The sequence below is a fragment of the Corallococcus sp. RDP092CA genome, from assembly GCF_041903675.1.
In the GTDB taxonomy this organism is placed as follows: domain Bacteria; phylum Myxococcota; class Myxococcia; order Myxococcales; family Myxococcaceae; genus Corallococcus.
Map to the genome: position 1 here is coordinate 1 of NZ_JAYESI010000019.1, position 113,881 is coordinate 113,881.

The following is a 113,881-nucleotide window of genomic DNA, read 5'->3' on the forward strand; positions in this document are numbered from 1 at the left end:
ACGGCGCGCTGCCGATGATGAAAGGCCATCAATTTGAGCCTCTCATGAGGCGTTTCGGCGAACTCGTCCTTGAGCAGATGTTCTTCCGCGAGGTCTACGCCGTCCTATAAACAAGGGGATGCATCAGCCGTATAGCCACACGTGCCGCAGATCGCGGTGAACAGCGAAATGGGCGCCGCCTGGGCGAAGCCCTTGTCTGGCTTCAGGGTGTAACGGCTGAGGGGAATGTTGAGCAGGCTTTCCGGGCAGTTGATGCAGAGGAGCGTCATCGCCCCCTGCTGCTCGGGATGTGCGCGCAGGGGCATGGACTCAGTCCTCCGTGATCTTGCTGTGGCCACGAGGAGTGTTCTTGTTGATCTTGTCCCGCGCCGCCTGATCCTTCATCCGCGCGATGTCCCGCTGCGTCTGCTCGTGGCGGTTCTGGTCGTCCCGGTCGTAGGCGTCGTCGATGACGTTCCCCAGTCCCCGCCCCACCGTCGCGGCCCCAGTGATGGCGCCCCCTACGCCCCGCATGACCGAACCGCTGCCTGGGTACAGGACGTCCGCGACACCTGAAGCCAGCCCCACGGCCTTGCCCACCTTGCCGATGGCGTCGTAGGTCTTGTCCCGCTGCTGCTGGCTCGCCGAACGGCCCTCCCCCACGGCCTCGATGCCGGCCATGGCCGGTTCCTCGCCCGGCTCCTCCCCCGAAGAGGGAATGCGGAAGGGGTCTTCCGTCACGGGGCGGTAGGAGTGGTTTCCGCCGAAGAAGCCCTCCCCATCATCCGGTGGCATGACGTCCGGCATCAGGGGATCCGCCCCTCGCCCGGGGGGACGGTGGATCGGCTCGGGAGCATCAGAGAAGAACCCCGCTCCAGGCCTCCGGCCCGGATGCGGAATCTCCTGCGGCGGAGTGGGGCCACGGAGAGGCGACGGCCGCCCCTCCGCTCGCGCGCTGTTGGACTGCGGAGCCTCATCCTCTTCGTCGAAGAAGCCAGTCATGTTTCCCCCTCACGGGATTATTCCCGCGCTGCTGCAAACCGAATCCTCGGTTGGGAACCGCGGCTCCGTCAAGACGGGGGACGCGGCGGGTCAGCGTCCGGGGAGCTGCCCCAGCAGGTCGAAGAGGGCCGCGCGCGTGAGCCCCGCGGCGTCGCGAACGGCCGTCTCCAGCATCCCCTTTGCCCGTCCGAGCTGGGCCGGATCCGCCTCCTCCAGCGCGGCCACGGCGGCCTCCTGGAGGTCGCGCGGCGCGGCGGGGCCCAGCTGGCCCTTCAGCAGGAAGAGGGCCTCCGCCGCCGGAGCACCGGAGCGCACCAGCGCCACGGCGGAGCGGGCCGCGACATGGGGACTCTCATCCCGGAGGTGCTCGCGGAGGACCGCGATGGCCGCGGGCGATGGGGGACCGCACACGCCCAGCAGGGATGCCGCTTCCTGCCGGATGGGCGCTTCCGGCGCGGTCAGCGTGCGCAGCAACGCGGGCTCCAGGCCGGGCAGCGCGGGCGCGGGCCGTGACTCCGCGTTCAGCTCCTCCAGCAGGCCCCGGAGCGACACCAGGGCCAGGTAGAGGCGCGCTCCGTCCGAGCCGCGCACCTGCTCCAGCAGCCTGGGCGCGGTGAGCTCCGGCGCCAGCGGGGCCAGCGCCGCCAGGGACTCCAGCGCGGAGAGGGCCACGGGCTCCTCGTCCTCCAGGAGCGCCAGCAGCCGGGGCAGCTCCGACGCCGCGGCGGTCCCCAGGCGCCCCACGACCCGCGCCATGGCGCCACGGACCGAAGCCTTCGGGTGCTGGAACAGCCCGCCCAGCGCGGCGAGCTGGAACGGCTCCACCCGGCACACGCCGGTCAGCACTCCCGCCGCGTTCTCCAGTCCCGGAGCATCCGCCTCCATCCGCGTGAGCACCGCCAGCACGCTCTGGACGGCGAGCCTCGCGAGGCCCGCCTGCGGGGGCCACCAGCCGCGCTGCAACAGGAACAGCAGGGGCTCCGCGACCGCCGTCCCGGGCCGCCCCAGCTCCTCCAGCAGCGCCCGAGCGGTCCGCTCCCGCGACTCCGCGGGCCCGGACACCAGCCGCTCCTCCAACGCAGACAGCGCCTCCTCCCGAGCCCCCGCGTCCCGTGAAGCGAGCCCGCCCAGCCACTCCTCCACCGTGCGGACACGCCCCCTGTTGCGCTCCGAAGACATGGCCCCAGGGTAGCGCAACACCCCGGAAGGCCAGGGGCGTCACGCTAGGGAGCGGCCTCAGTGACGTGCCCCTCCCTGTCCACGTCGAAGTGGAGCGTGCCCCGGTTCTTGCCCACCACGAACAGGGCGTAGCGGCCCCCGGGCTGGAGCGCCCGGGGCCCGTCCAGGACAGCGAAGCCGGGGGGCGCCTCGCCATACGTCAGCGAGGCCACGCTGGCCATGTCGCCATATGGCTCCGCCCGCAGCTGCCAGTACATCTCCCCCGCCCGGTCCAGCACCTGGACCGTGGTGTAGCGGGGGCGATCCGCGTGCTCCGGATCCTCCACGGTGAAGCGCGGAGCGGGCAGCTGGCGCGCGTCCTCCACCAGGGACACCTGGAGGACCTGACGGCACGCGGTGAGCAGCAGGAGCAGGCCCCAGACCCACCCCAGGCTGACGAGGCGAGGCGACCGCATGGCCTACGGCGCCCCCTTGCCGGCCCGCACCTGGGCGACGGCCGCTTCAAGCTGCGCCGTGTAGTCCTTGCCGTTGAAGTGGAAGCCGGCGGCGGGGTTGGAGAAGTAGCCGGCGAGCTGGGCCTGCTGGAGGAACTCCGCCTGCTGCTCGGGGTTGAGCTCGCTCCAGGCCTTGCCCGCGTCCAGGCCCTTCTCGAAGTCGTAGCCGTCTCCGATGTGCTGGGCCACGAGCGCCTCGCTCATGTAGTCCGTGCCGCCGTTCTGGTGCTGCCAGACGTGCGCCGACTCGTGCACCAGCAGGTCCGGCGTCAAGGGCAGGTCGTCCGGCGGGATGTAGATGGTGTTGCCGTGGGTGAACGCGCGCCCGGTGGTGCTGAAGAGGCCGGAGTTGCCCTCCTTGATGCGCATCTGCGAGTAGTCAATGGAGTCCCCATAGACGCCGCGCAGCGTGGCGATCTCACCGTCCGTCAGCTTGCGCGCGGGCGGCTCCACGCCAATCAGCGTCTGGATGGCGCTCAGGGCCCGGCCGCCCATCATCAGCAAGGCGTCCGCGGGCGTCTGCACGAAGGTCTTCAGCAGGCCCAACCCCATCTGCTTGAAGCCCTCGCCGAACTTGCCTTGGAACAACTTGCCGATGCCGCCAGCGAAGGTGCCGATTCCTTCTCCGATGTTGCGGAACGCGCCCACCACGGTGCTGATGGCGCCGGTGAACAGGCTGCGGAAGCCGTCACCCGCGCGGTTGGCCACGGTCTTCACGCCGCTCCAGACGGTCTTCGCCGCGTTGCCCACCCAGTTGGCCGCGGTGCTGACCGCGCCGCCCACGGCCTTGGCCGTGGAGGTGGCCGCGTTGCCCACCCAGTTGACCGCGGTGCTGACCGCGCCGCCCACGGCGTTCACCGCGGTGCTGACCGCGCCGCCGACGGCCTTGGCGACCCCGCCGAAGAAGTCGCCTGCGGCCTTGAAGGGGTTCCAGAACTCCACCTCCTTCGTCTTGCCGTCCACGACGATGGTACCCTTGTCGTTCTCCGCGCGGATGTCCGCCACCTGTTGGGAAGACAGCTTCTCTCCGGACAGGATGCGGCGGAACAGCTCGCCCTCGTCACCCTGTGCGTCCTCGGTGTTGAGCTTCGCGTCCAGGTGGTGGCCCGCCTCCTCCACGTAGGTGGAGGCCGCCAGCGACGGATCCAGCGACTCGTTGATGAGCACCGTGCCGGACTCCGCGTCATAGGCGCCGTTGGCGCCCTTCAGCGTCTCCGCGGATACGGTGCGCACGGGAGGCAGCCAGCCGAAGTCGCCCTTCACGGCCTGCTGCCGGAACTGCTCGGCCTTGGCGGCGTCGTAGCCCTCGCCATAGACCGTCCGCATCGTCTCGTGGAACTTCTGCTTGTCCGACGCCAGCGCGCCAAACTCGCGCTTGAGCGTGGACGTCACGTCCGGCTGCCTGGAGACGAACGCGCTCGCTTCGGAGAAGCCCGCCCGGCGGACCGCCACCTCCGGCCCACGGAACGGAGTCCCCTGCGTCGTGTTGCCCCGTGCCGTCGCCGGCGATCCTCCCGCCGCGAGCCCCTTGCGTGGCTCCTGCGGCGGGATCCTGGATTGAATCCGCATTGTCATTGACATCCCCCTCGTGAAGCAAGAACAGCCAGGACTCAATGTATAAGCCGTGACCGACACGGGGTGACATACGACGACCGGCCGATAGCCGGGCCGGCTACATCATCTGGGCGATCTGGAGGAGGTTGCCGCAGGTGTCCTCGAGGACGGCGACGGTGACGGGGCCCATGGCGGTGGGCTTGCTCTTGAACACCACGCCGAGCTTCTCCATGCGCTCATACTCCGCCTGACAGTCGTCGACGGCGAACGACGCCGCCGGGATGCCCGCGTCGAACAGCGCCTTCTGGTATACGCGCGAGGGCGCGAAGCCCATGGGCTCCAGCAGCAGCTGCGTGCCCTCCTGCGCGTCCGGCGAGACGACGGTCAACCACCGCTCCCCTCCCGCTCCCACCGGGACGTCCACCTTCAGCACGAAGCCCAGGACCTCCGTGTAGAACTTCAGGGCCCTGGACTGGTCATTCACCATCACGCTCGTCACGCTGATCCGCATCCCGTGTCTCCTGGTGTCCCGCCAGCTCAAGCCAACCACTGCGCGAAGCGCTCCTCGAACACCTTCGACGCCGCATCCACCGCGGCCCAGGCGTCCGCCTCCAGCCTCGGCTCCCCCTTCGCGTCCGCGCCGAAGACCTTCAACAGGTCCGCGCGGATCCACAGGCCCTTCATGTTGTGGAACCAGCGGTAGGCCAGGAGGCGCAGGCCCGGCAGGTCGCGCAGGTGCGCGTCCCAGAGCCCGCGAGGCAGCGCGGCCTTCATCAGGTCCGCCCCCGAGGCCTCGCGCCCCTTCACGGCCGCCAGCAGCGCCGCGTGCGCGCCGAAGCGCGACGCGTCCAGCAGCCCTCGCGCGGCCGCCCAGCCCACGAACAGCGCGGTGCCCGGCCGAGAGAAGGGGTCCAGCGCCCGCGCCTCGCGCACCTGCGCGGTGATGGAGCGCGACCTGCGCACGGAGATGAGCAGCTCCGTGGTGCCGGTGCTCTCCAACGGCCGGACCCAATGCGGCACCGTCAGCGCGTCGTCGAGCATGGAGCCCGCGCGCCGCTCGGTCGGGGGCCCGAGCTTCTTCGTGATGGCCTCCTCCGTCAGGTCCGTCGCGTCCAGCCCCAGCACCGGCTCCGGGAACGCGGGCCGCACCCACGCCAGCGCGAGGTAGGGGACGAAGGTCGTCGCCGTCTTCGGGATGAGCGGGAAGGCGTCATGGAGGACGTCATGCTTGAAGAGCAGCTCCACGCCCGCCTCCGCGCCCACCACGTTGACGGAGTCCTCCCTCGACGACGTGGACCGGGGCGCCTGCTGACCGAGCACCTCCTCCACGTAGGCGACGACCTCCGGCGAGTCCGCGCGCTGGCCCACCAGCGACACCAGCCGGCGCAGGGCCGGGCCCATGGCCTTCACGTCGTCGGTGGGCGCGCCCAGGCTGGCACCGGACGTCGCCCCGGAGGCCGGAGCCTCGTCGCCATCGAGCCAGGCGGCGAAGTCGAAGGGAGCGGCCTTCGGAACCTGGAGCCCCCGGGCCTGAAGCCACGCGGCGAGCGCCTCGCGGCCCGAGGACGCGTCGTCGTCATCCAGATCGCTGATGCCCGTGCGCCCCTTGGACCACGCGACGAGGAACGCCTCCAGCGAGTCCGCGACGGTGCGGGACTCGCCCTCGGAGCCCAGCAGCACGACCGCGTCCTTCAGCAGCGCCAGCAGCGAACCATCCGGCAGGTTCAGGAAGGAGAAGCCCGCGGCCTGGAGCCGCTCCGCGTTCTCGGGCGAGTACTCGCTGGGAAGCGCGTCGAAGCCGAACAGGTCGAACCAGCCCAGGGTGCCGTGGTTCTGGGTGCCCACCCACGCCCCGACCTCCCGCAGCAGCGGAGGAACGGCGTGGCCTTTCGGGGCTTCGGAGACGCGAACGGGATATCGGGGCATGGGGCGGGATGCTGACCCGCCTACCCCCCTCCCGTCCATGACGGAAAGCGGACCGCGCGCGGACGCTCAGCGGTGCCGCGCGCCGTGGCGGAAGCAGTCCACGGTGTGGTCGTCCACGATACCCGTGGCCTGCATCCACGCGTAGACGATGACCGGCCCCACGAACTTGAAGCCGCGCTGCTTGAAGGCCTTGGAGTACGCCTCCGACAGCGGCGTCTTCGCCGGAACGTCGCCCCGGCCCTTCCACGCGTTGCGGAGGGGCTTCCCACCAGCCATGCCCCAGACGAAGGTGGAGAAGTCCTCGCCCGCCTCCTGCATCTTCAAATACGCGCGCGCGTTGCCGATGGTCGCCTCAATCTTCGCGCGCGCCCGGACGATGCCCTCGTCCGCCATCAGGCGCGTGACGTCCTTCTCCGTGAAGCGCGCCACCGCCTTCGGGTCGAAGCCCTTGAACGCCTTCCGGAAGGCCTCGCGCTTGCGCAGGATGACGATCCACGCGAGCCCCGCCTGGAAGCCCTCCAGCATCAACATCTCCCAGAGCGCGCGGCTGTCGCGCACGGGCACGCCCCACTCCTCGTCGTGGTAGGTCTGGTACAGCGGATCCGTCCCCACCCACACGCAACGCTGTTGCATCCGCGCTCCTCGTTGGTTCGCGGCAGGGCTACCACGGAGACTGAACAGGCGGCCAGTTCCGCCGGCTGCCTTTTTCAGCGCGGACGGGTCAGCAGCGCGAACAGCCCGTCGCTCCACCACCGGCCGCGAAGCCCGGGCAGGAAGCGCTGCCAGTACACGCCGCTGCGCGGAATCCGCCCGGGCAGCGGGTAGTCGAAGTCGATGGACTGGAACCCCGCCTCCACGGCCATGCGCCGCGCGTCCAGCTCCGTGATGGGGGTGATGTGTCCGGAGTTCCGGTAGTCCTGCTCGCAGAACGCGGGGAAGTAGCCCCGGACCAGGAAGGACAGCCGCGCCGTCAGGCTGTCGTTGTTGGGCGTGGTGAAGAAGAGGTGCCCGCCGGGCTTGAGCACGCGGAAGGCCTCCTTCACGAAGTGCCGCGGGTTGGCCAGGTGCTCCAGCACTTCAATGGCGAACACCCAGTCCACCGACGCGTCACCCCATGGCAGCGCGTCCCGCGACACGTCCCGCAGCTGGAACTCCACCCCCGGCAGGCGGCTGGCGCCCGCGTCGTGGATGTCCGTGCTGAGGATGCGCTCGACGGCCGGGTTCTGTTGCAGCCGGCGGATCCACCCGCCGCTGCCCGAGCCCACGTCGAGCACCACGCCGAAGGCCCGCTGCCCCGCCACGCTCCAGGCCGCGTCCCGCAGCGGCTCCGGGGACAGCCCCTCCTGACGCTGCGCGTAGGCGGCGGCGTCATGGCCCAGCGGTCCCGCGTTGCCCTTCACACCGGATTCCATGCGCGGGAGTCTACCCCCGGGCCCTGGCGTCGCGCAGTGGAAGGGTGCTCCGCCCTCCGCGCGAGTCGCTATCATCCGCGCGCCAGTCGCTACCGGGAGGCACGCCATGGGACAGGAAGTGGATGTCATCGTCGTGGGCGGAGGGCTCGCGGGGCTCGTGGCCGCGACGGAGCTCGCGGACGCGGGCAAGCGCGTCGCCGTGGTGGACCAGGAGGGGCCGCAGAACCTGGGCGGCCAGGCGTTCTGGTCGTTCGGCGGCCTGTTCCTCGTGGACTCGCCCGAACAGCGGCGCATGGGCATCAAGGACTCCCACGCGCTCGCGCTGGAGGACTGGATGGGCACCGCGGCCTTCGACCGCGAGGAGGACCACTGGCCGCGCAAGTGGGCGGAGGCCTTCGTCGCCTTCGCCGCGGGCGAGATGCGCCCCTGGCTGGTCCAGCAGGGCATGAGCTGGTTCCCCGTGGTGGGCTGGGCGGAGCGCGGCGGCTACGGCGCCGTGGGCCACGGCAACTCCGTCCCCCGCTTCCACGTCACCTGGGGCACCGGCCCCGGCGTGCTGGAGCCCTTCGTGCGCCGGGCCAGGGCCGCGGAGGCGAAGGGCACCCTCACCTTCCACTTCCGCCACCGCGTGGACGAGCTGCTCACGCAGGACGGCGCGGTGGTGGGCGTGCGCGGCAAGGTGCTGGAGCCCACGGAGGTCCCTCGCGGCGTCAGCAGCTCGCGCGTGACGACGGGTGACTTCGAGCTGCGCGCGGGCGCGGTCATCGTCACGTCCGGCGGCATCGGCGGCAACCACGAGCTCGTGCGCAAGGCGTGGCCCCAGCGCATGGGCCCCGCGCCGAAGTTCATGGTCCAGGGCGTGCCCGACCACGTGGACGGCCGGATGATCGCCATCACGGAGGCCGCGGGCGGGCGCCTCATCAACCGCGACCGCATGTGGCACTACACGGAGGGCCTGCGGAACTGGAACCCCATCTGGCCCCGGCACGGCATCCGCATCCTGCCGGGCCCCAGCTCCCTCTGGCTGGACGCCACCGGCAAGCGCCTGCCGCCGCCGCTGTTCCCCGGCTTCGACACGCTGGGCACGCTGGAATACATCCTCAAGACGGGCCACGAGCACACCTGGTTCATCCTCAACCAGTGGATCATCAAGAAGGAGTTCGCGCTCTCCGGCTCCGAGCAGAACCCGGACCTCACCGGCAAGGACTGGCTGGGCGTGCTCAACCGCGCCGTGGGCAAGAAGGCCATGGGCCCGGTGGAGGCCTTCAAGGAGAAGGGCGAGGACTTCGTCGTCTCCGACAACCTGCGCGACCTGGTCGCCGGGATGAACGCGAAGACGGAGACCCCGCTGCTGGACTTCGCCACGGTGGAGCGCGAGGTGAAGGCCCGCGACCTCCAGATGGACAACCCCTTCAGCAAGGACCTGCAGCTCGCCGCCATCCGGCAGGCGCGCAACTACCGGGGCGACAAGCTGGTGCGGACCGCGAAGCCGCACCGCCTCCTGGACCCGAACGCGGGGCCGCTCATCGGCGTGAAGCTGAACATCCTCACGCGCAAGACGCTGGGCGGCTTCGAGACCGACCTCCAGGGCCGCGTCTTCAACGCCCGGGGGCAGACCATCCCGGGGCTCTACGCGGCAGGCGAGGTGGCCGGCTTCGGAGGCGGCGGCGTCCACGGCTACCGCGCCCTGGAAGGGACGTTCCTGGGGGGCTGCATCTTCTCCGGCCGCGCCGCGGGCCGGGCCGCCGCGGGGAATGTGTAGACACGGGCGGCGACGGGCAGGGGCGCGGAGGGCCCCTGCGCCTCCCAGGCGGCGTCAGGCGGCGGCCTGGAAGGGCCACGGCGTGGGCCGCGCCCCGGCCGCCCAGTTGTCGTGCCGGCCGTCCCAGTAGCTGAAGGTGAGCAGCGACGGGTCCACGTCATCCAGCGTGTTGACGTAGATGGAGACGAACTTCCCACCCAGCTCCGGGACGTCGCCGTCGCCGAAGCACACGACGCCGCAGCGCCCGCAGAAGCTGCGGGTGTTGGGGCTGCCGTCGCGCCCGTACTTCTTGATGGCGTCCTGCCCCTTCAGGAGCCGGAAGGCGTCCGGCTTCATCCCCACGCCGCCGCCATAGCCGTACTTCATGCAGATGGTGCAGTTGCAGCGGCTCACGCCGGCCAGGTCCACGGTGGCCTCGTAGCGCACGGCGCCACACAGGCAGCCGCCCGCGTAGGTGTGCAGGCCGCGCAGGGGAGGGGTCTTCGAAAGGTCGCTCTGGGTCATGGCGGAGGCTCCGGTGCCGCGTTGAGGGAACGCACCCAATGTCGCCCCGGCTCGTGACAGCCTTCTGTCAGGTTTGTCGCCCCCGCTTCCACGCGCGTGCCCGCGGCGCACCGAGGGCCCTTCGCCACCCGCTTGCTTGTCAGGGCTGAAATTCCGCCGCCGTCGCTGGTGGCGAAAGGAGCGGTCCCGATGCGCCAGGCGACGAAGCAGGCCCCGATGAACCTCAAGCACCTGAATCCTTCCGGTCACGGCATCGACGCGGCCTCGCGTCCCAGCCCGGTGACCGCTCCTTCCACGTGCCGCTGGCGGGGCTTCGCGTCCCTTCGCCTTGCCTCGCCCGGCGCCTGAAGGCGCCCTGCCCCGTCCCTGACGCGGCATGGCCCTGGAGGCCGGGCTCCCGAACACGGGGACCCGGCCTTCTTCACGTCCGGACTCCCGCGTCCCTTCCGCTTCCCATCACCCATAGGCCGCGCACCGGGTGCCGCCTGGACTCCAAATCCGGGCGAGCAGGGTTCGACTCCCTGGCGCCCTGTCCCGCCCGAAAGGCCCCCTGTCATGGAAACGCTGGTGTTGAGCCAGTCCTATGAGCCTGTCGCACGCATCCCCTGGCAACGCGCCGTCATGCTGCTGGTCCAGGGCAAGGTGGAGGTCGTCGAGGAGTACGAGGACCGCGTCATCCGCTCGGTGACGGTGGAGCTGCGCATGCCGTCCGTCATCCGCTTCGTGCGCGCCCTCTGGAAGGGCCCGCGCGGCGTGCGCTTCAGCCGCGAGAACGTCTACCAGCGCGACCAGTGCCGCTGCCAGTACTGCGGCCGCAAGGTGACGCGCCCGGAGGCCACGTACGACCACGTGGTGCCGCGCGCGCAGGGCGGCCGCACGAGCTGGGACAACATCGTCATCGCCTGCGTGCCCTGCAACCAGAAGAAGGGCAACCGCACCCCGGCCCAGGCGCGGATGACGCTGCGCACCGTGCCCGCGAAGCCGAAGCGGCTGCCGGACGCGCTGGTCGTGTCGTTCCTCATGGAGAAGGGCCTGCCCCTGTCCTGGCGCAAGTTCCTGAGGGACGTGGCCTACTGGCACACGGAGCTGGAAGCGTAGGGTCCCGACCCACGGGATGGGCCGGGACTTCGCTTCCGCGCCGCAACGGTTAGAGTGCCGCACGTCGAGGGGGCGTTCCGGACCACACCATGGCGACGAGGAAGAACGAAGACCAGGAGCGGCTCATCGACCGCGACCTCACCGCGATGGCGCGAGAGGGCAAGCTGCCGGCCGCCCACGGCGTGGACACCGCCGTGACGGAGGTGCTGGGGCTGCTGGCGCGCGGGGGCAAGCACCCGCTGCTGGCGGGTGAGCCCGGCGTGGGCAAGAGCGCGCTCGTGCAGGAGGTGGCCCGCCGCATCGCCGAGGGGCGCGTGGACGGGGAGCTGGCCCAGGCGCGGCTCGTGGAGGTGTCCGTCGCGAACATCCTGGCGCGCAGCACCCAGCGCCAGGCGGCCGAGTCCTTCGAGGAGCTGCTCACCCACCTGGGCCGCCACCCCTACCCCATCGTCTACATCCGCGACCTGCCGGTGGCCCTGGGAGGTCCCCTGGCCCCCGTGGCCGTGCGCGCGCTGCGCACCGGCGGCCTGCGCTTCATCTTCGAAACGGAGCCCAAGCGCGTGCAGGAGCTGCTGCGCGCCGACGAGGCCCTCGCCGAGCGGCTCCACCTGCTGCCCCTGACCGAGCCGCCGCTGGAGAAGGCGCGCTGGATCGTCGGCCGCGTGGCGGAGGAGCTGGAGCGCGAGCTGCGGCTGCCCATCGACCCGGCCGCGTGCGACCTGGCGCTGCGCCTGTCCGCGAAGTTCCTCCTGGCGCAGCACATGCCGCGCAAGGCCATCGAGCTGCTCAAGGAGACCGCCGCCGAGGCCGCGGGCATGGCGCGCGACCACGTGGGGCCGGAGGACGTGCTCACCCGCTTCTGCGCGGCCACGCGCCTGCCCCGCTTCGTCGTGGACGACGCGATGCCGCTGGACCTGGAGGAGACGGAGCGCTTCTTCGGGGAGCGGCTGCTCGGCCAGACGGACGCGGTGGGCGCGGTGCTGCGCTCGGTGGCGCTGCTCAAGGCGGGGCTCAACGACCCGCGCCGCCCGCTGGGCGTGTTCCTCTTCGCCGGGCCCACGGGCGTGGGTAAGACGCAGCTGGCGAAGCTGCTGGCGGAGTACCTCTTCGGCTCCGCCGACAGGCTGGTGCGCCTCAACATGGCGGACTACCCCAACGACGGCGACGAGAGCGTCCCCTTCGGCGCGTCGTGGGCGCCCGCGCTGGAGACGCGGCGCGGGGAGCTGTCCGCGCTGCTCGACGGCAAGGTGTTCACCGTGCTGCTCCTGGACGAGTTCGAGAAGGCCGCGCGCAGCGTGCACGACCGCTTCCTCCAGCTGTTCGACGAGGGCACCTTCGTCAACGGCGCGGGCGAGGCGGTGTCGTGCAACAACACGCTCATCGTGGCCACGTCCAACGTGGGCTCGGAGGTGTACCGCGAGGCGGGCCTGGGCTTCGCCGCGCACAAGCGCGCCGAGGAGCAGGTGTCGGAGGTGGACCGCCGCATCGCGGAGGCCTTCCGCCCGGAGTTCCTCAACCGCTTCGACGCCATCTGCCACTTCCGGCCGCTGTCGCGCGTGGACATCCGCAAGATCGCCCAGCGCGAGGTGGGCCGCGTGCTGGAGCGCGAGGGCATCCGCGCCCGCGCCCTGGACGTGGAGGTGACGCCGGAGGTGGTGGACCGGCTGGTGGAGCGCGGCTATTCGCCGCAGTTCGGCGCGCGCTACCTCCAGCGTGAAATCGAGAAGACGCTCACCGCGGCGCTCGCGGTGGAGATCGCCCGCAGGCCGCTGCCGCCGGGCACGCCCGTGCGCGTGGAGGCCCGGCCCGGGGGCCGCGTGGTGGCGGTCGCGGAGCCCGTCCCACCGCCTCGGGAGGTGACGGCGCAGCTGCTGTTGCCCACGCCGAAGGCCGCGGCGGTGAAGCGCCGGCTGGACCGCAAGTCGCTGCTGATTGAAATGGACCGGCTGGTGGGCCGCGCCCGCGCGCTCGCGGAGTCCGCGGGGCGGACGGAGCTGGAGGAGCGCCGCGCCGCGCTGCTCGCGGAGACGCAGGCGCCCAACCTCTGGGACGACCCGCTGCGCGCGGCGGAGGTCCTCCGCGCGTTCCGCACGGTGGAGGCGCAGCTGGGCGAGCTGGACCGCCTGGAGGCCGCGTGCCTCTTCGGGCGCCGGCTGGTGCGCGAGGCGAAGAACGAGGTGCAGCTGGGCTCCGCCGCGAAGCAGGTGGAGGAGGTGGCGCGCGAGGTCCAGATGGCGGAGGCGCTGAGGGCCTCGGGGGCCACGCCGCTGGACAACGAGGCGCTGGTGGACATCTGCGCCAGCGACGCGTCGGAGCAGCAGGACGTGTGGGTGCAGGAGCTGGCCACCATGTACCTGGGCTGGGCGCAGCGCCGGGGCTACGAGGCCACCGCCGTCGCGGAGGCGGAGGAGCCCGCGCGCGTGGTGGTGCGCATCGCCGGGCCAGGGGCCTATGGCTTCCTCGCGGGAGAGGCGGGGCTGCACCGCCGCCTGGAGGACGAGAAGCGCCAGCGCGCGTACGTGCGCGTGCACCGGGGCGGCCCGATGGAGGAGCTGGAGCGGGAGCTGCTGGTGCTGGAGGGCCGGCCCGTGAAGAGCCGCGAGGGCGAGTACCTCCAGCGCGTGCGCACCGAAGTCACCGCGAAGGACGAGGCCACGGGCCGCGTGCTCACGCTCATCGGCGCCGGAGAGCTGGACGAGCTCAAGGGCATCGCCGCGCGCGTCGTCGCCGGCCAGGGCGCCAGCACGGACGAGGCCCGCCGCTACTTCCTGGGCCGAGGGGCGCGCGTGGAGGATCCGCGCACGGGCGCTGGCACTCCGCGCGTGAAGGACGTGATGCGAGGCGAACTGGACGTGTTCATCGCCGCGTGGATCTCCCGTCCGCCTCCGGACTCCAGCACGCCGCTCAACTGACGGGGCGACGCGGAGCGCGTCACGGCTTCAGCGCGAGGTGGAAGGCTTCGGCCCCACCGGACGCATTCGCGCAGCGCGCAGGCGCGCTCAGGGCAGGTACCCCTGGGCGACGCCCAGGCGCATGGCCTCCGCGAGCACGTCCAGGCCCTGCGCGGTGTTGAGGCGCGAGTGGGACGTGGCGCCGCTGACCACCTGCACCGCGCCACCCAGCACGAAGGGCAGGGGCCGGCGCCCCAGCCGCAAGAGCCGCTCGTCGTAGAACGCGGCCGGGGCCTGCTCGCGCACCAGCCGCGCCAGGGTCACCATGTTCGCGGTGCGCGACGGCTGCATCGCGGGGCCCAGGCACGAAAAGTCGAGCCCGATTTCCGGAAGCACGGCGCCACGGCCACCGCGGTCGAAGACGAAGACGACCTGCGAGGTCTCCTCCTGGGAGCCGCGCACGCTCTTCTCCGTCGTCTTCGTCAGCTTCAGGCCGCCCGTGACGAGGGCCGTGCCCAGGGCCACCTTGGTCGTCTTCTCCGTGTGCTCGCTCTGGGTGCGCAGGGACGACGCGCCCCGGAGGATGACCGCCACGTCCTCCCAGGCCATGGAGAGCGGCGCGCCCGCGCGAGGCGTGAACGTCACCTGCGCGGTGCCGAACGTCACGGTGCGCGCCGTGACGCGGTCGGCCACCTCCGATTCATCGATGGCGAGCGCCGCGAGCCCCGCGCCCTGGAGGGTCTTCACCAGGGCCTCCGCCGCGTCGGGCGCCAGGCGCGCGAGCAGGGCGGGAGGCTCCGGGGCCAGCCGCATGCGGGCCTCCGCCGGAGCCATGCCCGCCGCCGCGGCGAGCACCTGAGCAGCCTCCGGAACTTCACCGGCCGGACGAACGAGCGCGACGATCTTCATGGCGTTTCCCACCCCTGGCACCGAGCGTCGCCATCCTCGCGCGAAAGCAGGGTGGCGCGCATCCGAACTCCGGCGTGGCGGCGACATTCCCCGGGCAGTGGACAAACGCTCAGTCAAGCAGGTGCGGGTTGCGCAACAGCAGCACCCCGGCCTGCACGGTGGCGGTGTAGCCATTGAGCTTGCCGGTGCGGACCAGCTCGCTCACGTCACGCACGCCGCTCTCCGCGAGGACGCGATCCACCAGGTCCTCACCCTGGTTGTACGCCGCGAGCGCGAGCCGCCAGTCGCCATAGCGCTCATACAGCGCCTGGAAGAGGGCCGCAGCGGCCTCCGTCTCCCGCGCCACGTCCAGCCGCTCGTCGCGCCCCGCCTCCACCTTCAAGCCGTAGCGACGCGCCGTCTCCGGGATGAACATCCACACCCCGGCGCCTCGCGGCCCCGGCGCCATCGACGGCTCGCGGGACGCCTCGGGCAGGTTGCTCACCGCCGACTCCACCATCGCCACCGCGAGCAGCCCCTCCGGCAGCGAGCGCGAGCGCAGCGTGCCCGTCATCGCCTCGCGGTGCGCCTGGAGGTTCGCCAGCGCCTTGCGCATGAAGTCGCGGCCCTTCGGCGTGGTGACGAACGTGTTGAGCTGCTCCACCACGGCGGCGTCCACCACCACCGGCAGGTCGCCGTCCTTCTGGCCCGCCTCCGCCAGCGCGCGCGCCTCCGTCAGCGACACCGCGCGCCCCCGCACCGCGCCCTGCGCCCACAACGCCAGCGGCGCGAGCACCAACGCCAGCGACAACGACAGACCCAGGGTGCGCACAGAGCTGCGGGGGCGGGACTCGAACAACATGTGGATCCTCCTGACTGTGGGATGGGACATGCCGGTGACACCGGCGGGAAGGGAGCCCGGGACGCGCAGCGACGCCTGCAACAGGCAGCGCGCATACGCCTCCGCGGACACGTGCTTCACGGTGACGAGCGCCTCGTCACAGGCGAACTCCTGACGCTCCGCCAACCACCGCGAGAACGCCCGCGCGAACGGATTCCAGAAGAAGGCGCTGTCGAACCCCAGCCGCGCGTACGCGAGCACCGTGTCCCGCTGCCGGTGGTGTTGCAGCTCGTGCCGCACCGTGAGCCGGAGCGACTCCGCGTCCTCCACCACGTCGGCGGGCACCACCACCCACGCGCCGCCACGGGGGAACCACACGGAGAACGCCCCCTCCGCCGCCTCTCCCAGCACCACGCGCACCTGGCCCACGCGGCGAAGGACGGGCAGCGCCTCCAGCTTCCGCCGCAAGCGCGCGTACCGCCGCAGCTCCCACGACAGGAAGCCCAACGCCCCCACCCCCACCAACCCCAGCCCGCTCATCGCCAGCGGCAGGCCCGTGCCTGACGACACAGCCCCAGACACCGCCTCGCGCACGGGCCGCGCTTCGGTGGACCTGGGCGGTGAGGCGTCGCGCACCAGCGACCGCTCGAACGAGAAGAGCGGCGCCGACGGCATCCAATCCCGGACCGCGAGCGCCACGAACGGCAGCACCACCGCCAGCCCCAGCGTCACCCGCCCCACGCGCAGCGCCTGCCGCGCGTCCAGCCGCCACTCCATCCCCCACGCCAGCGCCGCGCGCAGCAGCCCGAAGCCCACCGCCACCAGCACCGCCGCCGTGAGGTACGCCGCCAGCATGTCCCGGGCGAAGGCGCTCATCCCCGGCCGCCCTTGCGGCCCAGGAGCTTGCGGAGCTGCTCCACCTCCTCCGCGGACAGCGGCACCGCCTCCACCAGCCGCGCCACGAGCGACGAAGGCGCCCCGTCGAACACCGTCGCCACCAGGTGGCGCACGCTCTGCGCCTCGTAGGCCTCGCGCGACAGCCGCGCCGAGTACAGGTGCCCCCGCCCCTCCTTGCGGCTCTGCACCACTCCCTTCTGCTCCAGGATGCGCAGCACCGTGGACACCGACGTGTAGGCCAGCTTGCGCTCCGGCGGCAGCGCCGCGAGCACGTCCGCCACGCTCACCTCCCCCAACCTCCACACCAGCTGCATCAGCTCCAGCTCCACGGGCGTGAGCGGCTTGGACTCCTCGGCGGATGACGGCTTCGTCACGGGCAGGGCCTCCCGGCCTCAACTAAAATCTTAGTTCGAATACAACTAAGCCTTTAGTTTTAATCCGTCAAGCAGGCGGGCGCGGGCTCGCGGTGGAGGGGATGTGCGGATTCCCACGCACTGGAGGGGCCGGGCCCTTACACTTCCGGGCACATGCTCCACGTCATCCCTCTTGGCGGGCTGGGCGAGATCGGCCTCAACGCCATGGTGCTCGCCTGTCGTGGGGAGATGCTGCTCATCGACGCCGGCCTGATGTTCCCCTCGTCGGGAATGCCCGGCGTGGACATCATCGTCCCGGACTTCACGCACCTGCGGCGCAACGCGGCCCAGCTGAAGGGCGTGCTCCTCACGCACGGGCACGAGGACCACATCGGCGCGCTCCCCTACCTGCTGGGCGACGTGCCCGTCCCCATCTACGGCACGCGCTTCACGCTCGCGCTCGCGCGGCAGCGCCTGGAGGAACTGGGCGTGGAGGCGGACCTGCGCGAAATCGATCCGCGCACCCCCTTCCCCGTGGGCAGCGTCTTCCAGGTGGAGGCCACGCGCGTGACGCACACCGTGCCGGACGCGGTGGGCTACGTCGTCCGCTCACCCGAGGGCACCGTCATCCACACCGGCGACTTCAAGCTGGACCCCGACCCCATCGACGGCCTCAAGACGGACCTGGAGCGCTGGGGCGAGGCGGGTGACGAAGGCGTGCTGTGCCTGCTGTCGGACTCCACCAACTCCGAGCACACGGACGAGACCGGCAGCGAGCGCGTGGTGCAGACCACCTTCGAGCGCCTCTTCCACGAGACGAAGGGCCGCGTCGTCGTCGCCCAGTTCTCCTCCAACCTCCACCGCATCCGGCACCTCTTGGACCTGTGCGAGCGCACCGGCCGGCTCGTCGCGCTCCAGGGCCGCAGCATGGTGCGCAACGTGGAGCTGGCGCGGGAGATGGGCTACCTGGACGTGCCCGACTCGCTCTTCGTGCACCTGGACAGCGTGCCCAGGCTCGCGCCCCACCGCGTGGCGGTGATCACCACCGGCGCCCAGGGCGAGCCGCGCGCGGGCCTCACCCAGCTGGCCAACGGCGATGGGCCCGTGCGCCTGGAGCCCGGCGACACCGTCATCGTCAGCGCCCGCCCCATCCCCGGCAACGAACGCGCCGTGGGCGCGCTGCTCGACCAGCTCCACTGGCGCGGCGCCCGCATCGTCTACGCCCAGGTGGAGCCCGGCGTGCACGTCTCCGGACACGCCAGCCGCCCCCAGCAGCGCCGGGTGCTGGAGCTGATCCGCCCCAAGAACTTCATCCCCGTGCATGGGGAAGTCCGACACCTGCACCGACACCTGACCACCGCGCGCGAGGCGGGCATGGCGCCGGAAGGCCTGCTGCTGGCCCACGACGGGGACGTGGTGACGTTCGAGGAGGGGCGGGGCCGCTTCACTGGCAGCGTGCCCGCCGGGCGCATCCTGCGGGAGCGCGCCGGGGACGGAGTCGTGACGCCGGAGGCGCTGGCGGAGCGCAACCGGCTGGCGGAGACGGGCGTGGTGGCCGCCGCCGTGGTGCTGAGGCGCGACACCCAGGCGCTGGTGGCGGGGCCCCAGCTGTCCGGCCAGGGCCTCAACCCGGACGAGCAGGGCGTGCTGGCCCAGGTGGCCCAGGTGGCGCGGGCCTTCTTCGAGGAGCTCAACCCCCTGCTCCGTGGGGACGACGCCCTGGTGCGCGAGGAACTCACGAAGGCGGTGAAGCGGGCCTTCAAGCAGCACACTTCCCGGCGCACCCTGGTGGTGCCCTTGGTCGTCCGGGTGTAGGTATGGTAAGGGCGCGAAAAGGTCCCCCATGCCCTCCTTCGACGTCATCTCCAAAATCGATCTGGCTGAGCTCGACAACGCGGTCAATCAGACCCGGAAGGAGCTCAGCACCCGCTATGACTTCCAGGGCGTGAAGGCCGAAATCGACATCGCCCCGGACCACTCCGCGCTCACGGTGAAGACCAACAGCGAGGAGAAGCTCCAGGCCGCCAAGGAGGTCCTGCTCGGCAAGCTGGCCAAGCGCGGCATCAGCCTGCGGGTGCTGGAGTTCGGCGACATCGAGAAGACGGGCATGAGCAACGTCAAGCAGCCCATCAAGCTCCAGCAGGGCATCCCGGTGGAGAAGTCCAAGGAGCTGATCAAGCTGCTCAAGGAGTCCAAGCTGAAGGTGCAGGGCTCCATCCAGGCGGATCAGCTCCGCGTCACGGGCAAGAACCGCGACGACCTGCAGGAGGCCATCGCGCTGTTCCGCAAGGAGCAGGACAAGCTCAAGCTGGACATGCAGTTCACCAACTTCCGCGACTAGAGGCGTCCCTCCGCATGCACGCCGCCCGCCTGGCCCCCCTGCCCCTCTGTCTGCTCCTCGCCACCACCTCGCTCGCGCAGGACGCGGCGCCCCGGCCCAGCAAGCCGGTGCCCGTGCTCAAGAAGGCCCCCCGCCCGGAGAAGAAGCTCAAGGACTTCGGCTCCCCGCTGGTCCTCAAGCCGCTGCCCACCACCGACGGGGCCACCGCGGACTTCTCCGCCCGGGTGGGCTGGCGCAAGGACACGCTCTTCGTGGGCGTGGAGGCCACGGACAACCAGCTGCTCGCGGGTGACGTCATCACCCTCTCGCTCTACTTCCCGGACGCCGGCCCCACCGCCACGGGCTACACCTACCGCTTCGCCTTCGACGGCCAGCGCACCTCCGGCCCCGACAGCGGCACGCCCAGGTTCGCGCAGGGCCTGGTGAACGCCGCGGTGCACCGCCAGGGCGACACGCTGTCCGTGGTGGCCATGATCCCGGTGCGCGCCCTGCCCCGCTTCCCCGCGGTGGATCCGCTCGTCATGGACCTCTGCATCACCTACGAGGACCAGGACCAGGTGGGCGCCAAGGCGGTGCCGGTGTCCAACTGCAAGGGCGGCACCATGGCGGAGGGAGAGGCGCTGCGCCTGCCGGACGAGGCGCGCAAGAACCTCAGGCTCAAGCCCCCGGCCAGCGTCGCCGCCCTGGAGGCGGCGCCCACCGGCTGGCTGGGCTGGGGCCTGCTCAGCTACCCGAACTGGGCCCAGGGCGATGAGAGCCTCACCCCCGCCTCGCTGCGCGAGCTGGTGGCGCCCAACGCGGTGGACGCCTCGAAGATGGGCGTGAACCTGCCGGAGACCTTGAGCCTGCCGGACGGCCGTCCGGTCGTGAGTGTCCTTACCGGGAAGAACCCCTACGCCGTCGAGGGTCAATGCGACTCCGACGACGAGCTGCGGATGGGGCTCTACGTGGTGTCAGGGAAGACAGCCCAGCGGGTGCTCGACTGGCCGGCCGCCACCTGTGCGCTGGGTCGCGCCACCTCGGTGGAGCTGGAAGAAGACGGGGCGCTGAACATCGGTTACTCGAACGGCGCCATCATCAACTTCGTTTGGAGTGCGGACCACTTCGAGCGGACGCAACTGGGAAAGCGGTAGACGCGCGTGGAAGAGACCAAGAGCCTGTACATGATGACCCTCGGCTGCCCGAAGAACCGGGTGGACTCCGAGGTGATGCTGGGCACGCTGCGCACCCGCGGCTATTCGCTCGTGCAGGAGGCCTCGGAGGCCGAGGTCATCGTGGTCAACACGTGCGCCTTCATCGGGCCGGCGAAGCAGGAGTCGGTGGACTCCATCCTGGAGATGGCGGAGCTGAAGAAGTCGGGCGCGTGCAAGACGCTCGTCGTCACCGGCTGCCTGTCCCAGCGCTACGGCCAGGAGCTGTCGCAGGAGATGCCGGAGGTGGACCACTTCCTGGGCACCAGCGCGTACGCCCAGATTGGCGACCTGCTGGCGGCGGAGGCCACGCCGCGCCAGGTGATTCCGGATCCGGACTACATCCACAACGCGGAGACGCCGCGCATCAACTCGATGCCGAAGTACACGGCGTACCTGAAGATCTCCGAGGGGTGCGACAACGCCTGCGCGTTCTGCATCATCCCCACGCTGCGCGGCGGCCAGCGCTCGCGCCCGGTGGCGGACATCCTGGCGGAGGCGCACAAGCTGGCGGACAGCGGCGTGCAGGAGCTGAACCTCGTCGCGCAGGACCTGACGGCCTACGGGCATGACCTGCCCGGCAAGCCGAAGCTGCACGAGCTGCTCAAGGAGCTGGTGAAGGTGGACGTGAAGTGGATCCGCCTGCACTACGCCTACCCGCGCGTGTTCCCGGACGAGCTCATCGACGTCATCGCCACCGAGCCGAAGATCGCCAAGTACCTGGACATGCCGGTGCAGCACGCCAGCGACAAGCTGCTCCTGTCCATGAAGCGCGGCCGCAACTCCAAGTTCCTCAAGGAGCTGCTCACCAAGCTGCGCGAGCGCGTGCCGAACCTGGTGATGCGCACCTCGCTCATCGTCGGCCTGCCGGGTGAGACGGAGGAGGACTTCGAGCTCCTGAAGGAGTTCGTGAAGGAGCAGCGCTTCCAGCGCCTGGGCGTGTTCCAGTACTCGGACGAGGAGGGCACCGCCGCGTTCGACCTGCCGAACAAGATTCCGGCGAAGACCATCGAGCGCCGCTGGCGCGAGGTGATGGCCATCCAGAAGCGCATCAACCGCGAGCAGAACAAGAAGCTCGTGGGCCAGAAGCTCACCGTGCTGGTGGAGGGCCCCAGCGAGGAGTCCGAGCACCTGCTGGTGGGCCGCCACGAGGGGCAGGCGCCAGAAATCGACGGGCAGGTCTACATCAACGACGGCCTGGCGTACCCGGGCGAGTTCGTCACCGTGGAGGTGACGGAGGCGCACGACTACGACCTCATCGCCCGCGTGGTGGAGCGTCCGGATCCGAAGCAGCGCACGCACACCCCGCGCGAGGCCCTGCCCGCGCCCGTGCCGCTGAAGGCGCTGGTGCGTCCGCCGGAGCCGCGGCCGGAGTAGTCCGTCACCGCGAAGGCCGTGCCCCGGGCCCGCCCCGCCTCCCCACCGGAGGCGGTCGCGGGCCCGAGTCGTTCGTGGATGTCGGCACGTCGCGACCGGCCAGCACGCCAGGCCGATGCATCGGGCATCCGCTCGCGATGTCCGCGGATGGAAGCCGCGGGCCCGAGCCCTCCGTTGGCGCTACTTCGGGTCCTCGGGCTCCAGCTCGCGCTCCTCGACGGGCGGCGGCTGGGGACCCGAGCCCTTCGTCGGCACGGCCACCCCTTCGCCCAGCGGCGTGGGCTGGCACTCGCACACCGTGCGCCGCGACGCGGACTCCGTGACGAAGGCGCAGGTCGTGGGGCACTCGGGCTGGCGCCCCTCCTCCACCAGCGACACGGCGTAGCCCTTCGCGCCCTGGAGCGCCGCGTGGCACGCGGGCAGGGTCTTCGACAGGGAGGCCCACGGCAGCCGGTGCTGCGTGTTGGCGCCGCGTGTGGTGCTCGGGAAGCTCAGGCCCACCTGACAGCCCGTCTCCAGGCGCTGGCCGTCCGCGCCCCGGGGCTCCACGTACAGGCGGACGCCTTCCGGCACGTCGCGAAACACCTCGCCGGAGAGGGCCACCGCGCCGTCAGGCTCCGCGCGCACGAAGATGCCGTAGCAGGCCTCCTCGCTGAACGCGCCCCCCTCACCCGCGCACTGCTGACGGCCGCCGCCCTCGGGCATGCGCACGTGGGGCCTGCGCAGCACCAGCGCCCCACCCTGCGCGTCCACGGTGGCGGTGAAGCGGCCCCAGACGTCCGGCCCCAGGCGGCCCAGGCTGCTCTGCGACGGCCAGCGCCCCGCGGCCTCCATCACCAGCGGCTTCACGCCCAGCCCCTCCGCCACCTCCACCGAGTCCACCGCGAAGGTGCGCGGCGGCAGCCCCGCGGCCGTCTCCAGCGGCTGCAAGCCCTGCCCCAGCGCCGGGTCCACCGCCAGCCGGGAGAAGGGCTCGCGCGTGCCCAGCACGAAGGGGCCGGTGATGCTCGCGTCCCCTTGCGTCACCTGCACGGCGAGGAGCGGCCAGTCCCCCAGCGGCTCGCGGCTCAGCTCCACCACGTGCGCTTCGCGCGCCGCGTCCGACGCGCGCAGCTCCGCGTCGTAGGCCTCGCGGGGACGCGACGCGGTGAAGGTCACCTCGCGGCGCAGCGGCTCCACCGTGAGGGCATACGGGGCCAGCACGTCCTGTCCCAGCGTCACCGAGCAGCCCGTCTCCCCCGAGAGCAGCAGCGTGCGCAGGGGCGGCGCCACCGGCCCCACCGTCAGCGGCGGGGCCGGCACCTCCGGCCAGGAACGATGGCCTCCCGAGGCCTCCGGCACGCGCGCGGTCCCGGCGGGCGCGGGCGGCGCTCCATCGAAGCAGGCTGTGGACACGAGCGACAGCGGCCGCGTGACGTCCAGCACCACCGGCACGGCCCGGCTCCCCAACCGCCCCGCCACCGTCAGCCGCAGCGCGGGTGAGGACAGGAGGGGCAGCGTCTGTCCCACGAGGCTCGTGGGACGTGAAGGGCCTGGGGGCGCGGCGGAGTGACACCCCGCGCCCAGCAGCACGCATCCCGCCAGCAGCACGCCGCGCATGGAGGGCGGGCCGTCCTACTGCGCCTTCTTGGTGAAGTCGTCCACGCGGGTGCCCTCGGGCGGGTTCAGCTTGAAGCTGTCCGCGGAGACGCCCACGTTCGTCTTCAGGTCCAGGAAGGCGATGGTGTTCTCGCTGCCGTCCGGATCCACCACCGTGCTCTTGAGCACCTGCGCCGTCGAGGGGTCCACCTCCAGGCGCACCTGACGGAAGCGCGGCTCGTTCTTCAGCGGATCCAACACCAGCAGCGTGCCCTTGCAGTCCTTGCAGTCGCCCTTGGTGATGGCGAACTCGTCCGCCAGCTTCCCCTGGCCGAAGAGGAACGTCACCGACGCGGACAGCTGGCTGGTGTCCATGGCCGCCACCGACAGCGTCTGCGCCTCCGGGTCGTGCATGTAGACCTTGTTGCCCGCGAGCACGAACGTCCGCTTGGACGGGTTCTCGTACTCCCAGCGCATCAGGCCCGGCTTCTTGTAGGTCACCGTGCCCGTGGACGTCTGCGTGCGGCGGAAGGCCTTGTACTTGTAGTCCTGCTTGAAGCCCGCCTTGAAGTCGTTCGTCTTCTCGTAGAAGGCCTGCATCCGGTCCACGAGCGTCTTCACCTCGGGCGTCATCGGCTTCGGCGCGGGCTTCGGAGCGCCGGCGGCCACGCTCGCGTCGCCCTGCTTCGCGGCGGGGGGCATGGCGGCCGTGCCGGCATCCGAGGGCGCAGCCGGCTTGGGCGCGGCGGCGGGAGCCTTGGCGGCGACCGCGGGCTTCGCCACGGGCGCGGTGGGGGCGGCCGTGGTGGGGGCCTGCGTGAGCAGCGTGATGAGCAGGGATTCCAGCAACATGGCGTGCGCCTCCGGAGCGGGCACCCAAGGCGCCCGCAGGGACCATCTACCGCATCCGGACGGCCCCCGGGGGACCGGCATTCACCGCTGTGTGGCTTTGACCAGACGCTTCCGCTGCTTCACGCCCAGCAGGTAGAAGCGCTCCCGCAGCTCCTGGGCCTCCGTGGGCGTCAGGTCTCCGGAGCCCCCCGCCAGGTGCTCGTCCCTCCAGGCGACCGCCCGGGTGATGCTGGCGGACGCCGCCGCGGAGATGTTCAGGCTCTGGCTGAAGCCCTTCATGGGCACCCAGAAGGTGCCATCCACGCCGGTGAGGACGTCGTCGCTCACGCCGTAGCGCTCGTTGCCGAACACCATGGCGAACTTGGTGTCGAAGCGCAGGCTGTAGAGGTTGGTGGCACCCTCGCGCAGCGCTGACGCGTAGAGGCTGAAGCCCCGCCCCTTCAGGTGCTCACGGCACTCCGCGAACGTCTTGTAGAGGTGCACGTCCAACCACTTGTCGCAGCCCTGCGCCACCCGCGAGTTGGGGATGAAGGGCGCCTCCGGGTTGATGACGACGTGCACCTCCTGCACGCCCATGGACTCGCAGGTGCGCAGCACCGCCGCCATGTTGAAGTTGTCCTCCAGCCGGTCGAGCACCACCACGAAGTTGCGCGTGCGCTGGCTGACGACGCGGTCGATCTTCTCCTTCCGCACGTCGAGCAGGAACTGCTCCGGCTCGACGGCTTCGCGCTCGAACCTCTCGTAGCGGGGGCCTCCACCAGCCATCGACTCAGCGCCTCCCGCCGGACTTCTTCGCCGGAGCCTTCCGGGCGGCCTTCTTCGCCGACGCCTTGGCGACGACCTTCTTCACTGGCGCCTTGCGCACCGCCTTCTTCACTGGTGCCTTGCGCACCGCCTTCTTCACTGGTGCCTTGCGCACTACCTTCTTCGCAACGGGCTTGCGCGGGGTCTTCTTCGCGGCGGCCTTCTTCGCCACGGGCTTGCGCGGGGTCTTCTTCGCGACGACCTTCTTCGCCGCCCCCTTGCGCGCCGTCTTCTTCGCGGGCGCCTTGGTTGCAACCTTTGTCGCCGAAACCTTCGTGGCAGCCTTCTTCGCCGGAGCCTCGACGTGGAGCTTGTCGGTGCGGCCGGTGAAGAGCACCTCCGCCACCGCGTCCATCAGGGGCTGCATGCCCTCACCCGTGGCACAGGACACCGGGAACACGCGGATGCCCCGGCGTCGCAGCGCCTCCGTGAAGGGCCCCAGCCGCTCGCGGCCCTCCGTGAGGTCCTGCTTGTTGGCGGCCACCACCTGCGGCTTGTTGGCCAGCTCCGCGCTGTACTTCTTCAGCTCCGCGTTGAGGATGTCGAAGTCGTCCAGCGGACTGCGGCCCTCGCCCTCGGCGCCCATGTCGATGAGGTGCACCAGCACCTTGCAGCGCTCCACGTGGCGCAGGAACTGGTGGCCCAGGCCCACGCCCTCACTGGCGCCCTCGATGATGCCGGGGATGTCCGCCATGACGAAGGACAGGTTGTCCTTGTACTGGACCATGCCCAGGTTCGGCACGAGCGTGGTGAACGGGTAGTCCGCCACCTTCGGCCGCGCCCGGCTCACCCGCGAGATGAACGTGCTCTTGCCCGCGTTGGGGAAGCCCAGCAGGCCCACGTCCGCCAGCAGCTTCAGCTCCAGCCGCAGCGTGATCTCCTCGCCCTTCGTGCCGTCCTGCGCGAAGCGCGGCGTCTGGCGCGTGGAGGTCGCGAAGTTCATGTTGCCCAGGCCGCCCCGGCCGCCCTTGGCCGCCACGAAGCGCTGGCCCGGATCGCTCAGGTCCACCAGCAGCTCGCCCGTCTGCTCGTCGCGGATCAGCGTGCCCACCGGCACCTGGAGCACCAGGTCCTCGGCGCCATGGCCGTTGCAGTCGCTGCCCATGCCGTGCTCGCCGCTCTTCGCCCGGTGGTGCTGCTGGTAGCGGTAGTCCAGGAGCGTGGTCAGCTGCGGGTTCGCCACGAACACCACGGAGCCGCCGTTGCCGCCGTCCCCGCCATTGGGACCGCCGCGCTCGATGAACTTCTCCCGCCGGAAGGCCACGGCGCCGTTCCCACCGTCTCCCGCCTTCACGTAGATGCGTACTTCGTCGACGAACTTCATGGGGCGACTGCCCTCCTGGAAAAACACAAAGCGGGCCGTCCTCGCGTCCGCCCGTTCCCAAGGGAACGGAGGACCGGGAACGACCCGCTCGGTAATGCCCGGGCCCTGGGTCGCCCCAGGGCCACAGACTAGGCGCTCGCCTGCTCGGCGGCGGCCGGGTACACCGACACCTTCTTCTTGTCGCGGCCGAGGCGCTCGTACTTCACCACGCCGTCCACCGTCGAGAAGAGGGTGAAGTCGCGACCGAGCTTCACGTTCGTGCCCGGGTGGATGACCGTGCCGACCTGGCGGACGAGGATGCTGCCCGCCGTGATGGTCTCACCGCCGTACACCTTCACACCACGGTACTGCGGGTTGGAATCACGCCCGTTGCGCGAAGAACCCTGACCTTTTTTATGGGCCATGACACCTGCTCCTTGAAGTTCGTGTGGGGAATGCCCGGAAAGACGGCTAGCCGGAGATCGAGGTGACCTTCACCTCGGTGTACGGCTGGCGGTGGCCACGGCGACGGGTCCAGCCTTCCTTCTCCTTCCGGAAGTGCAGGACGCGGCGGTGCTTGTCCTGCGCCAGCACCTTGCCCACGACCTTCGCGCCCGCCACCGTCGGCTGGCCCACCTTCGGGCTCTCCGAGCCGCCCAGCAGCAGGACCTCGGTGAACGAGACCTCGGCGCCGATATCACCGGCGATCTTCTCGATCCGGACCACGTCGCCCTCGGCGACGCGGTACTGCTTTCCGCCCGTGCGAATGACTGCGTACATCGTCGAACCCCTGTCAGCTTCGGGTTGGTTCAACCCATGGAATCCAACGCGCATTTCGGACGGCGGACCGCCCGGCGCGCTAAAAGACGGCGGGACTTACGAGAAACCCGGGGGGGAGTCAAGGCAGTTGGCGGATCAACCCGGCCCCCGGCTCCCTATTTGCTTTTGAATAGGACCCCCGGAATAAAGTCCACTGGACCGCAGACGCGCGCCCACTAGGATGCGCGCGGTTGCTTTCCACCTGTACCTCATCCCCGAGGGGGAGAACCATCATGAAGAAGATCCTGTTCGGTCTGGCCGCCATGGCTTCACTTTCGCTCACCGCTTGCGGCGGCAACGTCTGTGACGACACCTCCGACGCGTTCGACAGCCTGATCGACAAGGTCGAGGAGTGCGGCATCCCGACGACCGGCTTCGAGAAGCCGACGGACGAGGACATCGACTCCTGCAAGGAGGCCCTGGACTCCTGCAGCGACGCGGACAAGGACAAGCTGAGCGAGTACGCGGACTGCCTGAAGGACGTGAAGGGCTGCTCCGACAAGACCCAGGCCGAGCAGGAGGCGTTCGGTGAGCGCCTGGCGTCCTGCGTCAGCAAGCTCTCCGGCGTGAGCGCCGCCTGCAACGTGAGCGGCGAGTAGTCGTCGCCTTTCCGCGGCCCTCGCCGTGGACTCAGGGCCCGGTTCCCTCCCCAGGGAATCGGGCCCTTTCATTTCGGACGTGGGCCAGCCGCGCCCCCAGCGCCCGGCCCACCACGCGGCGGCGCTGCTGGTACTCCCATTCCAGCGGATCCAGCTCCAGGCCCCGCTCGTAGGCCTCCAGGGCCCGCTGGAGCTGGCCGTCCCGCTCCAGGGCGCTTCCTGTGAGGAAGTGTACCCGCGCGGTGCCCACCGCCTGGGGCTGCTCGGCCAGGAACTCGCGGCGCAGGGCGTCCGTCTGGAGCGCGGTGAGGCCCGCCTCCAGGCACCGCGCCACGCCCCGGGCATTGCCCAGCCGGGCGTCGTAGCGGGCCCGGCGCTGCGGCACGCCCAGGGTGTCGCCCGCGTTCCTCACGCGGATCAGCATGGACTCCAGGCGCGAGCGCTGCCCGCGCGACAGGGGCCGCTGCCGGAGCTCGGACAGGGCGCTCCACAGCTCGCGCGCCCGCTCCCGCGCGGGCTCCAGCTCCACGTCCGGCGGCAGCCCCAGCACGGTGTAGTGGGTGCCCTCCGCGGCCAGCTGATCGCGCCACAGCGCCAGGACGCGCTCGGCCTCCGCGTCGTCCGGGAGCTCCCGGGGCGCGGGGGGCGGCGAGGTCAGGACGCCGGCGAGGTGCTGCTCCACCCGGACCTTCAGCGCGGTGGACGGCGCGATGAACTGCACGCCGAAGCCTGGGCTCATGCTCCAGACCCGGGCCTGCTCGGGCGAGACGTGGCGCACCACCTCGCACATGACGGACAGCGGCCCCGTGGAGAGGGGCAACACCACCTGGACCTGGGCGAACAGCGGGGGCAGCTCACCGATGGCGTGCAGGAACACGCCCCCGCGCGTCAGGTCCGAGCCGGTGAAGGCCCGGGGCTGCGCGCCGGGGTGCAGCACCACCTGCACGGGCACCGGGAGCGTCTTCCCTCCGGACGCACCCGGGGGCTCCAGCGGAGGGGTGCGCCGAGGCCCCACGGGCATCCCCGGAGGAGCCCTCGCCGGCGTGGGACGGGGTGGGTCCGCGGCCCCGCGCGCCGGAGGCGTCCGCGCGGCCAGGGCCTGCTCCAGCGCGGCGCGCAGGGCGAGCGCGTGGGGAAAGCGCTCCTCCGGGCTCTTCGCCAGCGCGCGCAGCACCACCGCCTCCAGCGCGGCCGGCACCGAGGGGCAGATGGAGCGAGGGGCTGGAGGCCGCCGCGTCTGGTGCGCAACGAGCTGGGCGGTGAGCCCCTCGTCGGGAAAGGGCAGCCGCCCGGTGAGCAACTGGTAGGCGATGACGCCCACCGCGTACAGGTCCGCGCGGCCATCCAGGCGCCGGCTCAGGGACTGCTCCGGGGCCATGTACTCCGGCGTCCCCACGATGATGCCCGCCACCGTCTCCGGCATGCTCGCGTCCACCAGCTTCGCGATGCCGAAGTCGAGCACCTTCACGAACGGCATCCCCCGCCCGCGCTTCACCAGGAAGATGTTGTCCGGCTTCAGGTCGCGGTGGACGATGCCCCGCGCGTGCGCCGCATGCAGCGCGTCACACACCTGGGTCAGCATGGGCACCACCGCCCCGGCCGACATCGCCGTCCCCACCCACGCCGACAGCGGCGCGCCCTCCAGGAACTCCATGATGAGGTAGGGCCGGGGCGCCGTGGCGTTGAGGTCGAAGATGCTGACGATGTTCTCGTGCCCGATGAGGTTCACCGCCCGGGCCTCGGCGTGGAAGCGCTGCACCAGCTCCGGGTAGCGCGTCAGGTGCTCGTGCAGCACCTTCACCGCCACGCGGCTGCCAATGGACACGTGCTCGGCCAGGTAGACGGACCCCATCCCGCCCCGGCCCACCCGGCGCACCAGCCGGAAGCTGCCCAGCTGGGTCCCCAGCAGCGGATCCACCTCCTCCACCAGGGCCACGGCGGCCGGCGCCTCCGGGGTCCCGCCCGCGCCGCTCCCCGCCTCCCGGACGAGCGTGTCGCACGACGCCTCCGCGCCATGTCCCCGCCCGCACGCAGAGCACGTGCGCTCGTTCCTCGCGACTTCGGCCATACCACCCCCCTGGCCAATTTCCTGCCCAATCTGCACATCCAGGAAGCCCGGCATCCACTGCCAACAAGGGTGGATGTCGCAAAGTGCGGGGGCATCCAGCCCTGGGGCCAGGGTGACGGTTGGGCGGCGGACTGCGACGTGTCAGGAAGGTGTCACGCGGGTAGGATGCGCGGCATGTCCCGCTCGGCTCGACGCATTCCCACCGTGAACCTGTCCCACTACCGCTCCGGCACTCCCGAGGAGCGGGCCCGCTTCGTCCAGGTGTTTGGCGACGCACTCAAGGAGTTCGGCTTCGTGACCGTGGAGGGCCACGGTGTCGACGACGCGCTCATCCGCAGCACGTACGCGGACGTGGAGCGCTTCTTCCAACTGCCGGAGTCCACCAAGTCGCGCTACGCGGTGCCGGAGCGTCCGGGGCAGCGGGGCTTCATGGCGTTTGGCCAGGAGCACGCGAAGAACCGCAAGGTGGGGGACCTGAAGGAGTTCTGGCACGTGGGCCGCGAGCTGCCCGTGGACCACCCCTACCGCGAGGACTACGGCCCCAACGTGTGGCCGGAGGAGGTGCCCACCTTCCGCGAGCACACGCTGACGCTCTACCGGGAGCTGGACGGCGCGGCGACGGTGATGCTCCAGGCGCTGGCGGAGTACCTGGGCATCGAGCGCAACACGCTCAGCGACATGACGGTGGACGGCAACTCGGTGCTGCGGCTCATCCACTATCCGCCGCTGAAGGACCGCTTCATCCCGGGCGCGGTGCGCGCCGCGGAGCACGAGGACATCAACTTCATCACGCTCCTGTGCGAGGGCACGGCCGGCGGCCTGGAGCTGCTCACGCGCGACGGCGAGTGGATCCCCGTGGACACGCTGCGTGGCCAGATCGTCGTGGACTCGGGCGACATGCTCAGCCGGGTGATGAACGGCGTCATCCCGTCCACCACGCACCGGGTGGTGAACCCGCCCAGCCTGGAGCAGGACACGGTGCGCTACTCCATGCCCTTCTTCGTGCACCCGTTCTCCGACTGCATCCTGAAGCCGCTGCCGCAGACGGAGACGCCGGACAACCCCGCGCGCCACCCGCCCATCACCGCGGACGCGTTCCTCAAGCAGCGCCTGCGCGAGCTGGGCTTCCTCAAGTAGCCGCCGCCCGGGAGATCAGCGCCTCCATCGGCACGCGGAAGTGGCGAGCCCCTTCCGCGCCATGGAGCCAGGGCCCCCGGCCCCTGAGCCACGAGGGCCGCCACGGGCGGCCCGTCTCGTCCGTGAGCACCACGCGGGCGACGGGGGCCAGGCGCTGGTGGCCCCGGTCGTACAGCGTGAAGAGCTGGAGCTGGCAGGCATCGTCATCGTCGCCCACGAACAGGACGTGCGTGTCGCTGACGACGATGGCGTGCGCGCCCCGCACCGGTGACTGCCAGACCGTGGAGGGCTGACCGGACCGCATGCGCACGAGCGGGAAGTCCGTGTAGCTGTAGAACCAGGTCTCCTGCTCCGAAGCGACGTTGAGCGCGTAGCAGTCCACGATGCGCTGGGACACCGCCATCCGCACCCCGCGCTCCTGCCGCTGCCCCAGCGCATCGAAGCACGCCAGGCCGTCCTCGCCGATGGGCCGCCGTGTTCCCTTGCCGCCCCAGCCCCGGTTGCCGATGACGCCTTCGTCGAAGTAGCTCACCCAGACCTGCCCGTCAGAGGTCGTCTGCACGTCAGCGATGTCGTCGCCCAGGGTCAGCTCCCGGAGCACCGCGCCTTCCGGTGAATAGACGTGGGCGTTGCGCTCATGCTGCTGCTCGGAGAGGTAGCGGCACCGCGCGTTCACGAGCAGCACCTCGCCGCCGGGGAGCGGCTGGACGGAGTGGAAGTCCGGGGAATCGCGAGGCAGCGTGAACCGCTCCCAGGTATCCCAGGCGTCCGCGAAGTGGAGGACCTCATCGCCCTCGCCCTCCCCGTCCATGAGCCACCACACGCTGTTGTCGGGCGCCCCGCCCCAGGCCTTCGCCTCGCGGGCCGCGAGCGACTCCGTCGTGTCGACGAATGGGTGCACTTCGACGTCGAGCGTCCTCACCATGTGCATCGCGGCCTCCGGGGAGCGGCTCGACGGTGACGCTGCCGGAACCTGACGTTCCCCCGACCGTGAGGCTCGCGCCATCCAGGGGCCGATGCCATCCTCATGGCACCGTGGCCACCGCCCTCGACCTGTTCGCCGTCCAGCCGCGCGTCGCGCTCGACGACTATGCCTCGCAGGAGACATTCGCCGCGCGCCACCGGGCGCTCGCTGCCCGTGTGGACGCGCTGCGTGCCCGGGACGCGTCGGGCCAGCCGTTGAACCCCGCGCTCGCCGTCTGGCCGGAGATGGTGGGCGCGGCGCTGGGGCTGATGGGGCACCTGCCGCGCGTGCGCCGCCGCAAGACGACGCATGGCGCGATGACGCGCGTGGCGCTCGCGGAGTGGCTCGGCATGTTCCGCACGTGGAGCGCCTTCCACCCGCCGACGCTGAAGGAATGCCTCTACGCCACGGTGGCGCCCCGCGTGCACCGGGCCATGTACGAGACCTTCTCCTGCATCGCGCGGGACTTCGGGCTGTGGGTGGTGGCCGGCAGCGCGCTCCTGCCCATGAACCGCCTGGGCCCGGACACGCCCGAGTACGAGCCCGCGGGCGCGCGCACCTTCAACACCAGCTACACGTTCTCGCCGGACGGGCACTGCGTGGGCGTCACGCGCAAGGTGAACCTGGTGCCCACGCAGGAGGACGTGCTGCACCTGAGCCCGGGCCGCCCGGAGGACCTGCCCGTGCTGGACACGCCCTTCGGGAAGCTGGGCACGCTCGTCTGCTACGACGGCTTTCGCGAACCCCACACGTCCGGCGAGCCCTGGTTCGTGCCGTGCGCGCAGTACCTGGACGCGCTGGGCGTGGAGGTGCTCGCGCAGCCCTCCGCCAACGCGTGGAGCTGGGATGGGCCCTGGGCCTTCAACGCGCCCGGCGAGACGCAGCTGCGCAGCGAGCAGTGGTTCAACGAGGGCCTCTTCACGCAGCTGCGCACCCTGAAGCACGTGCGCTACGCAGTGAGCCCACAGCTCACCGGCGGCTTCTTCGACAACACCTTCGAGGCGCCCTCGCTCATCCTGGAGCGCCGGGGGCCAGACGACGTGCACGTGCTCGCCCAATCCGCGGATCCGCGCGGCGAGGACGTGCTCCACGTCACCGTGCCTCGCTAATCCCCCAACTTCTTCTTGAGCAGCTCGTTGACGAGGCCGGGGTTGCCCTTGCCCTTCATGGCCTTCATCACCTGACCCACGAAGAAGCCGTACACGCTCTTCTTGCCGGCCTTGTACTTCTCCACCTCGCCCGCGTTCTTCGCGAGGATGTCGTCCACCACCGCCTCGACGGCGCCCACGTCGCGCACCTGCGCCAGGCCCTTCTCCGCGATGATGTCCGCGGGCGCGCGGCCCGTGCGGAACATCTCCCCGAGCACGTCCTTCGCCGCGTTCGCGGACACCGTGCCCTTCTCCACCGTGGTCAGCAGCTCGCCCAGCTGCGCCGGGGTGAAGCGCAGCGCGGAGACGGGCGTGCCCTCCTCCTTGAGCAGGCGGCTCAGCTCCCCCAGGAACCAGTTGGAGAGCTTCTTCGCGTCGGAGACGTGCTTCGCGCAGGCCTCGAAGAAGTCCGCCAGCGGGCGCTCGGCGGTGAGGATGCGCGCGTCGTAGGCCGGCAGGCCGTACTCACCCATGAAGCGCGTGCGCCTGGCGCGCGGCAGCTCTGGCAGCGCCTGCCGCTGCGCGTCCCGCAGCGCGTCCGACACGAGGAGCGGCGGCAGGTCCGGCTCCGGGAAGTAGCGGTAGTCATGCGCGTCCTCCTTGGAGCGCATGGACCGGGTGACGCCCTTGTTCACGTCCCAGAGGCGCGTCTCCTGGTCCACCTTGCCGCCGGACTCGATGACGTCCACCTGGCGCGCGGCCTCGTACTCGATGGCCTGCTTGAGGAAGCGGAACGAGTTGAGGTTCTTCAGCTCGCAGCGCTGGCCGAACGTGGTGGAGCCCTTGGGCATCACCGACACGTTGGCGTCGCAGCGGAAGCTGCCCTCCTCCAGGTTGCCGTCGTTGACGCCCAGGTATACCAGCACGTCGCGCAGCGCCTTGAGGTACTCCACCGCCTCGTCGGCGTCGCGCAGGTCCGGCTCGCTGACGATCTCCATCAGCGGTACGCCCGCGCGGTTCAGGTCCACCAGGCTCTGGCCCGCGGACGCGGACGCGTCATGGATGCTCTTGCCCGCGTCCTCCTCCAGGTGGATGCGCCGCACGCGCACCTTCTTCTCACCGGAGGGCGTGTCGATGATCAGCTCGCCCCACTTGCAGATGGGCTGATCATACTGGGTGATCTGATAGCCCTTGGGCAGGTCCGGGTAGAAGTAGTTCTTCCGGCTCCACACGCTCGTGGGCTTCACCGTGCACCCGAGCGCCAGGCCCGTGCGCACCGCGTACTCCACCACGCGCTGGTTGAGCACCGGCAGCACGCCGGGCATGCCCAGGCACACCGGGCAGGTGTGGTGGTTGGGCTCCGCGCCGAACGCGGTAGAGCAGCCGCAGAAGATCTTGGACTGCGTGAGCAGCTGCGCGTGGACCTCGAGGCCGATGACCGTCTGGAAGTCGCTCAGGGGCATGGCGGTGTCACCCTTGTCTCGCGCCCGCTAGACGGGGGCGGCGCGGCGGAAGAAGTCGTGCTCGCGCTCGAACGCGCGGGCGATGCGGAGCAGGCGGGCCTCGTCGAAGGGGCGCCCCAACAGCTGCATGCCGATGGGCAGTCCGCCTTGAGTGAAGCCGCACGGCACGGACAGGCCGGGCAGGCCCGCCAGGTTGCACGGCAGCGTGTAGACGTCCATCAGGTACATGGACAGCGGGTCGTCCACCTTCGCGCCCAGCTTGAACGCCGGCACCGGCGACGTGGGCGACACGATGGCGTCCACCTGCTGGAACACCTTCGTGAAGTCCTCGCGGATGAGCGTGCGGACCTTCTGCGCGCGCAGGTAGTACGCGTCGTAGTAGCCGGCGGACAGCGCGTAGGTGCCCAGCATGATGCGGCGCTTCACCTCCGCGCCGAAGCCCTGGCCTCGCGTCTGCGTATACAGCTCCTTGAGCCCGCGCGCGTCCCTGGCCCGCTGGCCGTAGCGGATGCCGTCGTAGCGGGCCAGGTTGCTGGACGCCTCCGACGACGCCAGCAGGTAGTACGTCGCCAGCGCGTACTTCGTGTGCGGCAGCGACACGTCCACCAGCGTCGCGCCCAGCTTCTCCAGCGCCTCCAGCGACGCGCGCAGCGCGCCCGCCACCTCCGGGTCCATGCCCTCCGCGAAGTACTCGCGCGGCACGCCCAGCTTGAGGCCGCGCACGCCGTCCTCCAGCCCCGTGAGGCAGTCCGGCGCCTCCACGTCCGCGGAGGTGGAGTCCAGCGGATCATGCCGCGCGATGAGCTGGAAGAGCGCCGCGGTGTCCCCCACCGTTCGCGCCATGGGGCCCGGCTGATCCAACGACGAGGCGAAGGCGATGACGCCGTAGCGCGACACCCTGCCATACGTGGGCTTGAGCCCCACGGTGTTGGTGAGCGCCGCAGGCTGGCGGATGGAGCCGCCCGTGTCGGTGCCCAGCGCGCCGAACACCTCGCGCGCCGCCACCGCCGCGGCCGAGCCGCCGGACGAGCCGCCCGGCGTGCGCGTCAGGTCCCACGGGTTGTGGGTCGGGAAGGACGCGCTCGACTCGTTGGACGAGCCCATGGCGAACTCGTCCATGTTCAGCTTGCCCACGAGCGGCAGGCCCGCCTCCTTCAGCAGGCGCACCACGGTGGCGTCATAGGGCGGGACGAAGCCCTCCAGGATGCGCGAGGCGCAGGTGGTCTCCACGCCCTCCGTGAGGAAGATGTCCTTGAGGCCCACGGGCACGCCGTCCAGCGCGCTCAGCGGGCTGCCGGCCTGGCGGCGCGCGTCGCTGGCCTCGGCCGCCTTCAGCGCCCCGGCCTCGTCCACGCGCAGGAAGGCGCGCACCTTCGGGTCCACCTGGGCGATGCGCTGGAGGCTCGCGCGCGTGGCCTCCACGGAGGACACCTCGCGCGAAGCCAGCTTCGCCGCCAGCTCCAGCATCGACAGGTCGGTGAGCGACGACATGGCGGGCTACTCCAGGATCTTCGGGACCGCGAAGGCGGTGCCCACCTTCGCCGGCGCGTTGGCGAGCCCCGCTTCCGGGGGCAGCGACGGGCGCAGCACGTCCTCGCGCAGCAGCGAGGACGCGAGCGTCGCGTGGGAGGTGGGCTCCACCTGGCTCACGTCGAGCGCCTCCAGCTCCGCCACCGCGTCCAGGACCGCGGACAACTGGGTGGCGTAGCGCTCCTCCTCCTGCGGCGTCAGCGACAGCCGCGCCAGGGTGGCGACGTGCCGGACCTGCTCGAGTGTGAGGGCCATGGGGAAGCCTCCTTCCTCCGGACTCGGGGGGCTACGGAGACGGCGGCGTGCGCTTGAACAGGTTGAGGATGGCGCCCATCACCTTGCCGCTGCCCTCGTGGCCGTGCTGCTTGATGACCTGCTCCAGCTCGCCCGCGTCCAGCCAGACGCCGTGGCAGTTGAAGCAGCTCTCCAGCTCCACGTCGCCCTGCTTCAGCGTCTGCAGGTCCATGCCGCACTTGGGGCACTTCATGTAGTGCAGCTGCTTGAGCGCTTCGCGCTGCTGGGCGGCCAGCTCCTGGGACTGCTGGAGGGCCAGCTTGCGCTTGGCTTCAATCTCCTCGCGCGCGAAGTAGTCGTCTTCGTTGTGGGAGGGCTTGTCAGGGGTCACGTTGGACATGGTCTTGGGTTCTCCTTGGCGGCGGGCACCATACCCTCTCGCCGCGGGGACGCGCCCGAAATGTAGGCCCCGTCCCGCCCCCTCGGACACCTGCCGGAAAATTGACCCCGCCCCCTCCCTCCCTATTCTCGCCGGGCGGATTGCTACAGCTCGCTACGCGGCTGGAATCGGGCAGAGGGAACAGGGGTCCATGACAGCGGCCAAGAAGGGTGGTCGGGCGGAGAAGGCGGTGCTCTCCCGGCAGGAGATCGCGACGCGTCGCAAGGCGCTCGCGAACAAGCGGATGAAGGCGCCGGGCGCGGCCAGCCCCGCCAAACGGGCGCTCGTCGGCGTCTTCATCCTGGCCGCCTCGTCGCTGGCCTTGCTGGCGGTCGCCACGTTCGACGCGCATGACCGGGTGGGGCCCGGCTTCCACAACGCGGTGGGCCCCATGGGCCACCTCATCGCGGAGACCCTGCGCGGCGCGCTGGGCGTGTGCGCCTACCTCATCCCCGTGGGTGGCATCTACACCGCCGTGGTGCTCTTCGTGGGCAACCGCGACCGGCGCCGCATGCCGCAGGTCATCTCCCTGGCGCTGCTGACGTGCAGCGTGTCCGTGCTCGCGCAGCTCATGTTCGCCAAGGACAAGGGCTGGGCCCACCCGCCCGGCGGCGCGCTGGGCGCGAGCCTGGGCGGCCTGATGGAGGGGATGTTCTCCACCGTCGGCACCATCATCCTCGTCACCGCCATCAGCGCGGCGGCGCTCATCGTGGGCACCCAGTACACGTTCTTCAAGCTGTGCTCGCTGGTGTGGGCCGGCCTCACCGTCCTGGGCCGCCGCGTCTCCGAGGCCGCGCACGTCTTCTGGGAGCAGCAGAAGGTCAACTACGCGGCCCGCCAGGAGCGGCTCGCGCAGGAGCGGGAAGAGGAGGCCGCGTTCCTCGCGGAGCTGGAGGCCGAGGAGGAGGAGCTCTCCGAGGCCGAGCGCCTGGCCGCGGAGGCCGAGGCCGCGGAGGCCGAGGCCCTGGCCGAGGAGGCCGTGCGCCTGGCGAAGCAGGCGGAGAAGGAGCAGGTCGCCAACGCGAAGAAGGCGCTCAAGGAGCAGAAGGAGCGCGAGAAGCTGGAGAAGAAGCTCACCCGCGAGGAGCCGTCCGAGGACGAGGCGAGCGACGACGCCTCCGAGGAGCAGCCCTCGCTGCCGCCCGAGCGCCGCCAGCCGGGCGCCGACCCGGCCTGGGCCGCGTCCTTCCTCGCGCCCCAGCCGCAGCTGCCCGCCAGCGCGGACGCTGGCGAGCCGCCGCGCCGCGCGCGCAAGACGCCGCAGATCGTCACCCCGCCCTCCGGGCCCTCCACGCCTCCGGTGCCCGCCGCGTCGCTCGCGCCTCCGGCCGCCGAGCCCGCCGCGAAGCCCGTGGCCGCGGAGAAGCAGCCCGCCGCCGCGCCGGGCAGCGCCCTCGTCCCCGCGCCGCCCGCCGCGCTGGCGCGCATGCCGCTCATCGTGGAGCCCAAGGCGCCGCCCAAGCCCACCGCCGTGAAGCGGCCGCAGGACCAGTTCGAGTTCGTGGGCGACCGCAAGAGCTTCTCCCTGCCGCCGCTGGACGTGCTGGAGGCGGACAAGAAGGAGCGCTCCGCGCTGGACAAGGACGCGTTCCTCGTCACGGCGGAGAAGCTGCGCGCGAAGCTGGCGGACTTCGGCATCGTGGGCGAGGTGGTCGAAATCCGCCCCGGCCCCGTCGTCACCATGTACGAGTTCCTGCCCGGGCCCGGCATCAAGGTCAGCAAGATCGCCGCGCTCCAGGACGACCTGGCCATGGCCATGGAGGCCATGCGCGTGCGCATCGTCGCCCCCATCCCCGGCAAGGGCGTGGTGGGCATCGAGGTGCCCAACCGCGACCGTGAGACGGTGTTCCTCAAGGAGATCGCGGAGCAGGACACGTTCCAGAAGAGCAGCAGCAAGCTGTCCATGTGCGTGGGCAAGGACATCGAGGGCATGCCGTACGTGCTCGACCTGGCCAAGGCCCCCCACCTGCTCATCGCGGGCACCACCGGCTCCGGCAAGTCCGTGGCGGTGAACTCCATGATCATGAGCATCCTCCTCAAGGCCACGCCGGAGGAGGTCCGCTTCATCATGGTGGACCCGAAGATGCTGGAGCTCTCCGTCTACGAGGGCATCCCGCACCTGCTGCTCCCCGTCGTCACCGACCCCAAGAAGGCCGCGCTCGCGCTGCGCTGGGCGGTGGAGGAGATGGAGCGCCGCTACCAGATGCTGTCCGAGGCGGGCGTGCGCAACATCGCCGGCTTCAACAAGCTGGTGGAGACGCAGGCGTCCGAGGAGAAGCCCGCCGCCGCGCCCGCCGCGAAGAAGAAGTCCAAGCCCAAGAAGATGCTCGTCGTGGACGTGGAGGGCAGCACCGTCCCCGCGGCCCCCGCCTCCGCCAGCGACGGGCTGGGCGTGGCCATGCCGCGCGAGGACGACGACGAGCTGCGTGAGGCCATCGTCTCCGAGCCCGCCCCCACCCTGGAGGCCGACGGCGAGGAGGACGCGGAGTTCGAGGAGGACGGCGAGGCCGCCGCTCCGGCGGAGGCCGCCTCCACGGAGAAGAAGGAGCTCAAGAAGCTGCCGTACATCGTCGTCATCATCGACGAGCTCGCGGACCTGATGATGGTCGCCAGCCGCGAGGTGGAGACGTACGTGGCGCGCCTCGCGCAGATGGCGCGCGCGGCCGGCATCCACCTGATGGTCGCGACCCAGCGTCCGTCCACGGACGTCGTCACGGGCATCATCAAGGCCAACTTCCCCACGCGCATCAGCTTCATGCTGCGCTCGAAGCCGGACTCGATGACGATCCTGGGCACGGTGGGCGCGGAGGCCCTCCTGGGCATGGGCGACATGCTGATCATGCCGCCCACGAGCGCCCACCTTCAGCGCGTGCACGGCGCCTTCGTCTCCGAGCACGAGATCAAGAAGGCGGTGGACCATCTCAAGGCCCAGGGCAAGCCCGTCTTCGACGAGTCCATCCTCAAGCCGCGCGACGAGGAGGGCGAGGGCGGCGGTGGCGAGGAGGACGAGCTGTCCGACGAGCTCTACGACCAGGCGCTCGCGGCGGTCAGCGAGATGCGCTCCGTCTCCATCTCCATGCTCCAGCGCAAGATGCGCATCGGCTACAACCGGGCGGCGCGCATGATCGAGCGCATGGAGCGCGACGGCGTGGTGGGCCCCGCGGACGGCGCCAAGCCCCGCGAGGTGCTGCTGCGCGGCCTGGGCGAGATGCCCGGCGCCGGGGCGATGTAGCCCGCCGACACCGCTTCGAGGCCCCGGGAACGGCCCTTCCGCTCCCGGGCGCTTCTCCCCTCGGGGGCGCCACGGGAGCCGCTTCCGGGCGCCCCCGTTCTTCTTTTTTCCGGACGGCCGAATGATTGTCGCCATCTCCCGCTTCCGCGCGTCCCCCGAGGAGGCGGACGGCTGGGTCCACCGCCTCCAGGAGCGCTCGCGGCGCGTGGACGGGCACGCGGGCTTCCTGGGCCTGGAGGTGCTGCGCTCGTTCGAGCGCTCGCCTGAAATCCTGCTCGTCACCCGCTGGAAGGACCGGGACGCCATGCGGGCCTACTTCCAGTCGGAGGACTTCCAGCGGGCGAAGGCGGCCAGCGCATCCCAGGAGGACGCCACCTTCACGATGTATGAGGTCGTGGCCACCTGAGCAGTTCCCAATCGCCTCGGGGTCGTCTAAGGGCGGTGCACCATGGCCGAACGTCTTGCCCTATTCGCCACCGCCGCGCGCGGCACCGAGGACCTGCTCGCCGAGGAGCTGAAGGAGCTCGGCGCGAAGCGCATCCGCCAGGACCGGGGCGGCGTGCGCTTCATGGCCGCGCTCGACGAGGCGCTCAACGTCTGCCTCTGGTCCCGCATCGCCATGCGCGTCCTCTACCCGCTGGGCGAGTTCGACGCGCCCGGCGCGCAGGGGCTCTACGACGCGGTGGCCAGCGTGCCGTGGGAGGAGCACCTCACGACGAACGTGACGTTCGCGGTGGACGCGAACCTGAAGGACACCCAACACGCGCACTCCGGCTTCGTGGCGCTGAAGGTGAAGGACGCCATCGTGGACCGGCTGCGCGACAAGCTGGGCGCGCGGCCGGACGTGGACACGCGCAACCCGGACGTGTCCGTGGTGGCGCACCTGGTGAAGGACAAGCTGTCCCTCTCCCTGGACCTGTGCGGAGAGCCGCTGCACCGGCGCGGCTACCGCGTGCGCCCCACGCCCGCGCCCCTGAAGGAGAACCTGGCCGCGGCCCTGCTGCGCGCGGCGGGCTACACCGGCACGGAGGCGCTGGTGGACCCCATGTGCGGCTCGGGCACCCTCGTCATCGAGGGCGGCCTCATCGCGCGCAGGCGGGCCCCCGGCATCGGCCGCGGCTTCGCGGTGGAGCGCTGGCCGCACCTGGGACCGCGCGCCAAGGAGCTGCTCGCGGACCTGCGCGCGGACGCGCGGCGCAACGAGCGCAAGGTGGAGGTCCCCATCCTCGGCTTCGACAAGAGCGACGAGGCCCTGGAGGCCGCCGACCGCAACGTGAAGGCGGCGCGGCTGGGCGAGGAGATCAAGCTCGCGGAAGGCGACGCGACGAAGCTCCCTCCCCTGCCGGAAGGCGGCGGGCTCGTCCTCACCAACCCGCCCTACGGAGACCGGCTCGGCTCCGGCGGGCAGAAGGGCATGAAGACCTTCTACTTCAAGCTGGGGGACTCCCTGCGCGCGCTGCCGGGCTGGCGCGTCTGGGTGCTGTCCGGCAACCCCGCCTTCGAGAGCGCCTTCCACGCGCGCCCCATGGCCCGGCGCGACGTGTGGAACGGCCCCATCCCCTGCACGCTGCTGGGCTACCGCGCCCCGCCGCTGCCGCCCGGCTCAAAGCCGGTGCTCGGTGCGCCGGGCGAGCCGCTGGAGGTTGCTCCGGTGCGTCCAGAGCATCAGGACGAATAGCCCCGCGGTGAGCAGCACGTACTCGCGCGCGGGCGCGGTGAGGAACGCGGTGGCGATGGCGACCACCGCCGCGGACAGCGAGCCCACGGAGCTCACGCGCCACCGGGCCACCACCAGCCCGTAGATGATGGCCCCGGCGAGCGCCGCCTGGGGCACCAGCACCACCAGCACGCCCAGCGCGGTGGCCACGCCCTTGCCGCCCTTGAGCTTGAGCCACACCGGGTACACGTGCCCCAGCACCGCGGCCAGCCCCACCAGCGCGTGCGCGAGCGCGTCCCCGGGCAGGTAATGCACGGCCAGCCCCACGGGCAAGACGGCCTTGAGCGCGTCCAGCAGCAGCACCACCGCGCCCAGCTTCTTGCCGGCGACGCGCGTGACGTTGGTGGCGCCGATGTTGCCGCTGCCGCTGGCGCGCACGTCCACCCCGCGCAGCCACCGCGTCAGCAGCACGCCGAACGGGACGGAGCCGCAGAGGTAGCCCAGCAGGAGGAAGGCGGAGAGCACGGAAGAGGACAGGGCCCCGCCCTTCAGGACAGCAGGTGCGGGAAACGGGTGTGCACCACGACGTAGGCGTAATTGACCAGCAACACCAGCGGGAACGCGATGCGCACCCACCGCCACTCGCGCTCCTCCAGCTCCACCTCCGGGATGGGCAGCGCGAAGAGGAAGTGCAGCGCCGTCGCCACCGCGGCCAGCGCGAACAGCAGCGCGCACACGGTGCCCAGGGGGTTGGCCTCCCACGCCCCCGGGATGTTGAAGTGCGCGACGCGGTCCGCCACGCGGGTGAGCCCACAGCCCAGGCAGGGCCAGCCCGTGTGCTCGCGCAGCACACAGCCCCAGAACGGGATGATGCGGGCCACCGGCACATAGCGCCCGATGAGCAGCCCGACGAGCCCGACGAGCCCGAACCATTCGAATGTGCCCAACCGGCGGTTGGGAGCGGGGATGGTGACCTTCATGCGCACCTCGCGCCGAGTGTGCGGGACAAGTCGCGAGGATGGAAGGGGTGCCTTGCCGGGCCCGGGAAACCTGGGCTAAGCGAACGGGCATGCACATGCTCCGCACCGCCCTCGTGATGCTGGTCGCCGCGCCCCTCGTGGCCCTCGCGGCGGACAAGACGCCCAACAAGCCCGCCAAGGCCGCGGAAGCGTCGAGCGACTGCCACCACCCCGCCGACGCGAAGACGCCCGAGGCCGCCCAGGCCGCGAGCGCCGGCTGGACGCTCACCCGCGGCGAGCCCCTCAAGGGCGAGCCCACGGTGAAGCTCTCGGAGCTGCTCGCGAAGCCCCAGGCCCACGATGGCAAGGTCGTGCGCGTGGAGGGCCAGGTGCGCAAGGCGTGTGAGAAGAAGGGCTGCTGGCTGGAGCTGGCCCAGGACGCCAAGAGCCCTGGCGTGCGCGTGACGTTCAAGGACTACGGCTTCTTCGTCCCGCTGGACTCCGCGGGCTCGCAGGCGCGCGTGGAGGGCGTGGTGAAGGTCGCGGAGCTGAGCGACGCCCACGCGAAGCACTACGAGGCCGAGGGCGCCATCGTCCCGCGCGGCACCGACGGCAAGCCCCGCGAGGTGCAGCTCGTGGCCTCCGGCGTCGAGCTGCGCCGCTAGCCGCGATGGGAGGCCGCAGCTTCAGCATGCGGGGCGTGCAGGGCGCGGCCGACCGGGCCGTGCAGCACGCCCGCGCGTGGCTCCTGGAGACGGAGCCCGGCTCGCGCGTGCACGACGTGCAGTTGGATCCGCGCTTCCAGCACCGGGGCGTGGACCTGCTCTGGGAGCTGCCCTCCGGAGAGGTGCGCGGCATCGAGGTGAAGGGCGACCGCCAGGCCACCCGCCGCCGCTACTTCTTCGAGCTCATCTCCAACCTGGAGAAGGACACCCCCGGCTGCTTCCTCTACAGCGGCGCGGACCTGATGGTGTACGTGTTCCTCACGCAGGGCGAGCTGCACGCGCTGCCCCTGCCCCGGGTGCGCGAGTGGTTCCTCCCCCGCGCCCGCGAGTACGCCCTCAAGCACGCCTTCACCCAGACGGGCGCCATCCGCTACACCACCGTGGGCGCCGTGGTGCCCGTGCGGGACGTGGCGGAGGGCGTGCCCGGCGTCATCACCGTGAAGCTCAAGCGCCCGGCGCCAGAGAAGCTCGGTGAAAAGCCCGGCACGCCGGACGCCGCGGGCCCGGCGGCATCCATCCCCGGCGAGCCCGGCGTGTCCGGGGCCCCGGAAGATCGGGGCCCCCGACGCACGGGGACCTGAGGCCCCCGCTTGAGGCCTAACGACGGCGGCGCGGCTGGGGCTGCGCGTGCTGGTGCCGGTGCGCGCGGTGGCCCGGGTGCATCTTGTCGTGCAAGGCCTCCAGCCGCTCCTGCGTGCCCATCAGCTCCAGGAGCGCCGCGCGGTCGTTCTGCTGCTTGAAGACGTGCTCCAGGCGGGGCACCAGGTCCAGCGCCAGGTGGATGTCGTTGGCCTTCTCCGCCTCCGCCAGCAGGCCGCGGCCCTCGATGTTCGCGTCAATCCAGGCCTGCAGGTGGATGAGGCCGTCCACCGCCAGCAGGCGCGAGATGGGCGCGCGCGCCGTATCGTGGATGAGGTTCTTGAGGTCCTGGATGGCGGGCTCGCGCTCGCCCTTCGCGGCGCGCACCACCGCCTGGGAGATGCCGCGCCGGTCGGGCAGCAGGAACTCCTCCACCTCGGCAAACGCCATGGCGTCCTCCAGGTGCCCCTGCGCCGCCAGCGACTCCGCCAGGCTGTCGAACAGCTCCGCGTCCTTCTCCGAGAAGGGCGCCAGCGCCTCCTGGAGGAACGGCGCGGGCAGCGCGCCCTTGTCATCCACCGTCAGCTTCGAGCGCAGCGCCTTGAGGTGCTCGAAGGAGGAGGCCACCGGGGCCTCCTTCGCGCCGTTGAGCTTGTGCACGAGCACCTGCATCAGCGTCGCCAGGGACGTGGTGAACTCCTGCGGGGACACGCGGTCCGGCATCCACCGGCGCCACAGCTCCACGGCCGCGGCCACGACGTAGTCCTTGAAGGGGCCCGTGCCCTTCCACTTCGCCGCCCACTGCTGGGCGATGCCGAGCGGATAGGCGGACTCCGCCAGCTTACGATAGTCCTCTTCGCCCACGGGAACGCCGTAGTGCCCCAGCGTGCCCAGCAGGGCCTCCGTCGAGTAGTCCTTGAGGCCCGTCTTCTGCCACGACTTTTCCACGCGCTGCGTGCTCACCAGATGCTCTCCGAGGCCATGCGAGTGCCGGCCATCGGCCCCGCTGGCCGCCTTCTAGCGAAAGCGGAGCCCGGCGAATACGGCCTTTGCGGGCCCCGTCAGGCGGCGGACGGCTGGGACGGCGGCCGACCCGGCACGACGGGCCACACCGTGGGCTGGCGCCGCCCGTCCTCCACCCGCCGGGCCATGTACGGCTCACACCCGCGCTCCTGGAAGGCCCGCTTCCACGCGGCGAAGCTGCCCCCCGCGCGCCACGCATCCATGGCCGCGAGCCCCGCCTCCGGACCGCACTGGGCCAGCATGTACTCCACCCAGGCCCAGCGCGCGGAGGTGGGCCGCACCTCCGCCCTCCCGCGCAGCCCCTTGCGCAGCCGCTCCAGCTTGTTCTCCACCTCGCGCAGCCCCGCGAAGGGGGCACCGTCCAGCGGCGTGTTGCGCTTGGCCACGAAGGGCGCGACCCCCAGCGCCACCGGCAGGATGCGCGACAGCTCCGTGGTGAAGCGGATCAGCTCGTCGATGTCCGCGTCCTCTTCATGCGGCAGGCCCACCACGTTGTAGACCTTGAGCTGCTTCATGCCCGCGGTGCGGGCGAACCGCGCGGCGCGGACAATCTGTTCCTCGGAGTGCTTGCGGTCCACCAGGTCCCGCATCTTCTGGGACGCCCCGTCCGCGGCCACCGTGAGGTTCGTCGCCCCACCCCGCCGGAGCTGATCCACCAGCTCCTGCGTGAGCCGGTCCGCGCGCAGCGAGGACACCCCCACCTCGCGTCCGGAGTCCACGATGGTCCGCAGCAGCTCCACGATGCGCGGGTGGTCCGTCACCGCCGCGCCCACCAGCCCCACGCGCTTCGCATGCTCCGGGATGAGGGACAGGACCCGCTCCGGAGGCACCGTCCGCATGCCCCCGTTCGTGGTCCGGCGCATGACGCAGTAGTGGCAGCCCCGGGAACAGCCCCGCTCCGGCTCGATGAGGAACATCGAGCGCAGCTCCGTGTGCGGCGTGATGATCTGCGTGCGCGCCGGCAGCCGGGCGTCCGTCGCCTTCGCCACGTGGTAGCGCATGCCCCCCCGTCCGGGGACCCGGAAGCCGGGGATCTTCGCCAGGTGCTCCAGCAGCGCCTCACGCTCCAGGGAGGCGGCGGCGTCCAGCAGCACGTGGATCAAATCCTCCGCCTCCCCCTGGACGAGCACGTCCACGAAGGGCTCCAGCGGATCCGGGTTGGAGAACGTCAGCGGCCCGCCAGCCACCACCAGCGGATGCCTCGCATCCCTTTCAGCGGAAAGAACTGGCAACCCAGACAAATCCAACATCGTGAACAAGCCTGAAAGCTCCAATTCATAGGCAACTGAAAAGGCAAGCATTTCAAAGCCAGACACGGATGACTGCGATTCCCATGTAAACAGTGGAGTCCGTGTTCTCTTGTATGTCTCGACATCATCGGGAAGGAAGACACGCTCCGCGGTCGCGCCCGCGTGCGCATGCACCTCCCGGTAGATGGCCTGGTAGCCCAGCGAGCTCATGCCCACGTGGTAGGGGCTCGGGTAGCAGAGCGCGACCCGGTAGGGTGCCTCCTTGCGGAGCGTCCCCGCTTCGTCCGCCAGCAGTGAGCAGACGTGCTCGATGAGTTCGTAACGGCCCTCCATGGTCCTCCCGACGTGGATTCCGGACACCTAACAACAGCGCGGCCCCGGACCGCCACTCCCGCGTGGGGGAGGGGCTGCCGGGGCCGCGTTGGCCTTCAAGGTCGGGCAGTGCCGACTACTTGAACGACGGGATCTTGTTCGACGGGACGCACCAACCCACCTCGGGGTCGCACGTCACGGCGAAGTCCGGGTTGAGGCCGGAGCCCTCGCCGCACGTCGAGGGGAAGTTCTCCTCGACGTTCGGATCCAGCGAGGGGTCGCACCACGTCGCCGGCCAGATCGCACGCATCACGTAGTGCGCGGTGCATCCGTTGACCGAGTAGGTCAGCTCGCCAGTCATCTGTGTGCCAGGAGCGCTCGGGCTCGAGTACACCCGCACCTTGCCGAACTGATACGAGATGGACTGGGGCTCCGCCGCGAAGTCCCCCTCCGTCGCCTCAACCCCCGCCACCGAGAACCCATCCGCGGTGCAGAACTCCTCCGGGTCCTTATCGATGGTCAGGTTGCCGGTCGCCTGGAGCTTGTCGAACCCGGCAGGCGTGTTGTCCGTGTCGAACTTGCCCAGGGCGGCCAGGCTCAGCGGCCGGAGGACCAGGATGGATGTGTTCGCCACCGGGTCCGCGAACTTCCAGACACCGAACTGATCACCCACCAGCGGCTCGAAGCCCTCACAGGTGCCCTGCGGCTCATCCACTGGGTCGAACTTCGCCCACCAGTTCGCGAACGAAGCGTCCTGGACGATGCACCCGGGATCCGGCTGTTCGGAGTCGCAGGCGGACAGAACACCCGCGAGCCCCAGCACCGCCACCGTTGAAAGAATGCTCTTGCGCATGTTGCTGATCTTCCTCACGTGGTCAGGTGATTAGAACGTGTACCGGACACCGAAGCGGATCTGCCGCGGGGCCTGGTAACGATCCGGGTTCTTGAAGTTCTTGTTCACGTCGTCCTGGGACAGAACCTCCCCCGGCTCTCCCCCGGCGACCGGGATGCTGCCGAGATCCGCCGGGGTGCCGGCAGTCTTGGTCGCAGGATCGTAGAGCGGGAGGACCTCGGCGAACGTGTAGGACTCGTCGACGCTGTCCACGCCCTGGAAGTTGAAGAGGTTGAACACGTCCAGGGTGAAGGACACCACGCTGTCCTTGCTCACGCGGTAGTTCACGCCCACGTTGGAGTCAACGCTGTTGATCCACGGGGTGCGACCGCCGGTGCCGCGCGGCAGGATGAACGTCTCATCCTGGCCGTAACCCGGGTACGCGCCGAGGTAGCTGATGGGCGTACCAGAGTTGCCGCGGTAGGACAGACCGATGCTCGCCGACAACGCGTTGGAGATGTTGAACTCCTTGGCGCCGAAGACCTTGATGGCGTGCGTGCGGTCAAAGGGCAGCAGACCCGTGCGGTTGTTCAGGAGGGCCACCAAGTCGAAGTCCGCGAGGATGTTCGGGTCGAGCTGGTTGTTCTCCGGGCGGAACAGACCGGGGTAGTTGCCGTACAGGCGGGACCACGTGTAGCTCGCCTGCGCCAGCCAGCCATCCGAGAACGTGCGGTTCAGGTAGACGGTGACCGCGTCGTAGTCACGCACCGGGGTCGGGAACTCCTTGGCGAAGCCGCTGCCGGGGTTACCGAGGAAGTACGTGTTACCGTCATCGCGGCTCATGTCCTCGATGACCTTGTTCATGTCCCGGTGCGTGTACGTCGCGCCCAAGCGCGTGTTCGCCAAGAGCTCGTACTCACCACCGACCACGAACTCGTCGGAGGACTGAGGCTCGATGTCCGGATCGACCGGCTCATTCTGCACCAGACCGCCGCTGTAGAGCTGGTTCGCGTTGGGGGTGTTCTCCGCGCGCGGGACGATGAACTGGTCCGACGCGCAGTTGCCGCGCTGACCCTCGAGAGTGGACGGATCGCAACCGGCCGAGCCAGCGCCCGGCTCCGAGAAGAAGCGACGCGCGCTGAAGCGGCGCTCACCAGGGAAGGCGCGGTCCATCATGTTGAGGGGAACCTGCTCGTAGTACCGGGCGAAGTTCACGAACAGCTTCGCGCGGCCGTTGGCGAACGGATCCACCACGGCGCCGATGCGGGGCGACCACTGGTTGCCGAGCTTCAGGGCCAGGTTGCCATCGCCGCCGTACATGGACTGCACGTCGTACCGGACGCCCAGGTTGAGGGTGACGCGGTTGGCGATGGACCAGCTGTCCTGGAGGAAGCCTCCGATGGTGGTGCCGCTCGTGGAAGACTGCTGCAGGGTCTCAAACACCGGGGTGTCCGGAGCCGTCTGGTAGCCGTAGCGGCGGCTGTCCGACCAGATCGGGATGGTCGCGCCGTTGTACGAAGCGCGGGCCTCCTGCAGGAAGACGCTACCGGAGTAGGCCTTCTTCTGGTCGTAGGACAGGAACTCCGTGTCCACGCCCGCCTTGAAGACGTGCGTCCCCAGGGCGTTCAGCAGGTAGGTGGCCTTCGCGTTGATCTGGTAGCGGTCCAGCGTGGCCTCGGACATGAAGCCAGGACCACCGACGAAGTAGTTGGTCACGGGGCAGCGAACGGCCCGCTCCGCGTCCGTCACGCCGCAGTACTCATCCGCGTTCGGCACGTTCTCGAACCGCGTCAGGGGGCGCGTGTACGAGTACCGGGCGAGCGCGTAGCCGGCCAAGCCGTCCGTCGAGCCGATGGCGCTGCCGTCCGCCGGAGGCGTGGAGGCCGTCTGGTGGAACCAGCCGAGGTTGGCGTCGACCAGGATCTTCTTGTCCATGAACGCGCCGGCGTACTTGAGGGCGAGCGCCGTGGTGTTCGCGCGGTTCTCGGTCTGGCCGATGTCCTCGGGACGCGTGTTCTGCGCGGCCGGCAGACCACCCGTCCTTGGGTTGATCTGCAGCTTGCCCAGACCACCCGAGACCGTGGGCGTGCCGTTCAGGGCAAACGACACGTTGTGGTCCTGGTTGATGAGGTAGGTCAGCTTGCCCATGAACTGGATCGTACGGGAGTCCGCGAAGTACTTCCGCTCGGAACCCGGGATCTGCTGGACGACGCTGAAGCCGTTCGCGTCCGTCGCCACATCGCCTTCCTCGTTCAGGACGAAGGCGTTGAGCGCGCGGGTGTGCTCGTAACGCTGGAACGACGGCGCGAAGCCAGCGAAGAACCAGAGCTTGTCCTTGAGGATGGGACCACCGAGGGTCGCGCCGAAGTCGCCCAGGTTGCTCAGGGCGTTCAGGCCGGTGATCGTGCTGCCGTCCTCGATGACCAGCTTGCGGTTGCCTTCCAGGGCGCCCGGGGTCCAGTTGGCGAACACGGAGCCGTGGAACTCGTTGGAGCCGGACCGGGTCACCGCGTTGATCACACCGCCCGTGGAGCGACCGAACTCCGGCATGTAGCCGCCGGTGATGATGTTCACGTCCTGCACGAACTCGATGCTCAGCGGGCTGGCGTTCACGCCGAAGGCCGGGTCGTTCGTGGACAGACCGTCCACCACGTAGCCGTTCTCAGGCGAGGTCGTGCCGTTGATGGACACGCCGTACGAATCGGACTGCGCGCCAGGGGCGAGCTCGGCCAGGGACTCGAAGGAGCGCGTCGCGCCACCCTTGCCCACGGGACGAGCCACCGCGATGCGCTTGATGAACTCCTGATCGACGTTGAGGCCCTGGTTCGTCGAACCGACGTCGATCGTCGGCGCCTGGCCGATGACGATTTCCGTCGACGAGAGGCCCTCAGGCAGCAGCTCCACGTTCACGCGGATGGTGCGGTTGAGGAGCAGCTGGATTTCGGAGCGGGCGAAAGGCTGGAACGACTCCTTCTCGAACCGCAGGGTATACGTGCCCGGTGGAAGCTGGGGAATACGGTAGTTACCCTGTGCGTCGGTAACCACGGTCTGCTCGCCCTGCAGGTTGGGCGAGGTGGCGGTCACAACGACATCCGCTGCCGGCTTCTTGTCCTCAGTATTGATGACAGTGCCGATGATGACGCTGGACTGCGCGAAAGCCGCGGATCCGTACAACAGACCCGCAGCAAGGACGACTCCGGTTTCCCGGAGTACTTGTTTCACTTGCATACCAAACCCCTCCAAGGTGGGCTGCAACCGAAAATGACTCGGGAAAATAGCCGAGGTCAAGCAGTTGTCAATAGACCGTTGCTTTTTAGTGACCAGTGGGGCATTGCGCGATCACGGCAGTGCCGCCAGACACGGTTGCTTGAACCCGGAGCCCTTTTCTGTATGGTGGCCGCCCTTCAATCCGGGCATGGCGGGGACGGGTAGTCCACTGGTGAAGAGGAGTTACGTGCATGTTCGATTCAGTCCTTGACCGCGGGCAAGGACCCAGGTCGCGCTTCGGCGTGGGTGCCGGTGTCTCCACGCTGCTCCACGTCGGCCTGCTGGGTCTTGTGGCCTATCTCTCCACGCGCCCGCCTCCCGTGGAGGAGAAGGAGGTCGAGGTCACGCTGAAGGCCACGATGGCGCCGCCGCCGCCCCCTCCTCCGCCTCCTCCGCCCGCGTCGAAGCCGAAGACGGAGAAGAAGGTCACGCCCAAGAAGCCCAAGGACGTGATCGTGCAGCCGAAGGAGATCCCGAAGGAGAAGCCGCAGGAGACGGAGTCCGCGCCCGAGCCCGAGCAGGAGGAGGCGAGCGAGGCCGAGGTCGAAGGCGGCGTGGAGGGTGGCGTCGCGGGCGGTGTGGTGGGTGGCGTGGTGGGCGGCGTGATCGGTGGCGTGGTGGGCGGCCAGCTGGGTGGAACGGGCACGGACGTGCTGGCGTTCGGCCAGGGCATGACGCGTCCTGAGAAGGTCGCGGGTCCCGACGTGACCTATACGCGCGAGGCCCTCGAGGCGCGCGTGCAGGGTCTGATGATCGTGAAGTGCGTGATAACGACCGAGGGAAAGGTCGAGCGCTGCCGGGTCATCAAGCCGCTCCCTCACATGGAGCAGGCCGTGATGGACGTGCTCACCGCCTCACGCTACAAGCCGGTCACGTTCCAGGGCAGGCCGGTCGAAGTGCAGTACACGTTCAACTTCAACCTGAAGCTGCCGCGCTGATCCAGAGCAGGCAGCCCCGCTTGAGCAGTCCGCCGAACATCACCTCGCGCTCGTGAGGAGGAGCGCTCCACAGCCATGCAATTTACCCTGATTGATATCTGGCACCACACGGGCCTCTTCGCCCGTATGATCATCTTCACCCTCGCCATCATGTCGGTGGCGTCGCTGGTCGTCATGGCGGAGCGGATCATCGTCTTCCGCAAGACCCGCTCGGACAGCCGCAACTTCGCCGCCAAGATGGGCGCCATCCTCGCGAAGGGCGACCTGACCACCGCCGCGAACACCAATCTGGGCAAGGACGTGGGCCACCTGGGCCGCGTCATCAACTCCGGCCTGACGGCGTACCGGATCAACCCCGGGAACAAGGACCTGGCGGTGGAGTCCGTGGCCCGCGCGCTGGAGCGCCAGGCGCAGCGCGAGGTGCAGAGCCTGAAGCGCGGCCTGGGCCTGCTGGCCACGGTCGGTTCGACGGCGCCGTTCGTCGGTCTGCTCGGCACCACGATGGGTATCGTGAACGCCTTCCAGCTCATGGCGGCGGCGGGCTCCGGCGGTCTGGCGACCATCTCCGCTGGTATCTCCGAGGCGCTCATCACCACGGCGTTCGGCCTCCTGGTGGCCATCCCCGCCGTGATGGCCTACAACTTCCTGCAGGGCTGGGTGGATGCCCGTTCCGTGGACATCTCCGAGTCCTCCAACGAGTTCCTGGACGTGGTGGCGCGGCACGTGGGCGGCGGCTCGTCGCACGCGGCCTAGTTCGAAGCCCCACCCCTGAGACATCCCACCCATGCGGGCGGCCCGGCTGAGAAGCCGCGCTGCCCCGGGGTGGGCGTCCCTTCCCGGAAACAGGTGCACGCATGGGAATGTCAGCAGGCCCCAAAGGGGGCATCAAGAGCGAGATCAACGTCACGCCCCTGGTGGACGTGGTGTTGGTGCTCCTCATCATCTTCATGGTCGTGACGCCCATGCTCCAGCGCGGCAAGTCCGTGGAGCTGCCCAAGGCCACGGAGATCGAAAAGGAAGGCAAGGAAGCCGACCCGCTGATCCTCTCCATCACCCCGGACAAGAAGATGTTCGTGGAGAACGATGAGGTCGACGAGAAGGGGCTCCAGGAGAAGATCGCCGCGGAGCTGGTGAAGGATCCCGGCAAGAAGATCCTCCTGAAGGGCGACAACGCCCTGAACGTGGGCGACGTGCGCAAGGTGCTGGACACGGCCCGCAAGGCGAAGGCGAAGCAGATCGCCCTGGGCGTGGAGGAGAAGAAGTAATGTCCCGAGGACACAAGCAGCGTCAGTGGGTCAAGCCCGCGTCCGCGCCGAACTCGGAGATCAACGTCACGCCCCTGGTGGACGTGGTGCTGGTGCTCCTCATCATCTTCATGGTGGTGACCCCCCTCCTGGAGAAGGACATCCTCGTCCGCGTCCCGGAGACGGAGGTGGAGGAGAACCAGCCGCCGCCGGAGCCGGATGATCAGCAGATCGTCGTGCAGGTGGACAAGGCCGGCGCCTACTCCATCAACACGGAGCAGATCCCCTCGTCCGAGTACGTCGCCCGCCTCAAGCGCATGCTGAACGCCAAGAAGCCGGACGAGAAGATCGTCTTCTTCATGGCGGATGACGCGGCGAACTACGGCAAGCTCGTGGTGGCGCTCGACGGCGCGCGTGCCGCGGGAGCGAAGATCCTGGGCATGGCCACCGAGCTTCCCCAGAACGCGGTCATCCAGGGCACGCAGGCCACGCCGGACGGCGCGCCCGCCCCTGCCCCGACGCCCTGATCCACGGCTGACGCGCGGACACGCCGTCACCGACTCCATCCGAAGCCCGCTGGCGTTCCGACGCCGGCGGGCTTCTCCTTTTCAGGCCCCATGTCCCCGCCCGGGACGTGGCGTCTGCGCTGTGGGATGGACATGAGGGGCCCGCTCCGAGGGCAGGATGCCGGTATGGGCATTGCTCTCCCCTCCTCCGTACGGGTTTGGAAGGGGGAGATGATGCTGGCGAGGGTGCGGTCGGGGGCATTGATGGGCATCGACGCGGTGGTGGTGGAGTGCGAGGTCGACATGGCCCTCGGACTGCCCTACTTCAACGTCGTGGGGCTGCCGGAGGGAGCAGCCCGGGAGTCGAAGGTCCGGGTGGTCTCCGCGCTGAAGAACGCGGGCTTCGACCTTCCGCAGAAGCGGATCACCGTCAACCTCGCGCCCGCAGACATCCGCAAGGAAGGGGCGGCATTCGAGCTGCCCATCGCGCTGGGGGTCCTGGCGGCGGCCCGGTTGATGGAGGAGGAACCGCTGGAGCGCTACCTCTTTGGCGGTGAGCTGTCGCTAGACGGCTCCATCAAGCCCATCAGAGGGGTGCTCCCGCTGGCCGTGGCGGCCCGGAATGGCGGCTTCCAGGGGGTCATGGTGCCCGCCGCCAATGCAGCCGAGGCCGCGCTGGTGGAAGGGCTCGAGGTGCTGCCCGTAGCCCATCTGAAAGAGGCCGTGGGGCACCTCACCGGCAAGACGCCGCTGACACCACTGACGCGCATGGGAACCTCCGTGGGAGAGGCTCGCGAGGTGTCCGCGGACATGGCCGACGTGCGAGGGCAGCCAGAGCTGAAGCTTGCGCTGGAGCTCGCGGCGGCTGGCGGTCACAACATCCTCATGGCCGGCCCTCCAGGGTCGGGCAAGACGATGCTGGCGCGGCGGCTGCCAGGCATCCTGCCCGAGATGAGCTTCGACGAGGCGCTGGAGGTCACGAAGGTCTACTCCATCCTGGGGCTGCTGGGGGACGAGCAGGCGCTGATGCGTGAGCGTCCGTTCCGTGCGCCCCACCACACGCTGTCCGATGCAGGGCTCGTAGGAGGTGGCCCCGCCGCTCGTCCAGGCGAGCTGTCCCTCGCGCACCACGGCGTGCTGTTCCTCGACGAGCTGCCCGAGTTCCGCAAGAACGTGCTGGAGGTGCTGCGCCAGCCCCTGGAGGAAGGCGCCATCCACCTCGCACGAGCCACCCAGCACATCACCTACCCCTGCCGGGTCATGCTGGTGGCGGCGATGAACCCCTGCCCTTGCGGCTACTTCAATGTCCCCGGGCACGAGTGCAGATGCCTTGAGCACCGCATCTTCGCCTACCACGAGCGCATCAGCGGGCCCCTGCTGGACCGCATCGACATCACCGTGCAGACACGGCCGGTGGAGTACCACGACCTCGCCTCGAAGCCCCAGGAGCTGCCCAGCCATTACTACCGGCAGCGAGTGGAGGCCGCGAGAGAGAGGCAGCGCGCTCGCTTCCACGACCTGCCAGGGGTGCACTGCAATGCCCAGATGCCCTCGCACCTGCTGCGCCGCTACTGCGTATTGTCACCGCTCGCGGAAAAGGCGCTGAAGAACGCCGTCACGCATTTTGGTCTTTCCGCGCGGGCGCATGACCGCATCCTCAAGCTCGCGCTGACGCGCGCGGACCTGGAGGGGCATGGACGTATCGAGGCAACGGACATGCGGCTCGCGGTCGATTGCCGGATGCTGGACCGCCGGGGCTGGCTCTACTTCAACACCCGGGGAACGGCGAGTGCCTCACCCCGGCCCGCTCCTCTCAGGAACCAGGCTCCCGAGCACGGCGGGAGTCCCAGGCTCCCGCCCGTCGGCATGGGCTGACATTCCACTCGCGAGCAGCGGCTGCACACCCCGCTCCTCCAGTTGGGGGGCGGGGCCGGTGATGATGCGCGCGGACCTGCCAAACGTCAGGTACGCGTATGCCCAGTTGAGCAGCACGGCCAGCTTGCTTCGGAATCCAATGAGGAACGTGATGTGGATGAAGAGCCAGGCCAGCCACGCCATGAAGCCGGACTGCTTCACGCGGCGGAAGGCCACGCCCACGGCATGGCCTCTGCCAATGACCGCGTAGGTGCCTCGGTCCCAATACCGGAAGGGCTGCATGGGCTGGCCCGCGAGCTGACGGCGGAGGTTGAGCACCGCGTGCTTGCCCTCCTGCATCGCCGCGGGCGCGACGCCTGGCACCGCGCTCCCGTCCTCCTGTTTCACGAGCGCCAGGTCGCCCACGACGAAGATGTCGGGATGTCCGGGCACGGTGAGCTCGGGCGTCACCGGGACACGGCCTGCCCTGTCCAGCGTCACGCCGAGCGAGCGGGCCACGGGCGAGGCCTCCACTCCCGCGGCCCAGAGCACCGTGCGGGCCGACAGGTGTTCCGGCCCCATGTCCACGCCCTCGTCGTCGATGTTCGTGACGCGGGTGCCCGTGCGCACCTCGACGCCGAGCCGCTCCAGCACCCGGCGGGCCTCGCCCGAGAGGTTCTCGGGGTAGGTGGGAAGCACGCGGTCCATTCCCTCGATGAGGATGACGCGCGCGTCCCGGGGGTCGATGTTCTGGAAGTCACCCGACAATGAGTTGCGGCTGATCTCCGCCAGGGCGCCCGCCAGCTCCACGCCCGTGGGGCCCGCGCCGATGATGGCGAAGGTGAGCAGCGCGCGGCGACGCTCGGGGTCCGGTTCGCGCTCGGCCTGCTCGAAGGCGAGCAACACGCGACGGCGGATCTCCAGGGCGTCCTCGACGGTCTTCAAGCCCATCGAGTGTCGCGACCAGGCGTCATTGCCGAAGTACGAGTGCGTTGCTCCGGTGGCGACGATGAGGAAGTCGTACGCCAGCTCGCTGTCCGCCAGGAGGACTCGCTTGCGCGCGGTGTCCACGCCAGTCACCTCCGCGAGCAGCACCTGGACGTGGTCGCGCCCGAGCATCGCCCGCAGCGGCGCGGCGATGTCGCTGGGGCTGAGCGTCGCCGTGGCCACCTGGTACAGCAGGGGCTGGAAGAGGTGGTGGTTGTGACGGTCCACCATCGTGACGCGGACCCCTGCCTTTCGCAGGTGACGGGCCGCGTAGAGGCCGCCGAAGCCGCCTCCCAGGATGACCACATGGGGAAGGTTCTCACGGGTCTTGTTCACGAGAGGAGAGGTCACGCCGACGCGTCCGGGATTCAACGCAAAGTCCTCCACCCCCTCAAGCCAACCTGTCGCGCTCGCTCGCGGCTGCTTATGCGGAGGTCCTCTCACATTGTGTCTTCTCATCCCCCAGGAGACAGCCATGCCGCTCCGCCAGTTCGGACGGAGCGGACCAACCTGGACGCCCTTGCAGCCCCACCTCCTCCGGAACCTGCACGGCACGAGCGTTGCTCTGCCCACCGTCGAGGCATCCAGCCCGCAGGGCGGCGAGGGAGGCAGACGAGATGAGCAGGCTGACGGAGAAGTTGAAGGCAGTGGCGGCGGCGGTGGCGTCCATCGAGAAGCAGTTCGGCCGGGGCGCGGTGATGACGCTCGGCGCGGATGCACCGGAGCAAAAGGTGGCGGTCATCCCTTCGGGCTCGGTGGGGCTGGACCGGGCCCTGGGGGTGGGGGGCTATCCGCGCGGACGCGTGGTGGAGCTGTTCGGCAATGAGTCCTCTGGAAAGACGACGCTCACCCTGCATGCGATTGCGCAGGTGCAGGCCGTGGGAGGCGTCGCGGCCTTCATCGACGCGGAACACGCGCTGGACCTGTCCTACGCGCGCAAGCTGGGGGTGCGGACGGAGGAACTGCTCGTGGCGCAGCCGGACACCGGGGAGCAGGCGCTCGAAATCACCGAGCAGCTCGTGCGCTCGGGCGCCGTGGACCTCATCGTGGTGGACTCGGTGGCGGCGCTGGTCCCTCGCGCGGAGATCGAAGGGGAGATGGGAGACGCGCACATGGGCGTCCAGGCCCGGCTGATGAGTCAAGCGCTGCGGAAGCTCACGGGCGCCGTGAGCCGCTCCGGCACCTGCATCATCTTCATCAACCAGGTCCGCATGAAGATTGGCGTGATGTTCGGCAACCCGGAGACGACGACGGGGGGCAATGCGCTGAAGTTCTACGCCTCGGTGCGGATGGAGATCCGCCGCACGGGCAACCTCAAGGAAGGCGACGCGGTGGTGGGCTCACGGGCCCGCGTGAAGGTGGTGAAGAACAAGCTGGCGCCCCCGTTCCAGGAGGCGGAGTTCGACGTGCTCTATGGCACGGGCATCCACCGCGCCGCCGAGGTGCTGGACCTGGCCGTGAGCGCGGGCGTGGTGGAGAAGTCGGGCAGCCACTTCAGCCTGCGGGGTGAGCGCATCGGCCAGGGCCGCGAGCGGGCGTGCGAATGGCTGCGAGAGCACCCGGACGTCCTGGAGGCCCTCGCCCGCGACCTGGTGGGAGCGGCGGCGGCTTCCACGTCGCCATCAACCGCCGAGGCCGCCTAGGTCGCGGCCTGGAGCGCATCCATCGAGAGGGGGACCTCCCATTGGCGTTGGCCCGCGCGCAGCACCAGGTGCCCTCCGGGCCCTTCTTCCAGCAGCTCACCGAACTGGTACTGCGCATCCCGGGAGAAGCGAGCCTTCGCCCTGCCCTGCTTCACGCGGCAGGTGAGGACTCCGTCCGGCGCGAGCTGGAGCGACCCCAGGTCCAGCGCCTCGGCTGTCCGGTCGCTCAGGCGCAGGGACACTCGCTCGTCCGGCGTGACGTCCACGGTGCGGACCTCATAGGCCGCGTCCTCCACCTGGACGTAGCACCAGTCCGGAGCGATGCGCAGCTGGTAGCGCCCGTCCTCGTCCAGGACGAGCGAGGCGTTGAAGAGCTCGATGATCTTCGGGTGCTCGATGGGCTCGTCATCGTGCCACCAGCGCAACGCCGCATCCAGACGGATGCCGCTGTCCTCACGGGTGTGCCAACGCTTGCCTGGGGGGGGCTGACCAGTGGGAGGTTGCATGTCGCCCTTCATGTGCGGTGGGGACCCGGCGGATTCAAGCCGCCGGGCACTGGAGGCCTACCAGTTCCGTACGAACTCCGTGTAGCCACGGAAGGCCACGGCGCCCCAGAAGTTCACCAGCACGCCAAGCGCCAGCACGGCCACCACCGCACGATTGCGCAGCGACCACCCGCCAATGGCGAAGAGCAGCAACAGGTAGGGCGTGTAGTCCAGGCTGAAGCGGAAGCCGAACTGCATGTAACCAGTGTTCTGGTAGAAGAGTCCCGGCAGCGCGCACACCGCCACGGTCAGCCACAGGGGCCAGTGCAGCCGGGGACGCGTGCGGGGCGCCACCAGGAACACCAGCAGGGGCAGCGTGAGCAGCAGGGTCAGCCCATGCGGGTCGTACGACAGCCGCAGTGGAGACAGCGACACCTGGGGCAGCTTGAGGAACGCGGCCTGGAGGTTGCGCGACAGGTACTCGATGTTGAAGAGCCCGAAGCGGTCGATGTCGACGTTCACCCGGTTGTTGTAGAGGAACGAGTGGCCGAACTCGCCTGGCTTGCCGAAGCGGTAGACGTTGTACGCGGCCGCGAGCGCCGCGAGGGGAGCGGCCCCCGCGCCGAAGAGGACGAGCTTGCGGAGGGCGGGCTTCCACGTGCTCGGAAGGGCTTTCAGCTGCGCCAGCCGCTCCGGACCGGGGCAGAGCTCCTCCAGGACGAAGAAGAGGCCCGCGAACACCAGCGGCGCACGGGTCAGCACGGCCATGGAGAAGAAGACCCCCGCGAGCACGGGGCGCCGGGCCTTGATGGCGTTGCGCACGTACAGACACGTGAGCGCCACGCCCATCACCTGCGCGCTGAACCAGACCTCACCCCGGATGGCGCAGTAGAAGAACAGCGTGCCGAAGGCGAGCACCAGCGACAGCACCACGTTGTCGTCGCGGTTGCGCGCTGTCTCCCCTTCCCGCGCGAGGAAGCGCAGCAGCGAATAGAACAGCGCCACCGCGAGCGCGCCCACGATGACGCCGAAGGAGGTGTCGTTGAACTGGTAGCCGTGCAGCGCGACGAAGGGGAGCATCGCGACCGCCGGGAAGGACGGGAAGCTGACGAACCAGCGGTCACTTGGGAGCGGACGCCCCTCGCAGCGCACCTTGTGCCCGTTCACCACCCGCACGCAGGCCCAGTCCTCCAGGTTGGGCAACACCTGCGGATCCACGTCGAGCCGCCCCTCCAGCCAGGACTGCGCCTGGTAGATGAAGTGCGGCGCGGCGCTCTGCCGGAGGAAGCGCTGCGAGCTGAAGCTGGACAGCACCGCGAACGCGATGAGGAACAGCGCCACCTCCACCCGGTGGGCCGACAGCCACTGGCTCACCGCTCGCCGCACCGGATGCATCTCCACTCCGGCCGGAGACGTGGAGGGGCTGGAAGGCCCCTCCGCCGCCGCGGTGCTGGCGAGCAGCGCGGAGGACTCGGGTGGGGCCGTGACGGGCTCGCCTGGCGATGCGGGAGACGGGGGCATCGTGGACGGCGCTTCCGGCGCGGAAGGACGGGGACGCTTTGATTTGGAGCGACTCATGGCGACACGGGGGCGGCGAGCAAATGCAACCTCAACATCTCCAGCACGTGGGACGCAGCGAACAGGCGGACCCGGTCCCGGTCACCCACGAGCGAAATCCGCTCGCAGCGGGGCGCCATGCCGGGACCGGCCAGCCCGCAGTACACGGTGCCCACCGGGTCCTCGGGCGTGCCTCCCGTGGGGCCGGCGTAGCCCGTGATGGACAGGCCGAACGTGGCGCCGCAGGCGGCGCGGACTCCCTCCGCCATGGCGAGCGCTGTCTGCGCGGATACGGCGCTGTGCTTCGCGAGGAGGTCCGGGGACACGCCCACCCAGGCGGACTTCATCTTCTCCGAGTAGACGACCGCGCCTCCGATGAAGACCTGGCTGGAGCCGGGGACGGCCGTGAGCTGCTGCGCGACGAGGCCCCCCGTGCAGCTCTCCGCCACGGCCAGCGTGTGGCCCGCGCGCGCCAGCAGGTCCAGGAGGACGGGAGCGTATTCGCTGTCATCCGCGCCATACACGTGCGTGCCCAGCACCTGCCGGCATGCGGCCTCCGCGGCGGCGAGCGCGGCGTTGGCCTCCGCCTGCGTGGGGGCCTCGGCCGTCAGCTTCAGGTGGTTCTCCGGGGCATGCGTCCGGAAGCCGAACACCACCCGGGGGTGGCTGGGCGCCAGGGGCATCACCGTCTCGTTCAACACGGACTCGGGCAGGCGCACCGTTCGCAGCAGGCGGAAGGCCCGGAACGTACGGTGGGGTTCGGCGGCGAGCCAGGTCCGCACGCGCGGCAGGACCTCTCCGTCCAACAAGGCCCTGTACTCGCGCGGGACGCCCGGCAGGAAGAACAGGTGGGCGCGGCCCAACCGCTGGATGACCAGCGGCGCAGAGCCCTGGGGATTGCGCACCGGCTCGGTGCCCGCGGGGATGCGCGCCATGCGCAGGGCGCCCGGATTCAGGGCCATGCCCCGCGCGGCATAGCGCTCCTTCAGCCAGCCGAGCACTCGCGCGTCCTCTTCCATGGACACGCCCGCGGCGGCGGCGGCGCACTCCAGCGTGAAGTCGTCCGCCGTGGGGCCCAGCCCCCCCGAGACGATGACCACGTCCGCGCGCGCCGAGGCCTCCAGCAGCGCGCCCGTGATGTCCGGACGCACGTCCCCCACCAGCGTCACCCGCTCGACCTTCACACCGAGGTCGAAGAGGTGGGCCTCCAGCCAGGTGCTGTTGGTGTCCGTGATGAGGCCGGTGACGAGCTCGTCACCGGTGCACAGCAGCTCGACGCGCATGGGCCGCGCATCCTAGCGGCCCCGGGTCGGGAGGGCACGGGCCGCGTCCCGGCTTCCGTGCCCGGCTGCTCAGAGGAACGCGGGGCCGTCGTCCGTGGCGTTGGGCTCGGAGTCCTCGTCTTCGTCCTCGTCGAGCCCGGCCGCCACCGCCACCGCGGCGACGGCGCCGACCTTGCGCGACGCCAGGCGGCTGCGCACCGAGACCGCGGACTCCACCAGCCCCATGAGCAGGTACGCGGCGAAGTACGTCACCAGCACCCAGGCCGGGTGGAACTGCCGGGCGATGAACGCCCCCGTGAGCGCCATGGCCATGAAGATGACCGCCGTCTTGCGGCTGGGGCGCGCGTCCTTGAAGGTGCGGTAGCGCACCGTGGACACCATCAGCAGCGACAGGGCCGCCACCGCCACGGCCACCGGCACGCGCGCGCCGTCACCGAGCGCCTCGCCCTGGGAGGCCACGTGGTGGGAGATGATGAGGGAGACGAGCACGCCGGCCGCCAGCGGGATGGGGAGCCCCACGAAGAAGCCGCCGCCACCGCCGTGCGGGTTGCGCATGGCGAGCACGTTGAAGCGCGCCAGCCGCATGGCGCCGCAGGCCATGAACGCGAAGGAGATGAACAGGCCCCAGAAGCCCATGGGGGCCAACGCCCACTTGTAGACGAGGAGCGCCGGCGCCGCGCCAAAGGACATGACGTCCGCGAGGCTGTCGAGTTGCATGCCGAAGTCGCTCTGCGTCTTCGTCAGGCGGGCCACCCGTCCGTCGAACCCGTCGAAGAACATGGCGAAGAGGATGGCCAGGGCCGCCTGGTACAGCTGCACGGGTTCCGCCTCACCCGAGCACAGGGTGATGGCGTAGAAGCCACAGAAGATGGAGGTGACGGTGAAGAGGTTCGGGAGCACGAACATCAGTTTCCGCAGCTTCATCGTTCCCTCGACTTCCCCAGGTGGTCGGCTGCCCATGTGGCAGAAACGGCGAGGGAACGGACCTTAGCAGGCTTTTATTCGCGCTGGAGTCGGTCCCGGGTCGCATGGGAGGAGAAATGCCGTACGGGCAGTGGGCCCTGTGGGGGTTGATGGCCGCGGGCGCCCTGGTGCTGGTGAACGTCGTGTGGGTCCTGCTGGTGCGGCGGTGGTACCGCCTCAAGGGCCCTCTTCCCGACATGTTGCGCGTGCGCTGCGCGGATGGGTGGGAACTGACCGTGCACGCGCGGCGGGCCCCGGTGCGCCGCTTCGCCGAGCCCGTCCTGCTGTGCCACGGGCTGGCGGCCAACCGCTTCACCTTCGACTTCGAGCCGCCCTACTCCGTGGCCCACTACCTCACCGAGGCCGGCTTCGACTGCTTCAGCGTGGAGTGGCGCGGCACGGGGCACTCGCAGCGTCCGCCCAAGGGCCGGCGGGCCACGGACTTCACCGTCGATGACCACATCCAGCACGACGGGCCGGCCCTGCTGGAGCTGGCGCTGAAGGAGACCGGCGCGAAGCAGGCGTTCTGGCTGGGCCACTCGCTGGGGGGACTGGTGGGCTACGGCGTGGCGCAGGGGCCCGAGGGGGAGAAGCTGGCGGGCCTGCTTGAGTTAGGAGCGCCGGTGTACCTCAAGTCAGAGCCGTTCCTGCGGACGCTCATCTCGTTGGGCGTGCGCGCGGCGTGGCCCGGGAGCATCCGACAGGCCTGGGTGAGCACCAGCCTGGCGCCCTTCCTGGGCTACCTGGCGCTGCCCCTGTCGGACATCGTCGTGAATCCCCGGCACATCCCGCCGCGCGTCCTGCGGCAGCTGTCCGCCAACATGATGGCGGCGATGAGCCGCAAGGTGCTGCTCCAGTTCCAGGATTGGATCTCCCACGACGCGTTCCGCTCCTACGACCGCAAGACGGACTGGCGCGCGGGCATCGCGAAGCTCCAGATGCCCGTGCTGGTGATGGGCGGCAGCGCGGACCGCCTGGCCACCGCGGCCAACGTGGAGGCACAGTACGCGCTGCTCACGTCCCCGGATCGCACGCTGCACGTCTTCGGACGGGACCGCGGGGACCAGATGGATTACGGCCATGGCGACCTCATCTTCGGCACCGGCGCGCCGATGGAGGTCTACCCCGTCATCCGTGAGTGGCTCGAAAAGCGCGCCACGCCCCTGTCTCTCACGGACGCTCCAGCTCAGGGCTGAGGGGTGCTGGCGTCGAGTTGGACGCAAGGGGAGCGCAGCCCCCGCGTGGTGCCCGCGTCGACGTGGCGCAGTTGGACGCGCGTCTGTCCCTGGCAGTCGGTGGAGACCAGCTCGCCTCGCGCGTCCTTCGCGGTGAGGTTCTCCGCCTTCAGCTGGCCCTCTTCGATGGCCAGCAACACGGCAGCGAGGGTCCCGCGCACTTCGACGTTCCGGGACTCCAGGGTGGCTCGCGTATCCACCGCCAACGCGGCGAGCCCGCAGCCCGCGAGCCGGGCCTTCCGGAGCGCCACCCGGGCGCGCTGTGACGCCAGCACGCACGAGCCCTTCGCGTCCTCGACGGTCACGGTGTCGACGTCCGCCTCCACCTGGCGCAGGTGGAGCCCGTCTCCCGCGATGCCATCCGCGGTGCTCACGCCCGTGATGACGCCGTCGCGCAAGCGCACGCGTCCCTGCAGCGCCACCACGCCGTACTCCCGCGAACCCTCCAGGCGGAAGCGCCGCACCTCCAGGTCCGAGGCGGTGAGTTGCAGCGCCCCGTAGTTGCCCGCGTCCTTCACGGCCACGTCCTCCAGCAGGCCGTTCACCGCCGTGAGCCCGAGGCCCGCGCGCGTGGCGTGCTCCGAGGTGAAGCCCCGCACCAACAACCGCGACCGGTTGGCCGTCATGCCGTACTCGTGGCCCTGGACCCGCACGTCCACCAGCGTCAGCGCGCCCTCCACGATGGAGAACGCCGTGCCCGCGCCTCCCGAGGCCCTCGCCTGCTTGACCTCCGCCACGCCGCCCTCCTGGCTCAGCGCCATGCGAGGCCCCTGGAAGCACACCCCTTCCAGACGGACCGTGGCTCCGCCCCGGGCCCGGATGGCGCGCTCATAGGGCCCCACGAACACACTGTCCCGGAGGATCAGCGAGGGCGCGGCGCCGCCCGTGGTTCCCGCCTCCACGAGCACGCCCATCCCAGCCCGTGCCTCGGTGGCGGGGTGAGCAGCCACCGGTGTGATGTCTGAAAGGGAACAGGTTCGTGCCTGGCTGCCCGCCCCCGCCTCGAAGCGCAGGCCGCTGCCTTCCAGTGGTCCTTCCGTCAGGCGGATGGCTCCCCGGGCCTGATTCCGGAAGGTCACGCCACGGACCACAAGGGGCCCTCGGGCGTCCAGGCCCCAGCCTCCTCCCTCCACCACCAGGGACTCCAGGGTGGTGCCCCTCGACGCGTCCACCACGGTCATGTCCGGGCCAGTCGCCGCCAGGACCGTGGAGGGCCCCTCCCCCACGAGCCTTGTCCCCTCCAGCAGGCGGATGGGGCCTCCGTAGCGGCCGGAGGCCAGGTGCACGCGCTTCGGGCCCGGACGGGCCAGGGCTTCCGTCAGCGTGCGCAGGGGGCGTTCCCGGGTGCCGTCACCGCCTGACGCCGCCCCGTCCACCCAGAGCTCGACCGCTGCCTGTGGCCGGGGCCGGGGCGTCGGCCGCGAACAGGCGCACAGCAGGATCAGGAGCCAGGGCAGCAGTCGGGTGGGCACGCGGGCAGGCACTCTAGCCCCCTGATGGCGCCTTGCTGGAGCTGGATCAGCCGCCGCTGCTAAGCGATCGATCTTCCAATGTCTTTCATGCGAATTCGATCACCAGGCGATCACTTCCCCTGATGGTGAAAACGAGAGTGTGAGGGTGTATCAAAAGATGCGATCCTCCCTCTCTCTACCGGGTGTATTTTCAGAGGCCAGTTTTCATCCAGAGGCCGATTTTCCGGCCTGGGAGCAGGTGGCGCATTGACAGTCGAAACCTCGATTTGTTACCTCCGCCATCCGCTCGTTCAACGCCAGACAACGCACAGAGGAGGGGTGTCATGACCAAGGCAGAGCTCGTGGAGGTGGTGGCTGCGCAGTCGAGGCTCACGAAGAAGCAGGCTGCCCAGATCCTCGACAGCGTGTTCACCAACATCGGCAAGGCGGTGAAGAAGGACTCGCGCTTCAGCTACCCCGGGTTCGGCACCTGGTCGCTGCGCTCGCGCAAGGCGCGGAAGATCCGCAACCCGCAGACCAACGAGATGATGAAGCTCAAGGCGTCGAAGACGGTCGGCTTCCGTCCCGCCAAGGAGCTGAAGAACTCGCTGTAGTCTCGAGGGCCCTTCAGGGCCCGTCCGTCCCCCTCAGGGGCGCGAACCCGCCGCCGGGTGCCGCCCCTGGGACGTGAGGACGGGGGGCTCCGTCGGCATGCGGGCCACGGGACGCTCCTCGCCGGAGGTGTCCGGGCCCGACTCGGGGGTGACGAGCGCCTCCAGCGGATCCATGGAAGCGCCTTCGTGCCAGAGCTCGAAGTGGACGTGGACGCCGGTCGCCAGGCCCGTGTCCCCCGCGAGCCCCACCACGTCGCCCTTCGCCAGCACCTCGCCGGTCGTCACCAGGACCTCGGACAGGTGGCTGTAGCGCGTCACCCACTGGCCGTCGTGCTGGACCTCCACCATCTTGCCGTGGTCGCCGTTCCAGCCGGCACGCAGGACGACGCCCTTCTCCGCGACGCCCACCGGCTGCCCCCGGAAGGCCGCCAGGTCCACGCCCGAGTGGCGGCGGAGCTGGCCGGTGATGGGGTGCCAGCGCTCGCCGTAGAGGCTGGTGATGGTGACGGGCGCCACGGGCCAGGCGAGGCGCGGCGGGCCGGCGGGCTCCGGCGGCAGCGCCCAGCGGCGCAGCGTGGACGCGCGCACGATGAGGCGGCCCACGCGCATCACCACCGCCTCCGCGAGCGAGCCCGGCATGTCGCCGTACAGGCGCGCGTCCTGCTCCAGCTCCGCCTCCATCACGCCCCGGGCGCGCGTCAGGTCACGGGGGTCGGTGTACTCGACCGGCCGGTCCAGGAAGGCGTCCAGGGCCGCGTTCACCGCCTCCCAGTTGCGCACCTGTTCCGCGGGCATGGCGCTGCCGCGCTGGGCCTTCGCGCGGTAGGCCTGGGCCTTCTCCGCGAACAAGGAGAGGCGCGCTTCGAGTTCGGGGGAGCGCTCGGGCGTCAGGGGGCCTCGGGCGCGCTCCGGTTCGTGGGGGAGGAAGGGGCTGCTGACGTTGACGAAGCCGTTGTCGCCCGAGGTCGCGTACAGCTCCTCGAAGCTCATCTTCTCCCGCTGCGGCGTCGCGCAGGCGGAGAGGGCCAGCAGGGCAAGGACGGCGGGTCGGCGCACGGCGGGACGAGCCTACCACGCCCCGGGCCGTCCACCTGTTCCCCGCCGTGGATCATTCGCCGCGCCCGGCGCGCAGGTGCGTGCGGTCCGCACCTGGCGTGGCGGGAGCCTGTCCCCGGGTCCCGAGGGACCGTCCGCTAGCTGGCGAAGGCCCGGCGGACGCGCGCCAGGGCGTCGTCGATGTCCGCGGCGGACACGTCCAGGTGGCACACGAGGCGGAGGGAGTGCGGGCCGGTGGGGTTGGCGAGCACGCCCTGCTTCCGGAGCAGCGCGGAGGCCTCCGCCGCCGGACGCACGAGGTCCGCGAACACCATGTTCGTCTCCACCCGCGACAGGTCCACCTTCACGCCCGGCACCTGGGCCAGGCCCTCCGCGAGCCGGCGCGCGTTGGCGTGGTCCTCGGCCAGGCGCTCCACGTGGTGCTCCAGCGCGTACAGCGCCGCCGCCGCGAGGAGGCCTGCCTGCCGCATGCCGCCGCCCAGCCGCTTGCGCAGCCGCCGCGCCTCGCGGATGACGTCCGCCCGGCCCGCGAGGGCCGAGCCCACCGGCGCGCCCAGGCCCTTGGAGAAGCAGACCGACGTCGTGTCCGTCAGCGAGGCCCACGCGGAGGCGGGCTTCCCGGCCGCCACCTCCGCGTTGAACAGCCGCGCGCCGTCCAGGTGCACCGCGAGCCCGGCCTTGCGCCCCTCCTCCACCACCGCGCGGAAGCGCTCCACCGGCCACACCGTGCCGCCGCCGCGGTTGTGCGTGTTCTCCAGCGACAGCAGGCGCGTGCGCGGGTTGTGGACGTTGTCCTCGCGCACCGCCGCGGTGACGGTCTCCGGCTTCAGCAGGCCGCGCTCGCCCGGCAGGGGGCCCGGCTGCACGCCCCACAGCGCCGGCACCGCGCCGCCCTCGTACTGGAGGATGTGGCTGCCCTCCTCCGTGAGGACCTCATCGCCCGGGCGGCAGTGCGCGCCGATGGCGATTTGATTCGCCTGCGTGCCGGAGGGGACGAAGACGGCGGCCTCCAACCCGAGCCGCTCCGCCACGCGCTCCTCCAGCCGGCGCACCGTGGGGTCCTCGCCATAGACGTCGTCGCCCACCTCCGCGTCGGCGATGAGCCTGCGCATGGCGGGCGTGGGCTTCGTCACGGTGTCGGAGCGGAAGTCGATGGGCTTCATGGTTCTCCTCGCTGCGTGGAGGTGGGTGCCCCACCATGGCGCTTGGGCGGGGCCGCCCCGTGACATACAACGCCCGCGTGGCCCGGCGAGAGACAGTGGCGGAGAAGCGGCAGCGCGCGGTGGCGGTCCTGGACGGTCTGGAGGCAGCCATGCCGGACGCCCGCATCGAGCTGGACTACCGGACGCCGCTGGAGCTGCTGGTCGCCGTCATCCTGTCCGCGCAGTGCACCGACAAGCGCGTCAACCTGGTGACCCCGGCCCTGTTCGCCCGCTTCCCCGACGCGCAGGCCTACGCGCGCGTCGAGCCGGCGGACGTGGAGCCCTTCATCCGCACCTGCGGGCTGTACCGCGCGAAGGCGAAGAACATCGTCGCCACGGCGCGCGCGCTGGTGGCGGAGCATGGCGGGCAGGTGCCGCTGACGCGCGACACGCTGGCGCAGCTGCCGGGGGTGGGGCTGAAGACGGCGGGCGTGGTGTGCATCCACCTGGGCGGCGACGCGGCCTTCCCCGTGGATACGCACGTGAAGCGGCTGGCGTACCGGCTGGGCTTCACGACCCACGAGGACCCGGACAAGGTGGAGAAGGACCTGCAGGCGCTGCTGCCTCGCGAGCGGTGGACGCTGGGGCACCAGTTGCTGGTGTGGCACGGGCGGCGCACGTGCTTCGCGCGCTCGCCCGCTTGCGGCTCCTGCGTGGTGGCGGCGAGGTGCCCGAAGAAGGGCGTGCGCGCCACCGCGAAGGCCTAGGCCGACGCCGAGGAGCCCTGCTCGCGCGAGGCCTTGAGCTTCTTCATGCGCTTGCGGATGAACTCGCGCTTGAGCGTGGAGACGTGGTCCACGAAGACGGTGCCGTCCAGGTGGTCCGTCTCGTGCTGCACGGCGATGGCCAGCAGGCCGTCACAGCGCAGCGTCTGCTCCTGGCCGTCCTCGTCCAGGTAGCGCACGGTGGCGATGGCGGCGCGGTCCACGTCCTCCGCCTCGCCGGGGATGGAGAGGCAGCCCTCCGTGTAGGTCGTCTCCCCTTCGAGCGAGACGAGCTCCGGGTTGATCATCGCGAGGGGCTTGGACTCCGGCTGCTGCGGCCGGGTGTCCAGGACGATGATGCGCTGGAGGATGCCCACCTGCGGGGCGGCGAGACCGACGCCCTCGGCGGCGTACATCGTCTCGAACATGTCCTTGATGAGCGCGCGGACCTTGTCGTCCACCTTCGCCACCGGCTTGGCCTTCTGCTTCAGGATGGGGTCGGGCCAGATGAGAATCTCGCGAACCATGGAGGGGACTCTTAACCCCTCCGGACCGCGACGGGCAACCGTTCCACCGGGCATCAGTCGAGCAGATTACGGGCGTACTCGCCCCGCAGACGGTCGTCGCCCAGGGCCCGGGCGGCCTCGGTCAACACCGCGCGGATCTGCTGCGCGCGGTGCTGGAGCGCGGGGTCCGGATGGCCGGCGAAGCGCAGCGGGTGGAACTCCGCGGCGAGCAGCGCGTAGGCCCGCTTGACCTCCTCGCTGCCAGCCGAGCGTGCGAGCCCCAGCACGGTGAAGTAGTCCGCGTCCTGGATCTCCTCGAACTTGGCCTCCAGGCGGTGCACGTCCAGCTCCGGGGGCAGGTCGCCCCGGGCGTCCTCCGACGGCGGGTGCAGCGCGATGAGGCCCAGCGTCCGCGCCACCGCGAGCGCCTTGAGCGCGCTGTCCTGTGGCAGGCCCGAGCCCAGGAGCAGCGCCTCCAGCGTGCGCTCTCCGTCCACGGCCTGGAGGAGCTGGAGCTCGCGGGCGGAGAGGCCGAAGTCCTCGGGGGCCATGTGCGCGTCGCCGCGGGAGACCTGGGCGCGCAGGGAGCCCGCCGCGTCCAGGAGCGACTCGGCGGTGAGCGTGTTGCGGAGCCCTTCCGCGAGCAGGTGCAGCGGCGGGCGCGTGGCGGCGGCGAGCGCCACCTCGTGGGGCGCGGGCTCCGGCACCAGGCGGTAGAGCGTGGAGGGCTCGGCGAGCGCGTCCAGGAAGACCTGCTCGGTGTAGCGCTGGACCAGGGGGACGGACTCGGCTTCGCGCACGTAGCCGCGGCCGCGCAGCGCCTCCAGCAGCGTGCCGGTGGTGGCGCTGCGCACGAGCCGCAGCTCGGCCTCCTGTCGCGCGTCGATGAGGCCGTCCGCGCGGGCGCGGTCGATGAGGGACTCGCCCTGCGCGGAGGACGCGGCGCCGACGAGGGCTCCGTCGCGCAGCCAGAGGACGCGCAAGGCGTTCATCACCTTGAGCTCCAGGCGCACCTCCATGCGCGCGTCGCAGAGCCGCAGGATGAGGCGCGCGAGGCCCTCCTGCGTGAGGCTGCCGCTGCGGGCCACCGCCATCTCCGGACGACCGGGCGATTCGAGCGGGATGAGCGTGGCGCGGGCCTGGGCCGCGGCTTCCTCCGCGTCCCGTTGGGCGCGGGCTTCGAGCTCCTGGCGCTCCCGTTCCGCCTGGAGGCGCTGTTCGACGGCTTCGGCTTCGAGCCGGGTGCGTGTTTCGCGCTCGCGGGTGAGCTCTTCTTTGAGCTGGTCGAGTTGGGTTTGCAGCGCGGCCCGGGCCTGCGTGAGGTCCGTGGATTCGGAGCGGGCGCGGGCTTCGGCCTCGGCGAGCGCCTGGGTCTCGGCGGCGAGGCGGGCTTCCGCGGCGGTGCGGGCCTGGGATTCGGCTTCGAGGCGGGCTTCGAGGTCCTGGCGGGCGCGGGCCTCGGAGTCGAGGCGGACTTCCAGCACGGTGCGCAGCCGACCTTCGGATTTGGCCCTGGCGATGGCTTCGGCGGCCTTCTCCTCGGCCTGGAGGGCCCGGGCCTCCGCGGCGGTGCGGGCCTGGAGCTGCTGCTCGGCGCTGGCTTGTGCTTCGGCGCGGGCCTGTTCGGCCTCGGCCACGCGGGTCCGTGCCTGTTCGTCCGCGTCCGTGCGGTCGTGCGTGGACTGCTCCGCGCGAGACTCCGCCTGGGCGAGGGATTGGGTGAGCTGCTCCGCGCGGGCCTGGAGCTCGGACTGCGTCCTCGCGAGTTCTTCCTCACGGGCGCGGGCCTGCGTCAGGTCCTGCGTGAGTTGCTCGATGCGCGCCTCGGCCTGGGTGAGCTGTTCCGCGCGGGCCTCCGCTTCCGTGCGCGCCTGGGCGAGCTGCTCTGCTTGGGATTCCGCTTCCGTGCGTGCTTGGGCGAGCTGTTCTGCTCGGGCCTCCGCGTTGGCGAGCGCCTGAGCAAGCTGCTCCGCGCGGGCTTCCGCTTCGGCTCGCTCCTGGGTGAGCTGCTCCGCGCGGGCTTCTGCTTCGGCTCGCTCGCGGGCGAGTTGATCTGCGCGGGCTTCTGCTTCGGCTCGCTCGCGGGCGAGTTGATCTGCTCGGACCTCTGCCTCGGCTCGCTCACGGGCGAGTTGATCCGCTTGGGCCTCTGCTTCGGCTCGCTCATGGGCGAGCAGCTCCGCCCGGACCTCTGCTTCAGCTCGTTCCTGGGTGAGCTGCTCCGCCCGAGCCTCTGCTTCAGCTCGTTCCTGGGCGAGTTGATCCGCTCGCGCTTCTGCCTCGGCTCGCTCCTGGGCGAGTTGCTCCGCCCGAGCCTCCGCCTCGGCTCGTTCCTGGGCGAGTTGCTCCGCTCGAGCCTCTGCCTCGGCTCGTTCCTGGGCGAGTTGCTCCGCCCGAGCCTCTGCCTCGGCTCGCTCCTGGGCGAGTTGCTCCGCTCGGGCTTCCGCTTCCGTGCGGGCCTGGATGAGCTGCTCCAGGCGGGCCTGGGCTTCGGCCTGGGACTGGGTGAGCTGGTCCTCGCGGTTCCCCGATTCAGCCTGGAGCTGCTGGAGCTGCTCGGCGCGCGCTTCGGCTTCGGCCCGCGCCTGCTTCAGCTGTTCGGCGGTGTCGGCAAGGGCCTTCTCGGCCTCGGTGGCTCGCGCTTCGGCCTGCGTCAGGGCCTGCGTCAACTGCTCCACGCGGGCCTCCGACTGGAGCAGGGCTTCGGCGGGCTGCGCGGCCTTGGCTTCGGCTCGCTGGCGGGCCTGCTTGAGCTGCTCCATCCGGGCGTTGGCCTGGCTCAGGGTCTCCGCGAACCGCGCCTCGTTCTGTAGCTTCGCCGCCTCTGCCTCTTCCGCTCGGGCCTGGACTTCGAGCAGGGCCTCCTCGGCCTTCGTGGCCCGGGCTTCCGCCTCGGCCAGACGTTCGGCGGTGGCTTCCGCGGCGGCGAGGGCCTCCTCGGCTTCCGTAGCGCGGCTTTCCGCCTGGCTCACCGCCTGGGCGGCCTGCCTGGCCTTGGATTCGCCCTGGAGCAACACCTGCGCCAGCTGCTGCGCCCGTGCCTCCACCTGCGCCAGGGCCTGCGCGGACTGCATCGCCTTCGCCTCGGACTCGGCCAGCGCCTGCGTGGCCTGCTGCACCCGCGCCTCCGCCTGGGCCAGCGCCTGCGCGGACTGCTTCGCCTTCGCTTCGGACTCGGCCAGTGACTGGGCCAGCTGGTGGGCTCGCACCTCCACCAGCGACAGCGCCTGCGCGGAGTGCTTCACCTTCGCTTCGGCGGTGGTCCGGGCCTTCGCTTCCGCTTCGGCACGGGCCTCTGCTTCGGCACGCCGGGCCTCCAGGTCCGCACGGAGCGCGGCTTCCGAGGGGTCGTGGCCATGCGCCTGCTCGGCTTCGGCGCGCGCGGCCTCGCGGGCCTTGGCTTCGGCCTCCGCCCGGGCTTCGGCCGCGAGCCTCGCTTCCGTCTCCGCTTCGAGCCGCGCTTCCACGTCGGCGCGCGCGGCCTGCTCCAGCTCGGCGCGGGCCTCGGCCTCCTCGCGCGTCTGCGCCTCCTGACGGGCGCGGGCCTCGGCCTCCTCGCGCGCCTGGACCGCCGCGGCGAGGCGATTCTCGAGCTCGGCGAGCTCCAGCCGGACCATCTCCGCGATGGCCTCGGCTTCGCGGCGGGCGCGCTCCTCATCCTCCGCGCGCGCTTCGGCATCCACGCGACCGCCGGCCTCCGCGGCGAGCCGGGCCTCGACCTCCGCGAAGGCCTCCGTCGCGGAGACAGCCCGGACCTCCGAGGCCGCATGGGCCGCCGAGGCCTGCTTCAAGAGGGACTCGGCCCGGACGCGAGCGTGGACCTCCGCCTCGGCCCTCACCTCCACGGCGCTCCGTGCCTCCACCTCGGCGTCCGCTTGGAGTCGGGCGTCCTCCCGTGCTCGCGCTTCGCCCGCGATGCGCTCCTCCAGCTCCACGCGGAGCGATTGCTCCGATTCGGCCAGGGCTTCCGCGTCCGCGGCCCGGGCCTCCGCCTCCTCGATGGCCGCGTGGGCCATCGCGAGCTCCTCTCGCAGCGACTCCAGCTCCGCGGCGAGCTCCGACGCCGGCGCGGCGGCGTCCGCGCGTGATGGCGTGGATTCGTCCTGCTCCTGGGCACGCGGCCGGGTCGCCCGTTGCAGGCCCCCCGGCGCCAGCAGCACCGACGATGGGGCCTGGACCTCCAGCCGGTTGTCCGTGCGCTCCTCGCGCGACGGGGCGGCGCCCGCTGCGGGCTCGTCACCCGGGCTCGCGGGAGTGCCTCCGGCGCTCGTGCCCGTCGCATCGCCCGCTTCCGGCTCAGCACCAGGCCGCGTGGACGCCCCCCCCTCCCCTGCCGCGACAACCGCTCCAGCTTCACTGCCCGAACGTGACGAGGGACCGCTGGCTCCCGGCTCGTTGGGAGGACGCGCGGACGCTCCAACTGCCCCCGCCACTCCGGCCTTGTCGCTCGGCCCCACCGCGGTGCCACCGGCGACCACGACCCCCACCGGGGCCTTGCCCGAGGAGCGCAGCGGCACGCGGGCCGCGACTCGCAGCGGCCTCTCCGGATTCGCACGCGACGCGACACCCTCGCTCGACTCCACTGCCTTGCCCGGCTTCGCGGCATCGCCGCTCGCGCGTGCATCCTCCGCCGGGCTCGTGGGCTCTGCCCACTGGAGGGGCCTGTCCCCCTCCGGCTTCACCTCGTCGACGGTTTCGGAGTCGAACCAGTCCGAGCCCACCGGCTTCGAGGTATCGGCCTCGGAGTCCTCCCGCTCGCGCGCCTCGGCGGAGGCCTTGAGCTCCGCCTCCAGCACATCCCAGTTCGACAGGCCGGCCGCCGCCAGCTCCTCCTCGGTCGGCTCGGAGGGCGCATCTGCCTCCGTCGCCTCGGTCGGCTCGGAGGGCGCATCCGCCGCTTCCTCCTCCCGCGCCACCCCTGCCCGCTCCGCCGCCGCCACGTCGTCCGCGACCGAGCCGAAGTCCGTCTCGTCCGGGTCTCCCACGCCGCCCGGCGACGTCCGCGCCTCCAGCTCTGGATCCGGCTCCAGCTCCTTCCACGCCAGCGGCGCCGAGCCGTCCGGCTCCGAGGCCTTCGCCGCCCCGCCGTCCTCGTCCGAGTCGACGTCGAAGAACCCCTCGTCCCCCAGCTTCGGCGCGGGCTTCACCGGCTTCAGCCCCGGCGGGGTGAGCCGCTCCTCGCGGAACGCGAGCTTCCCCTCCGGCGGCGCATCCTCCGCGCCCTCCTGGTTCGGGAACGGGAAGCGCAGCGTGGTGCGCGCCTCCGGCGAACGGCCCTCGGCCGCCGCTTCCGCGCCCGTCGGCTCCCCGTCCCACTCGGAGCCGATGCTCTCGTCCGGATCCTCCTCGCCCCACGCATCTCCGGAGTCACCCTCCTCCTCCGCCCCGGACTCATGCGACTTCGTGCCCACCGACAGCGCGGAGTCGATGGACGCGATCGCCTCCGACTCCACCTCCAGGTGCGCCTGCTCCAGCGCGGCGTTCACCGCCAGGTTGGCGCCGCGCTCGCGCTGCTGGCTCACGGCGTGCGCGCTGCGCTCCTCGCGCGTCATCGCCGCCACTTCCCAGTCCGTCTGGTTCAGCGGCGCCAGGTCCCCGAACAGCGCGTTCGCCAGCGCGGGGTCTCCGCCCACCGAGCGCGGCGACGTCACGTGCCAGGCCTCGTCCGAGGGAGCGCTCCCCTTCGCCGGCTCCGTCAGCGTCCGGTTCTCCACCACGCGCCAGCCGTCCGCCTCCGCCGGCGCGCGGATCAACGTGTCCACCAGCGACACGAAGCTGGGGCCGTCCAGGGGCAGCGGCGCCACCGGCGCGCTGAAGCCCTCGATGGCCTCACTCAGCAGCAGCACCCGCGCCTTGTGGCCGTCCGGGTGCAGCACCAGTTCCTCCAGCACCACGTGCCCGCGCCCGCTCTCCACGCCCGGCGCGAGCACGATGAGCTCCGGCAGGTGATGCCCGAAGGCGATGAGCGCGTCCGCGGCGGAGGTCGCGAGGATGACCTCGTGCCCTTCGCGGGACAGCAGGCGCCGGACCGCGGCGATGGTGGCGATGTCGTCGTGTACGAGGAGGACCGAGGCGCCCATGGGGGAGCCGGGGAGTCTACAGCATGGCCCCGGGATCCACGTCGATGACGACCTTCACCCCATGGGGGACATCCGCCAACGCCGCCTCCAGCCGGGCGAGCAATGGGGCGAGCGCCGCATGCGTCGGCGCCTTCAGGAGCAACTGCCAGCGCGTCTTGCCCCGGATGCGGGCGATGGGCGCCAGGGCCGGCCCCAGCAGTCGCACCCCCGCCGACGCCGGCGGCATGTGCCGCCCCACCAGGTTCCCCAGGAAGCGCGCCACGCCCGCCGTCTGCTCCGGGTGCTCCCCCTCCAGCCGGACGGCCGCCATGCGCGCGAAGGGCGGATAGGCCAGCGCCTTGCGCCACTCCAGCTCCTGCTTGGAGAACCCGTCGAAGTCGTGCGCCAGCACCCGCTTCACCGGCTCCGCGTCCGGGTTGTAGGTCTGCACCAACACCCGCCCCGGGTCCTTTCCGCGCCCCGCGCGCCCCGCCACCTGGGTCAACAGGTGGAAGGTCCGCTCGGCGGCTCGGAAATCGGGAATCGCCAGGGAGGTGTCCGCCATCACCACGCACACCAGCGTCACGCCCGGGAAGTCGTGCCCCTTGGCCACCATCTGCGTGCCCACCAGCACGTCGAGCTCACGCCGCGCGAAGGACGCCAGGAGCTCCGTCAGCTTCTCCGCGCTCGTCGCGGAGTCCCGGTCCAGCCGCGCCACGCGGGCGTGCGGCATCCGCTCCAGGACCTCCGCCTCCACGCGCTCCGTGCCGATGCCGAGCTTGAGCAGCGGGCCCGTGCACTCGCGGCAGTGGTCCGGCACCGGGAACGCCACGCCGCAGTAGTGGCACACCACCCGGTTCTGGGAGCGGTGGTGCGTCATGCACACGTCGCAGTCGTGGCACTTGAGGGACAGGCCGCACACCTCGCACAGGAGGATGGTGCTGTGGCCGCGGCGGTTGAGGAACAGGATGACCTGCTGCCCCTTGGCCACCGTCTCCTCCATGGCCTGGAGCATCTGCGGGCTCAGGATGGGCGCCTCCTCCGTCACCTGGCCCTCGCGCGGGCGCTCCACGCGCAGGTCCACCAGGTTGATGGAGGGCATGGGCCGGTCGTCCACGCGGTTCTTCAGCTCGATGAGCCTGTAGCGGCCGGAGCGCGTGTTCTGGAGCGTCTCCAGGGACGGCGTCGCCGAGCCCAGCACCACCACCGCGCCGGCCTGCTTGCCGCGCACCACCGCCAGGTCGCGCGCCTGGTAGCGCAGCTTCTCGTCCTGCTTGAAGGACGGGTCGTGCTCCTCGTCCACGACGATGAGCCCCAGGTGCTCCACCGGCGCGAACACCGCCGAGCGCACGCCGACGGCGATCTTCACCGTGCCCTTGCGCAGCGCCTGCCAGTGGAACAGCCGCTCGCGGTCCTTCAGCCCCGAGTGCAGCACCGCCACGTCCCCGCCGAAGCGGCTGCGGAAGCGCCCCACCAGCTGCGGCGTCAGCGCGATCTCGGGCACCAGCACCAGGCTGCCCAGGCCGCGCGCGAGCGTGTGCTCCACCGCGCGCAGGTACACCTCCGTCTTCCCGCTGCCGGTGACGCCGTGCAGGAGGTACGGCTGGAAGCCGCCCGCGTCGATGGAGGCCTGGAGCTCCCGCACCGCCGCGTCCTGCTCCGGGGTGAGGCGGTCCGGGCGGTTCTGCACCAGGCCCTCGCGCACGCCGGGCTGGAGCGTCACCTCCACCCACTTCACGAACTTGCGCGTGGCCAGCTTCTTCAGCGTCTCGCGCGCGCCGGGGATGGCGTGCGTCACCTCCTCCAGCGGCGCGCGCCCGCCCACCGCCAGGAGGTACTGGAGCACGGCGGCCTGCGCCGGGGCCCGGGCCAGCTGCGGGGGCACCTCCGCGACGAGCGCCTCCACGAAGAACTGGATGTCCGGCCTGGCCTCCTTCTCATCCACCGCGGTGGAGAGGCCCGGCGGCAGCGCGCCGCGGATCACCTCGCCCAGCGGATAGCGGTAGTGCTCGGCGGTGAAGCGCAGGAGCGCGATGAGGTCCGCGGGCAGGGACGGCGAGTCCTCCAGCACGCGCTGGATGGGCTTGAGCCGCACGCCGCCCTCCACGGGCGCGCTCGCGGGCCCCAGGTAGAAGCCCAGCGCCATGCCCCGCCCGAAGGGCACGAGCACGCGCTGGCCCGGGGCGAGCTTCTCCGAGAGCGCCTCCGGCACCAGGTAGGTGAACTCCCCGCGCACGGGGCGTCCCACGGCGACGGACGCAAGTTGGGCAGGGGTGGCGCTCACGGCGGGGCGCACTGTAGCGGCGCGCTCCCGTTGCGCCACGTCCCTTCCCACTTCCGCACGCCGCGTCCGCAACGGAAGGGAACCGCGCGAGGGAGCATCCGACGGCCCCTGCGGAAAACCACCCAGCGCGAAGTGCTCTTGCTCCATGACCGCCCTCTTGCCGCTGACTTCCCCGGCCCGCCCGTCCTGCACCCGGGATCCACTGTGCCCCGGGCGTCTGACATTCCGGGCCCCTGGGAAGCGCGAAGGGCCCCTCCCGCCCCGGAAGAGACAGGGGGCGGAAAAGAGGCCCGAGGCACCTTCCGCGTCCAGCGCGGAAGGCAGGGGGCATGCGAGGGGACTAGCGGCCGTGGGACTTCTTCACGGACGGGCGGTTGGACACGCGGTCCCACCAGGCCATCACGTTCTTGTACGGGGCCACGAGGTCCTTCTCCCCCACGGCGAAGAGGTACTCCATGTACGGCGCCCAGCAGACCTCGGCGAGCGTGAAGTCATTGCCCGCGAGGTACGGCCGCTTCGCCAGCTCCGCGTCGATGACCTCCAGCGGACGCTTCACGCCCTCGCGGCCCTTGGCGATGTTCTCCTCGTTGTGGGTGCCGAAGAAGCGCTCCATGACGATCTTCATCGCCGGGCCGGAGAAGTAGGACTGCTCCACGCCCATGAACTGCTCCATCAGCGCGTAGCCCCTGTCGTCCCTGGGCGTCAGCTGGGGGCCCGGCAGGGTGCGGTCCAGGAAGCGGGCGATGGCGCGCGACTCGTACAGGATGAAGCCGTCGTCCAGTTCCAGCGCGGGCACCACGCCAAAGGGCTGGCGCGCGAGGTGAGCGGGCGACTTCTGCTCGTGCTTCTGCAGGTCGATGTGGATGAACTCGGCCTCACGGCCCTTCTCCGCCAGGACGGTGAGGACCTTGCGGGTACACGTGCTCATCGGGTTGCCATAGAGCTTCATGCGAATCGCCTCCGCGCCAGGAATCGGGGGAATCCCGTTCCTGGAACGGGCGGGACTTTCACCGTCAGTCCCGCCCGCCGCAAGCGAATCGACACGGCGGCTACTTGAAGAGCGCGTCCGGCACGGCCGAGCGGTTGTCGCCCTTGAGCGCGGTGAACCGCACCACGCGCTGGCCCGCCTTCCACACCTCCACCGTGCGGGGCATCCAGTCCCCGGTGGCGGGCGAGGCGTAGTCCAGGAAGCGCACGTCCCAGGCCGCCCCGGCCGTGTCCGTGTAGCGCAGGCGCGCGGCCCGGAAGCTCTCCTTGTAGACCCAGAGCTGGGGCTTGCCCTCCGCCGGGTCTCCCAGCACGTAGGCCACGTCTCCGCCGAAGCGCGCGAGCGACGTGACCTTCGTGTTGACGCCCAGCCCCTGGAGGTAGGCCTCCTGGGCGACCCGGGTGTCCTGCGCGCTGCCCGCGTCCTGCGCGAGGAGGGCGCACACCTGGGCCACCAGCACGGACACGGCGGGCAGCTCCTTGCCCTCCACGCGCTTCCTGCCGGAGACCTGCACGGTGGCGGACTTGAGGCTGCTGTCGGGCGAGCTCACGTCGAAGCGGCAGCGGCCCGGAATCTTCACGGACAGCACGCCGTCGCCCTGGAGCTCCGGGCGGTCCGTGGGGACGTTGAGGGCGGCCCCCGCCTCCTGAACCCCCGTGGAGGAGAAGATGACGGAGCCCTCCACGCGGAAGGCCGCCAGGTGCTTCTCCTCCCGCGCGTTGGCCATGCGCCGCAGGATGGAGCCGCCGGGCAGCACGTAGGCGCCAGCGGCGAGGGAGGCGAGGACTGCGGATACGGCGATGAGACGCTTCACGGCTTCTCCGTCTTGACGACCTCGCGCAGGTACTCGAGGAGCCCTCCGCGCAGGTCAGGGCGCTTCAGCGCATAGGCGATGTTCGCCTTGAGGTAACCCACCTTGTCGCCGGCGTCGTAGCGCTGGCCCTGGAACTTGTAGCCCAGCAGACCTTCGGTCTTCTGGAGCGTGGCCAGGCCGTCCGTGAGCTGGATTTCGCCGCCCACGCCCGTGGTCTGCTTCTCCAGGATGGGGAAGATGGACGGGGGCAGCACGTAGCGGCCAATCACCGCCAGGTTCGACGGCGCGGTGCCCTTCTTGGGCTTCTCCACCACGTGGTCGATCTGGATGACGCCGTTGCCCAGGTCCTTGCCGGCGGCGATGCCGTACATGTGCGTCTCGCTGTCGGGCACCTCCATCAGCGCGATGACGGCCTGCTGGTGCTGCTGGTAGACGCGCGCGAGCTGGCCGATGCCCGGATCCTCCGGCGAGTCGATCATGTCGTCGCCGAGGAGGACGCCGAAGGGCTCGTCGCCGATGACGCTCTTGGCGCACAGCACCGCGTGGCCCAGGCCGAGCGGCTCCTTCTGGCGCACGCTGATGATGCGGACCAGGTTCGCGATGGCGCGCAGCTTGTCCGCGTCCGCCGTCTTGCCGCGGGCGCGCATCGTGGTCTCCAGTTCGAAGGCGATGTCGAAGTGGTCCTCGATGGCGCCCTTGCCGCGGCCGTTGATGACGACGACGTCCTCGATGCCGGCGGCGACGGCCTCCTCCACGATGTACTGGAGGGTGGGTGTGTCGACGATGGGCAGCATCTCCTTCGGCACGGCCTTGGTGGCCGGGAGGAAACGGGTGCCCAGACCGGCGGCGGGGATGACGCACTTGCGGATGAGCTTCGCTGCCTTCGTGTCGGTGGAGGACATGGGGCGGGGAATCTATTGGTGGCCCAGAACCCCAGCAAGCCGGATAGATTCCCTGAAGCCATGCCGCTCCGTGCCATCATCGCCGTCCTGTCGTTGACGCTGTCCGTGCTCCCCTTCGCCTCCCAGGCCGCCACCCCCGAACGGGCCGAGGAGCTGCGCGACGTCGCGAATGCACGCTCCCTGGGCATGGGCAACGCCTACCGGGCCACGGGCCTGGGTGCGGATGCACTCCTGGGCAATCCGGCGGCGATGGCGCTGTTCCCGGCCTACCGCATCGAGGGCACGGGGGCATACGACCCTCGGAACAAGGAGGGGTACCTGGGCATCAGCCTGGCGGACTCCAGCAGCGGCCGGCTGGCGCTGGGCGTGGACTACCACTGGCTGTCGCTGGGGCGCGGCGGGGCGCGGACGAAGTCGAGCTTCAGCACGCTGGCCGCGGCGCTGCCGCTGGGGCAGTCGCTGCTCATCGGCCTGTCGGGGCACTACCTGCGGCTGAACGGGCAGTCGCGCTTCGCCAACTCCATCACGATGGACGCGGGCCTGCTGTTGCGGCTGAGCGAGCAGCTGACGCTGGGCGTGTCCGGGCACAACCTCATCGACACGGACAACGTGGAGCTGACGCGCTACTTCTCCGGTCACGCGGCCTACGTGGGGCCGGCGGTGGTGGTGGCCTTCGACGTGCGCGGGGACTTCGAGACGCGCGACTCCGCGGTGTTCACGTACAACACGGGCGCGGAGTACATCCTCGACCAGACGATTCCGTTGCGCGCGGGCTACACGTACGACGGCTTCCAGAAGGTGTCGCGCTTGACGGTGGGCGCGGGCTTCATGTCGCCCGGGGGCGGCGGCGTGGACCTGGCGTACCAGCACGACCTGGGCGGGCTGAACGGGCGCATGCTGGCGCTCACGCTGCGGCTCCTGGTGCAGTGAGGCGTCAGCGGCCGCGGGCGGCTTCGGCGGGATCCCTCAGGGCGAGGTAGCGCTCGGAGGCGGCGAAGCGGACCAGCTCCTCCAGCTCTGACTCGTGCGGGCGGCGGGCGCGGAGCGCGGTGAGCGCGGGCCCGGGGCCTCCGCAGGCGACGAGCCCCGCGCGGTTGGCGGAGTCCCGCGCGGCGGCGACCAGCAGGGTCGCGTCGAAGTCGCGGGTGCCGGGCTCCATCAGGAGGGCGGCGCGCTCCAGGGCCCTGGGGGACAGGGACTCGCGCACCACGCGGGCGTCGTCGCCGGCGTCCTTGGGGTTCCTGAGGACCGAGGACAGGAGCGCGAGCGCGCGCAGCAGGTGGTCCTTGCGCAGGGCGCGCAGCGCGAGCAGGTCCGGCGACAGCGAGAACAGCGCGCGGCCGGCGTGGAAGCGCAGCTCCGCGTTGGTGGGAGGCTGCTGCACGAGGAGCCGGCCCACGACGAGGCGCGGGGTGGTGGTGTGCAGCGGCGTGATGTTGGCGGTGTCGTCGTCGCCCGCGACGAGCTCCGGCAGGGGCACGCCCAGCAGGCGCGCGGCGGTGTTCAGCGCGTCCAGGACGGCGGCGGCGCCGGGGCCGGAGGAGGCGCGCAGGGGCTCGGAGGTGCTGGCGATGCGCGCGGGCGACGGGAACAGCCGGCACAGCGCGATGCCCACGCACGCGAGCAGCTCTCCGGCCGGGGTGCGCAGGCCCGGGTGGCGCAGGCCGGCGCGCTCCTGATGGGTGAGGGTCCCGCGCTGCACGCGGGGCGCGGGGGCGTCGCGGCCTTCCAGGGCGTCGGCGAGCTCGCGCATGAGCGCGGCGCGGGTGGCGTCACCGCGCTGCTCGAAGTGGTCCACGAGGCCGCGGTAGGGCTTCGGGTCGAGCGGACGCTCGCGCACGAGCTTGAAGACGAGCGGCTCCGCGGAGGTGGCGTCGGCCGGGGGCGCCGCGTCTGGAGTGGCGGCGGGTGTTTCGCGGGTCTCGGTGGAGCCGACGGTGGGGCGGCCTCCGGCCTGCGGGCGCGTGGGGGCCGGGCCGGAGACGGTGCCTTCGGGGCGGCCCGCGCGGTGGATGCGGCGCACGGGGTCCATGCGGCCGGGAGGCGCCTCCCACGCGATGACGCTCGTGGCCTCCACGGGCCCGGCGCCGAGCTCCTGGGCGTCCTCGTCTTCGTCCTCCGACGGAATCTGGCTGAGGAAGGGGATGTCGGGAGGGGCTTCGGGGCCGCCGCGTCCCTTGGGGGCGGCGGGTCGCGAGGAGGTGCCCCCCATGGCGCGCGGCGCGGCGGCCGGCGGCTCCACGCCGCTGGCGGACAGCGGGGCGCGCGGGGCGGAGGGAGGCTCCACACCGCTGGCGGACAGCGCGACCCGGGGCGCGTGGCCGGCGCGAGGGGCGCGTTCCACGCGGGAGGGCGCTTCGCGGACCTGGGTGCCCGCGTTCTTGTTCCGGGCCGAGGCCTGCTGGGAGGTGCTCTCCTCGGGGGCAGCGGCCTTGCGGGCCTCGGGCTCCGCGTCCGGAGCGAGCGGTGCGCCGAAGGCCGTGGTCCTTTCGCTCGGAGGTCCAGCGGCGGCTCGCGGCTTGCGGTCGACTGCGTCGCCCGGCGTGGAGGTGGGCTCCTGGGCCGTGGTGCTCGCCGCGCGCGGCTTCGCGGCCCGGGACATGCCGCTGGGCGCGGGGGCGGATTCCGCGAGGGAGACGGGCCCCTCCACGGGCGCCTTCGTGGACGCGGCGCGACGGGGTGGCTCCGCGTCTTGCGACGTGCTCGCGACCGAGCCATGGCGGCCGGAGGGCGACTTCGGTTGGCGGACCGCATCCGCGCCCGTGGCCCCCACGGGAGCGTGGCGGCCGGAGGGGGACCTGGGCTGCCGTGAGGCTTCCGGGGCGGACGACGTGGTGCCCACGGAAACGTGACGACCCGAAGGAGCCTTGGGCTGCCGTGAGGCTTCCGTGGCGGAGGATGCTGGGCCGACCGACGGATGACGACCCGAGGGGGCCTTGGGCTGCCGAGCGGCTTCCGTGGCAGACGAGGTGGCCGCCACGGAGGCGTGACGCCCCGAGGGGGCCTTGGGCTGCCGAGCGGCTTCCGTGGCAGACGAGGTGGCCGCCACGGAAACGCGACGACCCGAGGGGGACTTGGGCTGCCGTGAGGCTTCCGTGGCGGACGATGCAGGGCCAACCGGCGAATGACGACCCGAGGGTGCCTTGGGGTGCCGTGAGGCTTCCGTGGTGGGGACTGCGGTGCTCACGGAACCATGACGACCCGAGGGTACCTTGGGCTGCCGTGAGGCTTCCGTGGCGGCCGAGGTGGTGGCCACGGAGGCGTGACGTCCCGAGGGTGCCTTCGGCGGGAGAGGAACCTCCGCACCGGGTGCTGTATCCGCGAGGGAGGCAGGGCTTCCCACCAGGGTCTTCCCAGCGGCGGGGCGACGCTGCGCTTCCGTTCCCTGGACGGTCTCTCCTCCCGACGCGTTTCGTGCAGCGGCGGCCTTGGCCGCGTCACCCCTGCGCGGATTCGCGGCGGTGTCCGCGACCGGAGCGTGGCTCCCGGAAGGGGCCTTCGTGGAGGGCGGCACGTCCGGAGAAGCTCCCGTGGCGCGTCCTGGCTCCTTCCGCGGCGCGCGGTCGGCCGCGGCACTCCGAGCCTCCGCACGCCCACGCTTCCCCTCGCCCGAGACATCGGTCCCGGCAACGGCGTTGGAGGAGACCGAGGTCTTCCGGCCCGCGCCGTCCTTCGCCCGCGACACGCGCTTCCCGGGCGCAGCCTCCTCGGCCTGAAGCAGCGACGGGACGTCCGTGTTGGACGTCACCTCGTCGGACAGGTCCTTGCGCTTCGCGGTCACCCTCCCCGTGGCGACCGGTGGCGCCACGAGCACCGACGGCGGCGGCACCCCGACGGCCTGCGCTGGCGCTGGACGCGCGGGCTCCGGCGCTGGCGGACGGGCGCGCTGCTCGCGGGACTTGCGCAGACTCTCGGCGCGGCGCGCGTAGAGGCGAGCCTTCTCGGTGTTGTTCAGCACCTCGCGGCAGAAGAGCGCGAGCCGCTCCCACGTGTGCTGGCGCTCCTCGTCGTCCTCCGTCGCGGTGGCCGCGTTCTCCAGCGCCCAGGCGGCCTCGCCAAACTGCTCGCGTTCAGTGCAGCGGTCCGCGAGCAGCAGCCAGGCCTCCTTGTGCCCTGGCTCGAAGCGCACGGCCTGACGCAGCTCCGCCAGGGCCGCGCCCGCATCGCCCATCGCCTCCAGCGTGGCGACCCGCTCCAGGTGCGCCTTGCGCGCGGCTGGCCCCCGAGGCTCGCGGGCGAGCTGCGCGTGCAGCAACGCGCTCAGCGCGGGCAGGTCGCCCAGGCGACGCGCGAGCGCCAGCAGGTGCTCCCGGGGCTGATCATTGTCCGGGTTCTCCGCGAGCACCTCCGCCCAGGCCCACTGCGCGATGCGCAGGTCACCCAGGGACTCCTCCGCGGTCTGCGCGAGCACCCGCAGCGCCTCCAGGCGATCCGGTGTGCGGCGCGCGGCGGCGGCGCAGGCGGCGCGCAGCCGCTCGACCTGGGCGAAGCGCTCTTCGTCGGAGACGCTGCGCACGAGCCCCGCGAGCACGGGCAGCATCCCGGGCACGAGCGCATCCGCCGCCTCGAAGTCCTCGCGCGCCTTCGCGGCGTTGCCCATGTTCAGCTGCCGCTCGCCTCGCGTCAGCAACGCCACGGCGCGGGCCCGCGAGGTCCTCGCCCGGGAGATCGCGTCATCGAGCGCACGGCGCACGAGGGAGGCGTCCTCGCGCTGGGACAACAGCCGGACCTGCTCACGCAGCGCGGTGCGCTCGCCGGTCAGCTCGACGATCTCCCGGTACATGCGCGCGGCGCCCGCGGAGTCCTGGAGCTCGTTCTCCATCACCTCCGCGAGCCGCGTGAGGGCCTCGGCGCGCTCGGGGGCGTCCTTCGCGCGGTCCGCGCGCTTGAGGTACAGCTGGGCCAGCTCACGCCACGCACGGCGCGCGATGAGCTGCGCCTCCTGACGCTGCGACTGCGCCCGCTCCGCCCCCTCTTCCGCGGTGCGCGCGGAGGAGGCATCCGGAGCCGGGGGCGCGGCGGGCTCGGAGGACTTCACCGACGGGGTGCGCTTGGGCGCGGCGGGGGAGGCGTCCGGCGTGGCGGCAGCCGACTGCGGGAGGACCACTTCCGACGTCGCTTCGTCCTCGTCGAACGCAGGCTTCGAGGTGGCGGGGACCAGGACAGAGGCCCGTCTCGGAGCGGCGGGCTTCTCGTCACGGGGGGGCGTTGCCGCGGAGGCGTCCTTCTCCGCTTCGGCGCGCTCGGGCGGGATGATCTCCGACGTCGATTCTTCGTCGTCGAACGCCATCGCTGGCGCCCCCGGCACCAGCACGGCGTTGGCGGCATGCGGAGCAGCGCTGCGTACCGCGGACGGGCCTGTAGCCGGAGCCTTCGTGGCGGCATCGGTCGCAGGCGGCGGAATGACTTCCGACGTCGCTTCATCCGCGTCAAAAGCCTTCGAGGGAGCACCAGGCACCAGCAACGCATCCGGCTCGCGAAGAGGCGCCTGCTTCGCTGTCGATGCGGTCTCGCCAGAGGCCTTCACCTGAGCATCGGCCTCAGGCCCAATCGGACGCGGAGGGAGGACTTCCGACGTCGATGCGTCGTCGGTAGAAGCCTTCGCCTGGGCATCAGCTTCAGGTCCGGTCGGACGCGGAGGGAGGACTTCCGACGTCGATATGTCCTCGGTAGATGCCTTCGCCTGAGCGCCAACTTCAGGTCCAATCGAACGCGGAGGGAGGACTTCCGACGTCGATATGTCCTCGGCAGACGCCTTCGCCTGGGCATCAGCTTCAGGCCCGGTCGGACGCGGAGGGATGACCTCCGACGTCGATGCGTCCTCGTCGATGGCCTTGGAAGGCGCTCCCGGGACCAGCACGGCTCCAGGTGAACGCGCCGACGCCAGCTCGTCGTGACTGGCGTTCTTCGAGGGCGCTTCCGTTACCGCAGCGAGTGCTTCCTGGGAGCGCGGCGGTGACGCGGGCTTTTCGTCGAGGGCCTGTGCGACATCGTCTAGCGATGCATCCTCAAGCCTCTTGCCGAAGACCTGCGTCGCTTCGAACAAGGGCCGGGCGGCAACAGCCTTCTCCTCGGAGGACGCCACTCCATCATGGGTCGAGGTGTCCGACGCCGTGACGGCGCTCGCTTCGGTCTCCAGCGGCACAGCCTTCACTTCAGGCGACTGCACCACCGACGCTGCCGCTTCGGTCGTCGTCGCAACGTCCTTCACTTCGGGTGCCGCGGCCGTCCCTGGCGAAGCGTTCGACACAGCGGCCACGGCCTCAGGCGTCCGCGTCGCGCCCCCTGGCGATGATGAGGCTGCTGCCGCATCGGTGTGCTCGGACGAGCGTGCCGCATCCACCGACAGCGTCGCGCCCGACGCCTTGGTGCCGTGCTCAAGCGCCGCGGAGCCGTCCGCGGATGACGAGGCGTTCGCTGCCGCTACAGCGTGCGCAGACGCCGGAGAACCGTCCGTGGGCGACGATGCGTTCGATGCCGCCCCAGCACGCTCAGGCGAGGATGACGCGTCCGACAACAGCAACGCGCTCAACGCCGCGACGACGTGCTCAGGAACACCCGAGGACGAGGCCGTTCCCCGCGCAGCAGCGGCGCGTTCAGGCGCATCTTCAGTGCTTGCCGCTGACGAACTGCTCTGCCGCCCAACCGTGGGCGACGGTGCGCTCGCTTCGCCAGGGGTGCCCTCGGGCGCTAGCGCCGCGTCTCGGGGCCCTGCCGACGTGCCGACAGCACTCGACGACTCCTGCACGGCTCCTGAGGCGGGAACACCACGCTCAGACTTCGGCGCCGCATCCGCGGACGAAGCCTCACCAGCAGCCATCGGAGCCGCATCCTCAGACGACAGGACCTTCATCGTCCCCGCTGGCGACGACGCACCCGACGCGGCAGTGCCCTGGTCGCTCAGCGCCTGCGCCCCATCGCCAGCACGCCCCCGGTCCGGCGCCTTCTCACCCGCCGCCGGCTTCTCCTCGGGCCCGCGTGCCTCGGCGGATGCGCTGGAGACCACCGCCACGGACGACGCGGGCTCTGGAACAGACCTCGCGCCGCGCGGCGGCGTCGCCACCCGAGCCTTGCCCGGCCCGTCGTCATCCCAGGGGAACTCCGGTCCTCGCGCCGTCGTCCGGCCCGGGTTCGCCCACTCTCCCAGCGGGACCTGCACCGTGTCGGCCCGGGGCGTCCACGCCGGTGGCGGCGGCGGCGGCACGGAGACCACCGGCATCTCCACCACCGTGTTCCCCAGCTCCGGATCCGACAGCGCCAGCGCGGACACCTCCACGGTCTTCGTCCGGGACTCGTCGTCCTCCGCCGGGGGCTGCCGCGACGCCGCCTCCTTCGCCTTCGCCACCCGCTCGCGCAGCACGTCGAGCACGAAGCGGGCCCGCGCGTCGTCGGGCGCGTCCATCAACAGCCCGTTGAGCACCGCCGCGGCGCGCGCCTCCTGCCCCGTGCGCCGCAACACCCGCGACAGCTGCCGACGGACCGCGCGGCGCACCTCGCCCCGCTCCGTCACCATCGCCGCGTCCAGCAGGGTGATGACGGCGCGCTCCGTGCCCGCCCTCAGCGAGCACCGCACCAGCACCGCCGCCAGCCGGGGCGTCATCGGAAGGGAGCGGCTGGCGGACACCAGGCCGGAGTACGCCCGCGCCGCCTGCCCCTCGCGGAGCAGCCGGGCGGCATCCCGGCAGACCTGGGCCACCGCGCCGCGCACGTCCTCGCCTCGCGAGTCCATCCCCGGTCCGCGAAGGGAGGACTCCGGTGTCCGTGGGCCCTTGCCGTGTCTCCCGCCACCCATGAAGCCCCCAGTCTACACACGATGCGCGCGACGGGGGCACTCCGTCCGCGCTCGCGAAGAGCCCCCGGCCTTCCAGACGCTCAGGGGGCTCCCACCGCCACGATGGGCCCCTCCGGGACGCGCACCCCCGCCGCCTCGAAGAACGCCCGCAGGTCGTCCGGCACCGGCGCCTCCCACCGCAGCGGCCGGCCCGAGCGGGGATGGCCCAGCTCCAGCGCGTGCGCGTGCAGCAGGCAGCGCGGTGCCTTCAGGGGCCCCGCGCTCGCCGCGCCGCCATAGCGCGCGTCCCCCAGGATGGGCCTCCCCAGCGCCGTCAGGTGCGCCCGCAGCTGGTGCGTACGACCCGTGCGGGGCAGCAGCTCCACCAGGCTGAACGCCTCCCCCGCGAACAGCGTCCGGAAGTCCGTCCACGCGGGCACGCCGTTGGCCGCGCGGGTCGCCCGCCAGCGCCCCGGCCGCGACGGGTCCTTCGACAGGGGCAGGTCCACCGTCCCGCCCGCCGGGAGCCCCGGCCCCGTCGCCGCGAGGTACCGCTTGCGCGCGGTGCCCTCCCGGAACGCCTCCGCCAGCGCGGAGGTGGCGGCGGCCGTCTTGCCGAACACCGTCACCCCGGAGGTCTCCCGGTCCAGCCGGTGCACCAGCCCCGCCTGCCGCCCCAGGTGCTCGCTCACCAGGTCCACGAGGCTCCCGCCCACGCGCCCCTCCGTGGGCTGCGCGTTCAGGCCCGCGGGCTTGTCCACGGCGATGACGTCCGCGTCCTCGAACAGCACGCGCAAGGGCGCTGCGGGCCTCACGGCCTCCAGCGGGCTCTGCCCCGCCTCCTCCAGCACCACCGTCACCACCTGCGCGGGCTGGAGCTTCACGGCGCCATCCCGCGCGCGCCGCCCCGCCACGTACACGGCCCCCACGTCCACCAGCCGCCGCACGTCCACCACCGGCAGCGCCAGCTCCGCCGCCACCGCCTCCACCAGCGCGCGCCCGACGTGCGCCCCCTCCGCCCGGAACGTCCGGCGCTTCATCGCGCGCCCTCCCCGTCCGGACGGGACCTCAGGGGAGCATGCGGCCGGGCGGCGGAGACAGGGGACATGGCGCGACACTCTATGCGCGTGCTCCCTGCCCTGACGCGGGCTTCCTGTTACCTTCCGCGCCGCCATGGACCGCCCCCTGCTCTCCGTCCGGTCGCGGCTGGATGACTTCCTCGCCGAGCTGGCCACCCTCCAGTACCGCTACGGCGCCGGACTCGCCCCGGACCTCCCCGTCGCCCACCTGTACGCGTCCTTCCCGGAGCTGTCCTCGCCGGAGACCTTCGCCGCCGCCAACGAGGCGCTCACCCGCGCGAAGGGCAAGGACGACCCCGACCCCGTCGCCCTCCGCCGCATCACCCTGGTGCGCGAGCTCATCGCCACCCAGGTGGAGGAGTCGCTCGCCCTGCCCGCGGCGGACGCCGTCGTCGCGCTGGAGGCCCGCTCCCACATCCCCGCGGACGACACGACGCTGTCCCTGGCCCAGGCCCTGTCCCAGCTTCCGCGCGAGCCCAGCCGCTCCCGCCGCGCCCTCCTGGAGCGCGGCGCCGGCAACTTCCTCTGGGAGAACCGGGGCCCTTATGGCGACCGGCGCGACGCCGCCCTCCAGGCCGCGGAGACGCTGGGCTTCCCCAGCTACCCCTCCCTGCGCCAGGACGTCACCGGCATCGACGCGGGCAAGCTGGCCGGGGCCGCCGAGGAGACGCTCAAGCACACCGAGGACGCCTACCGCGACGTGCTGGCCTACGTCCTGCGCAAGCTGGAGCCCACCCTGCGCCCGCTGCCCGGCGGCGAGGCGCGGCGCCACGACGTGCAGCACGCCCTGCGCGCCCCGTGGATGGACGCGCACTTCCGCCGCGAGGACACCGTCCCCGCCGTGATGCGCTGGCTGTCCGACTGGGGCCTCCACCCCGAGGCCGGCGGCCGCATCCGCCTGGACGACGAGGCCCGCCCCGGCAAGGCGTCCCGCCCCTTCGTCGCCGCCGTGCGCGTGCCGGACGACATCCGCCTGGTGCTCCAGCCCAGGAGCGGCATGGACGCGCTGGGCGACCTGCTCCACGAGCTGGGCCACGCGTGGCACCTGGCCCACGTGGACGCGGACGCCCCCATGGAGCTGCGCCGCCTGGGCGACGCCTCGGTGACGGAAGCCTACGCCGCCACCTTCGAGCGGCTCCTCCTGTCCCCGCCCTGGCTCAAGCGCTACCTGGGCCTGCCCTCCAGCACGACGAAGGACGTCGTGCGGCTGGCCGCGTTCCAGGCCCTGGCCGTGCTGCGCCGCCACTGCGCGAAGCTGTCCTACGAGCTGTCCCTCACCACGAAGGGCGCCTCCGCCGACCGCGCGGACGAGTACGCCGACGGCCAGCGCCGCGCCCTCTTCGCGCAGCCGCACCCGGGCTTCTTCCTCCATGACGTGGATTCACAGCTCTACGTCACCCGCTACCTGCGGGCCTGGGCCCTGGAGACCCGGCTCACCGCGCACCTGCTGGAGCGGTTCAACGAGGACTTCTGGCGCAACCCCGCCGCCTTCACCTGGCTCAAGGGCCTCTTCGCGCGGGGCGGCGCCGCCGACGCGGAGGGACTGGCCACGGAGGTCTCGGGCACGCCACTGGCGCTGCCCGAGGCGGGAGCGCGCCTCGTGGCCATCCTCAATCAGTAGGGGCCAGGCCCTACTTCTTCTTGGCGCGCAGCGCGCGGACGATCTTGTCCTTCGCCGCGTTGGCCGGGGCCTCTCGGGTACGCACGGCGGCGGGCGCCTTGGAGGCGTTGGCCGCCGTGCGCGCCTGGCCGGTGCGCGCGCGCAGGGCCTTCATCAGCTGCATCTCGATGACGAGCAGTTCGTCCGCGAGCTCCGCGTTGGAGCCGGCGGCGCGGGGCAGCGGCGCGTTCTGGCTGGGAGCGCCCGCGCCATGGCGCATGCGCAGGGCCTTCTCCTCCTCGGCCGTCAGCGTGGTGGACTTCGCCAACGCCGCCTTGACCTCCTTCGCGGTCAACGTGCTACTTCCGACCTTGCGCTCCATCTCCGCTCCCTCTGTTGTTCACGCCTGAACGCCCGAGCATGTCGGATGCGTCTGGGCCGCAACCGACGAGGATTGTAGAGGACGCAAGAGGGCCGTCAAAATTTCTTCCAACAGGTCGCTGCCAGTCTGTAGCGACCCGCCCCGGCCGCTACAGCTACAGGTGCAGGCCCAGCCCCAGGAACGTGGAGCGCAGGCTCTGCCGCTGCCCGGAGAAGGGGTCCCCCCTCGCGGCGAAGTTCTGGTAGCGCGCCTCGGCGGTGAGGAAGAGGTTGTCCCCCAGCTCCAGCCCCACGCCGCCGCAGAGCTCGAAGCCCACCTGGAGCACGCGGCTGCCCAGGGCGTCCGGGGCTGACGGCCGGGGCCTCGAGTGGGGCACCAGCAGGCTGGCCCCCACCCCCAGGAAGGGCCGCACCCGGGTGTCCCCCAGGGGCACCACGCGCACGGACATGGGCGTCACCTCCGTCAGGTGCCGGCTGGACGCCAGGTGCCCGCCCACCTCCAGCACCGCCCCCGGCTTGCGGTACGCCCAGCCCAGGCCCGCGCTGTAGCCCACGGTGTGCTCCGCCTCCGCGTTCCCCTGGAGCACGTAGGCCCCCAGCGGCGCGACGGTGATGCCCAGGTTGCGGGCGGGTTCGGCGAGGGCCGGGGCCGCCAGGAGCGCGAGCCCGGCGCACGCCAGGAGGCGGGCGGAGCGGAACATGCCTTCCCGGAAGAGCAAGGCCAGGGCCAGGGGGGGTTCCCCAGCCGCGTCAGGCACTTGCGGGAAGGCCCCGGGCGCGACGAGGGCCCGTGCAGGACACGGCCGTCACAGCCCGGGAACGCGCGACGCCTCCGGCCCGAAGCCGTGGGAACTCCCACGGCCTGGAGGCGTGACGGGGTGCGTCAGTTGCCCTCGGCCTCGTCCTCGGGCTCGGAGGCGCCGGACGTGGCGCCCGGGGTGCCGGGCGAGTCCCCGGCCTTGGTGCGCGGGATGCCGAAGTGGTCCAGCGCGTCCGCGATGCCCTGGGGCTTGTCCGCGTCCGGCAGGAAGTCCTGGGGCGGCTGGAGCTGGGGATCCTTGCCGATGTCCGTCAGGGAGGACTCCAGCGTCATGCGCAGCTCGGCGGCCTCCGGGGTCTTCTCCTGGGGAACGCCGATGCGCCCGTCCAGCCGGGCCTTGAGGACCACGGAGGTGGCCGCGTCCACCAGCACCTCGCCCTCCAGCGAGCGCGGCAGCCGGTTCGCGAAGAAGTTGGCGCGGCGCTTCGTCGTCTCGTCCGCGTTCTTGGGGCTGAAGGCGGCGGGCAGCTTCTTCGCGGCGGCGCCCTCCTGGGCCGGGCCCAGGGACACGTTGTACTTCCACGCGGTGCGCCCCTCGTGGGTGACGGTGCCCGCGGGGGTGAGCTTGATGCGGCCCTGGAAGAGGCTGTCGAAGTCGCGGATGGCGCCCGTCAGCTCGGAGCGGGTGCGCTCCGCCATGCCGCGGTCGCGCAGGCGCTGGCGGTACGGGCCGTAGCGGTTGCGGGCGAACACCTGGCCCTTCACGCGCATCACCTCCAGGCCCTGGTCCCGCGAGTTCTCCAGGATGCCGTGGAAGTCGCCGTTGACGCCCCCGGGGCCCGCCCGGAAGGAGCGCGTCTCCGTGAGCTTCACGGCGTTGTTGCCGCTGGGGCCGGCCCACTCGTAGCTGAGGGTGGACTGGAAGAAGTGGGGCCCCAGCCGCTCGGTCACCTCCGCGGCGTCCATGCCCAGGATGCGGCGGGAGACCTGGGGGTTGTCCGCGACGTCCTCCGGCGGCAGCCTCTCCTTCGCGGAAGCCACCACCTTGGGCGGGTCCTCCGGCGAGAAGATGCGGGCCTTGGCCGCCTTGTCCACGGGGTCGGAGCAGCCGGCGGCGGCCAGGACCAGGGCGACGACGGCGGACTTCGTCAGACTTCTCACGGGACCTCCACGACCAGGACGGCGGGGGCGGGAAGTTACGTGGGGGGGACAGGTGCGGCAAGCGGCGGCTTGCGTGCGGCCGTGCAAGGGATAGAACGCCCAACCCATGCAGAACCTGCGAGACAAGTTGTTGAAAGCGGGCCTCGTCTCCGAGGAGCAGGCCAAGAAGTCCGAGTCCACGCCCACGCCGCCACGGCGCCAGGAGGCCCCCCGGGGGAGCGCTCCACGCGCCCCGGCCCCCCGCGGACGTGATGAGAACCGGACAGCCGGAGGCCCGCCGCGCCGCGAGGGCGGTGGCGGTCCGCCGCGCGGTGCCGGGGGTCCCCCGCGCCACGGAGCGGGCGGTCCGCCGCGCCAGGGAGGAGGCTTCCGGGGCCCGCAGGGCGGCTTCGGCGGAGGCGCGCGTCCGGGCGCTCCCACGGAGAAGCCCATCCCCAAGCTGCCGCCCATGCCGGGCTCCAAGGCCTACCAGCGCGCCGAGTCCAAGAAGCAGGTGGAGCTGGACCGCGCCCTGCGCGAGCTGGTGCTCGGCGCCCAGGTGCCCCAGGAGCCGGGCGAGACGGCGTTCTACTTCATGACGCGCAAGGGAAAGCTGCGTCGCATGGAGCTGAGCCCCGCCCAGGCCAAGCAGTTGGAGGACGGCGAGCTGGGCGTGGTGGAGCGCCCGGAGCCCGCGCAGATCGAGCACTCGCTGGTGCCCGCCCCCGTGGCCGAGCAGATGTACGCGCTCTCCGCCAAGGCCGTGCGCTTCCTCAACCGCAAGGAGAACCCCGTCGGCTTCATGAACGACGAGGAGCTCAAGGCGCAGCAGGCCGCCGAGGCCTCCGGCACCGCGCCGGAGGTCGCCGACGAGCCCGAGGCCTCCGCGGAAGGCTCCGACGAGGGCGACGCGTCCTCCGAGGCCGCCGCCTCCGAGCCGTCGTCCGAGCCGTCCGGCGAACCTCCGGGCGAGGGCGGCCCCCAGTCCTGACGTTCCTTCCCGCGGCCTCCCCTCCTCCCCGTCCGGGAGCGAGGGGAGGCGCGGCTTCCCACCGGACGGTCCGCGCTCGCGTCAGCCGAACGCGTCGATGCCGGTGATGGCCTTGCCCAGCACCAGCGTGTGCACCTCGTGGGTACCCTCGTAGGTGAAGACCGACTCCAGGTTCAGCATGTGGCGCACGGGCGGGTAGTCGTCCGTGATGCCGTTGGCGCCGTAGATGCTCCGGGCGACGCGGGCGATGTCGAGCGCGCTCTTCACGTTGTTGCGCTTGGCCAGGCTCACCATGACGGGGTTGCTCCGGCCCTCGTCCTTGAGGCGCGCGAGCCGCAGGCTCAAGAGCTGCGCCTTGACGATCTCCTGGAGCATGTCCGCCAGCTTCTCCTGCGTGAGCTGGTAGCCGGCGATGGACTTGCCGTCGAACTGCGCGCGGGCCAGCGCGTACTCGCGCGCGCCCTCGAAGCAGGCGATGGCCGCGCCCGTCACCGCGAACGCGATGCCGGCTCTCGCGTTGTTGAGGCACGACAGCGGCCCCTTGAGGCCCACCACGCCGGGCAGCACGTTGCGGTCCGGCACGCGCACGTCCTGGAACGACAGCTCGCTGGTGCGCGACGCGCGCAGGGAGAACTTGCCGGGGATCTCCCGCGCGCTGAAGCCGGGCATCCCCTTCTCCACCAGGAAGCCGCGCACGGACTCCGGGCCGCCGTCCTCCGTCTTCGCCCACACCACCGCGACGTCCGCGATGGTGCCGTTGGTGATCCACGCCTTGGTGCCGTTGAGCACCCAGCTGTCGCCGTCCCGCCGGGCGCGGGCGCGCATGCCGCCGGGGTTGGAGCCGAAGTCCGGCTCGGTGAGGCCGAAGCAGCCGATGAGCTGTCCCTTCGCCATGCCCGGCAGGAAGCGCGCCTTCTGCTCCTCGCTGCCGTAGGCGTGGATGGGGAACATGCACAGCGAGCCCTGCACGGACGCGAAGCTGCGCAGGCCGGAGTCGCCGCGCTCCAGCTCCTGCAACACCAGGCCGTAGCTGACGGTGTTCATGCCCGCGCAGCCGTAGCCCTGGAGGTTCGCGCCCAGCACGCCCAGCTCCGCCAGGCCCGGGATGAGGTGTGCGGGGAAGGTGCCGTCGCGGAAGTGCTTCCCGATGATGGGCAGCACCTCCGCGTCCACGAAGCGGGCCACCGCGTCGCGGGCGGCCTTCTCCTCGGCGGACAGCAGGTCGTCGATGCGGAACAGGTCGGTGATGTCGGCGCGGGGCATGGCGGCGTGCTTAACGTCGCCGTGCGGGAGCCGTCAAACGGGCCCGGGGGCCCCGTGCCTCACAGCCCGCCGGGCTTGAGCGCCTTCGGATCCACGTTGCGCAGGGAGTTGACCAGCGGACCGTCGAGCTTCCGCTGGCCGTTCACCACCACGGTGGGCTTGAGGAAGAAGAGGGTGTCCCAGTTGAAGGCCTCCAGCGCCTCCTCGGCGGCGGTGCTCCAGGTCCCATCCAGGACACCGTTGTAGTACCCGGCCTTGTTCAGCGTGTTCTTCACGACCTTCGCCGTCTCCGCGTCGAGCGGGAGGAGGTCCGACGCGTACGGCGCGGCGATGCTCGCCTGGTAGCGGTTCATCTCCACCTCCAGGTCCTTCAGCGCGGTCCGGCTGGTGTGCACGACGGCGTCCGCCAGCACCTTCGTGTAGAAGGTCGACTCGTTCTCCGACGTCCAGACGCGGATGACGCCGGAGCGCTCGCCGTTGTTGTCGCCGCCCACGAGGGCCCCGGCCTTGAGCGCCGCGAGCAGCCGCTGCGGCAGGCTGCCCCGGGCCAGTTGGAAGCCCGCCGCCATGACGGCGCAGATGCTGGCGGTGCGCTGGTTGTTGGCCTGCACGACGAAGGTGGCGCCCTTCACCGCGCAGCGCTGCGGGGCGTTCTCCGCGCCGGTCCGCTGGCCCACGGTGAGGGTGCCGTTGGCGTCGAGCTTCACCGCGGCGAGCTGGCGGTAGTCCGCGTAGGGGTCCACGGAGAACACGAAGTCCACCGCCTGCTGGGCCGTGTCCCCCGCGGCGACGCGCGCGAGGACCGCCTCGGCGTCATCCACCGAGGGGTAGAACATGGTGGCGATGGCCACGTCCGGGCGGCCGTAGGGCACCAGGCCGCTGATGCCCGCGGGGAAGGAGATGCTCGCCACGCCGCAGGACTTCTCCACGGCGTCGCACGCGACGATGGCGCGCGTGCCCAGGACGCGTGGGTTGACGCGGCCGGTGGGCGTCGCGGCGAGCGAGGACGCGGACAGCAGCCAGGAGACGGCCAGCAGGCCGCGCTTGAGGGACTTCATATGCGGCGGACTCCGATGCGGTGGTGGATGCCCTGAAGAGTCCCCGGCAGCGCAATCGATGCATTTCGCCGTACACGCTCGCCCCGGACCCATGCGCGGGTCCTATGCTGTCCCGCCATGGCGAACGAGACGACGAAGACGGTGGTGGTGACGGGCGCGAGCCGGGGCATCGGCCGCGCGGTGTCCCTGGCCTTCGCGCGCGAGGGCTACGACGTCTGGGCGCTGGCGCGCTCGGCGGAGTCGCTGGAGGCGCTGCGCAAGGAGGGCGGCGGGCGCATCCGCGCGATTCCGGTGGACGTCGCGGACGAGGCCGCGCTGCTCGCGGCGTGCAAGACCGTCCTGGCGGCGGGGACGCCGCGGGTGCTGGTGAACAACGCGGGCATCACCGTGTCCGCGCCGCTGACGAAGACGTCCACGGCGGACCTGGCGAAGGTGATGGCGGTGAACGTGACGGCGCCCTTCCTGCTGTGCCGTGAGCTGATGCCGGCCATGGCGTCCGCGGGCGGCGGGCGGGTCATCAACATCGGGTCCATCACCGCGACGCGCGGGGCGAAGTACACGTCCGCGTACTGCGCGTCCAAGCACGCGCTGCTGGGCCTGACGCGCGCGCTGTCGGTGGAGTACGCGCGCAAGAACGTCACCGTGAACATCGTGAACCCGGGCTGGGTGGAGACGGACATGTTCGCGGGCGCGACGGCCGCCATCACCCAATCGACGGGCCGCACCGAGGACCAGGCCCGCGAGGCCCTGGCCGCGATGAGCGCCATGGGCCGCATCATCCAGCCGGAGGAGGTGGCCGCGATGTGCCTCTTCCTCGCGTCGGAGGCGGCGGCCCCCATCACCGGCGCGGCCTACGCCATCGACGGCGGCGAGGCGGCGTAGCGCGGGCCGGCCGCCTTCGTCACCGCCTCACAGGCGGTACTGCCCCACGATGTTGCTGACCTCGTGGGACGCGGTGGTGAGGCGCGCGGCGGCCACCGCGCTGGTGGCCACGCGCTCCACCGTCTCATCCGCCAGGCGCGTCAGGTCGCTCAGCGCGGCGAACAGCTCCGCGATGCCCGCGTCCTGCTGGCTCACCATGTCCGCGATGCTCTTCACGGACACGCTGTTGTTCTGGATGACCGAGGCCAGCGCGCGCAGGCTCTCCCCCGCCGCGCGCGCCTGCTCCAGGCCGCCCTCCACCTCGCGCGAGCCGCCCTCGCTCGTCTGCACCGCCTCGGTGATGGCCCGGCCGATGTCCGCCAGGATGGACTGCACGCGCGCCGTGGCCGTCGCGGACTGGTCCGCCAGCGAGCGCATCTGCCGCGCCACCACCGCGAACGCCCGGCCCGCCTCGCCGCTGCGCGCCGCCTCGATGGCCGCGTTCAGCGCCAGCACGTTGGACTGGTCCGCCAGGTCCTTCACCGTGCCGGTGATGTCGCCCACCTGCCGCGTGCTCTGCCGCAGCTCCGACACCGTGTTGGAGATGCGCTCCACCTGCGAGCGGATGTGCGTGAGGCCGCCCACGCTGCCCGCCACCGCGACCTCGCCCGCCTGCCCCACCGCGCCCGCCTTCTCCGCCTCGCGCAGCACGCCGGTGGCCCGCTGCGCCGCCGCCCGCGAGCTCTCCTGGAGCTGCCGCGCGGCGATCTGCGTCTGGTGCAGCGCCGCCGCCTGCCGCGTCACCGCCAGGTTCTGGTCCGACGCGGAGTTCGCCAGCTCCAGCGCGGTCGCCTCCAGCTCCAGCGCGGAGTTCTTGAGCGCCACCAGCACCGAGCGCAGCCGCGCCATCATCTCCTGGAAGGAGGACGCCAGCTGGCCGATCTCCCCCTGGGCGTGGACGTTCAACGTCCCGCTGAAGTCACCCTCGGCCACCACCCGCGCCGCCGCCTCCGCCAGCGCGCCCAGGGGCGCCATCATCCGCCGCACCAGCAGGAACACGCCCCCGCCCGCCACCAGCGCCACCAGCAGGCCCAGCCCCAGCACCGCCAGCAGCGTGGCCCGCATCCGCGCCCACTCCTCCTGGGCGCCGCGCGCCAGCACCAGCTCCAGCCCCTCCCCCACCGCCACCCGCGCCACGTGCATCGACGCGCCGCCCACGTCCACCTCGGTGCCGTCCGCCGCGCCCTGGCTCGCCGCCAGCAGCGCCGGCGCCTGGGCCACGTGCAGCGCCTGCGCCACCAGCCGGGGCCCCACATGCAGCAGCGACTCCAGCGGCTCTCCGCCCGCGCTCAAGCGCGTCAGCTCCGGCGCGCCCAGCCGCGTCCCCACCACCAGGAAGCCCACCGGCGCGCCGTTGGCCTTGAGCGGCTGCGCCACCGCGAGCAGCGGCGCGCCCGTGGCCGGCAGCAGCACCTGCCCCTCCTGGCGCACCACCTTCGCGAGGCCCGGCAGGTCCCGCTCGCCCGTGGACGCGATCACCGAGCCGTCCACGCCCACCAGCGCCAGCAGGTCCACGTCCAGCACCGCGCGCTGTTCGTTCAGCAGCGCGGCGGTCTCCGGGGACTCCCGCGAGAAGGCCCGCGCGAGCGCGGGGTGGGCCCCCGCCACGCGGCCCAGCTCCGCCAGCACCCGCAGCTCCTGGTCCTTCAACGCCTGCCAGCGGGTCGCGTCCCGCGTCAGCGCGGAGGCCATCTCGGACTCCACGCGCGAGCGCAGCGACAGCCCCATGAGCGTCACGGTCAGCAGGGTGAGGGCGATGACAACGGCGGTGAGGGCCGCGGTCAGGCGCGCGGCGAGGCTGAGCGTCATACGCAACGGGTGCTCGAAGGGGGGAGGGAGACGCGAGGGGGAGCCCCAGATTAACCTGGAAGATGCGAAGGATTGAAGCCCTGTACAGCGTGACTCCCCCCTCCGTCCGGGCGGACCCATCGCGTCGGGTCGGCGGTCAGGACCGACCTGTGGGGTTCAGCGCCCACGCACTCCCAGCACGTGACGCGGCGGGTAGAGGCTCAGGCCGCCACGCGCAGCACGACGGCGGTGATGTTGTCGCGGCCTCCCGCCTCGAACGCGGCGGCGACGAGCGCGTCGCACGCGGCCTGGGCGGTGGGCACGCGCAGGAGCTCCATCAGCCCCTCCGGGCCCAGCGGCTCGTACAGCCCGTCCGAGCACAGGAGGAAGACGTCCCCGGGCTGCGTCTCCAGCCGCTGAAGCGTGGGCTCCGCGTTGTCGGTGCCCAGGGCGCGGGTGATGAGGTGGCGCAGGTTGGCCGGGTTGCCGGGCGGTTCGCGGCCCGCTGCGCGCAGCTCCTCGATGAGGGAGTGGTCGCGCGTGAGGGACTCCAGGCGGCCCTCGCGCAGGCGGTACAGGCGGCTGTCGCCCACGTGGGCCACCGCCGCGCCGCGCTCGCCCACCGCGAGCGCCACCACCGTGGAGGCCATCTCCCTGAGCTTGCCCACGCGGCGCACGCGCAGGGTGCGCTGGGCCAGCGCGGTGCACGCGGCCAGGTAGTTCTCCTCGCGGCTGCGCGCCGGGTCCACCGCGTCCGGCCAGGTGCCGTCGCGGTCCCGGTCCAGCCGGTCGCTGAACCCCGCGAAGGTGTCCACCACGCACTGGCTGGCGACCTCCCCCCCCTCCTGCCCGCCCAGCCCGTCCGCCACCACGAACAGCCCCCGTTCGGGCAGCACGCAGTACGCATCCTCATTGTGCGGCCGCCGCCCGATGTGGGTCTGCCCCGCGCTCTCGAATCGCATCACCACCGCCTCCTGGCTGGGCTCCCTGACAGCAAACGGGAGGCCAACGGCCCGGTCGCTTCCCCCTGAGGGCGCCCCCAGGGAGTTGTCGTCTGGAGAGAACGCGCGGGTGCGCCTTCCTTCCGTGCGTCCGCTCGCCCCTGTCCGAGGTCCGACGTTGCGGTCGCCTGCACCCCGTCCTCGCCAACGTCCGGGGCTCCCTGGAGGACAGGGCGGACATCGAGGGAGGACGCGGGGTCGGCGCCCCCGGGCGCGGCCAGGGTGGGAGTCATGGGCGCCGGTAGGATATCGGTCCTTCGCGGCGGATGGGGATTGCTCGCGTCCCCCTAGCAACTCCCGCCGGGCCCGGCGGACAATGCATGAGCCGCCCGACCTGCGGGCCATCACCCGAGGAGAACCATGACATCCATCCGCCGCGTGGGTTCTGGCATCTCGACGTCCCGGGCCTGGTCCATCTCCAACGACTTGGAGGTCACCGCCCCGGTGAAGCAGGAGCCCATGACGCCGGTGGAGCCGGTGCGGCGGGGCTTCTCCGACGCGAGCGACTTCAAGGCGGACGCCGACGGCGACCTGGCGGGCGCGCTGCTCGCGGACGTGGGGCTGACGTCGGACGCGTCCTCCCCGGAGGACTCGGAGTCCCGCGCCGCGCTGCTGGAGAACCCCCACCTGCGCACCTTCGCGGGGGAGAGCACCTTCGAGGCCTCCGCGCCCGCGTACGCGCAGCGGCTGGGCACGCCGCAGGCGTCCACGCCGATGCTCCAGGCGCGCCACTTCCAGCAGGCGGAGCGCCGCGCGGAGGCCCCGCCGGCGGATCCGTCCCTGGACCCCTCCGACATCCTGTCGCCCGACGAGGCCGCGTGGGAGCTCCAGAACCTGGACACCCAGCCGAGCACCGTCTCCACGAAGGAGGCCGAGGACCTGCTCTTCCTCCTGGAGTCCGGCGACCTGTCCGGCCTGAGCGACGAGGAGCTGGCCGCGCTGAGCGACGAGCTGGGCATGGAGGACGCGGACCTGGAGGCCTCCGGCGACGCGGACGGCCTGGAGGCGTCCGGTGCACCGGAGGATTCGAGCGACTTCCTGGCCACGATGGAGGACAGCGGGCCGGAGCTGCCGCGCGATGAAGCGCCGAGCACCCCGCCGTCGAGCGACTTCCTCGCGGACGCGGATGACTTCACGATGGAGGCCGTCCAGGCAGAGGCCGCCTACTCCGCGGCCTACGCGGAGGCCCTCACGACGGGCACGGCGCTGCCGCCCGCGCGGCGCGAGGTGCCTGTCTCCGAGCCGGAGCCCAGCGTCGTGGTGGCTCCCAACGCGGACGCCCAAGGCGTCGAGGCCCAGGACGTCGAGCGCCAGGACGTGGCGACCTCCAACGTGGCGGCCCAGGACGTGGCGGCCTCCCACGTGGAAGCCCGGGGCGCGGTGGCGCCCGACGTGGCGGCCCAGGACGTCGAGCGCCAGGACGTGGCGACCTCCAACGTGGCGGCCCAGGACGCTTCGCCCGCCGTCGCGGCGGCGGACGTCATCGAGGACGTGCAGGACGCCGACCTCGTGGAGATCGACGCGGCCCGGACGCCTCCGCCGCCTCCGGGCGAGTCCTGAGCCTCACCCGCGTCCCCGGCGCCCCCTGACGCTCAGGGCTCGGGCGTGTCCGCGAGCGCGGCGTCGAGCTGCTTCTGCGCCTCCACGACGTCCTTCTCCAGCTCGGTCATGTAGCGCTCCCGCTCCGGGCTCTGCCACTCCGCGTCCGAGAACTGCTGGAGCGTGTACTCGCGCGTGGTGTGCACGGGCCCGCGCAGCGTGGCCATCAGCTCGCGGTCCGGGTCGCCCATCTCCTTGAGCAGGAAGCCCTCCACGTCGCGCAGGGTCAGCGGGAAGGTGGGCTTGTCGTCCCAGACGACCTTGCCGAAGACGTTGAGCTTCACCTCCTGCGCCCCCTCCTGGAGCTCGTCGTTGAACGACAGCACCGCGAACGGCACGCCGCCCTCGTCGTCCAACCGTCCGGCCACCACGTACCGGCCCGCCTTGCGGACCTGGACGGCCAGGTACAGGTCCAGGGAGCCGTTCTCCAGCACCTCGCGCACCTTGCCGGTGAACGTGGCCGGCGGCGCGGGCGTGTAGAGCACGTCGAAGAACGCCGAGTCCTCCAGCGACCCCGAGCGCACGCGGAGGACCACGCGCAGCGTGCCGGAGAACATCGCGAAGCCCTGCTTCGACGGCTGGAAGAGGCCGGTGAGCACCCCGTCGCCCGCCACCGCGTCGCCGCCCTGCCCCGAGTCCACGAACGTCACCGGCACGCCCGGCACGCCCCCGCCGTCCGCCAGGTGGTCCGCCTCGTGCGCCAGCGCGGACACCACCTCGCACGGGCGCGGCGCGCGGCGCGCGTCCTCGCACGCCACGGTGAAGAGCACCGACTCGTCACCGACGACGAACACCTTGTCCTGCTTGAGCCGCAGCTGCACGTCCGACGTGCCGTCCTCCGAGGCCTTCGGGCTCAGCGGCCGCGTGCGCTCCGGCTCCGCCAGCTCCATCTGGTCCGGGTGCTCGCGGCTGGGCCGGGACTCGGGCGGGTAGCGCGTGGCCGCCACGTAGGACTCCAACGAGCGCTTCGCGCGCTCCAGCCGGTTCTGCCACAGCTCCCGGCGGGCCTCGCGCTCGCGGGCCTCCGGGCTGAGCAGCGACGGCGCGGTCGGCTCAGCCATGGGGGCCCTGCCCCCGCGCGCCGCCGGCGCCCGCTCCGCCTCACGGGGGTCGTCGGACACCGGGGCCGCGGAAGGCTCCGCGGCCCCCTCCAGCGCCTCGGCCCCTTCGCCTCCCTGCCACCAGAAGACCGCGCCTCCCACGAGCACCAGGGGCACGAGCGCAAGCAACCACCGGCCGTGGCGCAGCCGGAAGGCGGAGGGGGAGGGACCGCGGTCGGAGGTCATGGTCGGGCTTCGCCGGAGGGGGCGGGAGAAGCCTTCAATCTAGTACGCGTACCTGACCATGTCCTCGCGCACCTTGGAGACGATGCCGCCCCAGTTGCCGTTTGCGTAGTGATTGAACGATTCGCCGTCGTCGCGGAAGGAGACGGTGTGGTTGCTCCACTTCGCCCGGCCGTCGCTGCACGCGGACGTGCCCGTGTTGAGCGTGCCGCCGCAGAACCAGTCGCCCGGGTTGCAGTAGGACCCGTTGCCGCTGCCGGACACGCCGCCCGTGGAGTGGTAGGCCACCGCCTCGTCGTCCTGGCCCGGGAGGATGCCGGAGTACAGCGTGCCCTTGGAGCCGGCGAACATGTAGAACCACACATTGCGCGTGGTGTTGTGGTTGTACATGGCGCGCGCCGTGGTGGTGACCAGGTCGCTCACCAGCGGCTCCTTCACCGCCCAGTCCCCGTGGTCCGCCAGCTCGCTGCCGCCGCCCGCGCCGGACGCCACGTCCACGAACTTGATGTTCCAGCCCACCTGCGTGGAGGTGCCCACGTTGCCGCACTCGCCGTTGGCGTTGGGCGCGGCGTCCTTCACCTGCCGCTTGCTGCCGCCGTACAGCGACAGCGCGTAGCCGATCTGCAGGTCACCGGCGCTGTGCGCGGCGACGTAGCACCAGTTCGAGCCCGTGCAGAAGCAGTCCAGCGCGTTGCGGATGCGGTAGTTCTCCGAGCCCACGCGCTGCGTGCCGTTCCAGTTGACCGCCTTCTTGTTGACGCCCGCCGCGGTGGTGGACGGCCCCCAGTAGCTGAAGTCGGTGTAGTTGCCCGCCTTCGTCGAGTTGCCATTCCTGCCGTGGATCCACAGCGTGTAGTTCGTCGCGGCGGCCTCGGTGCCCACCAACAGCGTCGCGGCGGTGAGGGCCGCGCCAATCAGCATCTTCATCGGAGTGTGTCTCCTGGCCTCTCAGGGGGATGAGAGGGCTTCCGCACGGCCCCAGGCCGGGCGAGGGGACGACCACTCTAGGGGCTGTCTCCAGGAAACGCGATAAGCCGCAAGTCCAGCCGTCAGTGCAAACCCTGACGCACCGCGCCGGCTCGCGCGGTCACTCCAGCCGCGCCAGTGCTTCCGGCAGGTTGGCGCGGCCCAACCCCAGCCGGAAGTGATTGCCCGGAAAGCCATACACGTTGCCCGGCAACAGCAACACGCCCTCGAGGGTGAGCAGGGACTCGGTGAAACGTAACCGTGTCATGGGCCGCCCTATCGGATCGCTTGCGGGTCACCCGATCGGCTCGCGGTTTCGATCATGCCAAGGGGCCCGCGCGCTCGGGAGCGTCAAGGGTCGGCTTCGCCGAAACCTGAACGGTTCTGCGCCCCTGCCCCTCCCTCCGCGCGGGCGCAGGGCAACCGGCCGCCAGCGACCTGTGCTGATGGATCAGCGGATGCGATCCGTTCTGCCGACCCCGACGCGCTCCGTTACCCCGGTCTCTGCCCCCTGACGCTGGCCCTGCTGGTGGCGGGGCCGGCGCACGCCGAGGGCGAGGTGCTGGACGTGGCGCGCGCCACCGTGACGCTTCAGGACGGGCGCACGATGGTGGTGTCCGAGGGCTGTTGGTTGTCCACGGAGCGCTGCGTCCTCACGACCCGGGAGTCGCGGCGCCTGGAGGCGGAGAACGCGGAGCTGCGTCGGCAGTCCGCCCGCGTGCCCGTGGTGGCGGTGCTGGTGTCCGTGGCCCTCGGGACGGACGCGGGCTTCGCGGTGGCCCGACTCGCAAGGTGAGGTAGCCGCGCCCCACCTGCAATGGAGGCCTCCACGGCCTTTCCAGACGATGGCGGTTTCCACGTCTGGTAGGGTGCCGCGCCGGAGAGCCTCCGTTGCCGCGACTTGCCGCCCTTCTCGTCCTGCTGCTGGGGACTGCTGTCCCTGCTCAACCCGCCCCCGCCTCCCGCGAGCGCCAGGAGCGGCGCATCTCCCTTCCGGACAGCGCCTCGGAGCCCCTGCCGGAGCTGCGCGTCGCGGCGGGTGCGCTCACCGTTCTTGCCTTCGACGCGCCGTTGGACCGGGCCTCGGTGGAACTGGAGGGCCGCGAGCGGTTTCGATTCATCGATGTGGGGGAGCGCATGCTTGCGCTGGAGCCCGCGACCGACCTCCGGTCGGGTGAGCAACTCGGCCTTCGGATCCGCTTCGCGGATGGTGCCCGCCCCGAGCAGGCAGTCTTCGTGCTCGTGACCCAGCCGGTTGCGTTCGATGGTCGGGTTCAAATCTTCCGCCGAGCGCAGTCTATTCCCGCGCTTCAAGCGGAGTTGGCGGAGGTTCGTGCCGAGCTTGCCTCCCTCCGAGGGCGCAGCGAAGTGGCCAGCCCGGCAGGGCTCGCCCTGGCGGGGCTCTTGGACGAGGACGGGGTCGTTGCCAGGAAGCTTGAGTTGCAACTCAGGCAGGAGGGCCAGTCCTCGCTGCGTGTCATGGGCGGCTTCATCCTTCGCGCGCCCGCCTGGGGATTGGTGTCCGTAGACGTAATGAACTCAGGCAAGACGCCCTGGGCCCCGACGGAAGCGCGTCTCACCCATTCAACGGGGGGCGTACAGGTGCCGGTGCTCGGCGTTCGCATGAAGCAACCCCGGATTGGGCCCGGCGAAGTCGGCACCATCCTCGTTGAAGCGACGTCCGCGACTTGGAAGGCGGGGACGGTGTTCCTCCTGGAATTGATGGATGAGACAGGCACTCGTCGCCTTCTCGTTCCGCGTGTCGTGCTGTAGAGGGGCTGCCATGTTGACTGTCATCCACCATCCGGCATCGCTCCCTCCCGGCTACCTGTTTGACAGCTGGCGGGTGGTGAAGCTGCTGGGGGCGGGCACCTACGGCGCCGTCTACCGCGTGGAGAAGGGTGGCCAGCACTGCGCGATGAAGATCGCCATGCACCGGCCCGGGAGCGGCGACGCGGAGCAGGCGGACGCGAGGTTGATGCGCGAGGTCGGGTGCCTCGTCCACCTTCGTCACCCGAACATCGTCGGCATCCATGCCCACGGACGCTGGCCGGACATCCGCACGGGGTGGCTCTACGTCATCCTCGAATACGTGGATGGCTACACGCTGGCGGAGTGGGTGGAGAGGACGCACCCCACCTCGCAGGAGGTGGTCCGCGTCTTCGAGAAGCTCGCGGGCGCCATGGACTACATGCACGGGCGCGGCGTCTTCCACCGCGACCTGAAGCTCGCGAACATCATGGTGCGCGCCAAGGATAGCGAACCCGCCATCCTCGACTTCAGCGCGGGCGACTACACGCACGCCGAGGACTTGACGGACGCACCTCTGCCACCCGGCACACGCCGTTACCGCTCGCCCGAGGCTTCGCGCTTCTTCAAGGAGCACGGGGACGAGAAGGGCGCGCGGTACGAATTCAAGGTGACGGATGACGTCTACGCGCTGGGGGTCTGCCTCTATGACGTGCTGACGACGGCGGCACCTGCCAGTGGTTCCCCGAAGGCGACCGTCGAGGGACGCTGGGTGCCCAAGCCCGCTCGGGAGTTGAACGCGCGGGTGCCAGCGGGACTCAGTGACGTGGCGATGCGCTTCATCGCGCGCGAGCCTGAGCAGCGGCCATCTACGGCGGAAGTGATGCGGCGCGAGTTGGAAGCCCTGGCGGGCGAGGCGGGGCCGGAGTGGATCGTGCCCGTGCACATCCCCTCGTTGAAGCCTCCTCCAACTCCGGCTTCCAACACGGATGAGGAGACGCCTCCTGAGCGCCGCGCGAGACGCGCCCGGGCGGTGGATGCCGGGGTGGCCCTCCTCGTCGTGGCGGCCGTGGCAGGGGCCTTCGTGTGGCTGCGCCCCACGCCTCCGCCGCCCGTCCACAAGGAAATCTCAGGGCGTCCGGCTGAGCCCGCCGTGCCGAGGGATGCGGGGGTCGCCTCCCTCGTGCCCTCTGTCTCTCCCCCCGGTGCGGGGGACGCGGGCCTCGCAGCTGACGCAGGCGACATGCTGACCGCGTCGTCCCCTGGGGTAGTTTTGCCCCCACTTGAATCTGTCCGGAAGGAAAGCTCCGCCGCGAAGCGTGCTCCCATCGTTGCAAGCCCGTCCACCTCCCTGGACAAGAAGGCCCCCGCCACCAGCGCCAGGGCGGAGTTCCTCGCGAAGTGCGCTGCGGCGAGCGCCGCCGTGGCCTTGCAACTCGGCTGCCCCAGCAGCGCCCAGGTGCGTCCCGAATCAGGGGCGTGCCCCGAGGAAGCACGCAACGCCATGTTCAATGCGCCCAATGAGGGAGGGCTTCTCCTGACGACACGGTCAGCAGTGGACCTCACCATCGACAAGAGCCAGCCGGGCTATCCGGGGGATGAGGGTGTCTTCAGGGATGGGCCCGTGACAGGAGTTGTCTATGGGGGCAACCGAGGAATTCCCAAGGGGACGGTACTCTATGGGCGCGCGTGGACCGGCGACGGAACGTTCCTCCTGGTCCGCTACACCGAGGCGCGCTTCCCGGATGGGCGCACCCTTCCTGTGTGCCTTGCGATTGGGAAAGACGGCCCGCAGGAAGCATGGCCGGGCTCCAAGCCCGGAGCCGTCCTCTACTCTCGTGCTGCGGTGGCATATGTCGTGGACCGCTGGCCCTGATGCCGCTCCCAACCGCGCTGGGACGGTGGCCCAGACCAACTGGGCGCCCATCCTGGGTCAAGAGTTCCAGGAGCTTACGAAGTCAGATGTAAAGGCAATTTGCATTTCGAGAATAGCAACGGACTCAGAGTGAAGACAGGCGCGTGAGCGTGGCTACCCGTGGCGTCATTCACGCCAGGAGGCGCAAAAGGTAGCTTTCCGTCTGCCTTTGCGCGGCTCCCTCGCGCAGGCATTCAGGAGCCCCTTCATGTCCCGTGGTGTTGACCTCCGGCTCGCCGGGGGCACGGTCCTCTTTTCCCACGAGGGAACCGCCTACGAGTTCTTCCAGGACCTGGGCACTGGCCGCAACGGCGAGCGCGTGCTGTTCGCCCGACCACGGACGCCCTCCGGCTACCGGGGCAAAGTCCTGGTGAAGTGCGTCCCCCTACCGCAAGGGCCCGCCACGGACGAGTTCCTCCGTGCCCGCGCGCGGCTGGAAGAGGAGGTGCAGCTGGCGCGATTCCTCCAGCACCCCAACATCGCCCGCGTCCATGGCCTCTTCGAGATGAAGTTTGGAGAGGTGCTGGGCCTGGGGGCCGTCATGGAGTGCGTGGAGGGCTTCAGCCTGAATACGCTCCTCACCATCGCCCAGACACGCGGACGCTACTTCTCCGAGTCCTTCGTCCTCTACGTCGGGGCGGAGGTGGCGGCAGCCCTGGCGCATGCGCATACCCGCACGGACGACGCCGGCAACTCGCTGGGCATCGTCAACCGCGACATCAACCCCGGGTGCATCCGCCTGCGGCCCAGCGGGGGCGTGGCGCTGACGGACTTCGGCGTCGCCTGCTCCAAGCTGCAAGGGCGCCTCGCCACGACGCTGCCGCGTCCCCCGGGGGATGTCATCTACGCCTCGCCGGAGGCGCTGCTGGGAGAGGCGACGGACGCGCGCGCGGACCTCTTCTCCCTGGGGCTGGTGCTGCTGGAGTTCGCCACGGGCCGGCACCTCTACTACCCGGGGAACCTCAAGCAGGAGGAGGGCCCACGACTCTCGCGGGAGCAGCGTCAGCGCGTGCTCGCGGCCCTGGCCACGACGATGGAACTCCACCTGCCGCCCTTCGTGGAGGACGCCATCCGGCACGCCATGACGTACCGGGCGAAGGACGTGGCGAGCGCCACCTTCGGCCTGTCCCAACTGCTGCGCACCGTCTTCCACCGGCTGCTGTGCCGCGAGCCGGCCTCGCGTTTCGCGACGGCGGCGGCGCTGGAGGTGGCGTTGCGTGCGCAGCTGGCGCAGAGGGGCGGGTACGGCGCCACCGAAGCGGTGAAGGAGGTGGAGGCCGCGCTGTTTGAAGGCGGTGAGGCGCTGGAGGAGTTGGACTTGATGGAGGACGAGGGCGGCATCGTCCCGGCCTTCCCACCGCTGAGCCAGGACGACATCCGCACGGAGCCCCGACCCCTGCGTAGCGCGGACGAGACGACGACGGAGCCGCAACCGGGCGCCCTGCGCCTGACGAGGCATTAGCACCCGCTGGCCCGAGGCGGCTGGCACCCATTCCTTTCAATCCTGAGTCATGACGCGCGGCCGGCTCCAAGCCGAGCTGGACGTCAGACGTGTGTCCTTTGCTCCCCTCACTGGGGGCATTGCTGGGAGGCGTGTATGCGAATGACGAGACGTTGGGCGGTATGGCTGTGGCTGCTGTGGCCCGTGTCCGCGTGGGCGGAGGACGTCCCGGAGGTGCCGCCCGTGGAGGAAGACGCGCCTCCTGGCGAAGACATCTCCTTTCCGACTCCGGAGGAGGTGTCCCGGACGTCGTCCCAGGAGCGGCCCTGGAACTACCTCACGCGCGTGGAGGCGGGGCCGTGGGCGCTGTGGCCCCAGCGCGGGGGCGAAGCCGAGGGCTTCATGCAGGTGGAGCCGATGCTGGTGCTGGACGGCGGAGAGAAGTTCGGCGCCAACCTCGGAGCCCCAGTGCGCTTGCGCCTCTGGGGTGGGGAGGCGGGCGCGGGAAGGGTGCGGAAGGAGGACTGGGACAGCCTCTCGGACTTCGGACAGCTGGTGAGGGCGCTGAAGCTGGGGGCAGATCACCTCGACGACCTGAGTCCCAAGATCTGGTTCGAGAAGTCGGGAGCAAAGGCGCTCGTTGATCAAGCCCAGCGTCAGGTGGCAAAGGGGCCTGCGGGCATTCCCATCAGGTGGCATATCGCGGAGCAGAAGACTGCCGCAGCCATCAAGGAACTGTTGGAGGGGAAGGGCATCACCGAAATCGAGATCGTTTTCACCCCTCCACTCCCATAAGGGGCAGTAGGTCATGAATGAGAACTACTACGCAGGCGCGTACTGGGGTGCGAGGAAGGAGACAGCGGAGCAATGTGCCGAGCGTGCCGAGATACTCTTCGGACTCCTTTCCCGCGCTGACCCATCGTTCGCTCGTTGGTTCCGACAGGGACGGTCGCGCAAAGACGCCTTGAGCCGCCCCATCGAGACCACCCGAACGACACTTGAGAAGCTTGTGCGGCAGGGAAAGGATCGGGTTGTTGAGGAACTCGGATTCCGTTTCAGCGCGTGGAATGGCGCAAGTGACGATGATGCGACGGGCTTGGAAGTGACGTGCGGTGGCTATTCCGAAAGGGTGCACAACTTCTGTTACTTCCAGCTCCCGAAGCAGGGGCCGAATGCGGAGCGGATCCTCACCGCATCTGTCCTGAGCACCATGCTGAGGAGCATGGCGCTTTCCTGGGAGCCAGCCTTCGCTGTCGCTACCTCACCAGCTCATCGAGACATGGTCACCGCGAGTCCCAAGCCAGGAACTTTCGTGGCGTGGATCACGTATCTGTCAGCTCGGCGTGGGAAGGTCCCTCCTCTGCCTGCCCCGGTTCACACCGAACCAGTGGAGGATAAGGGGACGCTCATCGTCCTCACGCCTGAGCGCTTCACGGTCCGCAACCCGGAACATGTGGCGATTGCAGAGCGAGTGCGGGAGTTACTGGAGCAAGGCGGGCTGCTGAAGCCCCTTTCGTCAACGTAGGCGTCAGTTCTTCCTGTCTGCATGCAGCAGTCGGCTGCGGGGACTGTTTCATGCAGCTCGCGGCGCTTCTGGCGGCAGAAGGAGCAATGGCCCTGTCCCCGTGTCCCGAATGCGGGCTCGTGGGACGGAGACCTGCCCCATCAAGGGGCAAGGCAGCTTCTACGAAGGAGGGCTCCTTCGCCCCAGGCATTCTGAATCTCGCCTCGACGTAACAACGAAATAACAACGGGGCGCGGCCGGAACCGGACTTCTGCGACCAGTGGTGGGCCGCCAACCCCGCGATTCAACAGAGCCTCGACGGGGCATGGAGACTTCCCTCCTGCTCGGAGAAGAGGTGGACGCCGCGCGCCTCGCACAGCGCGCACAGCGCCTGGAAGGTGGCGCGGTCCGGCAGCGAACCCGTGGGGTTGTGCGGGAAGTTCACCACGACCATGCGCGTGTCCGGGCGCAGCGCGGCGGTGAGCGCGTCCAGGTCCAGCGCCCAGCCGCCCTCCTCCCGCAGCGGCAGCAGCGTCACGTCCGCGCCCACGGCGCGCGCCACTTCGTACAGCGACTGGTAGCCCGGCCAGGTGACCACGGCGTGCGTGCCGGGCCCCAGCTGCACGTTCATCGCGACGAAGAGGGCCTCCTGCGCGCCCGCGAAGGTGAGGACGTCGTCGGGGGACAGGCCCGGGTACATCCCGGCGATGGCCTCGCGCAGCGCGGGCAGGCCGGGCGCCTCCGTGTAGCCGAGCGTCAGCCCGTCCCAGCGCGCGCGGTCCTCCGGCGACGCGAGCGCCAGCAGGTCCGCCATGCGCCAGCCCTCCACGTCGGAGGAGCACAGCAGGTAGGGCGCGGCGAACTCCCAGCGCGCGAAGTAGCGCTCCAGCTCGAAGTCGGGGATGCGCATCACGGCCTCCATGCCCGCCTGCCCACCGGAGGGCCGAGCGGGCCACCACACCTTGCCGGGCAGACGAGCGGACGGGCGCGAAGCCGGGAGCAACCGGTGGCGCATGCATAGCTTGAGTCGCGTCCCGTTGAAGCGCTTTCCACTTCCCAGAGGGAGTCCGCATGGCCTCGACGAAAATCCCGCTCACGCTCCTGGACCCGGAAGGCGGGTGGGTGAACGCCCCCGTCCACGTCTCGGAGCTCGATGGACTGCCCGTCCTCCTCCACTTCTGGACCCTGGACTGCGAGGACTGCGCCGCGCAGTTCGAGGCCATCAACCAGTGGGTGGTGGACTACGGGCCCAAGGGCCTGAAGGTCATCGGCGTGGACGTCACCCACTCCGACCCGGAGCTGCGGGACACCAACAAGGTGGAGGGCTTCGCGCGCGAGCACGGCCTGCGCCATCCCATCGCCATGGACGACGGCTCCCTGGCCCGGGCCTACGGCGTGGACAAGCACCCCGCCTTCCTCCTCTTCGGCCCGGATGGCCGGCTGAAGAACCGCATCAGCGGCAAGGACGCCCTGCGCCGCATGCGCAAGCTGCTCCAGGACCTGCCCGGCCAGGAGCCGCCCGCGCTCCACGGCGAGGTGTCCCGCGAGCAGGAGGACCAGGTCGCGGCCTCCCATCCCTGACGTTCCACCCCACTCCCCTGGAGGGTCTCACCATGGCTGACAGACGACACACCGAGCGGAGGGGCCTCTCCCTGGGCGCGCTCGCCGCGGGGGTGGGGGCCGTGGTGGGCCTGAAGCGCGCCCTGCGCGCGCGCTACAGCTTCAAGGGCAGGACGGTGCTCATCACCGGCGGCTCCCGGGGCCTGGGGCTGGTGATGGCGCGCCTGTTCCTGAAGGAGGGCGCGCGCGTGGCCATCTGCGGGCGCGACGTCGACTCGCTCCGGCGCGCCCACGCGGACCTGGAGCAGCTGGGCGGCGAGGTGCTGTCCCTGCGCTGCGACGTGCGCGACCAGGTGCAGGTGGACGCGATGGTGGGCGCCGTCCATGAGCGATGGGGCGCGGTGGACGTGCTCATCAACAACGCGGGCGTCATCATGGTGGGCCCGCTGGAGTCCATGACGCTGGAGGACTTCGAGGAGGCGGTGGACATCCACCTGTGGGGGCCGCTCTACACGACGCTCGCGGTGGTGCCGGCCATGAAGGCGCGCGGCGAGGGCCGCATCGTCAACGTGTCCTCCATGGGCGGCAAGCTGAGCATCCCGCACCTGGTGCCCTACTCCGCGAGCAAGTTCGCGCTGGTGGGCCTGTCGGACGGGCTGCGCACGGAGCTGGCCCAGGACGGCATCCGCGTGACGACGGCGTGCCCGTCCCTCATCCGCACCGGCAGCCCGCGCAACGCGACCTTCAAGGGCGACCATGAGAAGGAGTACGCGTGGTTCCACGTGGGCAACTCGATGATGGGCCTGTCCATGAGCGCGGAGCGCGTGGCGCGCAAGATCATCGAGGCGTGCCGCCGGGGTGACGCGGAGGCGCTGGTGGGCATGCCCGCGAAGCTGGGGGCGGTGGGCCGCGCGCTGGCGCCCAACCTCACCGCGCGCGTGCTGGACGTCGCCAACCGGCTGCTGCCCCAGGACAGCACCCCGGAGCGTCACAAGGGCAGCGAGAGCGAGACGCCCCTCACCCGCTCCTGGCTCACGGAGCTGAGCCGCCGCGCGGCGGAGCGCAACAACGAGAACGGGGTGTCCCTCCACTGACGCCAGGGACACCCCGGTGGACGGCGGCTACGCCTTGCCGTCCATCTCCGCCAGCTCCATGCGCCAGTGGCCGCGGTGCTCGTAGGCCTGCGCCAGCTGGTCGTTCAGCGCGGAGAGCATCCGCGTGTTCCCGTCCTGCTCATAGCCCTTGAGTGCCTCCGCGCAGGCGGGCACGCGCGCGAGGAACGTCCGCAGCGCGTCCAGGCTCAATTCCTTCACATACATCCCATACCCGAGCTTCTCCAGGTACAGGGCGTTGAGCACCTGCTCGAACTGGCCGCCCACGGGGATGCTGAGCACCGGCTTGTGCAGGTAGACGGCCTCGCTCATCAGCGTGTAGCCGCCGCCCGCCACCACCGCGCGCGCGGTGCGCAGGTCGTTGATGAAGCCCGCCTCACTGAAGGGACGGTAGGTGAGGTTGCCCTCCACCACGTCCTCGGTGAGGTCGCGGCGCAGGCCATACACGCGGCACGGCACGCCGGACTGCTTGAGGATTTCAGGCAGGTGCGTGTTCGTCGTCGCCGTCTGGTACACCAGCAGGTGCTCCCCGGCCTCCGGCTTCGACGCCAGGATCTCCGGCCGCAGGATGGACGGCGCCAGCGTGGTGCGGCGCTTGCGCAGCGGCGGGTAGAAGAACGAGGTGATCAGATAGTGGAAGGCCCCGGGCAGCTTCGCCTTCACGATGGCGCGCGTGGCCTCGAAGCTCTCCTCGTGGCCCGCGAGCAGCGCCGGGTCGTGCTGACAGCGGTTGATGACCTGCATGTTGTCCACGCTGATGACGGGCAGCCGGTGGTTCTTCGCGAACAGGTAGCTGAACGTCTCGAAGTCGCTCACCACCACGTCGGGCTTGAAGCCCTCCACCAGGTCGAAGTACTGGCGCACGTTCTGCGGCCAGCCCTTCACGGCGCCCTGCAGATTCTGAAGCACCGTCTGCCACTTCTTCACCGAGTTGCCTTCGTAGGCGATGGTCAGCCCCCAGATGCCGTGCACGTTCTGGAAGCGCTGGGCCAGGTAGTGCTGCGCCCGCCCGGACACCACGATGTGGACCTCGTGTTCCTTCGTCAGCGCCTCCAGCAACACGCGCGAGCGCGTGGCGTGGCCCATCCCTTCGCCGACGACCCCATACAGGATTCGCATGGTCCGGAAGCATACGTCCGCGCCCCCCTCCCCTGTCCCTTCCCGCCCGGGACGATGCTAGGCCTCCGGGTCCATGACCTCCCTGCCCTCGAACCGGGGTGCCTCCGTCCTGCGCGCCGCGGCGCTCGGGCTGGTGGCCGGCCTGCTCCTGGGCGGCCTGGGGCTGCTCGTCCTGGGCGTGAAGCCCCTCCTCGCCCCCTCGG

Annotated in this window: 96 protein-coding genes and 1 pseudogene (1 of these 97 cut by a window edge); 38 read left to right on the forward strand and 59 right to left on the reverse strand. The window is 71.1% G+C overall.

Annotated elements, in window-relative coordinates; translation table 11 throughout:
* Positions 1-104 precede the first annotated feature (104 nt).
* From U8525_RS20530 to U8525_RS20570, 9 genes are all read right to left on the reverse strand, one after another.
* Entirely contained in the window at positions 105-305 is a 201-nt protein-coding gene (locus U8525_RS20530) for a hypothetical protein (protein WP_374267976.1), read from the reverse strand.
* 4 nt (positions 306-309) lie between these two features.
* Positions 310-660, reverse strand: a complete 351-nt coding sequence (locus tag U8525_RS20535; RefSeq protein WP_374267977.1) for a hypothetical protein — start codon at positions 658-660, stop codon at positions 310-312.
* A gap of 411 nt (positions 661-1,071) precedes the next feature.
* A complete protein-coding gene (locus U8525_RS20540; protein ID WP_374267978.1) occupies positions 1,072-2,160 on the reverse strand; it encodes a HEAT repeat domain-containing protein in 1,089 nt (362 codons plus the stop codon).
* Positions 2,161-2,204: 44 nt separating this feature from the next.
* Positions 2,205-2,615, reverse strand: coding sequence for a hypothetical protein (locus U8525_RS20545; protein ID WP_374267979.1), 411 nt, complete (start codon positions 2,613-2,615; stop codon positions 2,205-2,207).
* Between the two features lie 3 nt (positions 2,616-2,618).
* Positions 2,619-4,106, reverse strand: a complete 1,488-nt coding sequence (locus tag U8525_RS20550) for a hypothetical protein (protein ID WP_374267980.1) — start codon at positions 4,104-4,106, stop codon at positions 2,619-2,621.
* Between the two features lie 220 nt (positions 4,107-4,326).
* Complete coding sequence (locus U8525_RS20555; protein ID WP_374267981.1) at positions 4,327-4,719, reverse strand: VOC family protein; 393 nt, start codon at positions 4,717-4,719, stop codon at positions 4,327-4,329.
* Between the two features lie 26 nt (positions 4,720-4,745).
* Positions 4,746-6,134, reverse strand: a complete 1,389-nt coding sequence (locus U8525_RS20560; RefSeq protein ID WP_374267982.1) for a hypothetical protein — start codon at positions 6,132-6,134, stop codon at positions 4,746-4,748.
* Between the two features lie 66 nt (positions 6,135-6,200).
* Positions 6,201-6,767, reverse strand: coding sequence for a DNA-3-methyladenine glycosylase I (locus tag U8525_RS20565; RefSeq protein ID WP_374267983.1), 567 nt, complete (start codon positions 6,765-6,767; stop codon positions 6,201-6,203).
* A 74-nt stretch (positions 6,768-6,841) separates the two neighbouring features.
* Positions 6,842-7,546, reverse strand: coding sequence for a class I SAM-dependent methyltransferase (locus U8525_RS20570; RefSeq protein WP_374267984.1), 705 nt, complete (start codon positions 7,544-7,546; stop codon positions 6,842-6,844).
* A gap of 106 nt (positions 7,547-7,652) precedes the next feature.
* Between U8525_RS20570 and U8525_RS20575 the strand changes: the two genes are divergently transcribed.
* Complete coding sequence (locus U8525_RS20575) at positions 7,653-9,308, forward strand: FAD-binding dehydrogenase (protein WP_374267985.1); 1,656 nt, start codon at positions 7,653-7,655, stop codon at positions 9,306-9,308.
* 54 nt (positions 9,309-9,362) lie between these two features.
* Here the strand turns inward: U8525_RS20575 and U8525_RS20580 are convergent, their stop codons facing one another.
* Positions 9,363-9,812, reverse strand: a complete 450-nt coding sequence (locus U8525_RS20580) for a GFA family protein (protein WP_374267986.1) — start codon at positions 9,810-9,812, stop codon at positions 9,363-9,365.
* Between the two features lie 555 nt (positions 9,813-10,367).
* On the opposite strand from U8525_RS20580, the gene U8525_RS20585 reads away from it, so the two are divergent.
* Both U8525_RS20585 and U8525_RS20590 read left to right on the forward strand, forming a co-directional pair.
* Positions 10,368-10,910, forward strand: a complete 543-nt coding sequence (locus U8525_RS20585; protein ID WP_374267987.1) for an HNH endonuclease — start codon at positions 10,368-10,370, stop codon at positions 10,908-10,910.
* 89 nt (positions 10,911-10,999) lie between these two features.
* A complete protein-coding gene (locus U8525_RS20590) occupies positions 11,000-13,822 on the forward strand; it encodes an AAA family ATPase (RefSeq protein ID WP_374267988.1) in 2,823 nt (940 codons plus the stop codon).
* Positions 13,823-13,909: 87 nt separating this feature from the next.
* Here the strand turns inward: U8525_RS20590 and U8525_RS20595 are convergent, their stop codons facing one another.
* The 3 genes from U8525_RS20595 to U8525_RS20605 form a co-directional block, all read right to left on the reverse strand.
* On the reverse strand, positions 13,910-14,710 hold the full coding sequence (locus U8525_RS20595; protein WP_374267989.1) for a hypothetical protein: 801 nt from the start codon (positions 14,708-14,710) through the stop codon (positions 13,910-13,912).
* Positions 14,711-14,819: 109 nt separating this feature from the next.
* A complete protein-coding gene (locus U8525_RS20600; protein WP_374267990.1) occupies positions 14,820-16,406 on the reverse strand; it encodes a transglycosylase SLT domain-containing protein in 1,587 nt (528 codons plus the stop codon).
* On the reverse strand, positions 16,403-16,801 hold the full coding sequence (locus U8525_RS20605) for a BlaI/MecI/CopY family transcriptional regulator (RefSeq protein WP_374267991.1): 399 nt from the start codon (positions 16,799-16,801) through the stop codon (positions 16,403-16,405). The genes U8525_RS20600 and U8525_RS20605 overlap by 4 nt, the downstream gene beginning before the upstream one ends.
* 153 nt (positions 16,802-16,954) lie before the next feature.
* Here U8525_RS20605 and U8525_RS20610 point away from each other — a divergent pair, with 153 nt between their 5' ends.
* From U8525_RS20610 to rimO, 4 genes are read left to right on the forward strand one after another with little or no spacing between them, the layout of a single operon-like run.
* A complete protein-coding gene (locus U8525_RS20610) occupies positions 16,955-18,595 on the forward strand; it encodes a ribonuclease J (protein WP_374267992.1) in 1,641 nt (546 codons plus the stop codon).
* A gap of 28 nt (positions 18,596-18,623) precedes the next feature.
* Complete coding sequence (locus tag U8525_RS20615) at positions 18,624-19,121, forward strand: YajQ family cyclic di-GMP-binding protein (protein ID WP_374267993.1); 498 nt, start codon at positions 18,624-18,626, stop codon at positions 19,119-19,121.
* 14 nt (positions 19,122-19,135) lie between these two features.
* The gene (locus U8525_RS20620) at positions 19,136-20,254 is read left to right on the forward strand and encodes a hypothetical protein (RefSeq protein WP_374267994.1); all 1,119 of its coding nucleotides are present in this window, start codon (positions 19,136-19,138) and stop codon (positions 20,252-20,254) included.
* 33 nt (positions 20,255-20,287) lie between these two features.
* Positions 20,288-21,688 carry a 30S ribosomal protein S12 methylthiotransferase RimO gene (gene rimO / locus U8525_RS20625; RefSeq protein ID WP_374268100.1) on the forward strand — a complete coding sequence of 467 codons (1,401 nt, stop codon included), beginning with the start codon at positions 20,288-20,290 and terminating at the stop codon, positions 21,686-21,688.
* A 180-nt stretch (positions 21,689-21,868) separates the two neighbouring features.
* Here rimO and U8525_RS20630 read toward each other — a convergent pair whose 3' ends face one another.
* The 6 genes from U8525_RS20630 to rplU form a co-directional block, all read right to left on the reverse strand.
* Positions 21,869-23,287 carry a hypothetical protein gene (locus U8525_RS20630; RefSeq protein ID WP_374267995.1) on the reverse strand — a complete coding sequence of 473 codons (1,419 nt, stop codon included), beginning with the start codon at positions 23,285-23,287 and terminating at the stop codon, positions 21,869-21,871.
* 15 nt (positions 23,288-23,302) lie between these two features.
* Complete coding sequence (locus U8525_RS20635; RefSeq protein WP_374267996.1) at positions 23,303-24,118, reverse strand: outer membrane lipoprotein carrier protein LolA; 816 nt, start codon at positions 24,116-24,118, stop codon at positions 23,303-23,305.
* Between the two features lie 81 nt (positions 24,119-24,199).
* The gene (locus tag U8525_RS20640; RefSeq protein WP_374267997.1) at positions 24,200-24,883 is read right to left on the reverse strand and encodes a TrmH family RNA methyltransferase; all 684 of its coding nucleotides are present in this window, start codon (positions 24,881-24,883) and stop codon (positions 24,200-24,202) included.
* A 4-nt stretch (positions 24,884-24,887) separates the two neighbouring features.
* Positions 24,888-26,246 carry a GTPase ObgE gene (gene obgE / locus U8525_RS20645; protein WP_374267998.1) on the reverse strand — a complete coding sequence of 453 codons (1,359 nt, stop codon included), beginning with the start codon at positions 26,244-26,246 and terminating at the stop codon, positions 24,888-24,890.
* A gap of 128 nt (positions 26,247-26,374) precedes the next feature.
* Positions 26,375-26,650, reverse strand: a complete 276-nt coding sequence (gene rpmA / locus U8525_RS20650; RefSeq protein WP_014394223.1) for a 50S ribosomal protein L27 — start codon at positions 26,648-26,650, stop codon at positions 26,375-26,377.
* 46 nt (positions 26,651-26,696) lie between these two features.
* A complete protein-coding gene (rplU, locus tag U8525_RS20655; RefSeq protein WP_014394222.1) occupies positions 26,697-27,005 on the reverse strand; it encodes a 50S ribosomal protein L21 in 309 nt (102 codons plus the stop codon).
* Between the two features lie 272 nt (positions 27,006-27,277).
* On the opposite strand from rplU, the gene U8525_RS20660 reads away from it, so the two are divergent.
* Positions 27,278-27,643 (forward strand): hypothetical protein, encoded by a 366-nt coding sequence (locus tag U8525_RS20660; protein ID WP_374267999.1) that lies wholly within the window; start codon positions 27,278-27,280, stop codon positions 27,641-27,643.
* A 31-nt stretch (positions 27,644-27,674) separates the two neighbouring features.
* On the opposite strand, the gene U8525_RS20665 is transcribed toward U8525_RS20660, so the two are convergent.
* Positions 27,675-29,711: a protein kinase gene (locus tag U8525_RS20665; RefSeq protein ID WP_374268000.1), complete on the reverse strand. Its 2,037-nt coding sequence runs from the start codon at positions 29,709-29,711 to the stop codon at positions 27,675-27,677.
* Positions 29,712-29,885: 174 nt separating this feature from the next.
* Between U8525_RS20665 and U8525_RS20670 the strand changes: the two genes are divergently transcribed.
* Positions 29,886-30,848 (forward strand): isopenicillin N synthase family dioxygenase, encoded by a 963-nt coding sequence (locus tag U8525_RS20670; RefSeq protein ID WP_374268001.1) that lies wholly within the window; start codon positions 29,886-29,888, stop codon positions 30,846-30,848.
* Here the strand turns inward: U8525_RS20670 and U8525_RS20675 are convergent.
* A complete protein-coding gene (locus U8525_RS20675) occupies positions 30,841-31,779 on the reverse strand; it encodes a hypothetical protein (RefSeq protein ID WP_374268002.1) in 939 nt (312 codons plus the stop codon). The two genes, U8525_RS20670 and U8525_RS20675, sit on opposite strands and share 8 nt — an antisense overlap.
* A 104-nt stretch (positions 31,780-31,883) precedes the next feature.
* Between U8525_RS20675 and U8525_RS20680 the strand changes: the two genes are divergently transcribed.
* Entirely contained in the window at positions 31,884-32,921 is a 1,038-nt protein-coding gene (locus U8525_RS20680; RefSeq protein ID WP_374268003.1) for a carbon-nitrogen hydrolase family protein, read from the forward strand.
* On the opposite strand, the gene gatB is transcribed toward U8525_RS20680, so the two are convergent.
* Genes gatB through U8525_RS20700 form a run of 4 tightly spaced genes read right to left on the reverse strand, consistent with a single transcriptional unit; the run spans position 32,918 to position 36,527 of the window.
* Complete coding sequence (gatB, locus tag U8525_RS20685) at positions 32,918-34,363, reverse strand: Asp-tRNA(Asn)/Glu-tRNA(Gln) amidotransferase subunit GatB (protein WP_374268004.1); 1,446 nt, start codon at positions 34,361-34,363, stop codon at positions 32,918-32,920. The genes U8525_RS20680 and gatB overlap by 4 nt on opposite strands.
* A gap of 27 nt (positions 34,364-34,390) precedes the next feature.
* Complete coding sequence (gene gatA, locus U8525_RS20690) at positions 34,391-35,854, reverse strand: Asp-tRNA(Asn)/Glu-tRNA(Gln) amidotransferase subunit GatA (RefSeq protein ID WP_374268005.1); 1,464 nt, start codon at positions 35,852-35,854, stop codon at positions 34,391-34,393.
* A 6-nt stretch (positions 35,855-35,860) separates the two neighbouring features.
* The gene (gatC, locus tag U8525_RS20695) at positions 35,861-36,148 is read right to left on the reverse strand and encodes an Asp-tRNA(Asn)/Glu-tRNA(Gln) amidotransferase subunit GatC (protein ID WP_120523770.1); all 288 of its coding nucleotides are present in this window, start codon (positions 36,146-36,148) and stop codon (positions 35,861-35,863) included.
* Between the two features lie 31 nt (positions 36,149-36,179).
* Entirely contained in the window at positions 36,180-36,527 is a 348-nt protein-coding gene (locus U8525_RS20700; RefSeq protein WP_374268006.1) for a zf-TFIIB domain-containing protein, read from the reverse strand.
* A 190-nt stretch (positions 36,528-36,717) separates the two neighbouring features.
* Here U8525_RS20700 and U8525_RS20705 point away from each other — a divergent pair, with 190 nt between their 5' ends.
* From U8525_RS20705 to U8525_RS20715, 3 genes are all read left to right on the forward strand, one after another.
* Positions 36,718-39,798 carry a DNA translocase FtsK 4TM domain-containing protein gene (locus U8525_RS20705; protein ID WP_374268007.1) on the forward strand — a complete coding sequence of 1,027 codons (3,081 nt, stop codon included), beginning with the start codon at positions 36,718-36,720 and terminating at the stop codon, positions 39,796-39,798.
* Positions 39,799-39,919: 121 nt separating this feature from the next.
* Positions 39,920-40,204 (forward strand): antibiotic biosynthesis monooxygenase, encoded by a 285-nt coding sequence (locus U8525_RS20710; protein WP_374268008.1) that lies wholly within the window; start codon positions 39,920-39,922, stop codon positions 40,202-40,204.
* Positions 40,205-40,246: 42 nt separating this feature from the next.
* Complete coding sequence (locus tag U8525_RS20715; RefSeq protein ID WP_374268009.1) at positions 40,247-41,476, forward strand: class I SAM-dependent RNA methyltransferase; 1,230 nt, start codon at positions 40,247-40,249, stop codon at positions 41,474-41,476.
* Here U8525_RS20715 and plsY read toward each other — a convergent pair.
* Together plsY and U8525_RS20725 are read right to left on the reverse strand one after the other, a co-directional pair.
* Positions 41,402-41,980 carry a glycerol-3-phosphate 1-O-acyltransferase PlsY gene (plsY, locus tag U8525_RS20720; protein ID WP_374268010.1) on the reverse strand — a complete coding sequence of 193 codons (579 nt, stop codon included), beginning with the start codon at positions 41,978-41,980 and terminating at the stop codon, positions 41,402-41,404. The two genes, U8525_RS20715 and plsY, sit on opposite strands and share 75 nt — an antisense overlap.
* Positions 41,981-42,003: 23 nt before the next feature.
* Positions 42,004-42,435: a DUF2752 domain-containing protein gene (locus U8525_RS20725; protein ID WP_374268011.1), complete on the reverse strand. Its 432-nt coding sequence runs from the start codon at positions 42,433-42,435 to the stop codon at positions 42,004-42,006.
* An 89-nt stretch (positions 42,436-42,524) separates the two neighbouring features.
* Between U8525_RS20725 and U8525_RS20730 the strand changes: the two genes are divergently transcribed.
* Both U8525_RS20730 and U8525_RS20735 read left to right on the forward strand, forming a co-directional pair.
* Positions 42,525-43,079 (forward strand): DUF4920 domain-containing protein, encoded by a 555-nt coding sequence (locus U8525_RS20730; protein ID WP_374268012.1) that lies wholly within the window; start codon positions 42,525-42,527, stop codon positions 43,077-43,079.
* 26 nt (positions 43,080-43,105) lie between these two features.
* A complete protein-coding gene (locus U8525_RS20735; protein WP_374268013.1) occupies positions 43,106-43,720 on the forward strand; it encodes a hypothetical protein in 615 nt (204 codons plus the stop codon).
* A gap of 16 nt (positions 43,721-43,736) precedes the next feature.
* Here the strand turns inward: U8525_RS20735 and U8525_RS20740 are convergent, their stop codons facing one another.
* From U8525_RS20740 to U8525_RS20755, 4 genes are all read right to left on the reverse strand, one after another.
* Positions 43,737-44,681, reverse strand: coding sequence for a hypothetical protein (locus U8525_RS20740; protein WP_374268014.1), 945 nt, complete (start codon positions 44,679-44,681; stop codon positions 43,737-43,739).
* A 98-nt stretch (positions 44,682-44,779) separates the two neighbouring features.
* Positions 44,780-46,324 carry a radical SAM protein gene (locus U8525_RS20745; protein ID WP_374268015.1) on the reverse strand — a complete coding sequence of 515 codons (1,545 nt, stop codon included), beginning with the start codon at positions 46,322-46,324 and terminating at the stop codon, positions 44,780-44,782.
* Positions 46,325-46,439: 115 nt separating this feature from the next.
* Positions 46,440-47,156, reverse strand: a complete 717-nt coding sequence (locus U8525_RS20750; RefSeq protein ID WP_374268016.1) for a hypothetical protein — start codon at positions 47,154-47,156, stop codon at positions 46,440-46,442.
* 30 nt (positions 47,157-47,186) lie between these two features.
* Complete coding sequence (locus U8525_RS20755; RefSeq protein WP_374268017.1) at positions 47,187-50,363, reverse strand: TonB-dependent receptor domain-containing protein; 3,177 nt, start codon at positions 50,361-50,363, stop codon at positions 47,187-47,189.
* A 230-nt stretch (positions 50,364-50,593) separates the two neighbouring features.
* Here U8525_RS20755 and U8525_RS20760 point away from each other — a divergent pair, with 230 nt between their 5' ends.
* From U8525_RS20760 to U8525_RS20780, 5 genes are all read left to right on the forward strand, one after another.
* A complete protein-coding gene (locus U8525_RS20760; RefSeq protein WP_374268018.1) occupies positions 50,594-51,340 on the forward strand; it encodes an energy transducer TonB in 747 nt (248 codons plus the stop codon).
* A gap of 75 nt (positions 51,341-51,415) precedes the next feature.
* Positions 51,416-52,093 (forward strand): MotA/TolQ/ExbB proton channel family protein, encoded by a 678-nt coding sequence (locus tag U8525_RS20765; RefSeq protein WP_374268019.1) that lies wholly within the window; start codon positions 51,416-51,418, stop codon positions 52,091-52,093.
* A 101-nt stretch (positions 52,094-52,194) separates the two neighbouring features.
* Entirely contained in the window at positions 52,195-52,605 is a 411-nt protein-coding gene (locus U8525_RS20770; protein ID WP_120523783.1) for a biopolymer transporter ExbD, read from the forward strand.
* Positions 52,605-53,111, forward strand: a complete 507-nt coding sequence (locus U8525_RS20775; protein ID WP_374268020.1) for an ExbD/TolR family protein — start codon at positions 52,605-52,607, stop codon at positions 53,109-53,111. Before U8525_RS20770 ends, U8525_RS20775 begins: the two co-directional genes overlap by 1 nt.
* Before the next feature lie 213 nt (positions 53,112-53,324).
* Complete coding sequence (locus U8525_RS20780; RefSeq protein WP_374268101.1) at positions 53,325-54,965, forward strand: YifB family Mg chelatase-like AAA ATPase; 1,641 nt, start codon at positions 53,325-53,327, stop codon at positions 54,963-54,965.
* Here the strand turns inward: U8525_RS20780 and U8525_RS20785 are convergent.
* On the reverse strand, positions 54,885-56,282 hold the full coding sequence (locus U8525_RS20785; protein ID WP_374268021.1) for an NAD(P)/FAD-dependent oxidoreductase: 1,398 nt from the start codon (positions 56,280-56,282) through the stop codon (positions 54,885-54,887). The two genes, U8525_RS20780 and U8525_RS20785, sit on opposite strands and share 81 nt — an antisense overlap.
* A gap of 266 nt (positions 56,283-56,548) precedes the next feature.
* On the opposite strand from U8525_RS20785, the gene recA reads away from it, so the two are divergent.
* Positions 56,549-57,574, forward strand: a complete 1,026-nt coding sequence (gene recA / locus U8525_RS20790; RefSeq protein ID WP_374268022.1) for a recombinase RecA — start codon at positions 56,549-56,551, stop codon at positions 57,572-57,574.
* On the opposite strand, the gene U8525_RS20795 is transcribed toward recA, so the two are convergent.
* The 4 genes from U8525_RS20795 to pssA all read right to left on the reverse strand — a co-directional run bounded on the left by U8525_RS20795 (position 57,571) and on the right by pssA (position 61,823).
* Entirely contained in the window at positions 57,571-58,080 is a 510-nt protein-coding gene (locus tag U8525_RS20795; protein ID WP_374268023.1) for a DUF1285 domain-containing protein, read from the reverse strand. The two genes, recA and U8525_RS20795, sit on opposite strands and share 4 nt — an antisense overlap.
* A gap of 57 nt (positions 58,081-58,137) precedes the next feature.
* A complete protein-coding gene (locus tag U8525_RS20800) occupies positions 58,138-59,637 on the reverse strand; it encodes a hypothetical protein (RefSeq protein WP_374268024.1) in 1,500 nt (499 codons plus the stop codon).
* Positions 59,634-60,899, reverse strand: coding sequence for a CinA family nicotinamide mononucleotide deamidase-related protein (locus tag U8525_RS20805; RefSeq protein WP_374268025.1), 1,266 nt, complete (start codon positions 60,897-60,899; stop codon positions 59,634-59,636). The genes U8525_RS20800 and U8525_RS20805 overlap by 4 nt, the downstream gene beginning before the upstream one ends.
* Positions 60,900-60,968: 69 nt before the next feature.
* Positions 60,969-61,823: a CDP-diacylglycerol--serine O-phosphatidyltransferase gene (gene pssA / locus U8525_RS20810; protein ID WP_374268026.1), complete on the reverse strand. Its 855-nt coding sequence runs from the start codon at positions 61,821-61,823 to the stop codon at positions 60,969-60,971.
* Between the two features lie 116 nt (positions 61,824-61,939).
* Here pssA and U8525_RS20815 point away from each other — a divergent pair, with 116 nt between their 5' ends.
* Positions 61,940-63,058, forward strand: coding sequence for an alpha/beta fold hydrolase (locus tag U8525_RS20815; protein ID WP_374268102.1), 1,119 nt, complete (start codon positions 61,940-61,942; stop codon positions 63,056-63,058).
* On the opposite strand, the gene U8525_RS20820 is transcribed toward U8525_RS20815, so the two are convergent.
* Positions 63,049-64,569: a hypothetical protein gene (locus U8525_RS20820; protein ID WP_374268027.1), complete on the reverse strand. Its 1,521-nt coding sequence runs from the start codon at positions 64,567-64,569 to the stop codon at positions 63,049-63,051. The genes U8525_RS20815 and U8525_RS20820 overlap by 10 nt on opposite strands.
* 323 nt (positions 64,570-64,892) lie before the next feature.
* Here U8525_RS20820 and U8525_RS20825 point away from each other — a divergent pair, with 323 nt between their 5' ends.
* On the forward strand, positions 64,893-65,162 hold the full coding sequence (locus U8525_RS20825; RefSeq protein ID WP_223642800.1) for an HU family DNA-binding protein: 270 nt from the start codon (positions 64,893-64,895) through the stop codon (positions 65,160-65,162).
* A 33-nt stretch (positions 65,163-65,195) separates the two neighbouring features.
* On the opposite strand, the gene U8525_RS20830 is transcribed toward U8525_RS20825, so the two are convergent.
* On the reverse strand, positions 65,196-66,218 hold the full coding sequence (locus U8525_RS20830) for a M23 family metallopeptidase (protein WP_374268028.1): 1,023 nt from the start codon (positions 66,216-66,218) through the stop codon (positions 65,196-65,198).
* Positions 66,219-66,355: 137 nt separating this feature from the next.
* A complete protein-coding gene (gene ltaE, locus U8525_RS20835; RefSeq protein ID WP_374268029.1) occupies positions 66,356-67,381 on the reverse strand; it encodes a low-specificity L-threonine aldolase in 1,026 nt (341 codons plus the stop codon).
* 35 nt (positions 67,382-67,416) lie between these two features.
* Between ltaE and nth the strand changes: the two genes are divergently transcribed.
* Positions 67,417-68,127 (forward strand): endonuclease III, encoded by a 711-nt coding sequence (gene nth, locus U8525_RS20840; protein ID WP_374268030.1) that lies wholly within the window; start codon positions 67,417-67,419, stop codon positions 68,125-68,127.
* Here nth and def read toward each other — a convergent pair.
* The 6 genes from def to galU all read right to left on the reverse strand — a co-directional run bounded on the left by def (position 68,124) and on the right by galU (position 79,677).
* Complete coding sequence (gene def, locus U8525_RS20845; RefSeq protein WP_374268031.1) at positions 68,124-68,651, reverse strand: peptide deformylase; 528 nt, start codon at positions 68,649-68,651, stop codon at positions 68,124-68,126. The two genes, nth and def, sit on opposite strands and share 4 nt — an antisense overlap.
* A gap of 53 nt (positions 68,652-68,704) precedes the next feature.
* Positions 68,705-74,710, reverse strand: coding sequence for a response regulator receiver protein (locus U8525_RS20850; protein ID WP_374268032.1), 6,006 nt, complete (start codon positions 74,708-74,710; stop codon positions 68,705-68,707).
* Positions 74,711-74,726: 16 nt separating this feature from the next.
* Positions 74,727-77,120: a primosomal protein N' gene (priA, locus tag U8525_RS20855; RefSeq protein WP_374268033.1), complete on the reverse strand. Its 2,394-nt coding sequence runs from the start codon at positions 77,118-77,120 to the stop codon at positions 74,727-74,729.
* A 193-nt stretch (positions 77,121-77,313) separates the two neighbouring features.
* Positions 77,314-77,922, reverse strand: a complete 609-nt coding sequence (locus U8525_RS20860) for a glutathione S-transferase family protein (protein WP_374268034.1) — start codon at positions 77,920-77,922, stop codon at positions 77,314-77,316.
* Between the two features lie 100 nt (positions 77,923-78,022).
* Positions 78,023-78,775: a hypothetical protein gene (locus tag U8525_RS20865; RefSeq protein ID WP_374268035.1), complete on the reverse strand. Its 753-nt coding sequence runs from the start codon at positions 78,773-78,775 to the stop codon at positions 78,023-78,025.
* Entirely contained in the window at positions 78,772-79,677 is a 906-nt protein-coding gene (galU, locus tag U8525_RS20870) for a UTP--glucose-1-phosphate uridylyltransferase GalU (RefSeq protein WP_374268036.1), read from the reverse strand. The genes U8525_RS20865 and galU overlap by 4 nt, the downstream gene beginning before the upstream one ends.
* Before the next feature lie 60 nt (positions 79,678-79,737).
* Here galU and U8525_RS20875 point away from each other — a divergent pair, with 60 nt between their 5' ends.
* Complete coding sequence (locus U8525_RS20875; RefSeq protein WP_374268037.1) at positions 79,738-80,607, forward strand: hypothetical protein; 870 nt, start codon at positions 79,738-79,740, stop codon at positions 80,605-80,607.
* A gap of 4 nt (positions 80,608-80,611) precedes the next feature.
* On the opposite strand, the gene U8525_RS20880 is transcribed toward U8525_RS20875, so the two are convergent.
* Entirely contained in the window at positions 80,612-87,406 is a 6,795-nt protein-coding gene (locus tag U8525_RS20880) for a hypothetical protein (protein ID WP_374268038.1), read from the reverse strand.
* A 143-nt stretch (positions 87,407-87,549) separates the two neighbouring features.
* A complete protein-coding gene (locus U8525_RS20885) occupies positions 87,550-88,488 on the reverse strand; it encodes an RluA family pseudouridine synthase (RefSeq protein WP_374268039.1) in 939 nt (312 codons plus the stop codon).
* Between the two features lie 133 nt (positions 88,489-88,621).
* On the opposite strand from U8525_RS20885, the gene U8525_RS20890 reads away from it, so the two are divergent.
* Entirely contained in the window at positions 88,622-90,148 is a 1,527-nt protein-coding gene (locus U8525_RS20890; protein ID WP_374268040.1) for a peptidase M3, read from the forward strand.
* Between the two features lie 10 nt (positions 90,149-90,158).
* Here the strand turns inward: U8525_RS20890 and U8525_RS20895 are convergent, their stop codons facing one another.
* From U8525_RS20895 to U8525_RS20905, 3 genes are all read right to left on the reverse strand, one after another.
* The gene (locus tag U8525_RS20895; RefSeq protein WP_374268041.1) at positions 90,159-90,509 is read right to left on the reverse strand and encodes a hypothetical protein; all 351 of its coding nucleotides are present in this window, start codon (positions 90,507-90,509) and stop codon (positions 90,159-90,161) included.
* A gap of 154 nt (positions 90,510-90,663) precedes the next feature.
* Positions 90,664-91,209 carry a hypothetical protein gene (locus tag U8525_RS20900; RefSeq protein ID WP_374268042.1) on the reverse strand — a complete coding sequence of 182 codons (546 nt, stop codon included), beginning with the start codon at positions 91,207-91,209 and terminating at the stop codon, positions 90,664-90,666.
* A gap of 182 nt (positions 91,210-91,391) precedes the next feature.
* On the reverse strand, positions 91,392-92,429 hold the full coding sequence (locus tag U8525_RS20905; protein WP_374268043.1) for a hypothetical protein: 1,038 nt from the start codon (positions 92,427-92,429) through the stop codon (positions 91,392-91,394).
* A 106-nt stretch (positions 92,430-92,535) separates the two neighbouring features.
* Between U8525_RS20905 and U8525_RS20910 the strand changes: the two genes are divergently transcribed.
* Positions 92,536-93,399, forward strand: coding sequence for a DUF2058 family protein (locus U8525_RS20910; RefSeq protein WP_374268044.1), 864 nt, complete (start codon positions 92,536-92,538; stop codon positions 93,397-93,399).
* 81 nt (positions 93,400-93,480) lie between these two features.
* Here the strand turns inward: U8525_RS20910 and U8525_RS20915 are convergent, their stop codons facing one another.
* Positions 93,481-94,662, reverse strand: a complete 1,182-nt coding sequence (locus tag U8525_RS20915) for an acyl-CoA dehydrogenase family protein (protein WP_374268045.1) — start codon at positions 94,660-94,662, stop codon at positions 93,481-93,483.
* A gap of 59 nt (positions 94,663-94,721) precedes the next feature.
* Positions 94,722-95,720, reverse strand: coding sequence for a DUF1028 domain-containing protein (locus tag U8525_RS20920; RefSeq protein WP_374268046.1), 999 nt, complete (start codon positions 95,718-95,720; stop codon positions 94,722-94,724).
* Between the two features lie 117 nt (positions 95,721-95,837).
* Between U8525_RS20920 and U8525_RS20925 the strand changes: the two genes are divergently transcribed.
* Positions 95,838-96,602 (forward strand): SDR family NAD(P)-dependent oxidoreductase, encoded by a 765-nt coding sequence (locus U8525_RS20925; protein ID WP_374268047.1) that lies wholly within the window; start codon positions 95,838-95,840, stop codon positions 96,600-96,602.
* A gap of 27 nt (positions 96,603-96,629) precedes the next feature.
* On the opposite strand, the gene U8525_RS20930 is transcribed toward U8525_RS20925, so the two are convergent.
* Together U8525_RS20930 and U8525_RS20935 are read right to left on the reverse strand one after the other, a co-directional pair.
* Positions 96,630-98,450, reverse strand: coding sequence for a methyl-accepting chemotaxis protein (locus U8525_RS20930; protein WP_374268048.1), 1,821 nt, complete (start codon positions 98,448-98,450; stop codon positions 96,630-96,632).
* 200 nt (positions 98,451-98,650) lie between these two features.
* Positions 98,651-99,391, reverse strand: coding sequence for a PP2C family serine/threonine-protein phosphatase (locus tag U8525_RS20935; RefSeq protein ID WP_374268049.1), 741 nt, complete (start codon positions 99,389-99,391; stop codon positions 98,651-98,653).
* Positions 99,392-99,790: 399 nt separating this feature from the next.
* On the opposite strand from U8525_RS20935, the gene U8525_RS20940 reads away from it, so the two are divergent.
* Positions 99,791-100,990 carry a hypothetical protein gene (locus U8525_RS20940; protein WP_374268050.1) on the forward strand — a complete coding sequence of 400 codons (1,200 nt, stop codon included), beginning with the start codon at positions 99,791-99,793 and terminating at the stop codon, positions 100,988-100,990.
* Between the two features lie 32 nt (positions 100,991-101,022).
* Here U8525_RS20940 and U8525_RS20945 read toward each other — a convergent pair whose 3' ends face one another.
* From U8525_RS20945 to U8525_RS20955, 3 genes and pseudogenes are all read right to left on the reverse strand, one after another.
* Positions 101,023-102,315 (reverse strand): hypothetical protein, encoded by a 1,293-nt coding sequence (locus U8525_RS20945; protein WP_374268051.1) that lies wholly within the window; start codon positions 102,313-102,315, stop codon positions 101,023-101,025.
* Positions 102,316-102,354: 39 nt separating this feature from the next.
* The gene (locus tag U8525_RS20950; RefSeq protein WP_374268052.1) at positions 102,355-103,239 is read right to left on the reverse strand and encodes a hypothetical protein; all 885 of its coding nucleotides are present in this window, start codon (positions 103,237-103,239) and stop codon (positions 102,355-102,357) included.
* Between the two features lie 160 nt (positions 103,240-103,399).
* Positions 103,400-103,534: pseudogene (locus U8525_RS20955) on the reverse strand (aminotransferase); the annotation flags it as partial.
* Between the two features lie 273 nt (positions 103,535-103,807).
* On the opposite strand from U8525_RS20955, the gene U8525_RS20960 reads away from it, so the two are divergent.
* The 6 genes from U8525_RS20960 (at position 103,808) to U8525_RS20985 (ending at position 109,908) form a co-directional block, all read left to right on the forward strand.
* Positions 103,808-104,074 carry a hypothetical protein gene (locus tag U8525_RS20960; RefSeq protein ID WP_374268053.1) on the forward strand — a complete coding sequence of 89 codons (267 nt, stop codon included), beginning with the start codon at positions 103,808-103,810 and terminating at the stop codon, positions 104,072-104,074.
* Positions 104,075-104,169: 95 nt separating this feature from the next.
* A complete protein-coding gene (locus U8525_RS20965; RefSeq protein WP_374268054.1) occupies positions 104,170-105,051 on the forward strand; it encodes a DUF2381 family protein in 882 nt (293 codons plus the stop codon).
* Positions 105,005-106,903, forward strand: coding sequence for a serine/threonine protein kinase (locus U8525_RS20970; protein ID WP_374268055.1), 1,899 nt, complete (start codon positions 105,005-105,007; stop codon positions 106,901-106,903). The genes U8525_RS20965 and U8525_RS20970 overlap by 47 nt, the downstream gene beginning before the upstream one ends.
* Positions 106,904-107,150: 247 nt before the next feature.
* Positions 107,151-108,404: a serine/threonine protein kinase gene (locus U8525_RS20975; RefSeq protein WP_374268056.1), complete on the forward strand. Its 1,254-nt coding sequence runs from the start codon at positions 107,151-107,153 to the stop codon at positions 108,402-108,404.
* A gap of 222 nt (positions 108,405-108,626) precedes the next feature.
* Positions 108,627-109,178 carry a hypothetical protein gene (locus U8525_RS20980; RefSeq protein ID WP_374268057.1) on the forward strand — a complete coding sequence of 184 codons (552 nt, stop codon included), beginning with the start codon at positions 108,627-108,629 and terminating at the stop codon, positions 109,176-109,178.
* Between the two features lie 13 nt (positions 109,179-109,191).
* Positions 109,192-109,908: an immunity 52 family protein gene (locus U8525_RS20985; protein ID WP_374268058.1), complete on the forward strand. Its 717-nt coding sequence runs from the start codon at positions 109,192-109,194 to the stop codon at positions 109,906-109,908.
* 283 nt (positions 109,909-110,191) lie between these two features.
* On the opposite strand, the gene U8525_RS20990 is transcribed toward U8525_RS20985, so the two are convergent.
* Positions 110,192-110,797, reverse strand: a complete 606-nt coding sequence (locus U8525_RS20990) for an aminotransferase class I/II-fold pyridoxal phosphate-dependent enzyme (protein WP_374268059.1) — start codon at positions 110,795-110,797, stop codon at positions 110,192-110,194.
* A 161-nt stretch (positions 110,798-110,958) separates the two neighbouring features.
* On the opposite strand from U8525_RS20990, the gene U8525_RS20995 reads away from it, so the two are divergent.
* The gene (locus U8525_RS20995; protein ID WP_374268060.1) at positions 110,959-111,468 is read left to right on the forward strand and encodes a TlpA disulfide reductase family protein; all 510 of its coding nucleotides are present in this window, start codon (positions 110,959-110,961) and stop codon (positions 111,466-111,468) included.
* 32 nt (positions 111,469-111,500) lie between these two features.
* Positions 111,501-112,541: an SDR family NAD(P)-dependent oxidoreductase gene (locus U8525_RS21000; RefSeq protein ID WP_374268061.1), complete on the forward strand. Its 1,041-nt coding sequence runs from the start codon at positions 111,501-111,503 to the stop codon at positions 112,539-112,541.
* A gap of 27 nt (positions 112,542-112,568) precedes the next feature.
* On the opposite strand, the gene U8525_RS21005 is transcribed toward U8525_RS21000, so the two are convergent.
* Positions 112,569-113,678, reverse strand: a complete 1,110-nt coding sequence (locus U8525_RS21005) for an MJ1255/VC2487 family glycosyltransferase (protein ID WP_374268062.1) — start codon at positions 113,676-113,678, stop codon at positions 112,569-112,571.
* 73 nt (positions 113,679-113,751) lie between these two features.
* On the opposite strand from U8525_RS21005, the gene U8525_RS21010 reads away from it, so the two are divergent.
* Positions 113,752-113,881: the 5' portion of a hypothetical protein gene (locus U8525_RS21010; RefSeq protein WP_374268063.1), read on the forward strand. It continues 191 nt past the right edge of the window; 130 of the gene's 321 nt are visible here — the first part of the coding sequence; the start codon lies at positions 113,752-113,754; its stop codon lies off the right edge, out of view.

Coding starts and splice junctions, on each gene's coding strand:
- U8525_RS20530 (WP_374267976.1), bottom strand. CDS start 305: ATGCCCCTGCGCGCACATCCCGAGCAGCAGGGGGCGATGACGCTCCTC.
- U8525_RS20535 (WP_374267977.1), bottom strand. CDS start 660: ATGGCCGGCATCGAGGCCGTGGGGGAGGGCCGTTCGGCGAGCCAGCAG.
- U8525_RS20540 (WP_374267978.1), bottom strand. CDS start 2,160: ATGTCTTCGGAGCGCAACAGGGGGCGTGTCCGCACGGTGGAGGAGTGG.
- U8525_RS20545 (WP_374267979.1), bottom strand. CDS start 2,615: ATGCGGTCGCCTCGCCTCGTCAGCCTGGGGTGGGTCTGGGGCCTGCTC.
- U8525_RS20555 (WP_374267981.1), bottom strand. CDS start 4,719: ATGCGGATCAGCGTGACGAGCGTGATGGTGAATGACCAGTCCAGGGCC.
- U8525_RS20560 (WP_374267982.1), bottom strand. CDS start 6,134: ATGCCCCGATATCCCGTTCGCGTCTCCGAAGCCCCGAAAGGCCACGCC.
- U8525_RS20565 (WP_374267983.1), bottom strand. CDS start 6,767: ATGCAACAGCGTTGCGTGTGGGTGGGGACGGATCCGCTGTACCAGACC.
- U8525_RS20570 (WP_374267984.1), bottom strand. CDS start 7,546: ATGGAATCCGGTGTGAAGGGCAACGCGGGACCGCTGGGCCATGACGCC.
- U8525_RS20575 (WP_374267985.1), top strand. CDS start 7,653: ATGGGACAGGAAGTGGATGTCATCGTCGTGGGCGGAGGGCTCGCGGGG.
- U8525_RS20580 (WP_374267986.1), bottom strand. CDS start 9,812: ATGACCCAGAGCGACCTTTCGAAGACCCCTCCCCTGCGCGGCCTGCAC.
- U8525_RS20585 (WP_374267987.1), top strand. CDS start 10,368: ATGGAAACGCTGGTGTTGAGCCAGTCCTATGAGCCTGTCGCACGCATC.
- U8525_RS20590 (WP_374267988.1), top strand. CDS start 11,000: ATGGCGACGAGGAAGAACGAAGACCAGGAGCGGCTCATCGACCGCGAC.
- U8525_RS20595 (WP_374267989.1), bottom strand. CDS start 14,710: ATGAAGATCGTCGCGCTCGTTCGTCCGGCCGGTGAAGTTCCGGAGGCT.
- U8525_RS20600 (WP_374267990.1), bottom strand. CDS start 16,406: ATGAGCGCCTTCGCCCGGGACATGCTGGCGGCGTACCTCACGGCGGCG.
- U8525_RS20610 (WP_374267992.1), top strand. CDS start 16,955: ATGCTCCACGTCATCCCTCTTGGCGGGCTGGGCGAGATCGGCCTCAAC.
- U8525_RS20615 (WP_374267993.1), top strand. CDS start 18,624: ATGCCCTCCTTCGACGTCATCTCCAAAATCGATCTGGCTGAGCTCGAC.
- U8525_RS20620 (WP_374267994.1), top strand. CDS start 19,136: ATGCACGCCGCCCGCCTGGCCCCCCTGCCCCTCTGTCTGCTCCTCGCC.
- rimO (WP_374268100.1), top strand. CDS start 20,288: ATGACCCTCGGCTGCCCGAAGAACCGGGTGGACTCCGAGGTGATGCTG.
- U8525_RS20630 (WP_374267995.1), bottom strand. CDS start 23,287: ATGCGCGGCGTGCTGCTGGCGGGATGCGTGCTGCTGGGCGCGGGGTGT.
- U8525_RS20635 (WP_374267996.1), bottom strand. CDS start 24,118: ATGTTGCTGGAATCCCTGCTCATCACGCTGCTCACGCAGGCCCCCACC.
- U8525_RS20640 (WP_374267997.1), bottom strand. CDS start 24,883: ATGGCTGGTGGAGGCCCCCGCTACGAGAGGTTCGAGCGCGAAGCCGTC.
- obgE (WP_374267998.1), bottom strand. CDS start 26,246: ATGAAGTTCGTCGACGAAGTACGCATCTACGTGAAGGCGGGAGACGGT.
- rpmA (WP_014394223.1), bottom strand. CDS start 26,650: ATGGCCCATAAAAAAGGTCAGGGTTCTTCGCGCAACGGGCGTGATTCC.
- rplU (WP_014394222.1), bottom strand. CDS start 27,005: ATGTACGCAGTCATTCGCACGGGCGGAAAGCAGTACCGCGTCGCCGAG.
- U8525_RS20660 (WP_374267999.1), top strand. CDS start 27,278: ATGAAGAAGATCCTGTTCGGTCTGGCCGCCATGGCTTCACTTTCGCTC.
- U8525_RS20665 (WP_374268000.1), bottom strand. CDS start 29,711: ATGGCCGAAGTCGCGAGGAACGAGCGCACGTGCTCTGCGTGCGGGCGG.
- U8525_RS20670 (WP_374268001.1), top strand. CDS start 29,886: ATGTCCCGCTCGGCTCGACGCATTCCCACCGTGAACCTGTCCCACTAC.
- U8525_RS20675 (WP_374268002.1), bottom strand. CDS start 31,779: ATGCACATGGTGAGGACGCTCGACGTCGAAGTGCACCCATTCGTCGAC.
- gatB (WP_374268004.1), bottom strand. CDS start 34,363: ATGCCCCTGAGCGACTTCCAGACGGTCATCGGCCTCGAGGTCCACGCG.
- gatA (WP_374268005.1), bottom strand. CDS start 35,854: ATGTCGTCGCTCACCGACCTGTCGATGCTGGAGCTGGCGGCGAAGCTG.
- gatC (WP_120523770.1), bottom strand. CDS start 36,148: ATGGCCCTCACACTCGAGCAGGTCCGGCACGTCGCCACCCTGGCGCGG.
- U8525_RS20700 (WP_374268006.1), bottom strand. CDS start 36,527: ATGTCCAACGTGACCCCTGACAAGCCCTCCCACAACGAAGACGACTAC.
- U8525_RS20705 (WP_374268007.1), top strand. CDS start 36,718: ATGACAGCGGCCAAGAAGGGTGGTCGGGCGGAGAAGGCGGTGCTCTCC.
- U8525_RS20710 (WP_374268008.1), top strand. CDS start 39,920: ATGATTGTCGCCATCTCCCGCTTCCGCGCGTCCCCCGAGGAGGCGGAC.
- U8525_RS20715 (WP_374268009.1), top strand. CDS start 40,247: ATGGCCGAACGTCTTGCCCTATTCGCCACCGCCGCGCGCGGCACCGAG.
- U8525_RS20725 (WP_374268011.1), bottom strand. CDS start 42,435: ATGAAGGTCACCATCCCCGCTCCCAACCGCCGGTTGGGCACATTCGAA.
- U8525_RS20730 (WP_374268012.1), top strand. CDS start 42,525: ATGCACATGCTCCGCACCGCCCTCGTGATGCTGGTCGCCGCGCCCCTC.
- U8525_RS20735 (WP_374268013.1), top strand. CDS start 43,106: ATGCGGGGCGTGCAGGGCGCGGCCGACCGGGCCGTGCAGCACGCCCGC.
- U8525_RS20745 (WP_374268015.1), bottom strand. CDS start 46,324: ATGGAGGGCCGTTACGAACTCATCGAGCACGTCTGCTCACTGCTGGCG.
- U8525_RS20750 (WP_374268016.1), bottom strand. CDS start 47,156: ATGCGCAAGAGCATTCTTTCAACGGTGGCGGTGCTGGGGCTCGCGGGT.
- U8525_RS20755 (WP_374268017.1), bottom strand. CDS start 50,363: ATGCAAGTGAAACAAGTACTCCGGGAAACCGGAGTCGTCCTTGCTGCG.
- U8525_RS20760 (WP_374268018.1), top strand. CDS start 50,594: ATGTTCGATTCAGTCCTTGACCGCGGGCAAGGACCCAGGTCGCGCTTC.
- U8525_RS20765 (WP_374268019.1), top strand. CDS start 51,416: ATGCAATTTACCCTGATTGATATCTGGCACCACACGGGCCTCTTCGCC.
- U8525_RS20770 (WP_120523783.1), top strand. CDS start 52,195: ATGGGAATGTCAGCAGGCCCCAAAGGGGGCATCAAGAGCGAGATCAAC.
- U8525_RS20775 (WP_374268020.1), top strand. CDS start 52,605: ATGTCCCGAGGACACAAGCAGCGTCAGTGGGTCAAGCCCGCGTCCGCG.
- U8525_RS20780 (WP_374268101.1), top strand. CDS start 53,325: ATGCTGGCGAGGGTGCGGTCGGGGGCATTGATGGGCATCGACGCGGTG.
- recA (WP_374268022.1), top strand. CDS start 56,549: ATGAGCAGGCTGACGGAGAAGTTGAAGGCAGTGGCGGCGGCGGTGGCG.
- U8525_RS20795 (WP_374268023.1), bottom strand. CDS start 58,080: ATGCAACCTCCCACTGGTCAGCCCCCCCCAGGCAAGCGTTGGCACACC.
- U8525_RS20800 (WP_374268024.1), bottom strand. CDS start 59,637: ATGAGTCGCTCCAAATCAAAGCGTCCCCGTCCTTCCGCGCCGGAAGCG.
- U8525_RS20805 (WP_374268025.1), bottom strand. CDS start 60,899: ATGCGCGTCGAGCTGCTGTGCACCGGTGACGAGCTCGTCACCGGCCTC.
- pssA (WP_374268026.1), bottom strand. CDS start 61,823: ATGAAGCTGCGGAAACTGATGTTCGTGCTCCCGAACCTCTTCACCGTC.
- U8525_RS20815 (WP_374268102.1), top strand. CDS start 61,940: ATGCCGTACGGGCAGTGGGCCCTGTGGGGGTTGATGGCCGCGGGCGCC.
- U8525_RS20825 (WP_223642800.1), top strand. CDS start 64,893: ATGACCAAGGCAGAGCTCGTGGAGGTGGTGGCTGCGCAGTCGAGGCTC.
- ltaE (WP_374268029.1), bottom strand. CDS start 67,381: ATGAAGCCCATCGACTTCCGCTCCGACACCGTGACGAAGCCCACGCCC.
- nth (WP_374268030.1), top strand. CDS start 67,417: ATGGCGCTTGGGCGGGGCCGCCCCGTGACATACAACGCCCGCGTGGCC.
- def (WP_374268031.1), bottom strand. CDS start 68,651: ATGGTTCGCGAGATTCTCATCTGGCCCGACCCCATCCTGAAGCAGAAG.
- U8525_RS20850 (WP_374268032.1), bottom strand. CDS start 74,710: ATGGGCGCCTCGGTCCTCCTCGTACACGACGACATCGCCACCATCGCC.
- priA (WP_374268033.1), bottom strand. CDS start 77,120: ATGGAGCAAGAGCACTTCGCGCTGGGTGGTTTTCCGCAGGGGCCGTCG.
- U8525_RS20860 (WP_374268034.1), bottom strand. CDS start 77,922: ATGAAGCTCTATGGCAACCCGATGAGCACGTGTACCCGCAAGGTCCTC.
- galU (WP_374268036.1), bottom strand. CDS start 79,677: ATGTCCTCCACCGACACGAAGGCAGCGAAGCTCATCCGCAAGTGCGTC.
- U8525_RS20875 (WP_374268037.1), top strand. CDS start 79,738: ATGCCGCTCCGTGCCATCATCGCCGTCCTGTCGTTGACGCTGTCCGTG.
- U8525_RS20880 (WP_374268038.1), bottom strand. CDS start 87,406: ATGGACTCGCGAGGCGAGGACGTGCGCGGCGCGGTGGCCCAGGTCTGC.
- U8525_RS20885 (WP_374268039.1), bottom strand. CDS start 88,488: ATGAAGCGCCGGACGTTCCGGGCGGAGGGGGCGCACGTCGGGCGCGCG.
- U8525_RS20890 (WP_374268040.1), top strand. CDS start 88,622: ATGGACCGCCCCCTGCTCTCCGTCCGGTCGCGGCTGGATGACTTCCTC.
- U8525_RS20895 (WP_374268041.1), bottom strand. CDS start 90,509: ATGGAGCGCAAGGTCGGAAGTAGCACGTTGACCGCGAAGGAGGTCAAG.
- U8525_RS20900 (WP_374268042.1), bottom strand. CDS start 91,209: ATGTTCCGCTCCGCCCGCCTCCTGGCGTGCGCCGGGCTCGCGCTCCTG.
- U8525_RS20910 (WP_374268044.1), top strand. CDS start 92,536: ATGCAGAACCTGCGAGACAAGTTGTTGAAAGCGGGCCTCGTCTCCGAG.
- U8525_RS20915 (WP_374268045.1), bottom strand. CDS start 94,662: ATGCCCCGCGCCGACATCACCGACCTGTTCCGCATCGACGACCTGCTG.
- U8525_RS20920 (WP_374268046.1), bottom strand. CDS start 95,720: ATGAAGTCCCTCAAGCGCGGCCTGCTGGCCGTCTCCTGGCTGCTGTCC.
- U8525_RS20925 (WP_374268047.1), top strand. CDS start 95,838: ATGGCGAACGAGACGACGAAGACGGTGGTGGTGACGGGCGCGAGCCGG.
- U8525_RS20930 (WP_374268048.1), bottom strand. CDS start 98,450: ATGACGCTCAGCCTCGCCGCGCGCCTGACCGCGGCCCTCACCGCCGTT.
- U8525_RS20935 (WP_374268049.1), bottom strand. CDS start 99,391: ATGCGATTCGAGAGCGCGGGGCAGACCCACATCGGGCGGCGGCCGCAC.
- U8525_RS20940 (WP_374268050.1), top strand. CDS start 99,791: ATGACATCCATCCGCCGCGTGGGTTCTGGCATCTCGACGTCCCGGGCC.
- U8525_RS20945 (WP_374268051.1), bottom strand. CDS start 102,315: ATGACCTCCGACCGCGGTCCCTCCCCCTCCGCCTTCCGGCTGCGCCAC.
- U8525_RS20950 (WP_374268052.1), bottom strand. CDS start 103,239: ATGAAGATGCTGATTGGCGCGGCCCTCACCGCCGCGACGCTGTTGGTG.
- U8525_RS20970 (WP_374268055.1), top strand. CDS start 105,005: ATGAGACAGGCACTCGTCGCCTTCTCGTTCCGCGTGTCGTGCTGTAGA.
- U8525_RS20975 (WP_374268056.1), top strand. CDS start 107,151: ATGTCCCGTGGTGTTGACCTCCGGCTCGCCGGGGGCACGGTCCTCTTT.
- U8525_RS20985 (WP_374268058.1), top strand. CDS start 109,192: ATGAATGAGAACTACTACGCAGGCGCGTACTGGGGTGCGAGGAAGGAG.
- U8525_RS20990 (WP_374268059.1), bottom strand. CDS start 110,797: ATGCGCATCCCCGACTTCGAGCTGGAGCGCTACTTCGCGCGCTGGGAG.
- U8525_RS20995 (WP_374268060.1), top strand. CDS start 110,959: ATGGCCTCGACGAAAATCCCGCTCACGCTCCTGGACCCGGAAGGCGGG.
- U8525_RS21000 (WP_374268061.1), top strand. CDS start 111,501: ATGGCTGACAGACGACACACCGAGCGGAGGGGCCTCTCCCTGGGCGCG.
- U8525_RS21005 (WP_374268062.1), bottom strand. CDS start 113,678: ATGCGAATCCTGTATGGGGTCGTCGGCGAAGGGATGGGCCACGCCACG.